Origin of the sequence: Corynebacterium sp. CTNIH16, assembly GCF_032821655.1 — a bacterium.
Lineage (GTDB): Bacteria > Actinomycetota > Actinomycetes > Mycobacteriales > Mycobacteriaceae > Corynebacterium > Corynebacterium marquesiae.
The window spans coordinates 113,489-228,831 of record NZ_JAVBIG010000003.1; the positions used below are offsets into that span (position 1 = coordinate 113,489).

Here is a 115,343-nt window from a genome sequence, read left to right on the forward strand (position 1 = left end):
GTGAGGAGGACGCCGGTGCCTTTCAGCTCGGAGGAAAGCTCGCGTAGGCGAGTATTCAACGTGGGGGTGAAGGGGTCTTCCTTCTGGTGGTCGAAGCCAATCGATCCTACGCCGCCGATGCCGATGCGGCTGACCTTCTTCTTATCGCTGGGCGAAAGCCGCTCGAGAAGCCTCGGAATCGTGGTGTTGACCAGTTCCTCCACCATGGTGGAGCGCCCGGAGGCGCGTAGCGTTACCCAACCGCGCGCTTCAGCAATATCTTCCAACTCGTTGATAAGGACCGTTTTGCCGATGCCCCTAGCGCCGCTTAGGACCATGGAACGGGAGGCATTGCCTGCTGAACCATCGAGGGCAGTGCGGAAACTATCGAGCACGACGCCGCGGCCGACCCAGAACAGGGGAGGGGCGCCGAATGTCGGGCGGAATGGGTTGTCCATGCGGCTAGTGTAACCCGTTTTGTCGGAGATTTGGGAGACTTTCGGCTCGAAGTGGAGATTTGGGAGACTTTATAGGTTTCTTACTGTGGAGAGAGTCTAGGCGCCAAGCGATGGCACCGATATGAAGAGAGCCAGCGGCTACGAATGCGTACCACCATCCAAAATCTACTGCTCTGTACCACGGCATTGCAATGCCGACAAGCGTAATGATGGTGATCGTGAAGATTGCGTCTATAACCAGCATAGGGGAAGAAACTGGCTTCTTTAGGGTCTTCCATGCGGACCAGAGCTCGAACACAGTGATAGCGGCAGGGATTAATGTGAAGAGCATTGTGGTTTCCTAAATCCTCTCGAAAAGCGCTTCTGTGAGGTCTTCAGTTCCCGCTGGCGAGTCATTATTTGCGAAGGCAGCGCGATTTTCCTTCGGGTCAACGATGAGCATTGTGGAATAGCCAGAGGCACCGCCGTTGTGCCAGAAACTCTTGCCGTCATCATTCTTCTGCCATCCATAGCTAGTGTCACCATGTTCCATAAACCATGCAGCGAAAGCTGCCATGTCATGGGCGGTCGACCGAACGGCTCCGGCTGCGGCAGGGCATCCTTCCATCTCCCAAGGCTCAGCTTCTCGGCCTGCGGCCGTGAGCCCACGAGGGGCATCGTCAGGGACGGAACCTGGTGTCATAAGGTAGGTTTCCTTCATTCCGGCGAGTTTAAGGATTCTCTCGTGGAGCAATTGTTCGTATGGTGTATCGGCAGCGGTTTCTAAGGCGTGGCCGAGCAGTGCGTAGCCCAAATTGGAATAGGATTCTGTGCCACGATCTGCAAGCTTCGATTCGGTTGCTGAATCTACGATATCTTCTGTGGATACACCTGCGTACGGGTTTGAACCGGTGATGCTAGAGACAGCAGAAGAGAAAGTCATGGCTTTTGCCTGTCTGGGCAAACCCGAGGTGTGATCGAGTAGCTCACGAACTGTTACGTCGGAGACTGGTGAGTCACCGACCTCGAGGACTTCACCCATCGTGGTGTCGAGGCGAATTTTTCCCTCTTCTACTAGTTGGTGGGCAATTTCTCCGGTGAACATCTTGGTTACAGAACCGATCTCTACTTCGGTGTGTTCATTGGCGCCGAGTCCGGCGAAGGTGGCCTTTCCCTGATCAAGTGTGAAGGCTGTGAGGTTGTTGAAACCAGCTTCCGGGTGTTCCCGTAGGTGTCTAGAGAGTTCCGGATCTCCGGTTGCGGTATCGGCCATCGAGATTCGCTGGGGTCCAACGATGAGTAAGAAGGTGGCCGATACCACGGCTACGACGGCGGCGAGGACTAATTTGCGCATTAGTGAGCCTCGCTTGCGGTAATGATGGTCAGGAGAGGAACCACTCGGGCGGCTCGAATTGCGTATTTTCCGCTTGCCTTGGTAGTCCAGCCTGCGCTCGTGAGGGCGCTGAGGTGATGATAGGCCGTGCCGGTAGAGGTGACGATTTCTTCTTCGACAAGTTCTGTGGCGCTGGCCGGTGCGGTAAGGAGTCGGCGCAGGATGTCGCCACGAATCGGGTGGGCCAGAGCGGCAAGGCGGTCGAGGTTCTCGGACCAGTCGCCATGTGTCACTGCTTCTGTAGGTCGCTGCCATTGGTAGATATAGGAACTCTCACCGATAGTGAGGTTGCCACCAAAGATTACGGACCCCTTGGGAAGCTCTTCAGAAGGCTCGAGGGCATCCGCAAGCCACATGGTGGACTCGTCGGCGGAGGCTTCTATCGGGGTTGGTGTGGCGTGTTCGAGCTTAGCGACGCGCTCCTCGAGGGCTAAAACTCGGGATTCTATAGATTCCATAGTTCTAGAATTCCAAAACCCTAGAACTTTAGCAAAGCGTTTAAGAAATCAGCGGCCACGCCGTCGAGACATCCGAGGCATCGCGGCCCTTTCCCTCTAGGTACTTCTTAAATGCAGTCCGATCCTCGTACCACTTGACTGCCTGGAACTCCATGAGTTCGTTTTCCTCCATCTGCGCCAGGTTGGGGTAGTGCTGGCGAACCTGCTTCCACGCCACGCGGGCGGCCGCCAGGGCATCGGCAGTAGCTTCGTGGGCGTTGCCCAACTCGACGCCGTAGTGTTCGCACACTGCGCCGAGGGTGCGTTTTCCTTTTCGCCACTTATCGCTGACGCGGTCGATCACATAGGGGTCATAGACCGGGCCGGTTACCGTAAAATCTCCGGTCAGGCTGCGCAATACGGTGAGATCAAATGCTGCGTTGTAGACGATCAGCGTCAGGCCATCCTCCCATGCAGCCTTGATTGCCTCGACCGTCTCTTTGAGCACAACTTCGTGGGGGCGGCCCTCTGCGCGGGCCTTTTCCGTGGTGATTCCATGGACATTGGTCGCTTCCTGTGGAATTTCGATCCCGGGATCGGCTAGGTGCTCAATTTTTTGCACATCGCGGCCGTCAATGCGGACTAGGGCAGAGGTAACAATGCGGGCTTGTTTAGGGTTGGCCGAGGTGGTCTCAAGGTCGAAGGCGAGCATGCGGGAGGCGTCGAAATTCATGATTCGTACCTTAGTAGCTAGCCCCGACACGAGGGATAGCTACACTTGTGCAGCGTGACTAATCCAGTTGATCTGCACCGTGAATGGAACGACCTCGCGCAGGAAGTGCGCCGCCACCGCAATCTGTACTACAACGGTGAGCCGGCTATTCCCGACGCCGACTTTGATGCACTTTTTCAGCGCCTTCTTGCGCTAGAAGAAGAGCACCCAGAGCTTGCCGTGCCTGATTCGCCCACCCAGCAGGTAGGCGCCGCTCCGAGCGGCGGCGAAGATATTGAGCACCTTGAACGCATGATGAGCTTGGACAATGTTTTTAGCGATGGCGAGATGCAGGATTGGTTGGATAGAACTCCGGCACAAACTTATCTCACTGAGCTGAAGATTGATGGTTTGTCTATCGATTTGGTTTATCGTGATGGGCGCCTGACCACCGCTGCGACTCGTGGCGACGGCACGGTGGGCGAGGAGATCACTGCCAATGCACGCGTAATCGAGGATATTCCGCACGAGCTGACGGGGACTGATGAATACCCAGTTCCGGAGCTTATCGAGATCCGTGGCGAGGTATACATGCGCCCCGAGGACTTCGAGGAGATCAATGAGGAACGCGCGGCTGATGGCAAGGATAAATTTGCTAATCCGCGCAATGCCGCGGCCGGTGGACTTCGCATGAAGGATCCCACCGAGGTGAAAAAACGCCGCCTGAAAATGGTGTGCCACGGCTTGGGTGCGCGCGAGGGATTCTCGCCCAGCTCACAGCACGATGCCTATAAGGCGATTGCGGCTTGGGGGCTACCCGTTTCCCCGTATACCAAGCAGGTGCACTCAGCCAAAGAGGTTCAGGAAGAGGTGGCGCATTGGGCAGAACACCGCCACGACGCCATCTTTGAAATGGATGGACTCGTGGTCAAGGTGGATGATTTGGCTTCGCAGCGCGCACTTGGTTCGACTTCCCGCGCGCCGCGCTGGGCCATTGCCTATAAGTATCCGCCGGAGGAAGTAACCACAAAGCTCAAAGGCATCGAGGTGGGGGTGGGCCGTACTGGGCGAGTAACGCCTTTTGCCATCATGGAGCCGGTCTTTGTCTCCGGTTCCACGGTGTCTATGGCAACCCTGCACAACCAATCCGAGGTCAAGCGTAAGGGCGTGCTCATCGGGGATACCGTCATTATCCGCAAGGCGGGCGAAATTATTCCGGAGGTTCTTGGGCCGGTGCGCGAGCAGCGCGATGGTAGCGAGTATGAGTGGACCTTCCCTGAGAACTGTCCTGCGTGCGGCACGAAATTGGCCCCACAGAAGGACGGCGACGCCGATTGGCGTTGCCCCAATACACAGTCCTGTCCGGCGCAGCTCTCGGCACGCCTGGAGTATCTGGCTTCCCGCAAGGCGTTGGATATTGAGGCTTTAGGCGAGAAGGGTGCGATGGATCTGATCGACAACGGCATTCTCGTTGATGAGTCGGAGCTTTTTGAGCTCACCGCGGAAAAGCTATTGGCCTCAGATGTCTATACCGCAAAGAAGGACACCAAAGACAAGCGTTCTAAGAAGGAGGGCAACGTCAAGGTCAATACGGCAGGCCAGAACTTGCTAAACAACCTGGAGGAGGTAAAGGTACGCGACTTCTGGCGCGTCTTGGTCTCGCTGTCCATACGTCACGTGGGCCCGATTGCGGCTCGGGCGCTTGCTTCCCGCTATGGATCCATGGACAAGCTGCGCGCTGCGAAGACGGAGGAGCTTGCAGAGGTCGATGGCGTCGGCATGACCATCGCGCAATCCTTCCACGATTGGTTCGAGGTGGATTGGCACCGCACGATTGTGGACAAATGGGCTGCTGCGGGCGTGGCCATGGAGGTAGCGGCCGAGGATCACAAGGAGCAGACCCTCGAGGGTTTGACCATTGTGGTTACCGGCAGCTTGGAGAACTTCACCAGGGATTCTGCGAAAGAAGCTATTGTCTCTCGCGGCGGCAAGGCCACCGGTTCGGTGTCGAAGAAAACCTCGTACCTAGTTGCCGGCGAAAAGGCTGGCTCGAAGGAGGATAAGGCTCGCGATCTGGACATCCCAATTCTCAACGAGGCGCAATTCCAGCAACTGCTCGAAACCGGCGAAGTCTAATTCGCTTCAGTTACTTCAGGAAGCTGCCCAAGATAGTGCCGATGTGGCCCAAGTGCTCGACCTCGGAGGCGAGGTAGTCAGGGCCGCCGGTTCGCCCCATGGCGATGACCAATCCGGTATCGCCGAGTGGGGCGGCGGCGAGTGCGGAGTCAAGCAGGGACCAGCTTTCTGGCACCCACGCGTCGCGCTCGGGGTGGAGGACACGGGCGCTTTCGACCTCAATGTCGTGAGGAACGGTGCCGTCATCTTCTGGGGCGGCGTTGGAGGAGGCCAGGCGGCGGATAGGCTCGTTATTATCAATGACGATGCACCAGGTGGAGGTGAGTGCCTTCGGGATGGCCGCGACGACCTCTTCCATGGCCGCAGTGACATTGGTGGCATTAGCTACACGCGCGAGAAGCTCAATCTGGCCGCGGCGGTCCACTCGGCCGCTAAACGGGCGGATGGAGTCAATTTCCACGCCGTCGACGGAGGAGGCGGCGGTGATGAGGACATCGGCCATGGCGCCTTGGGGCAGCTCGATGACAATGTCATCCATAACGGTGCCGTCGGGGAAGTTTTCTACGATATCGACCGATTGGATATTGCCGTCGACGAGTCCAAAGGCGTCGGCAAGCTGGCCCAGGCTGCCAGGGGCATCGGGGAGCAGTACACGGATCAAAAAGGACAAGGTCTCGCACGCTTTCGGTAGTTTGTAGTCCCAGACATGATACGTGCGTCACAATGCAGGCTTCAAGCAACGCAAATTTGGGGTGACGCGGCAGCCGTCGCGGTAGGTGCAGTACCATGGGTCGTTAGCAATTCACATAGTACATGCATCGTGTGAATTTTTTGCACCCGCATGTCGATTATGCAGATAAAGGATGGAGTTCGCGTGTCTGAGATTTCGCGTGATGAGGTAGCCCACCTCGCCAAGCTTTCCCGCCTGGCCCTCAGCGAGGAAGAGCTAGCCCAGTTTGCAACGCAGATTGATGAAATTGTTGATTCCGTTTCCGCGGTAGGAAACGTGGATACCGAGGGTGTGGAGCCGATGAGTCACCCGCACTCCGTGGACGCCCCGATGCGCGAGGACGTTATTGTGCGCACCCTTACTGCAGAACAGGCTTTGGATCAGGCGCCGGCCGTAGAGGATGAGCGCTTCGTCGTGCCACAGATTTTGGGAGGAGAATAAATGTCTAACCTGACCGTTCCTGCGGAGGGCTTGACCTCCCTGACCGCCGCCGAGTTGGCGGAAAAGATTCACTCCCGCGAAATTACCTCCCGCGAGGTTACTCAGGCCTTCCTGGATCGCATTGCAGAGACCAATGAGGAGCTTAATTCCTTCCTGCACGTGGGGGCGGAAGAAGCCCTCGCGGCTGCCGACGCCGTGGATAAGGCCCTCGATGCCGGCGAAGAGCCGGCTTCTGGTCTGGCAGGTGTGCCCCTGGCGCTGAAGGATTTGCTCGTTACCACCGATGCGCCGACCACCGCAGCGTCCAAGATGCTGGAAGGCTACGTTTCTCCCTACGACGCTACCGTGACCAAGCGTCTGCGCGAGGCCGGAATTCCCATCTTGGGCAAGACCAACCTGGACGAGTTTGCCATGGGTTCTTCTAATGAGAACTCTGCCTTTGGTCCGGCTCATAACCCTTATGACACCGAGCGCACCCCGGGCGGCTCGGGCGGCGGTACCGCAGCTGCACTCGCTTCCGGCCAAGCGCCACTCGGCATTGGTACCGATACCGGTGGCTCCATCCGCCAGCCAGCCGCGCTGACCAATACTGTCGGTGTTAAGCCAACCTACGGTACCGTGTCCCGCTATGGCCTTATTGCTGCCGCATCTTCCCTGGATCAGGCCGGCCCGTGTGGCCGTACCGTCCTCGACACCGCGCTCCTGCACGAGGTCATTGCTGGCCACGATGCCTTCGATGCGACCTCCGTGGATAAGCCGGTAGCACCGGTTGTCGCCGCCGCACGCGAAGGTGCCAAGGGTGACCTTTCTGGTGTCAAGGTCGGTCTTATTAAGCAGTTTGAGCGCGATGGCTGGCAGGAAGGCGTGATGGAGAACTACCACGCCGCCGTTGAGCAGTTGCGCGAGCAGGGTGCGGAGATCATCGAGGTAGATTGTCCACACTTCGATGACGCCTTGGCAGCGTACTACCTGATTATGCCGTGCGAGGTCTCGTCCAACCTGGCACGTTTCGATGGTATGCGCTATGGCCTGCGCGCGGGCGATGATGGCTCCCACTCCGCCGAGCAGGTCATGTCCCAGTCTCGTGCGGAGGGCTTTGGCCCTGAGGTCAAGCGCCGCATCATGCTGGGTACTTATGCGCTGTCCGTGGGCTACTACGATGCCTACTATCTACAGGCGCAGCGCGTGCGTACCCTCATTGCGCAGGACTTCGCTCGTGCCTTCGAGCAGGTTGACGTGCTCGTTTCCCCGACCACCCCGACCACCGCATTCAAGCTGGGGGAGAAGGCCGAGGAACCGATGGCAATGTATAACTTCGATCTGTGCACCTTGCCGCTAAATCTAGCCGGCCTGTGTGGCATGTCTGTGCCCTCCGGTTTGGCAAGCGATACCAATTTGCCCACCGGCCTGCAGATCATGGCGCCAGCCTTCGAAGATGACCGTCTGTACAAGGTGGGCGCTGCCTATGAAGCTGGCCGCAATAAATAAGCGACTTCCTGTGGGGTCGCTGGCGATTCCATAAAGGTTTCTTTACCCCCGTTGAATTTATATTCGGCGGGGGTAAATTATTGGGCATGCATTTCAAGAAGACCGCACTATTTTCGTTGTCCGCCGCTGCACTGATGGGCGCGGGTATTGCCAACGCCGCGCAGGTGCCCTCCGTTGATCCCGGGTTCAGCATGACCGCGCCGACTCAGTCTGACCTGATTTCTCCGCTGCCGAAGGGCGCGGAGAAGCTGGAGCCCCAGATCGAGGGCCAGACCATCACTGGAACTCTCCACTCCGTTAAGGAAGAAGGCAAGCTTAGTGTTGAGTTTGCCAAGGACCACTCCTTGGTGATGAATGATGGCTGCAATACCTACACCTCTACCTACGAGGTGGCTAAGGATGGCACCATCAGCGTGGGCGAGTTCAACTCCACCCGTGCGGCTTGCGATGAGCACACCCAGCAGCTTTCCGACGCCCTGCTGGGCCTCTTTGAGTCCAAGCCTTCTTTCTTCAACCTCCCCGGCGGCACCGTAGCCTTGGGCAGCAAGGAAGCTGCGGCCGAGTTTACTGTTGACAAGTAAAAACTCGTAGCACACTAAAACTTAAAATGCGCACCATGTCTTCGGCCATGGTGCGCATTTTTGTGTGGGGGACTATTTGGCGTCGGAAAGCGCATAAGCCGCGCCCGCCGAAGCCGCGGTCACGCTAAGGACGGCTGGCCAAGCGCCAATCTTCTTAGCCAACGGGTGGGAGGCGCCGAATGCACCTAGGTAGAGTGCGCACAGGCCGGCAGTGGTAGCCGGGGTGGTTTTCTTGGCCCAAGAGCGACCCGCCCAGACACCGGCAGCGGCGAGGATTACGCCGCCCAGCGGGCGAATGCCGGTCTCGCGGGCGGTGACCCAGCCACCGATAAGGCCGAGGGTAACAGTGGTGGCGGTAGAAACGTCTTGGGGCTTTTTAATATCGATCATGGACATGTGACCAGTCTAGGTCGACATTTCTCGGCCCGCTAGACTCTAAGGCCATGACTGTGGAGACGCATCTGCCGCCCGAGCGCCAAGCATGGCGCGCCATGTTTGCATTGTCCCTCGGATTCTTTGTGTCCCTGCTGGACCAATCCATGGTGGCGGTGGCGCTGCCTGATCTGCAACGTGAGCTGAACGCAGGGGTAAACCACACCATGTGGGTATCCGCGGCCTATTTATTGGCTGTGGTGGTGCCGCTGCTCTTTGCCGGCCGCTTGGGTGATGTTTTAGGTCAGCGCCGGATGTTCTGTTTGGGCGTGGGCATTTTCGGGCTGGGTGCGGTGGCGTGTGCCGTGGCACCCACTGTGGAAGTACTCATTGCGGCGCGTGCCGTGCAAGGCATGGGTGCGTCCCTCCAGATGCCACAGACCATGTCCGTTATCAATCGCATCTTCGCGCGTGAGCGGCGTGGGCGCGCACTGGGCGTATGGGGCGTGATCGGCTCTGTAGCGGCACTTGCCGGTCCACTCGCCGGCGGGTTCCTTGTGGGGCACTTTGGGTGGCAGGCCGCCTTTTGGGCACACGTTCCCTTCGTGGTGCTAGCCATTGTCTTCGCGCTGCTGTGGGTGCCTGAGCTACCCGCGACCGCGCAGTCTATCGATGCGCCCTCGGCCATCGTTTCGCTCATCGCCTTGGCGGCAATCGTCTTTGGTATTCAGCAGGGCCCGGTGCTTGGCTGGGGTTGGACCATCTGGTTGATCCTGCTCGCTGGAGTTGCCGCTAGCGTCTGGTTTATTCGATTGCAGGCAACCGCCCAGGCCCGCGGGTCGAGTCCGCTGGTGCCGCTGGCGTTATTTAGTGACTGCAATTACCTGGCGGGCTCGGTAGGCATCATCGCAATGGGGTTTATGGCTGCTGCGGTGATGCTTCCCATCATGCTGTGGCTGCAGACCATGCAGGGAGTGCCTGCGGGCGAAGCCGGCATCATCGTGGCTCCTATGGCGCTGGTGTCTCTCCTGATATCTCCGCTGGCTGGAATCATGGCGGATCACGTCAATCCACGGATTCTTGGGGTAATGGGATTTTCTATCCTTATATTCTCGCTCCTTGCGGCATGGTGGGTCATGCAGGTTGACGCCCTTCCGTGGGTACTCGGGCTGCCTATTGCTGGCCTAGGTGTGGGGCAGTCGTTCATTTGGGGTTCCAACGCAGCCACCACCTTGCGCGATATCTCACCGGAACTTATGGGCGCTGCCTCCGGTGTGTACAACACCTCCCGCCAGGTGGGATCCGTGGTGGGAGTTGCCCTGGTATCCGCAGTTATGCAAACGGGTAGCCCAGAGGCGGCAATTATTAATTCGCTGCTTGTTATCGTGGCTGCGCTGGTGGTGGGCCTGGTTTCTGCCCTAGGTTTTAGGGACACTCTGCAGGCCTAAAAATCGCGCGCTAGATTGGTAGGCATGCGTCTAGGTGTTTTAACGTCCGGCGGCGATTGCCCCGGCCTCAATGCTGTAATCCGTGCGGTAGTGCGTACCGCGTCCAATGAATTTGGAGATACCGTTGTAGGTTATGAAGACGGCTGGGTGGGCCTGATGGAAGACCGCCGCCGCGATCTTTATGACGATGCGGAAATCGACCGTATTCTGTTGCGCGGCGGCACCATCCTGGGCACCGGCCGCCTGCATCCGGATAAGTTCAAGGCCGGCCTTGACCAGATTAAGTCCAACATGACGGATGCCGGGGTAGATGCTCTAGTCGCCATCGGTGGTGAAGGTACCCTCAAGGGTGCAAAGTGGCTTTCTGATAACGGCGTGCCGGTAGTGGGCGTGCCGAAGACCATTGATAATGACGTCAATGCCACTGACTACACCTTTGGTTTCGATACCGCGGTTTCTGTGGCCACCGATGCTATCGACCGTCTGCACACCACCGCGGAGTCCCATAATCGCATCCTGATCGTGGAGGTTATGGGCCGCCACGTGGGATGGATTGCCCTGCATGCGGGCATGGCCGGCGGTGCGCACTACACCGTGGTACCGGAAGAGCCTTTCGATATCGCGGAGATTACGAAGGCGATGGAACGCCGCTTCCAGATGGGTGAGAAGTACGGCATTATCTGCGTGGCAGAAGGCGCCCTCCCAAAGGAAGGGACGATGGACTTCGAGGCCGGCGGCGTCGATCAGTTCGGTCACCAGACCTTTAACGGCATCGGCCAGGTAATCGGCGATGAAATCAAGGCACGCACCGGGTATGACGTGCGCACGACCGTGCTGGGGCATATCCAGCGCGGCGGCACGCCGACGGCCTATGACCGCGTCCTTGCAACTCGTTACGGTGTACATGCAGCCCGTGCTATTCACGAGGGCAAATCCGGCATGTGTGTTGCCCTGCATGGTGAAAATATTGACCTAGTTCCACTCGAAGATGCTGTGGGCCAATTGAAGACGGTACCGGAATCGCGTTACCGCAACGCCCAGGCGCTCTTTGGCTAGGGGCATTCTGCATTCCGAATATTAAGATAGCGCTCCCACTGGGTGGGAGCGTATTCTTTTGTCCATGAGTATCGATAGCATGACAGATAATCGGGTAGAGACGCCCGCTGCGCCCTCCGCAGCACAAGACCGTCAAGCGCTCATTGCAGCGCTAGGCTTTCCCGTGCTCGTGATTATCGGTGGCGTGGTGGGATACCTCGCGCCAGAAACCGCAGCTTCCTTCGCTCCGCAGGTCACCCCGCTGCTGGGGATTGTCATGTTCGGTATGGGCCTAACCCTCAAGCCGGTGGATTTTGCTTTGGTGGCACGCCGTCCGCTGCCCGTTTTCATTGGAGTGGTAGCGCAGTTCGTTATTATGCCGCTGGTGGCGCTGCTGGTAGTCGCGGTGATGGATCTTCCCGATGCTGTAGCTGCCGGCGTTATCCTTGTAGGATGCGCGCCCGGCGGTACGAGTTCCAATGTGGTGTCTTATCTTGCGCGCGGTGATGTGGCTCTGTCGGTGATCATGACGTCTATTTCCACCCTGTTGGCGCCGGTTCTTACCCCTTTGTTGACCTTGTGGTTGGCGGGGGAGTATATGCCAGTCTCCGCTTCAGCCATGGCGGGGTCCATTGTCAAGGTAGTTCTCATTCCCGTCGTTGCCGGCATCCTTATCGGCATGCTGGTTCCGCGCCTGGTGGCAAAGATTAACGTGGCATTGCCGTGGATCTCGGTTGCGGCTATTTCGGCCATTGTGTGCATCGTGGTCGGCGGCGCGCACGACACCATCGCTACGGCGGGTGCGCTGGTCTTTGCGGCCGTAGTTGCCCATAATGCCTGTGGCTATCTGCTGGGCTACATTGCAGGAGCGGTCACCAAGCAGCCGATCGCCGCGCGGCGCACCATGGCCGTCGAGGTGGGCATGCAAAACTCCGGCTTGGCCACCTCCCTGGCATCGACCTATATGAACCCATTGGCCGCCCTGCCAGGTGCTGTCTTTTCGGTGTGGCACAACCTCTCTGGTGCGGTGCTTGCAGCCATCTGCCGCTATTCGGATTCCCGGAAGTAGGGGCGGAAGAACTGCTAAAAATTAATCGTGACCGCAGGGTAGGACTCGTCTACATACCAGGGCTCTTTTTGCACGCTGAGTGGGGGCTGGCCTTGCTCGAAAGATAGGGTGTCGCCGTCTTTGACGGTGGCGCCTTGCAGAATATGGTCTGCGATATTGGCCAGCTTGTAATAGAGATCGGTGGGATCCATGGTTTCGGTGGCTGCCTGGACTTCCGGGTGTCCGGTTTGGACCAGCCCAACGGTATAACCCAAGATTTTGTTTTCTTTTTGGGTAAGCCACACCGGAGCGATGTGCATTGGTGCAAGGTTATCCCGAACGGCCTCGAGGAAAGTATTCGGCGCGATAGAAACGTTGCCGCGCGGGTTATGGACTATCAGGCAGTCGGGGTGCTCGGCTACCACCGCAGTGGCCTTGGAGAGTAGCTCAAGGTGATCGCGGCGGGCCTCGCGGAATTGCTTCGCGCGATCATTTTCGGTCTCACGGGGAAGGACGGATACGAGGATTTGTGCGGTGGCGGAATCGAGGCCGCGGGCATCCGCGCTCAAAATGGGGTGGAGGCCATAGCTATCGCGGGTGGGTGGGGTATCGACGGCTTGGTAGTGCAATAAGAAGGAATTATCAAGCTCGGCCATGATGCTTCCCGGGTTCTTACCCGGTGTGATTTCTCCCAGGCGATCGCCAAAAGTGGTGGTCAGGCGCTCGCTTACCTCCTCAGGGGTAGGGGCAGTGCGGAAGACTGCGATGTTGATCAATGGGGCATCGATAAGCGCGGCATCAACGCTATGTGGTGTAGCCATAATATTCAGCTTAGGGGCGTGAGCGCGCGGGCGCATGGACGTATTAAGATGGCACGCATGACTGCTGCGATGTATGACCTGATGGACTTCGATGAGGTCCTAGAAAAGTTCGAACCGGTAATGGGCATGGAAGTCCACGTAGAGCTGGATACGGAAACCAAGATGTTTTCTACCTCTCCTACGAATTTCAACGCAGCGCCTAATTCCAACGTTGACCCGGTATCCCTGGGCCTTCCCGGTGCGCTGCCGGTAGTTAACTCCAAGGGCGTGGAGGGTGCCATCAAGATTGGGCTTGCGCTTAATTGCTCCATTGCGGAGTCCTCACGCTTTGCCCGCAAAAATTACTTTTACCCGGACCAGCCGAAGAACTACCAGATTTCCCAGTACGACGAGCCGATTGCCTATGACGGCTACCTGGACGTTGTGCTGGAGGACGGCACCGAGTGGCGCGTAGAAATCGAGCGTGCCCACATGGAGGAAGACACCGGCAAGTTGACCCACCTCGGCGGTGCGGACGGTCGTATTCACGGCGCCACGGCGTCCCTGGTGGATTGTAACCGTGCGGGTATTCCTCTCATTGAGATTGTTACCAAGCCGATCATTGGCGCCGGTGAGCGCGCGCCTGAGGTGGCTAAGGCCTACGTTTCCGCGCTGCGCGAGCTCGTTGCAGCCTTGGGCGTTTCCGACGCCCGCATGGACCAAGGCTCCATGCGTGTGGACTCCAACCTGTCCCTGCGCCCGGTGGGCCAGGAAGAGTTTGGTACCCGTACCGAAACCAAGAACATTAACTCCCTGCGTTCCGTGGAGCAGGCGGTTCGCTTCGAGATGCAGCGCCAGGCGCAGGTGCTCGAAGATGGCGGCACCATTGACCAGGAAACCCGCCACTATCAAGAGACCGATGGCACCACCTCCAAGGGTCGTCCGAAGGAAACCGCGGAAGACTACCGTTACTTCAATGATCCGGATCTGCCGCCGGTCATCGCCCCGCGCGAGTGGGTAGAAGAGTTGCGCCAGACCCTTCCGGAGCTGCCATGGGTTCGCCGTGCGCGCATCCAGGAAGAGTGGGGCATCAAGGATGAGGAGATGCGCGACCTGGTTAATGCCGGTGCCCTCGACCTCATCGTGGATACCGTCGAGGCCGGTGCGAAGCCAGACGAGGCACGCTCCTGGTGGGTTTCCTACCTAGCCGGCAAGGCCAACGAGCAGGATACCGATCTTGCTGGCTTATCCATTACCCCGCAGCACGTGGCGCGCGTTATCGCGCTCGTCAACGAAGGCAAGCTGACCACCAAGCTCGCGCGTAAGGCCGTCGATGGTGTGTTGGCGGGCGAGGGTGACGTCGACGAAGTCGTCGAAAAGCGTGGTTTGGAGGTCGTGCGCGATGACGGCGCCATCGAGAAGGCTGTAGATGACGCGCTGGCCGCCAACCCGGACATTGTGGAAAAGTACCGTGCCGGCAATAAGAAGGTCACCGGTGCCATCGTGGGGGCGGTCATGAAGGCCACCCAGGGCAAGGCCGATCCGGGCCAGGTCAATAAGCTCATCGCAGAGAAGTTGAACTAAGCCCCCCAAAGAATCAGCCGCGTTTTCCCTCCTCAACGAGAGGGGCGTGGCTGTTTTTAGTTTTCCTCCCCTGCCGGAAGTGGTGATTATTTTCGTTAGGCGAGGTCAGTGGGATTACACGTAGGGTCGTGGGCATGACAATTAAGAGCAAAGTATTGCAAAAGGAAAGCCCTGAAGCACCATTCAAGGTCGTAGAAATCGAGCGCCGCGATCCGCGCGAAGACGATGTGGTCATTGATATCAAGGCTGCAGGTATCTGCCACTCCGATATTCACACGATCCGCAACGAGTGGGGCCAGGCCCACTTCCCCCTGACGGTGGGCCATGAGATCGCCGGAGTTGTGGAAGCTGTGGGCGATAAGGTCACCAAGTTCAAAGTGGGCGACCGCGTGGGCGTGGGCTGCCTGGTGTACTCCTGTGGCGAGTGTGAACAGTGCCGCAACGGCCAGGAGCAGAACTGCCTGAATGGCAATGTGGGCACCTATAACTCCGAAGACGTAGACGGCACCATTACCCAAGGCGGCTATGCCCAGAAGGTAGTAGTCAACGAAGGCTTCGTGTGCACCATTCCAGAGGGTATTGACTTTGACGTCGCAGCCCCGCTGCTGTGCGCCGGAATCACCACCTATTCGCCGCTGGCTCGCTGGCAGGTTAAAGAAGGCGACAAGGTTGCCGTAGTAGGCCTGGGCGGCTTGGGCCACATGGGCGTGCAGATCGCTGCGGCAAAGAGCGCGGAAGTAACCGTGATTTCCCGCTCCCTGCGCAAGGAAAAGGAAGCCTATGAGCTGGGTGCAAAGCATATTCTGGCCACCGGTGAAGAGGAAGACTTCTTTGCCAACCACCGCGGCGAATTCGACGTCATCTTGTCCACGATATCTGCCCGGTACTCCCTCGATGACTATCTGCAGCTACTGAAGCCGCGCGGCATCATGTCCGTTGTCGGACTTCCGCCGGAGGAGCTGGGGATCCATATGAGCAGCCTCGTCGGCGGCGGCAAGGTGCTTACGGGTAATAATATCGGCGGCATTGCAGAGACTCAGGAGATGCTGGACTTCTGTGCCGAGCACGGTATCGGCGCGGTTATTGAAAAGATCGGCGTCAACGATGTTGATGACGCCTATGAGCGCGTGGTGCAAGGCGATGTAAAGTTCCGCTTCGTGATTGATACCGCGACCTTCGACGACTAAAGCGTTAGGTTGATTTCGATGCATCCCCAAATGTGATTTATCACAACATCGGTATGTGCCAGTAGGTGTTTAACGGGTCACTTACGTACCATTCCTTAAGGAACGCATATCGGTGTTGTGTTGCCCACGTGCTGGGGGAGTGGGGGACAAGGGGCTGCGCGCACTAGTATGCGAGAGATATTCGCTACAAAAGTTAGGCAACTGTGTCTTCTAAAAACATTATCGCCATCGCTATGTCCTTCGTGGGCTTGCTGGTCGGCGCCGGCTTTGCCACAGGCCAAGAGGTGGTGCAGTACTTCACCGCCTTTGGTTCCTGGGGTATTCCCGGCATCATTATCGCCGCACTCGTCATGACCCTTGCCGGTACCGTGTTCTTGCAGCTGGGCAGCTACTTCCACGCTTCTGAGCACAACACCGTATTCCGCAATGTCACTCACCCGATCGTCTCCAAGTTGCTGGACGTCGCGGTCATCATCACCCTCTTCGCTATTGGCTTTGTGATGTTGGCCGGCGCGGGTTCCAATATGGAGCAGCAGTTTGGCTGGAAGACTTGGATCGGCTCCACGCTCATGCTGGTCTTGGTGCTTATCGTGGGCATGCTCGACGTGGACAAGGTATCCAAGGTTATCGGTGCTGTAACACCGACCATCATCATTGCGGTCATTGGTGTAGCCATCTACACCGGACTCAATATGCCGGATGACATCGGCGCCGCTATGGACGCCTCCAGCCAGATCGACACCCCGATTGGTAACTGGCTCATTTCCGCACTCAACTACAACGGCCTTGCCCTGATGCTCGCTGTGTCCATGTCCCTGGTTATCGGTGGCGATAATATTAGCCCGCGCGAAGCCGGTTGGGGCGGCGTTGTAGGCGGCGTCATCTACTCCATCATGATGGGCCTTGCCGGATTCTCCTTGCTAATGAACTCGGACCAGGCGCAAGGCTCCGATATTCCGATGCTGTCTTTGGTAGATAGCGTTAACCCGACCCTCGGCTCCATCATGGCGGTCATCATTTATTTGATGATCTTCAATACCGCCATCGGCATGTTCTACGCGCTGGGCAAGCGCCTATCTGCCGGCCATGAGAAGCGCTTCCCGGTTATCTTCGTTATCGGCTGCTTGGCCGGTTTCGCTGTTTCCTTCGCCGGCTTTAAGACCCTGATGAACTACATCTACCCAATCATTGGTTACATGGGAATCCTCATGGTCGCCATCTTGGTTTTTGCTTGGTTCCGCAGCCAGTCGCAGATCCAGGATGAGGCCGTGCGCCGCGAGCGCGTACGTTCACTTATGCACCTGAAGCTGAACCCCAACAAGGATTATGACGCTGAACGTTATGATGACGAGATTGGCCAGCACATCGAGGACTCCAATATGGATAACGAGGCCCTCTATGATGAGCTGGTGGATGAGGTCACCGAGGAGCTTGACGGCGACGATGACGTGGACTTTGACAAAAAGGAGTACGCAGAAAAGCGCCACGACTACTCCTATTACACCGAACGCGACGCGGTAGAAACCGACCGTACGCCGGAAGAAATTGAAAAGTGGGTCGAAGAAACCGGCGCATCCGGCGACCCGGAAGAAGATGAGGATCTGCCACAGGCTGACAATTCCAAGAATTAAGCGGACAATGGGTGCCATGAGCATCTATGCACCCGCATCTGACCGTTATGATTCGATGGAGTACCGCCGAGTAGGCAACTCTGGGCTGAAGCTGCCGGCCATTTCCCTTGGCCTATGGCAGAACTTCGGCGACGATCGTCCCCTGGCCACGCAGCGCGAAATCCTGCGCGCGGCGTATGACCGGGGGATTACTCATTTCGATTTGGCCAATAACTACGGCCCTGAACCAGGTGCCGCGGAGGACAACTTCGGCCGCATCTTCGCCCGCGATTTCCGCCCCTTCCGCGATGAAATGATTATTTCTTCCAAGGCGGGTTGGGTAATGAATGATTCGCCCTACGGTTTCGGCGGCTCTCGCAAGTACCTGGTGAGCTCCTTGGACGCTTCCTTGAAGCGCATGGGCTTGGACTACGTGGACATCTTCTACCATCACCGTCCGGACCCGGACACTCCGCTGGAAGAGACCCTGTACGCACTGCGGGATATCGTGGCCTCCGGCAAGGCTCTCTATGTGGGCATTTCCTCTTATGGTCCGGAGCTTACCGCGGAGGCCGTGGAGTTTATGGAAGATGAAGGCTGCCCGTTGCTGATTCATCAGCCCAGTTATTCCATTCTGAACCGCTGGATTGAGCGCCCGGGCGAGGATAGCGAGTCGCTGCTTGATGTCACAGCGCGCAGCGGCTTGGGTGTCATCGGCTTTGGTCCACTAGCGCAGGGCATGCTGACAGATCGCTATATCGACGGCATCCCCGCAGATTCGCGCGCGGCGAAGAATGAGACCCTGGAAAAGGACTGGCTCAATGAGGAAAACCTTTCCATGATCCGCTCGCTCAACGATATTGCAAGCAAGCGCGGCCAGTCGCTGGCCCAGATGGCCATCTCGTGGGTGCTGCGTGATCAGGGGGATCGCACGCTTACCTCGGCGCTGCTGGGTGCTTCTTCGGTGGAGCAGCTCGAGCACAACTTGGGCGCGCTGGACCAGCTTGACTTCAGCGCAGACGAGCTGGCTGCGATTGACGACGCCGCGCATGACGCCGGCATCAACCGCTGGGCGGGCGCCACTGCGTCGCGCGTTCGCGGCAACTAGGCGGGCTGGATCCCGGCCCTAGAGCAGGAGTAACTTGAGCGTTAGGCCAATCATGATGACGCCGATGCCGAAGTTGATCCAGCGCCACACCGTGGGGCGGGACAACACGTGGGAAAAACGCGCGGCACCGAAGCCGATAAACGGAAACCAAGAGAAGCTGGCACAGATTGCACCCACGGCGAAAAGCCAGCGCCCTGACTCACCGTATTGGTTGGCAATGCTGCCGAGCATGACCACCACGTCCACGTAGGCGCCTGGGTTAAGCCACGTTAAGGCCAGGGCGGTCAATAGCGGCTTAACCCAGGAAGGGGAGCGCTTGATCTCGACGCGAGTTGCGGTCTTGGTCGTGCTGCGTGTCTGAGAGCCATCGAAGGAAGCGATTTCCTGCGGTACTTTCGGCTGTGTGGATTCCACCTCGATGGCTTCGCCTTTGGTCTGGAGCGCATCGCGGAAGCAAGTAAAGGTGAAATACGCCAGGTAAGCGGCGCCAACATATTTCAGAACCTGCAGGGCGTTGGGGAATTTTTCTACCAAGTAGCCCACACCTGCTGTGCCGGAGGTAATCAGGATGACGTCGGAAAGCGCGCAGACGGCGATAATGAGACCAATATGATCGCGGCGGATGCCGAATTTGAGCAGCATGGCATTTTGCGGGCCGACGGCCACGATGAGCGATAATCCTAGAAAGAAACCAGCAAGCACGATGGACATGCCTTCCAGTGTGAATTCCCGGCCTGAATTAGTCCAGTTAATGAATCTACAGTTGGTTTAGAATAGCTTCATGAACCCGGTGCACTTAGAAACATTGCTCGCCATCGTGGACGAAGGCAGCTTCGATGTCGCCGCTGCTGTACTCGGCATATCGCCGTCTGCGGTAAGCCAGCGAATCAAAGCCTTGGAGTCGAGCACGGGACGAGTACTCCTTCGCCGTGCCACCCCAGTAACCGCTACGGAAGCAGGGGAGATCCTTGTGCAGTCCGCACGCCGCATGGCGTTGGTGCAGGCGGAAACGGATGCACGCCTAGGCCACCGCTTGGCTCGGGTCCCGCTCTCTGTCGCGGTGAACTCGGATTCTCTAGCGACATGGTTTCGTAGGGTGCTTAGCGATACCGCGCGGCGGGGTGATGTCGCCCTGCGGATCCGGATTGAGGATGAGGCCCGCACCTTAGCCATGCTGCGGCGGGGCGATGTGCTTGGCGCGGTAACGAGGGAAGCCACGCCGGTCTCGGGCTGCGAGTCTAGCTTTTTGGGTACGATGCGGTACTTCCCAGTCGCGGCACCACATATTGCAGAAAGCTTTCATAGCGGCCACTTGACCTGGGAAACTATGCCCCTTGTAGGCTATGGGCCCAACGATCAAGTACTGGATGATGCGATGCGCGAGCGCTTCATTGATTCGGCCGTGGTGCGTGCCCGGGTTTCGCAGATTCCTTCCTCCGAGGGCTATCTGGAGGCCGTTCGAGTCGGCCTGGGATGGGGATTGCTGCCCCAAGCCCAAGCTATGCCATTATTGGCAGCTAAGGAGCTAGTGCTTCTCGACGACTCCCCGCTCGATATCGACCTTTACTGGCAGCGTTGGCGCTTGGAGTCAGAGGTTTTGGGTGAACTTACGCGTTCGGTAATCGAGGCCGCAAGCGACTTGGAAGCCCTCTAGCCAGTTTGCTGCAACGGCGCGCCGTGGCGGGTACCACAAAAGTGCAGGCACGTGCCTTAAGTTGGAGCTATGAGCGATAAACAGCCGGATAAAGCCACACCGTTTGATGAAGACATGGACGTGCCTACCTATAACGCGAAGCCTGCAAGCAAAGAATCCGTCTCCAGCGAGAAGAACTCGAAGCCGGGCCTCTTCGAGCGCGCCGGCCGCGCCGAGCCGCAGGAGATCAAGCCTTCCCAAAGGCAGCAGGACCACCCTGAAACCGAGGTTATGGCCTACTCCAGCGCGAATGAAGCCGCGCGTCAGCAAAGTGGCGCCAGCGAGGAGACCGTAGCATTCGCGCAACCGGAGGAAGCCACGCCGGGCAGTGCCGAGGAGGAATCGGCACTTGCTACTGCCGACACCCCCGCGGAAAGCACCCTCAGCACTGAAACCGCAGAGGAGCGCGAGGCCCGCCTGCAGGCGGAACAAGAAGAAAAAGAAGGATATCACCGCTACGGTCGCCGCGGCACTATCGACTTTGGTCTGCTTTTCATTCGCATCGCACTGAGCGCCTACCTGATCATTGCCGGTGCAAAAACCTTTTTCGAGCTCGGTGATAGTCAGGGCTTGTCCGGTCTAGAGGGCGACTTTGCTAACTATGCCTGGGATACCGCACTATCCATTGCGGTTCCGACCATGCAGCTTATCGCTGGTGTATTCCTGTTGCTGGGTCTCATTACGCCTCTGGCTGCCATGCTCGGATTGGTAGTGACCGGCTTTACCGCTGTGCATGAACTAGCGCAGGCCGGCGCCGGCTTGGACGTCTTTAGCTGGCCAGATTCGGTCTGGCTTTCCTTGGTCCTCTTTGTCATCGCAGTAGGCCTGCAGTTTACTGGCCCGGGCTTTATTTCCCTAGACTTCAAGCGCTCCTGGGCACGCCGCCCGCTGGGCACCTCCTGGGTCTTTGTGCTTATCGGCGTAGCGATTCTCGTAGGACTCTGGTTCTTCGGTGCGGGAGTTAATCCGCTGAACTAATCGCCAGTAGATTATCCGTCGCACTCGCGGCGGATTTTCTTTTACCCCTTGCTTTCTCGAGTGGAAAGTATGATACTTTCTAAAGTGGAAAATAACGGAGAACCGAGGACGAAAGGGATGGCGACTATGGGTGACAGCGTGCACGAGGCACTGGCCTTCAATGAAGAAATGGAGCAGGACCAGGGCGCCAAGCGGAAGACTGGGCTTAATGCTTTGTTTGCTGCGGCGCTAGCGGGACTGTGGTTTGTCCTGAGTCAATTTGGGAAAGGCATGCCGCTGTGGTTATCCCTCGGAGTCATAATTGCCTGCCTGGGTGTAGGCCTCTGGGTAGGCGCTAAAAAGCGTGACGTGCGTGCAGGCTATAGACAAAATCCTTTTGACCAGCCGCAGCCGGATAAGAAATACTATTTCGGATTTTTTCTAATATTTGCCCCTACGTTTTTCCAGACTTTTCTCGAAGGGCATATGGTAATTGCGGGCATCGTATTCACGCTGTGGGGCTTGGGTGTGTTTTGGGCTCTCAATTCGGGAGCAATGGATATGTCCACGCGTGATCATGGAGATGACAAGCAGGCGAGCGGTGATGAGTGAGCTTGATCCAGTAATTCACCCGCTCAACCGATTTAAGATTTGTGCGGTACTTAATGCTGCCGGGGCGGTGGAAGGCGTCATTAATAAGGAGATGCGCTTTGCAGCGATCCGGGACAAGGTGAATCAATCTGATGCCACGCTTTCTAAGCAACTAAGCGCCTTGGAAAAGGAGGGTTATATCAGCAGATTTCGCGAGTACGGATCCTCGCGGGGTAAAGACACGGTGTGGGTGATGCTCACGGCCAAAGGTAAGGCGGCATTCGACTCGCATCTTTCGGCGCTTAAGACGCTAGCGGGTCAGGAGTAGCGGTGCGTGCCGGTCGGCTGCGCCGGGCAGCGTAAAGTGCGGCCGCATAAAGCGCGACGGATAGCACGGTTAGCCAGAGGAAGTCATCTACCCAAAACTTTTGGTAGCGCTCCATGGCGTGGACATCGACTTGGTCGCCCCACCACCACTTGGGCGGGACAGTAAGCAGCATGCCCGCCCAGGCGAGGAGTACGGTAAGCAGGCTGCCCGCAGCCCATCCCGTAGATAGCCAGCTCCAGGCACGGTAAAGGAAGACTGGGATGATGAGCGTGAGCCAGACCCAGTGGTGTGACCAAGAAACGGGGGAGATGAGCAGGAGGGTGAGGGCGGTGACCAATTGGGCGTCGACAAGCAAATGCTCCTCGCACAGTCGCTTAATAAGCCACGCCGCGAATGCAATGACCACGAGGGAGGCGGCGATCCATGCAATGTTGATAGCCAGCCCATTTGCGTCCATGGCCTCCGAAGAAGAATACATGCGCTGAATGGCGCCCTTGATAGAGCTATTGGACTGGTAATCGGTCCCCACGCCGAAGTCGCCGCCAGAGCCCATATCGAGCAATTTGGAACTAAAGAACTCCACGAATGCGCCCCAGCGGAAGGCCGCGGCAAGAAGTGTGGCCGCGACAGCGGAAAGGAGCGCTGTGGCAATCTGCTTCCACTCCTTGCGCACAAGGAAATAAAGCAACATGGCCAGAGGAGTTATTTTGATGGCGGCCGCTAGACCGACCAGGATTCCCTGTGGCAGGAAACGCCGGCGCGGAACGAGGTCGAGGACTACGAGCGCCATGACCACGATATTGATTTGGGCAAAGCCGTTATTGAGGTCAACCGGCTCAAAGCGCAATACAATTGCCCACGTAATGGCGGTGACGGGCAAAAGGAACTCTGGCTTTTTCAGCACTGCCTTGAATACAAGGTAGAGGCAGAGGAGCACGAGAAGGTCAGAGAGGACGACCACGATGTCGCCTGCCATGTCGTGGTCAATGCCATCGAAGGCCGTCAGCGGAACCATGACCAACGCGCCGAAGGGTGGATAAATAAAGGGCAATTGAATATCGCCAGCCAGCATGGGTTCGCTGTAGACAGAGCGGTGTTCAAGGAAGGCCTTGACGCCCTCGCGGTAGATCACCATATCGATGGGGAAGTCCGTGATGTGGATGTCTTGAACGATCTTCCTAGCGCCAAGAATGAGTCCCAGTAAGGTCAGGGCATAACGGAATAACGGGGCACGCGCGAGTTTCATCGCAGGATATCTTATGCGATTTGCAGGCAAAAGGCGCGCACCCCACCGAGGCACAGCAATTTAGCAGCTATCTCCGGCTAATTCACATAACCGTCAACTACGCGTACCGCGCCGCGGTCGGCAGAGGCTGCCATGGCCGCATACGCGCGCAGCGCCTTGGTGATCGGTCGGTTGCGGCTCACTGGAGTCCAGGGGTGCTCGCGCAGTTCTTGGGCAGCGCGGCGGCGCTCCAGCACGTCCTCGTCCACATCCAGGGTGAGTTGGCGCTCATGGATGTCGATGGTGATGGTGTCGCCATTTTCGATGAGCCCGATTAGGCCCTGGTGGGCCGCCTCGGGGGAGATGTGGCCGATGGAAAGGCCGGAGGTGCCGCCGGAAAAACGGCCGTCGGTAATCAAGGCGCATGCCTTGCCCAACCCGGCGCCCTTGAGGAAAGAGGTTGGGTGGAGCATCTCCTGCATGCCAGGGCCGCCGGACGGGCCTTCATAGCGAATGACGACCACGTCGCCCGGTTGAACCTCCTTATTGAGGATGATAGATACCGCTTCTTCCTGGGACTCTACGACTCGTGCAGGGCCGGAGAAGGTCCACAGCTCTTCTTCGACGCCTGCTGCCTTGACGATGGCCCCGTCGGGGGCCAGGTTTCCGCGCAGGACAACGAGGCCGCCGTCGGAAGAAAAGGCATGAGCGGCGTCATGAATGCAGCCATTAGCGGCGTCAGTATCGAGCTCGTCCCAGCGGTTGGATTGGGAAAAAGGTTCGGTGGTGCGCACGCCGCCGGGGGCGGCGAGGTAAAGCTCACGGGCCTCATCGGTGGCGTGCGGGTTGCGGATATCCCAGTCATCGAGCCACTGCTCGGCGTTATCGTACAGCGCCGTATGCACCTTCAAGTTCAGGTACCCGGCGCGGCGAAGTTCTCCCAAGATGGCGGGGATGCCGCCGGCGCGGTGGACATCCTCAATGTGGTAGGTGCCATTGGGCGCGACCTTGGACAGGCAGGGCACGCGGTAGGAGATGTCATTAATGTCATCGAGGGTGAAATCCACCTCGCCTTCCTGTGCGGCTGCAAGCGTGTGGAGGATGGTGTTGGTGGATCCGCCCATGGCCATGTCTAGCGCCATGGCGTTGGTGAAGGCTTCCTTGGTGGCGATATTGCGGGGGAGAACGGATTTGTCCTCCTCGCCGTAATAGCGGCGGCACATATCGACGATGGTGGAGCCGGCCTTTTCAAATAGGCTGCGGCGAGCCGTGTGGGTGGCAAGGGTGGTGCCGTTGCCGGGCAGCGCCAGGCCGAGTGCCTCGGTCAGGCAGTTCATGGAATTGGCGGTAAACATGCCAGAACAGGAGCCGCAGGTGGGGCAGGCGGATTCCTCCACCTGGGTCAAGCCTTCATCAGATACCGCGTCGTTTGCAGAGGCGGTAATGGCGGTGATGAGGTCGGTGGGGGCGTGGGCTACGCCATCAACCACGACGGCTTTGCCGGCCTCCATCGGTCCGCCGGAGACGAAAATGGTGGGAATGTTTAGCCGTAGTGCCGCATTGAGCATGCCCGGGGTGATTTTATCGCAGTTGGAGATGCACACCAGGGCGTCGGCAGTGTGGGCATTGGCCATGTACTCGATGGAATCGGAGATGATTTCGCGTGAAGGCAGCGAGTAGAGCATGCCGCTGTGTCCCATGGCGATGCCATCATCGACAGCGATGGTATTGAATTCCTTCGGTACGCCGCCGGCCTCGCGTACGGCGTCGGCGACGATATCGCCAACGTTTTTAAGGTGTACGTGGCCGGGGACGAATTGCGTATAGGAGTTGGCAATGGCGACGATCGGCTTGCCAAAGTCATTTTCCTTGGTGCCGGTGGCCCGCCAGAGGGCGCGGGCTCCAGAGGCTTGGCGGCCGACGGTAGTTACTTTTGAACGCAGCGGGAACATGGTTTTCAGTCACCATTCCTTCAAGGATGTGGGGGGAGTGTAGGCGGCGTATTTAGTTTTCGGCCGAAGGCTTGAGCTCGGGGTGGCGCTCGAGGTAGTCCTCATACTCTTCTTTGCTGAGGAGGACTTGTTGGCCGTCACGGTGGACAATTACCACCTTGTCATCTGCCGCTTCACGGCCCTGGGTAAGGGCGTCAGGGATGCGGCCCCGGGAGGCTTCCGAAAGTCGCGGGAGCGAGTTAAAGGTAACGCCGGGCATGTTGTGCTCCGCGCCGGCCTTGGTGCGGGCGAAGGCGCGGGCGCGTTGGAAGCCGATTCCGGCAAAATCGTCCCATGCGATCTGGATATTTTTCCGGAATGCGTAAGAGATAGCGATTCCAGATTCGGAGACTTTGGTACGGGATTTTATGACCCACCACAATCCGAGGATGGGGATAATGAACAGCCACGCGAGGTATTTGGGAGCCCATCCGATGCTCAGCAGAGCAATAGCGGACAGGATGAGGATGCCCAAGATGTGGTCGCGGGATGGCTTGAAAACCTCTGCCTGGGTGGTGGACTGACGAGGTTTGTTGTCCTTAGGTGGTGGAGTCATAGTGTGCAAGCCTAATTCACTAAGGCCGGCAAGGGCGAACCTATTTTTCAGGCGTGTCTCACCAGGTGGGAATATGATCCCAAAAGGGGGTAATCTCCACGAGTGTAATACCTATCAATGTATAGTCATGCCCATGATCATTATTCGACTTCAGGTAGTACCAACGCGGTGGTGACCGCGACGCCTCATGACGTCGACGCATTGCGCCCCCGCAGACAGAAAAGTCCGCGGGGGCTTTGTTCATATCTGGAGCCGGTGCCAATGATGATCAGGACCAGTAATAGACCATTCCAAGGAGCACATTAACCGTGGTTACGACAACTTCGCCCACGCCCGCTTCGGTGGCTGCGGCCTCACGCGCCCACGCTCCGGAGCGGATGAGTGGTGCCCACGCCATTGTCCGCACTCTCGAAGACTTGGGAACCGATATCGTCTTCGGCATTCCAGGCGGTGCCGTGCTTCCTCTATACGATGCCTTGCACACCTCGACCAAGCTGCGCCATGTGCTCACCCGCCATGAACAGGGTGCCGGCCACGCCGCCGAAGGCTACGCCCAAGCTTCCGGCAAGGTAGGCGTATGCATTGCCACCTCCGGGCCGGGTGCGACCAACTTGGTGACAGCGCTTGCCGACGCCAACCTGGACTCCGTTCCCATCGTTGCCATCACCGGCCAGGTGGGCAGCAACCTCTTGGGAACCGATGCCTTCCAAGAGGCCGATATTCGCGGCGTGACGATGCCGATTACCAAGCACAACTACATCGTGACGGAACCGAGCCAGATTCCAGCTGCCATTGCAGCCGCATTCCATCTGGCGTCTACGGGCCGTCCAGGGCCGGTCTTGGTGGATATTCCAAAGGACGTGCAAAACGGTGAATTGGAGTATTCCTTCCCGGCTACGTTTGATCTGCCTGGATATAAACCGACAACCAAGCCGCACCATCGCCAGATTGCGCAAGCGGTTGAGCTCATTGCACAGGCAGAAAAGCCGGTCATCTATGCCGGCGGCGGTGTCATCAAGGCCGAGGCGGCCAAGGAGCTGCGCGAGTTTGCGGAATTCTCCGGAATCCCTGTCGTGACTACGCTCATGGCCTTGGGGGCCTTCCCAGAATCTCATCCGCTCCACATGGGCATGCCGGGCATGCATGGCACTGTCCCTGCAGTTGCGGCCATGCAGCGAGCTGACCTGTTGATTACTATCGGCGCGCGATTTGATGACCGAGTAACCGGTGATACCTCCACTTTTGCCCCTGAGGCCCAGGTAATTCATGCTGATATTGACCCGGCTGAAATTGGGAAAATCCGCGACGTTGCCGTGCCAATCGTGGGCGATGCCCGCAACGTGTTGGCAGGTCTCTTAAAGGAGTACCGTAAGAACTCCGCGGTGAAATCTCCGGAAGTAGGCCCATGGCGGGATTACCTCGATGGACTCAAGGAACGGTTTCCCCGTGGCTATGATCCCACTCCGGATGGGCAGCTCAATCCCCAATTTGTGCTGGAAAAGCTGAGTGAAACCGTAGGTCCTGAGGCTATCTACTGTGCCGGTGTGGGACAGCACCAGATGTGGTCGGCACAGTTCATTGATTTTGAGCATCCACGCTCTTGGATCAACTCCGGCGGTGCCGGAACCATGGGCTATGCCGTGCCGGCGGCCCTCGGTGCCAAGGCAGCATGCCCGGATAAAGAAGTGTGGGCGATTGACGGTGACGGTTGCTTCCAAATGACCAACCAGGAGCTCACCACCGCGGCATTGGAGGGCTTTCCGTTTAAGGTTGCCGTCATTAATAACGGCAACCTCGGCATGGTCCGTCAGTGGCAGACGCTATTCTTTAATGAGAACTACTCCAATACCAAGCTGCGAGAACGTGATGTCTATACCCCAGACTTCGTCCGCTTGGCAGAGGCGCTGGGATGCGAGGCCATCCGAGTCACCTGTGAGGAAGAAGTAGTGCCGGCCATTGAACGGGCCCGCGCAATCAATGACCGCCCAGTGGTCCTTGACTTCATCGTTGGTGAGGATGCCCAGGTCTGGCCAATGATTGGTGGTGGGGCGTCTAACGAAGAAATTCAATATGCCCGTGGCTTGCGCCCGCTTTTTGCTGACAATGAATCGGCAGCAGAAGCTCCTGCCGATATCGACGAGACCATCCAGGAGGTATAGGCATGGCACCCAGTGACGTTTCCCGGCATACTCTGTCGGTCCTGGTAGAAGACGTCGAAGGGATCCTGTCCCGTGTGACCGGCATGTTTTCCCGGCGTGGGTACAGCATCATTTCGCTGGTTTCTGCCCAAACGGAAAATCCAGGGATTAACCGGCTAACCATCGTGGTCGATGCGTCCGAAAGGATTATGGAGCAGGTAACCAAGCAGCTCAACAAGATTGTGCCGGTCATCAAGGTGGTGGAGCTCGAAGCGGACTCGACCGTGGCGCGAGCCCTGATGCTGGTCAAGGTGGCTGCAAATAACGCCAACCGGCCGCAGGTGGTCGATGCCGTTAATATCTTCCGTGCCCGCGTGGTAGACGTGGCACAAGAATCCGTGGTGGTGGAGGCTACCGGTACCCCTGGCAAGCTAGCGGCGCTTCTCGATGTCCTGGAGCCCTTCGGCGTGCTTGAACTGGTGCAGTCTGGTGACGTGGCCTTGGGGCGTGGTCCCAAGGCGATGGCACCCCCGCGAAATTAAATCCCACTATATGGGCGCTGCGTCTCGCACAGTGGTATAGTGCTAGGTGGGACGTTAACTCATTGAACTTACAATCACTACAGAATTGAGGACTACGACATGGCTATTGAAACCTTCTACGACGATGATGCGGATCTGTCTATCATTCAGGGTCGCAAGGTAGCCGTTATTGGTTACGGCTCCCAGGGGCATGCACACTCGCAGAACCTGCGCGATTCCGGCGTCGAGGTTGTTATTGGTCTGCGTGAAGGTTCCAAGTCTGCGGCCAAGGCTGAGGAAGCAGGCTTTGCGGTCAAGACCGTTGCAGAGGCCGCCAAGTGGGCAGACGTAATCATGCTGCTGGCACCAGATACTTCTCAGAAGCAGATCTTTGAAGATGAAATTGCCCCCAACTTGGAAGACGGCAATGCGCTGCTGTTTGGGCACGGCTTGAATATCCACTTTAAACTGATTGAACCGCAAGCCAATGTGACCGTTGGCATGGTTGCACCTAAGGGGCCAGGCCATCTGGTTCGCCGCCAGTTCGTTGATGGCAAGGGCGTTCCGTGCCTCATCGCTACCGAACAGGATCCTAAGGACGAAGGCCACGATCTGACCCTGTCTTATGCAGCAGCCATCGGTGGTGCGCGTGCCGGCGTTATCCCGACGACCTTCGAAGCAGAGACGGTTACTGACCTCTTTGGCGAGCAGGCTGTCCTGTGCGGTGGCGTAGAGTTCCTGATTCGCACCGGCTTCGAGGTTCTGACTGAGGCTGGATACGAGCCAGAAATGGCCTACTTTGAGGTGCTGCACGAGATGAAGCTCATCGTGGACCTGATGTTTGAGGGCGGCATCGCCAACATGAACTACTCGGTATCTGATACCGCCGAGTTTGGCGGCTACATTTCTGGCCCTCGCGTTATTGATGCTGATGCCAAGCAGCGCATGAAGGATATCTTGTCCGATATCCAGGACGGCACCTTCACCAAGCGCCTGCTGGCCAATATTGAGGGCGGCAACAAGGAGCTGGAGAGTCTGCGTGAGGAATTTGCACAGCACGAAATTGAAAAGACCGGCACCAAGTTGCGCGATTTGATGAGCTGGGTCAAGAACCCGCTGGATGCTACTGCCTAGGAACAAAAGGCGGTGTCTGTAGCGCACACCCACGGTGAACAGGCATGTTTACCGTGGGTTTAGCTTTATTTGTTTCAGGTAAAACTCCAGTGCGGGGAGTAGGATGAGGGCCATGGGTTTTACGACGCCAAGCTATGATCTCAAAGACCTCTTTGCACGAATTGATCGCGGGGATATCCAGTTACCTGACTTCCAGCGCAGTTATGCCTGGGATGAAGATCGTATCCGTTCTCTGATTGTTTCCGTGCTGCGCGGCTATCCCATTGGCGCGCTCATGGCTCTTGATACCCGAAACGAAAAGATGCGCTTTCGTCCCCGTGCCCTAGCCGGCGCACCTGAAACCGGCGTCGACCCCGGCTTGCTCCTTTTGGACGGGCAGCAGCGCCTGACCACCCTATATCACTGCTTCAACGGCGAGGGCTTCGTAGACACCACTGACTTCCGCAAGAAGAAGATTCACCGCCGCTTCTTTATCGATATTCGCGCGGCCGTTCGCGGAGATCTAATGCCGGATGATGCCATCTTCGCGGTCAATCAAGACGGTAAGATTCGCTCGCACTTTGCACCAGCAATTGAGGGCGATGTCCTAACGCGCGAAGATGCACTAGAGAATATGTGCATTCCCGTGGCTTCTTTGCTCAGTGAAGACGGCGTCGGCATGCTTTTTGAACTTGCGGCGACCAAGCAGGAATACAGCGCCGAACTGGCTGCCTTTAATAATCGCATCGTTCGACCTTTGTCCGGCTATGACCTGCCAATGATTCGACTTTCCCGCGAGACGGAGAGAGCCGGAATCGGCTCGATTTTCGCTCAAGCGAACTCGGCCGGTTTGCAGATGGACGTATTCGATCTGCTTACCGCCGTCTTTGCCTCTGAGGACCCCAGCTTCCACTTGGCCGCTGATTGGCACGAAGTGGAAAAGGACCTGCGGAAGTCTCCAGCCTTGGACGGAATTGGCCGCACCGAGTTTCTCTCCGCTGTATCGCTTCTGGTCTCCGGTGAAAAGGGCTGTGCCGGTGGCCAGCGCGAGGATATTTTGAAATTGTCATTGGCGGAGTACAAGTCGGCAGCCAACAATCTGCGCATCACCTTCCGCGAGGTATCAGAGTTCTTGGCGCAGCGCTGCATCCTCAGCATGGACCAGGTTCCGTTTAATGAGCAGATTGTTCCCCTGGCAGTCATTATCGCCCGCTTGGCCAAGCGCGGGGGAGCGCTTTCTACCGAGCAGTCTTGGAACCGTATCAACCAATGGTTCTGGTGTGGCGTCTTTGGCGAGCTCTACGGCTCTTCTGCGGTGCAGCTGCGCGCAGCTCGCGACGTGGATGAGGTCACCGAATGGGTAGCCGGTGCAACGGATGAGGCGCCGAAGACCGTTACCGATGCCACCTTCCGTGAATCCCGTCTGCTTTCCGTAGATGGCAAAGATGGCGTATGGCACGGACTCTATGCCCTCCTCATGGCGCGCGGCGCGAAAGACTGGCGCACCGGAAAAGCCTTTACCCGGCATACGTTTGAAGAGCTCAAGCCAGGCTTTTTCCCTGTGTTCCCGCTCAATTGGTGCAAGCGTCACGGCGTCGATCCCGTCTTGGCTGAGTCGGTGATGAACTACACCCCGATGGGCAAACGAACCGAGGTAGTGCTCGACGGTTTCGCCCCCAACCGCTACCTTCCCCGCGTTCAGTCCAAGTCCATCATGGAAGATGCGCAATTTGATGAGGTGCTAGCATCCCACGAAATGAACCTGGACTATCTGCGCGCATCCCAGCCGCGTGAATTCCTTGCAGACCGCCGTCACCGGTTCTTGGACATCGTGGAATATGCTTTAGGCAAACCCGTTATCCGCGATGTGGATGAAGCAAACCTGTGTGGTGGAGAGGAAGGTCCGCAAGCTTTTGATCGCTAAATCTGTGCGCTTGGCCGCTACAGTGCTTGTTGCTTCTCTAGCGCTAGCAGCCTGTGGCACTCCGGTCACAGAATCCAAGCTGGTCAGGCGCGGTCTGTCCGATTTGGATGAGTCCGAAATCGATCTCAGCAAGGCCAAGGCGGAAAACCAAAACCGTCTTATTGATCCGAAATTTGATGGCAAGTTGGTCATTGTTAATGACCCCATTGGAATTGAAGCCAGCCGCCTATTTTTTGAAGATTCGGATTCGCTTGTCCTTTTTTCCCCGGATGATAAATCTATTCTTCGTGCAGCAACCTTGGCGGTAAACCAGCATTTGCCGGCGGTGCAGTATGACGATGCTAGGCGTTTGGAAATCCATAAGCTGCTCACGGACTTGGGAGTAAGTCGCCTCGTGATAGTCGGTGACGTGCCGTGGGCGGAAACCTCTGGTGAATTCAGCGTGATCAAGGATCCAGGAACGCATAGGGCACTAGGGGAGTTCACGGCATTCCAGTATGGTTCCAAGGTGGTAGCCTCGCCGGAGCAGATGGTAAAGGATATCGCACGGCTGGATAAGACTCCCCATATGGAGCTGCGTCCTGCCTGGGTGCCGTATGAAGGCGAACTTGATGCTGGCGAGGAAAAGAATCAACCCATCCCAGCACAGTCCCGCAGGGACGGCCAGATGGCGCCAAATATCGTTGCCACTAAGGATAGCCCCATCGCGAACGTTATTACTGCGGCAGCCTACGGTGGAAGAGTTTTGGTCATGCCGACTGCCGATCCGCTAGCGGATAAGCACAGCATGGCTGCTGTAGCGGGCCTAGAGGACGGCGCCTTAGTAGCCTTGGGGCCGGAATTCGGTCGAGTGAAAGAATTTAAGGAAAAAATCAAGCAGGGCACTCCTGACTGAACTACACTTCCTTGACACGCGGACAACCCGCGTGCACCGCATTTCACTTAAGCGAAGGAAGATATGTCGAAGCCGGTAGTCCTTATTGCCGATAAATTAGCCCCGTCCACGGTTACGGCCTTGGGGGACTCTGTTGAGGTCCGTTGGGTGGATGGGCCGAATCGCGCCGAGCTCCTTGCCGCGGTTCCGGAAGCCGAGGCTTTGCTGGTGCGCTCTGCCACAACCGTTGATGCAGAGGTATTGGAAGCGGCCACAAAGCTCAAAATTGTGGGCCGGGCCGGAGTAGGACTGGATAATGTCGATATTCCGGCGGCCACAGATAAGGGCATCATGGTGGTCAATGCGCCAACATCGAATATTCACTCTGCGTGTGAACAGGCCATCGCACTGCTCTTAGCGACGGCGCGTCAGGTACCAGCGGCCGACCGGTCTCTGCGCGAAGGGGAGTGGAAGCGCTCTTCTTTCAAGGGCGTAGAGGTCTACGGAAAGACCATCGGCATTGTTGGCTTTGGGCACATTGGCCAGCTTTTTGCCCAGCGTATGAAGTCCTTTGAGACGACCATTATCGCGCACGATCCCTATGCCAACCCAGCTCGCGCGGCGGCGTTGGGCGTGGAATTAGTTGAGCTAGAAGAGCTGATGTCGCGTTCCGATTTCGTGACCATTCACCTGCCAAAGACTTCGGAGACGGCCGGAATGTTTGATAGGGAACTTTTGGCCAAGGCGAAGCCAGGACAGATTCTCATTAACGCAGCGCGAGGAGGTTTGGTAGATGAAGCGGCTCTGGCTGAGTCTATCGAGTCGGGACATCATCGAGGTGCGGGCTTTGACGTTTATGCCACGGAACCGTGCACTGATTCTCCGCTCTTTAAGCTGCCGCAAGTCACCGTGTCCCCGCACCTAGGCGCCTCCACTGTAGAGGCCCAGGACCGTGCGGGAACCGATGTAGCGGAGTCTGTCTTGAAGGCGCTTGAAGGAGAGTTTGTGCCGGATGCGGTCAACGTCTCTGGCGGGGCAGTGAGAGAAGAGGTTGCTGGTTGGTTGGACCTCGCCCGCAAGCTAGGACTTACTGCTGGCCGCCTTTTGGGTCAGGCCCCCGTTGCCGTCGAGGTGGAGGCCTGTGGCGAGTTGTCTACCGAAGACGTGGAGGTGCTAGGACTTTCTGCCGTCCGAGGTCTGTTTAGCGGCGTGACTTCGGAGCCGGTGACCTTTGTCAATGCAATGCAGATCGCGAATAGTCGTGGGGTAGAGGTGGAGGTTTCTACTAATGCGGAGTCCAAGGGGCACCGCTCTTCCCTGCAGGTGAAGGTTATTGGTGCCGATGGCGAGATCTCCTCGCTCACCGGCGCACTTATCGGCATCGATGGAACCGAAAAGTTCATTCGCATTAACGGCCGCGGCGTAGATATGCGTGCTACCGGTCGCAACCTCTTCTTCCGCTACGCGGACGCCCCAGGTGCATTGGGAACGGTAGGCACCAAGTTGGGCGCTGCGGGAATTAACATCGTGGCGGCCGCTCTTACGCACGGTAAACAGGAATCTGATGCTGTGTTAATTCTGCGCGTGGAAGCCGAGGTGCCAGAGCATCTCATCGCCGAAATTAATGCGGCCTTGGGAGCTGAATGCGAACAGCTGAACATGGAAGCATAGGGCTGCGGACTGTAACAGAATCTCAACCCGCGTGGTGCTAGGTAGTTTCCTGCGCTACGCGGGTTTGTTTTGGTAAGGTAATTCCATATCCACTCTGTGAGAAAGGAATCTTACATAATGAAACTTGCGGTGATCGGCGGCGACGGAATTGGACCAGAAGTGACGGCCGAAGCGCTCAAGGTGCTGCGAGCCGTTCGCTCCGATATCGAGACTACCGAGTATGACCTCGGTGCGCGGCGTTATCTGCGCAATGGGGAGCTTCTCACGGACGCTGATTTGAAGAGCCTGCGCGAACACGATGCGATCCTATTGGGAGCGATCGGCGCCCCAGGTGAGGTGCCACCAGGCGTCTTGGAGCGGGGGCTGTTGCTTAAGATGCGGTTTGCGCTGGATCATCACGTGAACCTGCGCCCCTCCAGGCTCTATCCCACCGCTTCCTCGCCGCTTGCTGAACCGGGCGATATCGATTTCGTTGTGGTGCGCGAAGGCACCGAGGGTTTGTACTGTGGAAACGGCGGTACCTTGCGAGAGGGAACTGAGTACGAGGTGGCCAGCGAGGTATCGCAAAATACTCGTTTCGGCGTGGAGCGTGTAGTGCGCGATGCGTTTGAGCGGGCAGCGCAGCGCCGTAAGCATCTGACCTTGGTGCACAAGACAAATGTCTTGGTCAATGCTGGTGGGTTGTGGCAGCGCACCGTTAATGAAGTCGCCGCCGAGTTTCCCGAGGTTCGGGTGGATTACCAGCATATTGATGCTGCAACCATATATATGGTGACAGATCCGGCGCGCTATGACGTTATTGTCACCGATAACCTTTTTGGAGACATTCTCACCGATTTGGCGGGCGCGGTAACTGGCGGTATTGGCCTTGCTGCTTCCGGAAACATCGATGCCTCTGGCATGAATCCTTCCATGTTCGAGCCGGTGCATGGTTCTGCGCCAGATATTGCGGGTAAGGGGATTGCAGACCCAACGGCGGCAATCTTGTCCGTCGCCATGCTTCTTCGTCACCTGGGTGATGAGTCTAATGCGCAGCGGATTGAGGATGTGGTGGCACAGGATGTTGCGCACCGCGATGCCGAGCCAATAAAGACCGTTGAAGTCGGTGACCGGATCGCCAAGCTTCTCGTCACATAGAGGTCGGCCTTTTATGTCAGGCGCTTGCCGACGCCTCAGGCGCCCAGCGTTTCCTGGCGTAGTCCCTAGTAGGGCCAGCAATGGCAATTAAAGGGGAAAGGAAATTTACTCAAATTAACTAATTAACACCGTATCCTTTGCACACATGTAAAGGTGGCTATTGAGTAGGATTACCGCTATGCGTTTAGGACGAATTGCACACCCAGAAGGAATCTGTTTCGCCGTTATCGATGGGCCAAAAGACGCCCCAATGGAAGAGCTAGTAGCAAAGGAAATTGCCGGCACGCCCTTCACCCCACCGGAGCCGACCGGTCGCGAGTGGAAACTTAACGAGGTTCGCCTGTTGGCGCCGACCCTTCCCACCAAGGTGGTAGCGCTTGGCCGCAACTATGCGGACCACGTTGCTGAGGTTTTCAAAAAGTCTGCTGATAGCCTGCCTCCCACTATTTTTATCAAGCCATCTACCGCGGTCATTGGCCCGGATGCCGCGATCAAGATCCCGGACTACGCCACCAACGTCGAGTTTGAGGGCGAGCTAGCCGTGGTCATTTCTAAGCCGTCGAAAAACATCAAGGCCGAGAACTGGAAAGACCACGTGTTGGGATACACCATCTGTAACGACGTTTCCTCCCGCGACCTGCAGTTCAAAGACGGTCAATGGGCTCGTGCCAAGGGTATTGACACCTTCTGCCCGCTCGGCCCGTGGATCGAAACTGATCTGGATAGCTTGAATCTGGACGATCAGAAGATTAATGCCTATCTGACGCACGAGGGTTCTCGCGAGCAAAAGCAGGATTCCAATACGGACCAGATGATCGTGAAGATGGGCGGAATTTTGGAGGAGATCTCCGCTGCCTACACCTTGCTGCCCGGCGATGTCATCACCACCGGGTCCCCAGCCGGCACCGCTCCTATGGTTCCAGGAGACACCATCGAAATCGAGATCCCAGGCCTCGGCACCCTGCGCAATTCCATTCACCGTGCATAACCCATGCCACCAAGAACGCCGTACCTATGTACCCACCTCCGAGGAAATGGAGGAACGCTACCAGAGTACTGAGCGGCTGTGGTCGGGCAATCCCAATGAGACCCTTGTCGATTATGCTGCGAAGCTGACCCCTGGCACGGCCCTTGATATCGGGTGTGGAGAAGGCGCGGATGCGCTCTGGCTAAAGAACCACGGCTGGGAGGTGTTGGGCATTGATTTCGCTCCGACCGCTGTGGCGCGCACCAAAGCCCACGGTGCCGCAGCGCAGGTCACAGCGTTTAGCGACTTTAGTCATGAGCCCTTTGACTTGGTCAGCGTCCATTATGGTGGGGTACGCGCCACGCCAGAAGAGGTGGAAAAGCTAGAGCGATTGGTGGCTCCAGGCGGAACACTGCTCTTTGTCCATCACGATATGGAGTCGGCAGAGGTAGCGATGCCGGAATGGTTAGCGGAAAACCTGCGCGAGCTGGAGACGGTCGAGCTAACTCGTCGTGAGCGTCACCTGACGGAAGGTGCGGGTGCGCACCACCAAAGCGATGTCGTGCTCGTCGCCAAGCGTGCAGCCTAGAGGCTGAGCGCCTTCAAAATGGTGCGCAGCTTGGCTGTGGTTTCTTCCAACTCCGCTTGGGCATCAGAATCGCCGACGATGCCTCCACCGGCCCAGGCACGCGCCGATAGCCCATCGCCGGCCACTTCTGCGCAGCGGATGGCTACCATGTACTCGCCGTCGCCGGAGCTATCGCACCAGCCGACCGCTCCGGCATAGAACCCACGGTCCGTTTCTGCAGTCTCAATAAGGGCTTGGGCAGCCTCTGCAGGGGTGCCACAGATGGCTGGTGTGGGGTGTGCTGCCAGGGCAAGCTCAAGAGCGGTCAAGTCTTTATCCTTGAGCGTTCCGGAAATTGGCGTGCCAAGGTGCCACATTTCATTGGTGCTAATAAGTTGCGGGGTGTCCGGAATGTCTAGCCGCTCGCACAGTGGGCTGAGTGCCCGGCGTAAGTGGTCGACTACAAAAGCGTGCTCGTGGAGATCCTTGGAGGAGTGCAAGAGGTCTTGTCCTGCGAGGTGATCCTCAGCCGCCGAGGCGCGGCGCGGGGAGGAACCCGCTAAGGGAAAGGCCGACACAGTCGAGCCTTGACGCTTGACCAGAACCTCGGGGGAGGATCCAACGAGCATCGCGCCCGGCCTTCCGGCTGGGGAGAGATCAGCAATGAATCCGTCACGGTTGGCGGAGAGATCGATAAGGCGCGCCGCTACGAGGCGCGGATCGATAGCTTCTGGGAATTCGATGTCTACAGCGCGGGCCAGAACTACCTTTTCTAGTTTGGAGGTTTCGATCGTGCCGATGGCTGCCTCCACGCGGCGAAGGTGCTCCTCCGGATCCGGATCGAAGCCAACCACGCGGGAGCTTAAACTTTGGTTGCGATAATAGGCGTGCGGCTCCAGCGGGCCTTCTTCGCGGATAATGGTCTCCGGAACGGTGAGTGCCGCGGGGGTGTCCGAATCGAAAGGGATTGCACCGACGACCATCTCTACGTTCTTGCTGCGGAGAGCGGAAATTGCCGTATCGGCGTCATTAAAAGTGTGGCGCGCACCTTGGGTACGGACAGACCCCGTTGCTCGCGAGAGCAAAAAATCGGGGGCGGTGCTTGGTCTGTCTTCGTGCATGAAAATATAGCTTAATGCCTTGGGCTTTTCTTACAGAATTGAGTGTGCACTGGGCGTGTAAACAGTGTCTCTAGTGAAGATTGTGGTTAATTTTAACCTTGTGGCTAATGTTACTAAGTTTCTTCACTATTCCCTGTACCTGATCCTTGTTGGTGTGCTGGCTAGTGGGGCGCTTCTGAGTGCTTCTCCTGCCCGCGCTCAAGAGGCGCCTGCTCCTGCACCGGCTCCAGCGCCAGCACCGGCCCCAGGCCCGGCGCCCGAAAACGCGAAGCCGGTTATTCCGCAGCCAGATGGATCCCACCTTGTTCCAGAAGACGTTAAAGAATCTACCCCGGCGCCAGCAGGAAAAGGTAGCGGAGAAGACAACCCAGCACCTGCGCCTGAGGGTTCATCGCTGCCGGAGCCGGCGCCGCGGCCAGCGATGGTAGATACCAGTATTAATCCCAACCCCCCGTTCAAGCCGGGTTCCATGCAGTCGCTCAATATGGAGCATGAGGGAAAGACCCGCAGGTATCTATTGCGTATTCCCAATAACTATTCGCCGGATAAGGCTGCTCCTGTTCTCTTTGGATTCGGTGGGTGGGGAGATTCCCCGGAGAACTACTCCAGCTACGCACGCATGCAGACCACTGAGGCCAATAACGAGGCCATCATCGTCTATCCAGAGGGATTTGAACGAGCTTGGGAGGCGGCGCCTTATGCCAAGACACGCGATGGGGAGGATATCCGCTTTATCAAGCGCATTCTTGACTCTGTGGACAAGGACTACCACGTTGATCGAAACCGCGTATACGCCATGGGGATGTCTAATGGAGGCGGCTTTACTTCTGTGCTGGGCTGCCACGCCCAAGATACCTTCGCCGCTATAGCTATGGTTTCGGGTGCCTTCTACAACCCAGTTGAGGTCAACTGTGCTGATGCGCCGATGAATACCCTCATCATGCACGGCGTTAACGACAAGATGATGACCTATGAAGGCGGTGACCGGCACGAGGCTGGTTACTTGCCAGTGCGCACCGTACTTGGCGGCTACCTGAAGCGCAATCGATGCGATATGACCTTCCAATCCACTCCGGAAGCAGGCGGCTCGGAACGCCTGAGCTTCAACGGCTGCCAGAAGGATGTACAGCTGGTTAAGGTTCCACAGGACCACACCTGGTTCTGGCAGCCAGATACTCCACGGGTGGTCTGGGACTTCCTCTCGTCCAAGACCAAGGTATAAAACAGCGGCGCTTAGCCACGGATAAGGCCCAGAGGAGAGATCCTCTGGGCCTAGTTTTATTGTTGGCTGCTCAAGAGCACTGTGCTAGTCGACGCGCGGCAGGTGGGTCGTAGCATCATCGGCAGGCTGTTGGGTTGGGGCCCTCTTCTTGCGGAAGAACTGGACATAGACCAACAGGCCGATGCCGAGTACCAGCGCGAATGCGCCTAGTCCGGCTAAAAGGCCCGCCCAGAAGCTGCTTTTTGCCAGGGTAGCGGTATACGCAGCGGCATTAGTCAGTACATTTTCAGAGTCCCTGTCTTCCGCAGCACCGGCATCCGGAACCTGCTGTGCACTAGCGGAGGCTGCAGCCTTGCCCTTAGTACGCTTAGTAGACTTTGCGTGCCGGGAGCCGGTGGACTTTTTGGCCGTCGAGTGGGAAGAACCGCTGGTGGAAGCAGAACGGTGCGAGCTTGTGCCAGTGGCCGCGCTTTTTCCGGTTTTCGCAGTGGAAGCAGAATCATTCACACGACTAGCAGAGTGGTGGGTCGTAGCCCCAGAACCAGAACCGGACTTTCGCGGAGTACCAGAGGCTTGAGCTGAACCCGTGGAGGACGTGTTATGCGGCGCTCTAACCTTCCCAGCGTCTTTTGCCGTGGTGCGGGAGGCCTGCTTGCGCTTGCCTGCGCTATCCTCGCCAGAGTCCTTGCCGCCTTGTTGCGGCTTACCACCTTCTAGGAACTTCTGACCCTCTTGCAGGGTCTTGTCGAGCTCTTTGTCCAAGCCAGCGATGGCTTTGTCTACGTCTTTAACGTCTTTTTCAAGTTGCTTGGGGCGGCTATTTGAGTCGCCTCCGTTGCCGGCAGCAGCGTCAGCATCGGTATAGTCCACGCCGCACAGTTCTGTCGCCGTGGCCTGCTCGCCGACGAGGAAACCGGCATGGAGGTGGTGCCGGGAGCCGTCGGGAAGCTCAAAGGTAAAGCTCACCGCGTAGGTTCCAGGCTCGGTAAAGACAAAGGCCGGGTGGGAATGGGAGTTGCCGGGGTAGTCCCAGGCAGAGCCATCAGCAGTATCCATAAGTACCTTGGGGCCACCAAGCTCCATCTGGTAGGCCACGATACGGCCATCCTCGGGGCCCTGTGCGATAGCCATGCTCAAGGTAGCGGTGTCTCCGGCGGCGAGGAGATCCTGAGATAGCTCTTGGGTATTAAAACCTAGCCAAGGGGCGTTGGGATCTTGCGTTTGCGGCAGTACCCAGCCTTCATCGGGCAGGGAACTATCGCTGAGCTCGGAAAGCGGCTGCTTAAGGTCATCAGATACCTCAATGGCAAAGGACTCAGAGTCATGCTCGATGCCCTTATCATCATCTTTGACCTTGAAACTGAGATCGCCGGAATCGCCGCTGAGCGCCATGTCCTGGTGTCCCTTGGTGATGAGGTCGAAGTCGCTGGAAGTGCATGCTTCGGTGGATTCTTCTGCATATGCGGTGGCGGGCTCGAAGAGTTCTACCCCCGCTCCCGGAAGGGCGCTGAGGCTTATCAGTCCCGCGGTGCCGAGGGCCACCGCGGTGCGGCAGACAGGTTTCATGAGGAGACGGATTCCTTTCGTGGGGTGGGGTGTGGGGCGTCGGAAAGCGAGGCACCTGCGTGCTTGCGGGCACCGAGAAGTGGATGGATGGCCCATACAACCAAGAAAATGGCGGTGAGGGTGAGCACGATGGTGGCGCCGGCCGGAAGATCAATGGCCCATGCCAGGTAGATGCCGAGGAAGCTGGCCAGCGCGCCGATGAGGGCGGAAAGCCACATCATGGTCGTTAGATTTGTGCTAAGCAGGCGTGCCGTCGCGGCCGGAGTGATGAGCAGCGCGAGGACCAAGATATTGCCGATGGTGCTCACGGAAATGACCACTGCGGCCGTGACGCACAGGTACAAAATGGTGTCCAAAACAAAGACAGGCAAGCCCATTGCGCGGGCAGTTTCCCGGTCCAAGCACGTGGCGTTGAGCTGGGGGCCAAAGGCTATAACGATGGCGACAACTACGGCGCATACGCAGCCCGCGACGATAATATCGGTGCGGGAAACGCCGGTGAGTGAGCCGAAGAGGAAGCTTGTCAGCGAGGCACTATAACCATCGGTGCGCGAGATTATCACCATGCCCAAAGCGAAAGCAGCGGCGAAGAAGATACCGATGATGGAATCCGCTCGCACGTGGCGACGCTGCGAAAAAGCGGCGATGAGCAAGGCCACAACTGCACCGGCGACTGCGCCACCCACGAGCACCGAGGTTTGCAGGGCGAAGGCAATGGCTAGGCCCGGGAATACGGCGTGGGAGACGGCGTCGCCAATAAAAGCCATGCCGCGTAGCACGACATAGCAGCCGATGACGCCGCATACGATGGCCGCAAGCAAGGAGATGCCTACCGCGCGGGCGAGAAAGTCAAGGTGGGGATTGACCAGGTCGCGCAGGAAATCAAGGAAGGAAATTTCTATCATGCGGTGACTCCAATGGCAGAAAGCAAAGGGGAACCGGCACGCACGCCAAAGGTGTGCGTCCACGGGTCCGTCTGGTGAAGAAGGTGCGAGGCGGAATCATCGGCTACCACGGTGCCGTTAAAGAGAATGAGGCGGTGACAAGAATGTGCGGCTTCAGAAAGGTTATGAGTGGACATAATGATGGATGTGCCGCGGTGGGAAAGCTCTTCAAAAAGCTCGAGGAGCGATTCAGTATTGGGCGCATCTAGTCCGGTAAAGGGCTCGTCGAGCAACAGCACGTGTGGTTGTGTGGAGAGGGCTCGGGCGATGAGCACGCGTTGGCGTTGACCACCGGAGAGTTCTTCGATGGGGCGGGTAGAAAATTCTTCCATGTTCACCAAACGAAGCGCCTCTGTTGCTGCGGCATGATCCTTAGCGCGCGGTCGCTTCAGCCAGCCGATAAGGCCGGTACGGCCGCTGAGCACGGTGCGATAGACATTGATGGGAAAGCCCCATTCCACTTCGTGACGCTGGGGAACATACCCCACGGTGCCGGAGATGCTCCGAGTTCCGGAGGAAGGGATAAGCCCTAAAATGGCGCGCATGAGGGTGGTCTTACCAGCACCATTGGGCCCGAGGACCCCGATGAATTCGCCGGGGTGGACCTCTAGATTGGCAGCGGTGATAACGCTGCGGTGCGAGAGTGAGACGTTTAGATCAGCAACGGAAATGAGCGGTTTAGCCACGGCTATCACCCCGCTTGGCTGAACGCAGGGCGAGCCCTAGGGCCAGTAGTAGCACTACGGCGCCAACGCCGGCGAGGACAAAGATCCAGGTGGGAATAGAGGAGCCTGCGGTCTGAGCGTCGTCTGGATTCCAGGTAGTGTCTTGGGCCGCTTGGACGTCGGCATCATCGCCCACGGCGAAGGTGAGTACGCCATCGGTGCTGAACTCGGCGCCGTCCTTGGTCTTGCCCTTCACCCTGATGCCTACCTGATGGGTGCCTGGCTCCGTAAACGTCCAGTTGGCGTGGGTGTGGGTATTGAGGTCTACCCAGAAGTCCTCGTCGCTCTTCTGCGCGGTGGACCACAAGAGCTGTGGCGCTTCAAAGCCGCCGTTTTGTAAGAAGAGGGAGAAATCGCCCGGGCCGGAGTGGCCGAGGAATTCCATGGTGACGCCGCGGTCGGCGGCGTCGACAAGGGAGGGCGCCTGGGTATTCCAGCCCAGCCAGGGAACGCCGACTTGCTCGGTTTGGGGAACCACCCAGACCTTATCGCCGGACTCAGCTCCAACGAAGCCAAAGTCATCCGTATCGGGAAGGGCTTGCTGTGCTTTATCGCCCACGGAAAACACGAGGTCGTCCAAGTGACGCCAGACTGGCTTATCGCCGGCATCATCGCGGGCCATAAGCTCAGAATCCGTGCCATCAAGCAGGGCACCAACGTCTACGTGACCGGTGTCGATGACCTTTTCTTCGCCCTGCGGGGCAACGTGTTCATCGGCACCGACCACCTGGGCGAGGTCGCCCGCCCAAGCAGGGTTGGTAGAAAGTGCCAGACCTGCAGTAAGCACGCAGGCGGCGGTGCGGGTGGCGGTACGAGTAGCGAATTTAAGCATTTTTATCTCCATGGGTGGGGTTGGGGTTCAGGCAACGCTGCAGGGAATCAGCGTTAAATTTCATGAGGTCGATGTAGGAGCTGACGGTGTCATCGAACGTGTCGCCGTAGATGGGGCACAGCTCCACTCCTTGCTCCGCGGCAGCCTGCTTCAGGGTCTCGGTGCTTGCCTGCTGCACGGGCTCTACAAACACGGCTGGTAGATGGAGGTTCTCCAGCGTGTGGCGTAAGGAAATGACCTCGCGTGGGGAAGGCTCGATGGCCGGATTGGGAGTGACGAAGCCGGCCACCGACATGTCATAACCTTGCTCCAGGTAGGCATAGCCGTGGTGCGTGGTCACAAGGTGCCGGTTTTCTTCTGCGATAGAAGAAATGGCGCGGTCAACATAGGCATCCGTATTCCGCAGACGCTGCGTGTAGGCCTCCGCTCGTTGGCGGTAGGACGCCCCGTGGGAAGGATCTGCCTGCGCCATTTCCTCGGCAATGGCATCGACGTAGGCGATGGCATTGTCCACGTTGTGCCACAGGTGCGGGTCCACCTCGCCGTGGATGTGTTTTCCTAGCACCGCCTGCGGCAATAGGTAGGTATCCGATCCCGGTCTGCCCAGGAAACGGTAGGCCGGATCCGGCGGTATGGGCTGCAGTACCGAAGAGGGGATTGACACCACGGTGGTGGCAGGGTCGAAGCGCTTGTCCTGATCGCGCAGGTCAATGCGTCGCTTGTCTAGGTCTCCTGCAATATCCAGGTGTCCGGAATCTATCACTTGCATGCCTTTAGGTGGGTTTACTCCCACGGCCACAGTGAGGTGTTGGACGTCGGTGCCCTCTGCTTGGAACCCGAGGTGGTAGATTCCCGGCTGGGAAAATCCCCAAGACACGTGCGTGTGGGCGTTGGCCGGCAAGGTCACTGAGTCTTTTCCATCGATGCCATCGGCCGAGTTAAATAGGACCTCCGGGGTGCCGAAGGTAGAGACCACATAGGCCGCGACGTTACCTGGCCCATCGGCAGAGACCATGCGGAAGTCCACCCCGGAAGAACGCTGCTGTGCGCCACTGATGCGCAGGCCCAGCCAAATTGCCTCGAGCGAGACATCTTCTACCAGCGGCACCAGAGTGGCACCGCGGGTGGAGGCAGCATCGGCGACTTCCACCACGGGGGAATCGGTGGATTCGTGCAGCGTATCGATGAGAGACTGTGGCTCCAGCAAGTAGCCATTGCTCAGTGCCAAATCGGCATTGGCAACATCGCGCACCGTGCGCAGCGTTGGCTCAAAGGTATGCGGATCTTTTCCGCTGGGGATAAGGCTTTGTACCCGGGCATCTTCTCCCGCGACGTTGCGCGCAAGATCCGCGAGGATCGGGGTGGTGGCCACTACGGCGAATTTTTCTCCGCTTCCGGTATCCAACGCAGCCGAAGGGGCACAACCAGTGGCCAGCAGGCAGGCGCCCAGCAGCGCGCCTATGGTTCGAAGCCTGCGTCTATGAGAAAGCGCACGCGCCATTAGTCTGCTGCCTTAGCTACAGCTAGACGGGCAATGCCTAGGCCGAGGAAGAGCATGCCCAAGCCCAATGCTCCGATGCCAAAGGGAACAATAGGAGTCCCCGTATTGGCTAAAGAACCGCCCTTGCTGTGTGACTGCCCGGACTGGCCAGTGTTTGATCCGGTACTTGCGGTAGAGCCACCAGCGCTTGCCGACGCCCCACCTGCCGCAGCACGATGCTCGCAGTCGCCGCCCTCCGGATTTACCGCAGCGCCCAAGTCGAAGTGCCCGTTGTCAAAGGCTTCAGCCGGTTTGTCGCCGCCGACCACGAAGTGAAGTGTCGCTTCACCGGCAACTTGCTTGCCCTCATTGGTCTTGGCCACCTGGCGGATGGTGACGTCATAGGTGCCCTGTGCACCAAAGACCCAGTTGGGGTGCACGTGCGTATTGGGGGCAATCGAATAGGTACCCTCCGCCGCATCTGCATTGCCGCGGAACCACTCATCGCCCACGATCTTTCCCAATCCGCCCTGGGAGTAGACCATCATAGGGCCGGGTCCCTTGAAGCCTGCTAACTCCCAGGTGACATCGCCAGGGATATTCTCGCGCATGGTCGGACTTTGGGTATTAGCGCCGAGCCACGGCACACCATCGACCTGGGTAGAACCAATCATCCACGCCTGACCGGCTGGCACTGGACCTACCTCTTGCGGCAGATCGACGCTGGATTTATCGGAGAGATAAAAGGTAGCGCCTTCAGCATCGCGCCACTGGGAGGGGGAGACCGTATCGTCCTTGATTTGCGGCGTCATGCCCGGGGTGCACTCTTCGTCCCCGGAGGCGCCGGACTTATCGGCAGCTGCAGCGCCGCCCTTGTCTGCTGACCGTTGGGCGCTCGTGGCTTCCCGGTCATTGCTAACCTCGCCCGTGTCAGCCGATCGATCCGCTGTGGACGCATCGCCGCCGTCGCCCACTTCCCAGGTGTAGGTCACAGCATTGCTGGACTCGCCATTGGAATGGGCTTGCACCGTCATGGTGTAGGTGCCGGCCTCGCTAAAGGCCCAGTTGACGTGCCGGTGGGCTGGATTGGGTTGGTTGATGACCTCGCCGCTGGTGAGCTCCATTGAACCGGAATCAGTAACCGCCTGTATGTCTCCGAAACCGCTGGTCTCAAAGACATATACCGAACCCGGGCCGGAAACTTCGGCGAATTCTAGGTCAACGTTGTCAAAGCCGCCATCGCGTGCAGGCTGGGTATCCCAGCCCGGCCAAATGATGCGCTGATCTTGCGTCTGCGGCAGGAAATAGGTGGGTTGGCCTATCTCCGGCACGGCCTCGGTGGCATCCGACCAGGCATCTTCGACAACCTTGAGCACCACATCATCGCCGGAGCGTGGAACGCCCGATCCAGTGATGTCTTCCTTCATCGATAGGTGTAGCTGACCATCTGGGGCCGTGACATAGAAGGCGTCTACATGCCCAGAGTCGAAGACCTCATCAAAGGCAAGTGCTGCGGCGGGGGAGAAGAAGGCCAATGCGGTGGCAAAGACGGCGGCAAATACGTGAATAAATCGGCGCCGCAGCGGGACGCGCCGGGAGACAAAGGATGGTGAATAGTGCATTGTGGTTTCCCGTCTAATTGGTGGGGTAGAAGAGGCTTAGAAGTTGAGGCCGAAGCGCTTGCGGATGAGATCCTCGTTATCTCGGAAAAAGTTATAAAAGGCCTTGAAAATCACCACGAGGACCGCTGGTAGGACCAGGCTCCACGGGCTAAACGAGGACCCTGTGGGCTCTTCTGGCCGACCGGGGTTGGCTGGTGTGTCCGGGTTATCAGGTGCGGACGGTTGCGTGGAAGGCTCCTGGGAAGGCTCCGCGGAAGGCTTATCTGTTGGACTTTCGCTGGGCTCTCCGCTCCCAGTCGTGCCCGGCGCGAGGAAGGAACAAGAGTCCAATGTCTTATCGCCTACGGCAAAGGTGAGGGTTTGGGGCGCAGACTTTAGTTCCTTGCCGTCCGTGCCCGTGGCCGAATAAGTAGCCTCAAAGGTGTACAAGCCAGGCTTGGAAAAGGCCCAGTGCGTATGGGTATGGGCCGGAAAGTTGGTTTCGATGGTGTAGTCCTTAGCCGCAGAATTGGCGAGGACCGAAAAACCTTTGCCATGGGTGCCATCGATAAATGCGCCCCATTCGGCACCGTCCGGCGTGGAGGTGGGCTTCAAGTTGAGGTTGACGGCATTGTCCTTGGTTAAGGAATAGTTCAGATCCTGGGTGTTATAGCCTGGCCAAATGATGTTTTGGTCCTGGGTTTGTGGCAGGTGATAGAAGCGCTCACCGAGCTTTCCTAGGAAATCGAACTCCTTGCCTGCGAGCTTCTTATTGCGCGGGGTGAGCGCATTATCGTGTACGCCGAGTACAACGTCGTCGAGTTTGCGGTCAACAGACTTCTTGTCCACCTGTGCCGTGTCATCGCGCAGAACCGTTGCAAAGCCTCCCTCGGCAGGCTGGGCCTTGATGTCTACATGACCACGGTCTAGTAGGTACTTCTCGCTGCATTGTGCATTGCTGGCTTGCGGTTCTTCGGTGCCTGGCTGCGGCGCGGAAGACGGAGTGTCTTCCTTGCCTGGGGTAGCCTCCGGTTCTTCATTGGAAGTGGAGAACTTCCCACTGACTTCATAGTTTTCACCAAAAGCAAAAGACTCAGTAATAACGCTGCTAGCATGTCCAGCCTTAACGGTGGAATGGGGGAAGAGGTTAACCTTGGCGAAATAGCCTTTGAAGTACTCGCCCTCATCAAAGGCGACCTCGCCGTGGCCGTTAGTAATAGGGGTTTCCAGATCCACGGTGGGGTATTTAGCCCCCTTCGTGTCATAGAGCCCGCCGGTGAGAAGGCCATTGAAGTTTTTATCCTCGGTATCCACCACAATCTTCGTGCCCCCATTGCCCTGCTTGCGCATGCGGATGGTGTAGCCCAGCTCTTTTAGCTCGGTCTCCTCGGTGGGAGCCAGCTGGCGCGGCTGGGAGGTTTCCTGCCACGTATCAGCGGCGGCAGAAGAATCGGTGTGGCTGGATTTACCGGGTTCGAAGTCAAGGGGTTGGGATATCCAGCGTGGGGCATCATCCTCTGGGGTAAATACGGCCTGTAACTGGGAAGGGGCGGGGCCCATATATTCATCCCACTGAGCATGACCGTCCTTAACGGGGAGGTCGGTGAGGAAGTAGCCGTCGATAAGCAGCGTGAGGGTGCCTTGTGCCTTGTTCTTGGCGTCGAAGGAAATGGTGGTGAGCTTGTCGTCACCGTCTTTTTCGGGATTGGACTTGGGGGCCATGCGCAGGCTGTAGCCTGCAGCAGCGGCGTTGCCAGCCGCGGATTGTGCGAAGCGCTCCTTGAGGCTCGGCGTTTTTTCCTCTTCGGGCTTTTGCCCGCCAACTTGGATGGTGGTGGTCTGTGGCTCATTGGCTATGAGCTGGCCGTCCTTTCCGCGCGCACTGGTGCGGTAGGTCAGGCGGTATCGTCCTGGCTTGGTAAACAGAGTGGAGTTGTGCGTATGTGTGCCGGCAACAAGGTAGGCAGAGTGCGGCGAATCCGGGAAGGAACCGAGCATGCGGTGCAGCTGGGTGCCGTTCTCATCATCTTTATTGGTAAAAAGCTCCACCTCGCCGGGGCCATCGACGCTGAGCAAGTCAAGGAAGGCTACGCCGTCACGGAATTTGTCCGTGGGCAGCGAAGCATCTGCGCCAAAGCCCAGCCAAATGGGCGAAGTATTACCGGATACCTGGTGCGGCGCTGTGTAATAAGTCGTGCCAGGGGCCCCAATGTAGTCTTGGGTCCCGTTTGCCGGAAGCGTATAGAGATACTGGTTGCTGTTATCCGTAGCGCTGTAGCCCTTGCCCACCCAGGCAACAGTGTCTGCAATCGGGGGCTCTTGACCACCAAACTCGGACTTTAGGACGAAATCGTTGTTCTCCCAGAAAGACTTGGGGGAGTCAACGTGGGTATTGGTAGCGATGTGCTTGCCATCATCGGGGCCTGCGACAGCCGTGGCGGGAGTGATAAGTGCCAAAGTGCTCAGCGTGGCAAGGAAACGGATGTGTGGGGAAGCCACAGTTGGGAAGGCCTTTCTACAGTTCGCACAAGTTCACCAGAAACTATAGAAAATGATTCCCATAACCTGTTAGCCGTAATGGAAGTCAGTTTCATTGACCTGTGGTTTTGTAGTGAAACCCGTTTCCAATTACCCCAATTTGTGTGTAGGAATAGACTGCAAACCGCTACGCGCCGGACAGGTTTTAAGGGCGCTTGGGCTGGTGCGGACTGGAATCGGCGGCTCCACTACGATGGTTGGCATGACTGAAGTACGCGTTAGATTCTGTCCATCCCCAACCGGCACGCCGCACGTAGGCATGGTGCGCACCGCACTATTCAACTGGGCCTACGCCCGCCATACCGGCGGCAAGCTGGTATTTCGCATCGAGGACACCGATGCCGCCCGTGACTCTGAAGAGTCCTACCAGGCCATCATTGATTCCCTGACCTGGCTTGGGCTGGGCTGGGATGAAGGCATCGATGTCGGTGGCCCACACGAGCCTTACCGTCAGTCCCAGCGCATGGACATCTACAAGGAAGTTTTGGACAAACTCATCGAAGGTGGCTTTGTCTACCCGGCATATTCCACCGCCCAAGAGGTAGAGGAGCGCCACAAGGCGGCCGGCCGTGACCCGAAGCTGGGCTATGACAACTTTGACCGTGATCTCACCCAGGAGCAGATCGATGCTTTTGAGGCCGAAGGTCGCAAGCCAGTGTGGCGCCTACGCATGCCGGAGCAGGACTGGACCTGGACTGACCTGGTGCGCGGGGAAATGACCTTCAAATCTGAAACCCAGCCGGACTATGTGGTGGCTCGTTCCAATGGTGCGCCGCTCTACACCCTGGTTAACCCGGTTGATGATGCCCTGATGCGCATCACCCACGTGCTGCGTGGTGAGGATCTGCTGTCTTCTACTCCGCGTCAGCTCGCGCTTTACGACGCCCTTAAGAAGATTGGCGTTGCCGAGTTCACCCCAGAGTTTGGCCACCTACCCTTCGTGATGGGCGAGGGCAATAAGAAGCTGTCTAAGCGCGACCCGCAGTCCAACCTGTTTAATCACCGCGATAACGGCATTATCCCTGAGGGCATGCTCAACTACCTGTCCCTGTTGGGCTGGTCCCTGTCCGCAGACCAGGACATCTTCAGCATGGATGACTTGGTAGAAAACTTCGACGTCCACGATGTGCTGGGTAATCCCGCCCGCTTTGACCAGAAGAAGCTCGAGGCTATCAATGCCGACCATATCCGCCAGCTGGACCCAGAAGAGTTTGCCTTCCGTCTGCGCAACTACCTGACCGAATACACCGATTTCCCGGCCGACTATGACGGCGAGAAATTCGCCTTCGCGGCAGATTTGGTACAGACCCGTATCAAGACGCTTTCCGATGCTTATGGTCTCATGAGCTTCTTGGTTACCCCAGATGCGGACCTGAAACTCGATGAGAAGGCGGCGAAGAAGAACCTCAAGGAAGAGGCCATTCAGCCGCTCGAGGTGGGCATCGAGACCCTCGAGGGCATTGCGGAGTGGAAGACCGAGAATATTGAAGCGGCACTATCCAAGGCCCTTATTGAAGACCTTGAGTTGAAGCCCCGTAAGGCTTATGGCGCACTGCGCGTAGCTATTTCCGGCGCCCAGGTTTCCCCACCACTCTTTGAGTCCATGGAGCTGCTAGGTAAGGAGTCCACCCTGGCCCGCCTTCGTTCGGCCCGTGAAGTGACTCCTTATGTGCCGGCGGCACAGTAGGAGGAGCGCCTCCCGTAAGGCGGCGATAGATATCTAATCCCGCCCTTCGATGCGGCGAATGACAGCTGAACTACAGTGCTGTCATTCGCCGCTTTTTATTAACCACTTTACTGGCCTGAAAATGGCGTGTGTGCTGGCGATTTGGCAGTTTACGCGTTGATCATTATAGTTATTACACGTTGCAGCGAGCAAGGGAGCGAAGCTGGAAGGCAGTAAGCTTCCGATGCAAGTTAGCAAATGGCCTATGGTGTAATTGGCAACACAGCGGTTTCTGGTACCGCCATTCTAGGTTCGAGTCCTGGTAGGCCAGCAGTGAAAATGCTTTAAATGGCAGGCTCACTAGTTCTATGCCCCGTTCGTCTAGCGGCCTAGGACGCCGGCCTCTCACGCCGGTAACACGGGTTCAAATCCCGTACGGGGTACAAAGACCTCCAGCCTAAAGGTTGGAGGATTTTTCATATCCGGGGCAATGTCTTTTTCTAGCGACAGTCTGGGGCGCGACCACGGCGCAAGCAAAACTGGTTATAACCTACCCCAGACCATTGGGCTCGTCCGTGCAGTTAGCCGCGTCCTGCCAATGGAACCAGGGTTAAGACCACCGCGAAATTGCGCAAAACCCTTCCTGTCCTGCACGTGCAGGCATAGACTGCAAGTACAGCAGAAAACAAACAGAAAGGAGAGCGGGTGACAGAAAGCGAAACGCACCACAGCCAAGGCGCACAGCCCGAAAGCATAGCAAGGTAGTAACGCTATAATCCACAACTTCCTTCCCACCAACGTTTGTATGAAGTATAGGAGCCTGCAGCATATGCACTTTGAGGCACAGCGCCATCCCGAGTCCTACTAGCACAGCGTTCTCGGCCACCGACTATCCACAGATTGCTGGCGGAATAACCACTGATTCGATCCGCACCTCGGCCACGAAGAACCCTCACTGCAGTACCGGACTCGGGAATTTTTGTGTTTTCCTTCGCCTGCCCTCAAAACCGTCCTTGACCGCACGATTTGTGCTGAATTAACCCATCGTTTACTCTTAACAAGTCCGCAACGCACAGTGTGCGATTGCTGCGAACGCGCCCCGTTCGTCTAGCGGCCTAGGACGCCGGCCTCTCACGCCGGTAACACGGGTTCAAATCCCGTACGGGGTACCAACGGAAAGCTGCGAGCCACATGGTTCGCAGCTTTTTCTTTCCCTAAGACCTGTCCGGTCTAGCGGCGTGTAAGCAGGCCTCGATGTCCCAGGGCTAACCGTCCTGCCCGCGGGACGGTATAGGAGCTGAGGTAAAGCGGGGCACAGATTCCCGTAGTGGTCCTTCAGTAGGGACTCAGGTGGTCTGTAAGTGGTTACGTGCCCGATAGCTGCGTTCGAGAGAATCCCTTAAGAAGGAGCTAGACCTAGCGATAAAAGGTATCCGAGTCCTTCCTAGCGGATGCGTATTCGACTTTCCCAGCCCCTTCTAGGTCTTTCGGGCACTAACGTGGGACCCGACCATGAAAAAGCCCACCAAACCGTGAAAAGGGCTTGGTGGGCGGTGTAGGAAGGGCGGAAGGGGAGACGTCGGCAAGCGTGGCTACGCCATAACCTTCGTCTTCTTAATCGCTTTCTGCAGGCGCTTGTGATAGGCATCCATGGCGCGGCGGAGAACGAGGCCGACGATGAGTGCAGGGATGGTAAATAGCAGTAGCATGCCCAACTCGCGCCAAATATCGCCGTGATAGGTGCCCGCAATGGCGCTGCGGAAAGCATCAATGGCGTACGTTGCTGGCAGCCACGGGCTCACGTTCTGGAACCATTCAGGCAGCAAAGGCAGCGGGTATGCGCCGCCGGAGCCGGAGACTTGTATCACGAGCAACAACACCGCTAAGGCCTTGCCGGCACTATCGAGTGTGATGACAAGTGAATAGATGATCAACATAAACGCCAGCGAGACTATCCATGCGGCAAACATGAGCATGAATGGGTGAGCAGGCTCGATCTGGACGAAGAAGATGAGGCTGAGAACCACCAAGGTGGCCTGCGCGAGGCCGACCAGGCCGAGTGTGGCAAAGCGGCCGAAGAACGCTTGACCACGGGTGAATTCGCTCTCGTCGTACTTCCCGTTCTCGTCCTTGCGCAAGTATTTACGCTCGGCGTTGGTATGCACCAGCACGCATGCCAGAAGGGCGCCTACCCATAGCGACAAGGTGAGGTAGAACGGCGTCATACCCACGCCAAAGGCAGCGACAGGGTAGACCGGCTGGCGGTCAACAGCCACGGGAGCGGCGATGCGAGAGGCAAGCAGTTCTGGCTCGTTGCCGACGATATCCGCCAGCTTGTCCAAATCGCCGCCGCGGCGCACCTCGTCGATCTTGCGGCCCATGTCCGCAAAACGGCCGCTTTGCTCCCGCAGGGTGCCGGCAAGGCCGGCAGTGGTATCGCGGGCGCGCGCCATGCTTTGCTGTGGCGACTCGTCATCCTCGGAAACCGAGGAGCGAATGCCTGCGATGTCCTGCTTGACAGCATTAATATCGTCCGCGACAACCGAGACGCTCTGGTTGAGCTGATCTAGCTGCGGTTTGAGGTTCTCGTTATAGGAATTGCGTGCCTTTTCAGCAGCCTGCTTGGCATTGGCGATGGCATCCTTGGTGCGCTGTCGGGAGTCTTGGGACGTGCCACGGCCTTGCTCAAGGTCATCGGCGGTAGATACGAGCGAATCATGCAGAGCGTTGCTCTGGGCAATGGAGGCATCAATCTGGCCCATCATCGCCTTATATCCACCCGCCACCGCGGCAGGTAGAGCTACTTTATCGGCTTGGTCCTTGATGGAAGTGCGAACTCCCTCAAAGGCCTGAGTTTGCTCATCCACCCGTTCAGCAGCGGTGCGGTAGGTCTGCGCCGTTTGTGCGCTGGTGTTGCTTGCATTATTGAGCAACTCATCGACCTGGGCAGAAAGCGCATCGTAGCTTTGCGTTGTAGCCGCCAAGGAAGCGTCGAGCGAACCAGCCGAGTCATTGAGGGTAGAACGCAGAACGTCGATGGGGTTTTCGCCTTGGTCATTGTTGATCTCCGTAGCCTGGCGGCCAGCCTCGGCGAGAATATTGTCCGCAGCCTGCGTAAGCGGCAGGGTGGAGTCGACCAGATTGCTTAGTGCACCTACGGTGCCAGCCGCAGCATCGAGGCGGGTGCTGACGTTATTGACGCGATTGTGCAGGTTATTGAGTGCAGTCTGGGTATCGTCCTCATTAAGGTATTTATCAAAATCCGAGACGACGCCAAGGCCGACATTGGATACCACGCGGGTGAAGGACTCGTCGATTTTCTGGATGACGCCGTCCGCACTCTTTTGCGTGATGGTGGTAGACAGCGCATTTTTCTTCTCATTGGTATAGAGGTTGAGCTTGCTTGGATCGGTTCCTTCTACATAGAACGTGAGAAGGTCCGCGCTGAAGTCTTTAGGTAGGACAATGCCGGCATAGTATTCGCCGGACTTTGTTCCTTCGACTGCATCGGCGCTATCAGTAATGACCCAATCGATATCGTGATTGCGGCTGAGCTGCGAGAGCACCTCATCGCCCAGATTAAGCTTCAGGGAGGCGAGGTCGCTTTCGTGGCCTTCATCCTCGCTGGCCACAGCAATCTTGAGCTGGTTGGTATTAGCAAAAGGATCCCAGCTAGCCAGCACGTTGAAGGACGTGAAAAGCAACGGGATGATGGCAAGGCCAAAGATGATGACCGCGGTCATTACATTGGTGCGAATGGCGTGGAGGTCATCGCGGAGAATGGTCAGAATGTTTTTCATGACTTACTCGCCTCCCTTTCCGGAGTCATCACCATCAACGGCGGGCATTTCCTTGGTCTCGCTGGTATTAGAAGGTGTGGATTCCTCGTCTAAGTCTTCTAGGAGGTAGCGGTTTGGGTGTTCCTGTTGGTGCTCGAGGTGCTCTTGGATTTCCTCATCGCTGAGATCCGCCAGGCGGTTATCATGCGCGATGCTCTGCTTGACGTACTCAAGGGAGCAGATAACCCCCACCGCAATGAGCGTAACCAGGCAGGCCAGGCCGAAGATGATGGCCTTTTCTTCAGGGTTAATGCGTGAGTAGATGCCCAAAGCGACGACTAACGCTAGGCCTACCGCGACGGTAATCTTCATCAGCTGGGAGTAATTCCTGCGCGCCATGCTCCATTTAGCCTCCAAGCTTTGTTGATACGCCTCGCGGTCATTCAAGGCATAGAGGAGGTCAGTAAAGCGGTACCGGCTGCCGACCAGATGGACCTGCTCATTGATAACGAGACCGCCCTTATGCAGTTCGTCGTTGACCAGCATGTTGACGTTGGACAGGCCGCGGCGCATCACAGTACCGATGAGGTAAGCGATCGCGGCCATGCCGATGAGCGCGGCAAGATCGCGTGCATAGTGGTTGCCGTAGAAACCACCAACGGTCTCACGCATGGCATCGATGCCATAGGTAAAGGGCAGGAATGGATGTACCGCGCGGAAGAAGTCCGGCGTCATTTCAATGGGGTAGAGGCCGGATGCGCCCGGAATCTGGATGAAGGCGAAGACCACCGCGATGCCGCGGCCTACGTGTCCAAACGTAGAAACCAAGCTATAGGTAATGCTCAGATAGCACAGGCCTACGATGACTGCGGTAGCGACGTAGGCCAATGCATTGGCATGTTCAACTCCAATGGCCAGGTTGCCGATGGACACGATGAGTGCCTGTGCGATGGCAAAGAAGGAAAGCAAAAGGAAGCGGGCAAGGTAAGCCTTGGTAATGGTGAGGTTCTTGCGGCCCTGCGGGTCTACCTCAGCGCGAAAGATGATGAGCAGCATGAACGCGCCGATCCACAGCGTGAGGTTGATAAAGAGCGAGGACATGCCGGAACCGTAGTGCTTTACAGGGAATACGGCGTGGCTTTCCATCTCTGCAGGGGAGGCAAGGAAGGAAGACACCTCATCGGTGTTCAGGCCCTTCACAGACTGCAGGATGGAATTGTTATTGGCGGTATTGCTCAGCGCAATCACATCGCTGCGGGAGGCGCGAAGCCCCTCCTCAATACCGTCGAGGTCCACAGAAAAGCGCTCAACTACTTGCTGGGCCTGGCTTAGCTGCTCGTCGACGCTGCCCAAGAGCCCATCGGTTTGCCCTACCAGTGCCTGCTGGCTTTCGAGTGAGGCGGAAAGTTTGCCGGTGGTAGCGGTGACGTCGGAAAGCGCAGCATTGAGCTTGGGCAGGCCCTCGGCCACATTATCGCGCAGCGCGTGGGAATCATCGCGCGTTTGGGCGGCCATCTTTTCCAACATGCCCGTGGTCTTATTGAGCGAATCGATGGTGTCGTTCGTATCGCCGTTGAGAGTATCTAAGTCACCGAGAACGGCCTTATTCTGATCATTGCGTTCGCGGAGGTCTCCTACCTGATCCTTAATCTGTTGGGAAACCTGTGGGGGCAGGGCCGGTGAAGACGCAAGCTTTTCAAGCTGATCGATAGCCCGGTCAGCTTCACCGACGATTCCTGCCGCGCCAGCGGAGGCGGCACCGACGCGATTGAGTGCGCCGCGTAGTTTGCCGGAGACCGAGCCTACGGTGGCATTGGCGGAGGCGGTGCCGTCCGCCATGGCGGTAGTGCCTTCTACATAGGCGGCGGTGGCATCGTCCGAGAAAGAAGTGACTTCCCGCTGGACCTCTGCAGTAATGGAGTTAAGTTCATCCAGGGCGGTCTGGGCATCATCGACGGTCTTTTGCACCGTGCCCAAAGAATCACGGGCTTGCGCGATAGTTGGGCGCGCGTCTTCGATGGTGGAATGCACGTCAGCAAGCTGGCTGCGGGAGTTAGCTACCGTATCTGCAGTCTCTGAAAAAGAATCCGCGGTCTTGCTTGCGGTACTGTTAATCTTCTGGCTCAAATCGCCACCGGAGTTCTTTAGCTCCGTAGCCACCGAATCCGCTACCTGTTCATTAAAGGTAGAGCTAATGGTGGCGTCTAGGGTCGAAGCGCCAGTATCAGTAATCTTCGGTGCGATGGCGTTCAGCTTTTCATTGACGTGATATTCCAGCGTGGGCTGAGAATAGGTACCTTTAAAAAGGCTAACGAAATCGGCTGAGAAGTCCTCGGGGACGATTACCGAGGCGAAGACGTCGCCCTTCTTAACGGCGTCTTCGGCTTCCTGGCGGTCCATGAACTGCCAGCCCAGCTTGTCATTGTCATGCAGCTTGTCAATCATCTGCCCGCCGACGTCTAAGTGGCCGGTCATCTCCGAGGATGCGCCTTTGTCCTCATTAACTACGGCGACTTTGAGGTGTTCTGTGTTTCCGTATGGGTCCCAGAAACCGGAGATGTTTACCCAGGAATACAGGGCTGGGGTGATCATCAAACCAATGAGGATCACCCAGACCTGCGGGGTCCGCCACAAGCGGACAAAATCTTGGAGAAAAATCTTCCAACTAGTAATCACTCGAAGAACCGTAGCACCCAACCGGAAAGAACTAATAGTCTGACTGTCAGTTTTAACAGAAATGAGAGAGCGCGTCCTGTCGATCTTGCAGATATGTTTCTGGTGTGAATTTCGGGGACGATTTCAGCAGTAGGGGTGGGCATAGAAAGGCCGCCTAGGCTCATAGTTCAAGGGGCCTAGGCGGCAAGCGATTTGGGGCTAGGCCCCGATAGGCGCTTAGTGCTCGTCGTAGTGATCGCCGTGGGCGGCGTGGCGGTGGCCGTCGTGCAGGTAGTCCACGTGGTCGCCGTGCGGGATCGCTACGTGGCCGCAGCCTTCACCATGGGTGTGGTCGGCGTGCGCCTCGGCTTCAACGTGCTCGGTGGTCTCGCACTCATCCCAGTGGCCATTATGCGCACGGTGGATGTGGCCCTCGTGGAGATAGTCGGTGTGGTCACCGTGCGGGAAAGAAACGTGGCCGCAATCGGTGCCATGGGTGTGGGTATGATCTTCGTGGGTGTTGTGGGTCATGATGCCTGATCCTCTCTTGTAGGGGACGTTCCCCGTTGTTTTCAGTGTGTTTTCATTAAAGCGTATTTTCATTTGAGTTTCAATAGGCGTGGGTGTGTTTCTCTAATTTTCTGGTTTGGGAAATAAAAGGACCCGCCTCCTTGGGGTTAGGTGGAGGCGGGCGTCGTAAAGCTGGGGAGGGCCCTAGAGGAGGTTGCTCAATTCGCGTGCGGCGGAAGTGAGAATGTTGGCGTATTTCTGGGCCGGGGAAGGTCGGAAACGCTCGGCAGATCCGGAAATCGACAACACTGCGAGGAAGGTTCCGGAACTATCGAAAACCGGCGCTGAGATGGAGGCTAAGCCGGCTTCGCGTTCCTCAATAGATTCAGAATAGCCTTGGTTTCGGGCCGCCTCAATGTCTTCTTGGGTAAACGAGGCGTCTTCGGTATTGATGTCTACATATGCGGCAATGATGCGTGCGGCAGAGCCGGAGCTAAGTGGTAGCTGGCGTCCGACTGGCACGACGTTGTGGAGGCCAGATTCCGGCTCCCTAGTGGCAATGCAGGTGCGGGTATTTCCGGTGACCTCGTAGAGCTGGATGGATTCTCCGGTGCGTTCGCGCAGCTTCTCCATGATTGGCTCGGCTGCCTCGAGGAGGTGATCTCGGTTGCCGGGAAGGGCTGGGCCAGCCTTCCACTTTCCGTCGGGGGTGCGAACGAGGATGCGGTGTGCTTCGAGTGCGGTGGCCAATCGGTGTGCTGTCGCCCGAGGCAGCCCCGTGGTTTCGCATAATTCATTGAGGGTGGAGGGGTGGTTGGCGGCGGCCATCATTATGGCCATTGCTCGATCCAACACCTTAATACCGGAAACTGCGCTATACTCTCCCATACAATGAAATCTACGTCCCAACTTATGAGATTTCAAGTGTGGAGAGATGTTTATGAACCAGAAGCTGACATTGGCAGAAAAAGTGTGGCGAGATCACGTCGTCCAACACGGTGACGCTGGGGCACCAGACCTCATCTTTATTGACTTTCAGCTACTACATGAAGTTACCAGTCCGCAGGCATTTGATGGCTTGCGGCTGGCCGGCCGCACGTTGCGTCACCCTGAGCTGCACTTGGCCACCGAGGACCATAACGTTCCCACGCAAGGCATCAAGTCAGGCAACCTCTTGGAAATCAAAGATGAGGTTTCACGCACCCAGGTATCGACCCTGCGCAAGAATTGCGAAGAATTTGGAGTGCGCTTGCACTCTATGGGGGATGCCCAGCAGGGCATTGTGCACACGGTTGGCCCGCAGCTGGGGATCACCCAGCCGGGTATGACAATCGTGTGTGGCGACTCGCATACCTCCACGCACGGCGCCTTTGGCTCTATCGCCATGGGTATTGGCACCTCTGAGGTAGAACACGTCATGGCTACGCAGACGCTTTCTTTAAAGCCATTCAAAACCATGGCTATTGAGGTGACTGGCGAGCTGCAAGAGGGGGTATCTGCCAAGGACCTCATCTTGGCCATTATCGCGAAAATCGGTACCGGTGGCGGGCAGGGCCACATCATTGAGTATCGCGGTGAGGCCATCCGCAAGATGTCCATGGAAGCGCGCATGACCATCTGCAATATGTCTATTGAGGCAGGAGCCCGCGCTGGCATGGTCGCTCCCGATGAGACGACCTTCGAGTATGTCAAGGGCCGCGAGTTCGCTCCCACAGGAGCAGATTGGGATGCTGCAGTTGAGTATTGGAAGACACTTCCCACGGACGAAGGGGCAGAATTCGATACTGTCGTGGAAATTGATGGCTCCTCGCTGACCCCATTTGTTACGTGGGGAACCAATCCTGGACAGGGCCTTCCGTTAGGGGAGAAGGTCCCAGATCCGCAAGATTGTGGTGATGATAATGAAAAGGCCACTGTGGAAAAGGCTTTGCAGTATATGGACCTGCAGCCGGGCACTCCGCTGCGCGATATCAAAATAGATACCGTCTTCGTCGGTTCCTGTACCAATGCCCGCATCGAAGACCTTCGGGCTGCGGCCGACGTGGTCAAGGGGCGCACCATCGCTGCCAAAACGCGGATGATGGTCGTGCCGTCCTCCGCCGTGGTCAAGGCCCAAGCGGAGGAGGAGGGCCTCGACGAAGTCTTCCGACAGTTCGGCGCGGAGTGGCGTACCGCCGGCTGCTCGATGTGCTTGGGTATGAACCCAGATCAGTTGGCTCCGGGCGAGCGATCCGCCTCCACCTCCAACCGCAACTTCGAGGGGCGACAAGGCCCTGGTGGGCGCACGCACCTTGTCTCCCCGCAGGTGGCTGCCGCGACTGCCGTGACCGGCTACCTGTCTAGCCCTGCAGATCTGGATTAAGCGCTTAGAAAGGCATTGACAATGGAGAAATTTATTACGCATACGGGAACGGGCGTGCCCCTGCGCGCTTCCAACGTGGATACTGACCAGATCATCCCCGCGCGCTACTTGAAGTCGGTCAAGTGTACCGGGTTTTCAGATGGCCTATTTTCTAATTGGCGCTCCAACGACAACTTTGTACTCAACCAGGCGCAATTCAAGGATGGCTCGGTGCTTTTCGCAGGCAGTGATTTTGGCACCGGTTCCTCCCGCGAGCACGCAGTGTGGGCGTTGAGTGAATACGGCTTCCGCGCGGTGTTTTCTTCCCGCTTTGCTGATATTTTCCGCGGCAACGCTGGAAAGTCCGGACTGCTTACTGGATTGATGGAGCAAGAAGATATTGAGCTCATCTGGAAACAACTGGAAGCAGGAGAAACCCAGGTCACCGTGGACCTGGAGGCTCGAACAGTCACAGTGGGTGAAAATACCTACCGCTTCGATATTGATGACTACACCCGTTGGCGGTTGATGGAAGGGCTGGATGATATCGGCATTACGCTCCGCAACGAGGATACAATCGCTACGTACGAATCGCGTCGCCCCAGCTTCAAGCCTGCTGTTCACGCCCAATAGCAGAAGAATCGATGGCGATCGGCGGGCCAGCAGCGCCCCTACAGTCCTGCTACGCGAAGAGGCCGTAGGGGCGCTGTGCGCTCACACGTGAACTTCAGACTTCCGCCTTGGGGTAAAAGGGGGTACAACTCGGTAACGTATAGGTAACAATTGCTTGCTCGAGTTTCCCGCACCAAAGTATGCCCCTAGCTTTAGATTTATGAGCAATCCTTATTCGAATAATGATTCCTTTAATTCAAGAAACAACCGTGCAGAGTATCCCGGAGCTGGCAATGAGTCTGCATCTCGTGGGCACGACGCGAATGGCCAGTCTGGCTACGGACAACAGCACTTTGGTCAACAGCAGTTTGGCCAGGAACAATATGGACAGCAGCAATACGGCCAGCCTGGATACGCCGGAAGCCCGTATCCGGGAGACGCTTCCCTGTTTGGCCGGGATGTAGATGCCATTCAGGTAATCGGCGATAGCTTCCGCTATTTCGGTCGCAATTGGGCGCAGTGGATTTTTGGCCCACTGATCCAGGGCGTAGTGATGTTCATCCTCTATTTAGTGTTGATTGCTGTCCTAGCGGGCAGCGGATCATCCATTGATGCCCTAGCCAACAGTAGCTCGGGGTCTGATGCTGCTCTTACTGGCGGGCTGGTCGCAGTGATGGTTCTTGTCTTTATTGCGATGTTCCTCGTGATGATTTGGGCATATAGCACCTGGTACCAGGCCGCCAATAAGCAGGTGGATACCGGCACGCTGCAGATAACGGACTTCCTCAGCTTTAAGAATATCGCCGGACTCATGGCGGTCTATGCGCTGTCGTTCGTGGTTGTCCTTCTAGGCTTTTTCCTCCTGATTATCCCGGGCCTTTTCGCTGCTTTCTTCTTCACTTGGATGCCGGCCGTCAAGGCTGCACGTCCTGAGCTATCTGTGGGCGAAACCTTTGGTGCATCCATCGAGGTCGCAAAGAAGAACGTTGGAGTGACCATCTTGGTGCTCGTCCTAATTGCCGTCCTGTACGCCGTGCTGAGCTTTACCATCGTCGGCGCTATTTTGTTCCCGGCGCTGAATACACTCATTACGGTCCTCTTTGTCCGCCGCACCCTTGGACTGCGCGGCTAGAAAGCTGCGCAGTCGCACAATAGGAGTGCACAGAAGGCCCTGCCGGTCCACCGAATCAGGTGGCAAGCAGGGCCTTAGTAGTAGCGTGCGGAAGAGCCGAGCAGCTAGCGCACCGGCAGCGGGCTAGCCAGGTAATCGGCACCGGTCAGCTCGCCATTGTTGAAAGACAAGACCCACACAGAAGATTTCTTGAACTTCAGCTTGTCTACCGGCTTTTTAAGGAACTTTGGGGCGAGGTCCTCGATGATGCCGGGAATGGTGGCGCCCTGGCTTACGATGACGGGGACGCCGCCGTCGTTGACCACGCGGCGGAAAGCTTTCTTGGCCGCTTCTGGGTTGTTCTCCCAGGCCTCGTCGCCAAAGTTTTTGTTGATGGAGATGTCCTTGCCCAGTTCGTCGGCAAGCGGGGCAGCTGTCTGCTGGCAGCGCTGGGGCAAGGCCGAGTAAATCGCGGTGGGGTGGAAGGCACTCAGCATCGGCACCAGCATCTCTGCTTGGCGGCGGCCCTTTTTATCCAGTGGCCGCAGGTTGTCATCGCCTTGCCAGCTGCCGCTTTCATGCGCGCGTGCGTGGCGCACATAAAGCACGCGGGTAGCGGGCGCGATGCGTAGGCGCTTAGCCGCCTTGGCCACTACCGCGGTATCAACGTCGTAGGACAGGAGGTCTTGCGCCTCGTCGATGGGCAGCCAGCGCAGCTCATCGGTTTCACTATTGGCGGAATAGGTTCCGCCCAGGTATTTGGCCACCCAGTAGTAGACCACCTTAGTGCGGCCCTGGACTGGGTACGTTACTTTGCCGATGAGCTTGCCTAGACGCACGCTAAAGCCGGTCTCCTCTAGGATTTCCCGGGCCGCGGTAGTGGGCAGGGATTCGCCGGGATCGACCTTGCCCTTGGGCAGGGACCAATCATCGTAATGGGGGCGGTGGATGAGCGCGATTTCTGGGTCTTGCGGGGACCCACGCCAGATTACGGCGCCGGCGGCAAGGGTAGTGCGGTGGAATTCCTTGGCGGGGTCCAGCGGGATTTCCTGGTGGCGGCCGGAAATAAACTCCTCGTGCTGCTGATCCTTGTCGGTTTCGTGCATCTTTTTAATATTGGGCATCGTCTGCCTCCACGGGGCCTTTCCACAGAAATTGGGGGTTTGAAAACAACGTCTAAACGCCCATTGTCCCACGGGTAAGGCGCGTTGTGCATCCTCGCCCCACGGGGGACGGGCATGCTTTAAGGTTGGGTTATAGATTTGCACGTTTGGAGGAGACACCATGGTTAATGTTGCCGTGATGGGTGCTGGTTCTTGGGGCACTACCTTGGCCAAGGTCTTTGCGGACGCCGGAAATGACGTTCGCCTGTGGGCACGCCGCGCGGAATTGGCGCAGGCGATCAACGAGACCCACACCAATCCGGACTATTTGCCGGATACCCGGCTGCCGGCCGCAGTGAGGGCCACCCACAATGATACGGAAGCGCTGGCGCTTGCCGACGTCGTCGTGTTCGGCGTTCCCTCCCAAACCTTGCGCGCCAACGTGGAAAAGTGGGCGCCGCACTTGCCGGAAGACGCCACCTTGGTCTCCATTTCTAAGGGTGTAGAGACCGCCACGCTCAAGCGCATGAGCGAGGTCATTATGGATGCGGCCGGCGTGCCAGCAGACCGTGTGGCGGTACTGTCTGGCCCGAACTTGGCCAAGGAGATTGCTGCCGGCCAAGTGGCCGCCACGGTGATTGCCTGCTCCGATGAAGGCCGCGCTCAGCGCGTGCAAGCAGCGGTCGCCGCGCCGTACCTGCGGCCCTACACCAATACCGATGTTATCGGCGCGGAAATCGGCGGTGCCTGCAAAAACGTCATCGCCTTAGCCTGTGGTATCGCCTCCGGCAAGGGGCTGGGCAATAACACCATGGCCACCATCATCACCCGCGGTCTGGCGGAAATTACTCGCCTGGGAGTGGAGCTGGGGGCGGATCCATTTACTTTCTCCGGCCTCGCAGGCATGGGCGACTTGGTGGCAACGTGCACCTCGACATTGTCGCGCAACCGCACCTTTGGCTATCGCCTGGGCCAAGGCGGCACGATTGAAGAGGCCAAAGCCGCGACCAATGGCCAGGTCGCGGAGGGCGTCTACTCCTGTGACTCCATCTATCGCCTCGCCCAGCAGGCCGGGGTAGAGATGCCTATCACGCACGCGGTTTATGGCGTGTGCTACGAGGGCATGGCGGTGGAAGATATGATCATCGCTTTGATGGGTCGGTCCAAGAAGTCGGAGTAGGTCGAGGGTAAAATCTGCGGGCATGACTGAAAAGACCCGCGTGGCCGTTATCTATGGCGGCCGTAGCACCGAGCACTCCGTATCCTGCGTATCCGCAGGCGCGATCATGAACCACCTCGACCCAGAGAAATTCGAGGTCGTGCCCATCGGCATTACCCGTGAGGGCACGTGGACGCCTGGCACCACGGAGGGCTTAGAAATTGTCGATGGCGTTATGCCGGAGGTCAGCCCAGGTGCGGAGCTGACCCTTTCTCTTGATCCCAATGCCAGGGGTCAATTCCACAACGTCACCGACGGCACGCTCTTCGCAGAGGTCGACGTGGTATTTCCCATTCTGCACGGCCCCTTTGGTGAGGACGGCACTGTCCAAGGCCTCTTTGAGCTTTCCGGCTTGCCCTATGTAGGCCCAGGGGTATTGGCTTCCTCGGTGGGAATGGATAAGGAATTTACCAAGAAGGTGCTGGCAGCCGCAGACCTACCAGTAGCGCCCGAGGTCATCCTCAAAGGCCGCACCGAGCTAAGCGAGGACGAAAAGCAACGATTAGGCCTGCCCGTCTTTGTAAAACCCGCACGCGGTGGATCCTCCATTGGCGTTTCCAAGGTCTCTACTTGGGAGGAGTTCCCCGCAGCCGTCGACCTGGCGTTAGAAGATGACGAAAAGATCCTGGTGGAGCCTGAAATCGTTGGCCAAGAGGTAGAAATCGGTGTACTCCACTATGCCGATGGCACCTTGCTGGCCTCCGTCCCAGCGCTGCTCGCCGGTATCGATGATTCCGACGAGGGCTTTTATGGCTTCGACACCAAGTACCTCGATAATGTGGTCACCGCCGAAATCCCTGCGCCTTTCGCACCTGAGCTGACCGAGAAACTACGCGGAATGGCAATCCGCGCCTTCGAGGCCCTCAACTGTGAGGGCCTGTCCCGAGTCGACTTCTTCGTCACCGAGGACTCCGTGTACATCAACGAGATCAATACCCTGCCGGGCTTTACCCCGATCTCCATGTACCCGCAGGTGCTCGCGGCTTCCGGGGTGGAATACCCGGCGCTACTTGAGGCGCTTATTGAGCAGGCCCTAGCCAAGTAGGCCTAAGCGCTGCCTACTTTTCGGTCGTGTGCTCTGCGAGCACGTCGCCGATTTCCACCAGTGCCGCCTGCGCGGCATCTTGTGGGGCGTGTAGCGCAAGGTAGTCCTCGCGGCCGAGGGCAAACCACGTGCCTGCGGTCGTGCCATGAGCCAAGGTAGTGTCCTCGAACCACGGAATATCGTTAACCTGCTGGAGCTTGACTCCGGCGCGATAGTTCTCCGGCTTGGCTACGCCGCATCGCGCAACGATGTCTTCGCGGCCATTGGCGCTCCACACATAGGTATTCTTTTCCTCTACCTTGCGGCGGTTGTATCCTTCAGCCACCGAATCGGGCAGGGCCTTGTCCACCTCGGCGCACATCTGGTCATTGCCCGCCTTGAGCGCCTTGAGTGGCGCCTCGTGCGCGGTGGCTGGCTTTTCTTCGAGGGAAGAGAGGGCGTCGTTAAGCTCGCCCGGCTCTGCATCAGTGGAGGCAGTGACCGCGACAATGGGGAAGCGCTGTGCCGCATACCAGGTGGTGAGGTTGGAGCCAGGGGTGGCATCACGCACCTGGAACCACTGTTCGCCCTCTACGTCCTGGGTCTGGGAATACTCGGTGTACTGGAAAGGCATATCCACGCCACAGCGCACGGTGACCTTATCGTCTGAGGTAGCGGCCCAAGCCGCGACACCAGAAGGCACGGGATCGGCAATGTCTGCCCGCGGTTTATCCATCACCTTGTCCGGCAGGGCGTCGATAAAGCTGCGGCAGGCTTGCGAGTCTGCCTCCTTAGACTCCACGGGGGAGACCGCCACGGGTGCTTTGGCGACGTTATTGAATACGTATTTTGCGCCGAAAAGGACCGCAAGAACCATCACTATGGACAACCCAAGTGAAATGAAGATCGCGGTGCGGTTAAATTGGGATGTCATAAGGGCTCATAGTATCGAAAGGAAGCTGGTGAACTTAACTCAGACTCTCGCAGATGTGGGAGAACGCGCCGCCATCCGGGAAATTACCTCCGTGGCCTCCAGTGGGCTCAATGGAGACGATGCCGCGGTTCTGCCCAGTGCGCCGCCGAATTCCCGCACCGTGACGGCCACTGATTTGATGGTGGAGGGACGTCATTTCCTGCGCGAGTGGTCTACCCCGCGCGAGATTGGCAAGAAGGCCATCTTGCGCAATTTTGCCGATGTGGAAGCTATGGGTGCTCGCCCGGTGGCCGCCCTCCTTGCTATCGCCGCGCCAGGTGATACCCCGGTGCCCTTCGTGCGCGGCATTGCCGAGGGAATTGCGGAGCATAGCTCTTTCTATAACGCCGAGTTGGTAGGCGGTGACCTTACGAAGTCCGATCTTTTGGTCATTAATATCACGGCCGTAGGCTTCCTGGGCGGCAGCCTTCCCGCCTTGACCTTGGACGGGGCGCGGGCAGGTCAGCAGGTGGTAGCGCACGGCAAGATCGGCCACTCGGCCGCCGGCTTGGCCTTGTTGGAGCGCTTCGGCCGGAACCTGCCTGCAGGGCATGAGCACCTGCAGCCGCTTATCGACGCCCACTGTGCCCCCTGGCTCAACCCCGGCCGCGGCGTCATTGCCCGTGCCGCGGGGGTCACCGCGATGACCGATAACTCAGACGGGCTAATTCAAGACTGCACTACGATGGCCGAGCACTCCTGTGTGCACATGGACTTGGATCCGCAGGCCTTGAAACCGGAAGAATTGCTGTGCCAAGCCGCGGATTTACTCGACTGCGATCCGTGGGAATGGGTACTCAGCGGCGGCGAAGACCACACCCTCATCGGCACGACGGCAAAAGAAGCACCCTCGGGATTCCGAAAGATTGGAACCGTAACCCGCGGCTGCGGGGTTACGCTAGGAGGCACCACACCGAGCTATCAGAAAGGCTGGCTGAGCTTTTAACCATGCACCCCACCTACCACCCTTCCTGGGAACCGGTGCTGGCGCCGGTAGTAGAAGAGCAATGGCCACAGATCTCTCACGCTCTTGAGGGCCAAGACTATCTGCCCCCGGCTGAGGACGTCTGCCGCGCGTTGCGCATGCCGCTGGATAAGGTCCGCGTGCTCATCGTGGGCCAAGACCCTTATCCCACCCCAGGACACGCCATGGGCATGGCCTTCTCGACTCGCCCAGGCGTGAAACCGCCGCGTTCCTTGGTCAATATTTACCGCGAGCTGCACGATGATCTGGGTATCAACGGCCGGGAGGATGGTGACCTGAGCGCCTGGGCGGACCAGGGAGTGTTGTTGCTCAACAGAGTGCTTACGGTAGCCCCAGGCCAGGCTGGATCGCACCGCCGCATCGGTTGGGAAGAAATTACCGAGGCTGCCATTCGCGCGCTCAACCGCAGCCCCATGGTCGCGATTCTCTGGGGCCGGGATGCGCAAGCGTGTGAGCGCTTTCTTCCAGACGTCCCTTGTATCAAGTCCCCACATCCCTCGCCGCTATCTGCCAGCCGCGGTTTCTTTGGTTCTCAGCCCTTTTCCCGGGCAAACGCCCTTTTGCGGGACCAAGGCGCACAGGAAATAGACTGGCGCTTGTAAACTATTGCGCATGTCCTACCCCAGCACGCTGGATTCCCACGGAATGCGCAATTGGGCCACCCGCGCCGTGGGGGAATTAGCCCATCGTCGCGATGAGATCAACGCGCTCAATGTCTTTCCTGTACCGGATTCCGATACGGGCTCGAATATGGCGCACACCATGGAGGCGGCGGTTGCAGAGCTGGACAATGGCGGCGATGTCGCCGACTCCCTTGCGCTGGGGGCGGTGCGTGGTGCCCGCGGAAACTCGGGAATGGTGCTGTCCCAGGTTCTGCGCGGCGTTGCCGAGTCAACTGTGGACTCAGTTATCGACGGCGACGTTTTTGCCCGCTCCCTGCAGCAGGCCGTGGAGCTGGTGGACCGAGCCATTGCCCAGCCGGTGGAAGGCACAGTTATTACGGTTCTGAAGGCAGCCGCCGAGGCCGCCGACGACGCTGAAGCGCAGTCAGGCGCAACCTTGCACAGTATTGTGAGCGCCGCAATCGCTGCCGCGGAAACGGCCCTCGAGCGCACTCCTTCGCAATTGCCAGCCCTGCGCGAGGCAGGCGTGGTGGATGCTGGCGGCGCCGGCCTCGTTATCCTTTTAGAGTCTCTTCTCGCAGAAATTGAAGGCTCGACTGGGCACACAGACCTGCCCGAACCGGAGCCGGATACTGAACTGGAAGTGGTCTTTTTCTTCGAGGGAGATATAAACACGCTGCAGGCAGCAATTGAACCGTTGGGAGACAGCCTCGTCATCGCTCGGGCCACCGAGGACAGCGCTAATGTACATATCCACTCCCGCCAGGCAGCCAAGGTCATTGAAACCGCCTTTGGTACCGGAGAGGTAACCAACCTGCACCTGGAGGTGTTGCCTCCTTACGCCGAAGCTGTTTCCGAAGAGCCGATTGCTCGCCGAGTGTTTGCTGCCGCACCGGCCGGGCCTATCAGCGATCTTCTGGCATCTGCGGGGGTTAGCGTAGTGTCTCCGGATGATCCTATTGCCGCTAAGGACGAGGACATCGTTCTTGCCACCGACGTGTGTTCACAGACCGCTGCTGGGCGAGTAGTGCTCGCGCAATCGCTGGCTGCAGCCTTAGCCGCGATCTCTGTTTATGAACCGGATAACCCAGATACTGGTGCCGTCGTTGCTGCCATGCGTGATGCTGCCAAGTCCATGCGAGTGGCTTACCCGAGCCAGGAAACCCCGCAGTCAATCATTGCCACTTGCCGCGATCTCTTGGCAGAAGGCGGTGAACAGGTCACAGTCCTAAGCGCCCTAGACCTAGACCAGGAGGAGCTAGCTCAACAGCTCCGCGTAGATGTTATGGCACTGAAAGTACCGGAAATCGCAACCGAAATCGGAGTGGAATAGCAATGCTCGGCTGGCAGGACAACCGCCCTTTGACAGAGGTGCTTGCGGCGAAAGACGCCGCGAAGATTACCAAAGCACTGGGGTATGAGACCTGCGGCGAGCTCTTAGCTCACTATCCGCGAGACTATATCCGCCACAACAAGGACGTCGGTCTAGGAGACGCTGCCGAGGGCGATATCGTCACGGTTACCGGAACTATTACCGGATTCACCCGCCATGACTCGGGCAAGACCACCATCATCAATGTGCAGCTCGATGGCAGCATCATTGCGACGTTTTTCAATGCCAATTACGTGATGCGGATGTTGCACCGCGGACAGCGCGTCATGATGAGCGGCAAGCTCAAATTCTTCCGGAACCAACCCCAATTACAGCAGCCAGACTTCGTAGAGATCGATGCTTTCGGCCGCCCCGATGGCGAACTGGATGACTACCGGCAGCCAGCGGCTGGGTCTGGCAAGAAGCACCGCCCAAAGGCCACCGGCTCGCTGCGGAACCTGTCGCAGTTTGGCAGGCTCGACCAGCTCCTCTTGGAACGTGAATGGATACCGGTGTACCCAGCCACGTCCAAGGTGACCTCGTGGTACATCATGGGCGCCATCCACTACGTCCTATCTAAGACCCCGCCGATTGCGGAACCGCTGGATTATCGGATGATTATCAGCCTCGATAAGGCAGTGCGGGAAATCCATGAGCCAGGGGAAGCAGGCCCCTACCGTGCGATTCAGCGGCTGAAGTACAACGAGGCTCTGTCTATTGGTCTGGTGATGGCATTGCGCCAGCGGGATGCCGAAGCCCGGACCGCTTCTACCATGCCTGCTACCTTAGGCGGCTATCGCGAGGAACTGCTGAGTCATCTGCCCTTTGACCTGACCGAAGGGCAGCGTCGCGTCATTAGCGAGATCGAAGACGATCTGGCTCGTCCGCTGCCCATGATGCGCTTGTTGCAAGGCGAGGTTGGCTCGGGCAAAACCATGGTGGCTACCTGCGCTATGTTGCAGGCTGTCGACGCAGGAACGCAGGCCGCACTGTTGGCGCCTACGGAAGTACTCGCCTCGCAACACGCTGCCTCCATCGGGACCTCGGTTCCCGAAGGGGTCAAGGTGGTACTCCTGACCGGCTCCATGCGTACGGCGGACAAGCGGCAGGCTTTATTGGATATTGTCTCCGGTGACGCGGACATCATCATTGGAACCCATGCGATTATTCAGGACACCGTGGAGTTCTTTAACCTGGGATTGGTCGTCGTAGATGAGCAACACCGGTTCGGTGTAGAGCAGCGCGATAGCCTGCGGTTAAAGGCACGTGAAGGCCTCAGCCCCCACGTACTGGTGATGACAGCAACACCGATTCCGCGCACCATTGCGATGACCGTCTTTGGCGACCTCGCCGTATCAACGCTGACCGAGCTGCCCGGTGGTCGCAAACCTATTCAGTCAGCGGTGGTGGCCGAGTGGCGGCCGACCTGGGTGCTGCGCGCCCTTGAGCGGATACGCGAGGAGGTGGCCCACGGCCATCAGGCCTATATCGTTTGCCCGCGCATTGAAGGCAAAGGCGGAGTGCTAGAGCTTGCACAGCAGCTGGAAAACGGACCGTTTAAGGGACTGCGCGTAGCCATCTTGCACGGAAAGATGCCCAATAAAGATGAGGTAATGACGTCATTTGCTAGGGGAGAGATCGATATCTTGGTCTCTACGACGGTCATCGAGGTAGGTGTGGATGTTCCCAATGCCACGGTGATGCTCATTCGCGAGTCTGAGCATTTCGGCGTTTCCCAGTTGCACCAGTTGCGCGGGCGCGTGGGACGAGGCGGTAATGCCTCCATTTGTCTTCTGCACACAACGGCAGCCGATAACACTCCATCCTTCCGTCGTATCACTCAGATCGCCCAAACTTCCTCGGGTTTTGAACTGGCCGAGCTTGATTTGCGCCAGCGCCAAGAGGGCGACATCTTGGGCACCATGCAGTCCGGAACGCATCGCACACTGCGGCTACTGAACTTGGCGGATGACCAAGACATTGTGGAGCGCACCCATACGGATGCGCGCGCCATGGTGTTGCGCAATCCCGAGTTGGCTGAGGAACTCACGCGCAATTTGAGCGAAAGCGAACAGGAATACTTGGAGAAGAACTAAGACGGGTTAACCTAGAAGCATGAAAATTTACGCCCCCTTCGCGGGCATCGTCCGCTGCCATGTGAATGTGGGAGACACTGTTGATACCGGAGTACCGCTTGCGACCGTTGAAGCCACGAAGCTTGAGGCTCCCGTAGAAAGCCCGGGACCAGGAAAGGTCTACCGTATCGTGGTCTCTGATTTTAGTGACGTGCTGGGCGGAGACCTTTTGATGGAGATTGGAGAAGCATAAATGACGCGCATTATTGCCGGCGAAGCCCGCGGCCGCACCATTAAAGTGCCTGCAGAAGGAACCCGGCCTACTGCAGACCGCGCCCGCGAAGGGCTGTTTTCATCCCTCACTGCACGGTGGGGCTTTGCTGGATCTTTGGTGCTCGATCTTTTTGCTGGCTCTGGTGCCCTAGGTCTTGAGGCAGCGAGCCGTGGGGCAGATGAAGCAGTACTGGTGGAATCTTCGGCCGATGCGGTAAAGATCATCCGGCACAACATGGGCGTCGTCAAGCATCCCGGCGTGCGTGTGCAAGAGATGAAGGTAAGCACTTACCTGGCTAGTGCCCCGCGCAAACACTTTGACCTGGTGCTGGCGGACCCGCCCTATGCTTTTGATGAAGTGGATGAACTCATTGCTGCCATCGAACCAGTGCTTACCGATCGCGCAATGGTAGTAATTGAGCGCCATGTTGATTCCGCGGATACTGAGTGGCCTGCTGGTTTTGAGCCCACCGGCCAGAAGCTTAAGAAGCGCACCTTTGGCATCGCACGCATGGATATGGCCGTTTATACCCGCCCCGGCAGCGAGGACACCGAAGACTAAACCACTGAAAAGAAAGCGAAAGTAGCATGACTAAGGCCGTCTGCCCTGGATCCTTTGACCCCGTCACCTTAGGCCACGTCGATATCATCAACCGCGCTAACCAGATGTTTGATGAGGTCACCGTGTTAGTAACCGGTAACCCAGACAAGCCCTCCGGCCTCTTTAGCGTGGAGGAGCGCATGGAACTTATCCGTCAGAGCGTGGATTCTTCCATCAAGGTCGACTATTGCTCCGGGCTTTTGGTGGATTACACCACGGAGCATGGGGCGGACGTTTTGGTGAAGGGACTGCGAAGCTCTCTCGACTATGAATATGAGCTGCCCATGGCGCAAATGAACCGGCGCCTTTCCGGTATCGATACCGTCTTCCTACTCACGGACGAGAAGTACGGATATATCAGTTCCTCGCTGTGTAAGCAGGTAGCAAAGTTTGGCGGCGACGTAACGGGTATGTTCCCCGAATCCGTAGGTCGTGCGGTAAAGGAGAAATACCGTCAGTGAGCCTCGCACTGGTTATTTTCCTCGTCGTTGTCGTTGGTTCGACACTGCAACGGGTATCCGGAATGGGGCTCGGTCTCATCGGCGGTCCCATCCTCATGCTGATTATGGGGCCGGTCGAAGGCATACTAGTCATCAACGTTCTGGCTTGTGTTAACGCGATGTTGACCACCTATTCCGTGCGCGAGAATGTGAGCTGGAAGAAGTTCGGGCTAATAGCCCCAGTCATGGTGATTGGCTCCTTGGCCGCGGCGCTGCTCATTAGGCGTATGGACACGGCAGGGCTCATGATTGTGGTGGGTGCTGCGCTTCTGGCCGCACTGGCGGTGGTCACTTTTGGAAAGAAGTTTGTCCCGCCGATGGAGGGCAAAGGCCCTGCCATCTCCGCCGGTATTCTCGGCGGCTTTACCAATACCTTGGCGGGCGTTGCGGGCCCGGTTATTACCGTCTATGCGCAGGCGGCAAAGTGGCCCCAACATGTTTACGCCGCCACGCTGCAGCCGATTTTTGTCGTAGGCGGATTCTTTTCCGTGATGACCAAGACTCTCACAGGTGCGGCACACTTTGATGGCCTGCCTTGGATGATGTGGCCCGCGGGAGTATTAGGCATGTGTGTAGGAATTTGGGCCGGAACCCGGATTGCCCAGCGTGTTCCACGAGAAAAAGCCCGCGTGCTTTCGCTGAGCGTCGCCGGCTTGGGTGCGGCCAGCGCATTGATTCGGGGTCTTTTAACACTGGTGTAGAGGAATGAGTCATGACATAGCCCGCCGGTCCTCTCTTTTAGCTGAAAGACGGCGGGCTGAAGGCACTCTGTTGAGTGCAGTGGGGGTTACAGCAGCGAAGCCAAAAAGTCCTTGGTGCGTGCCTGTTGCGGGTTATCCAAAACCTCGGCAGGGCTGCCGGACTCGATGACAACGCCGCCGTCCATGAAGAAAACCTTATCGGCTACCTCGCGTGCAAAACCCATCTCGTGGGTGACTACGAGCATGGTCATGCCTTCGGCTGCGAGGTCCTTCATAACGCGCAGCACTTCGCCGACGAGCTCGGGGTCGAGGGCGGACGTAGGTTCGTCGAAAAGCATAAGCTTAGGATCCATGGCCACCGCACGAGCGATGGCAACGCGCTGTTGCTGGCCGCCAGAGAGCTGTACTGGGTAGTTATTGGCCTTGGACGCCAAGCCAACGTCCTCCAACAGCTCCATAGCGCGGGCGCGGGCGGTTTCTTCCGGGATCTTTTTCACCTGCACCGGTGCCTCGATGATATTTTCAATCACCGTGCGGTGGGGGAAAAGGTTGAAAGACTGAAAGACCATGCCGATATCGGAGCGCTGCTCTGCGGCTTCCTTCTCGCTGATCTCATAAAGGGTGCCGTTCTTTTCGCGGTAGCCAATTAGCTCGCCGTCGACGTAGAGGCGGCCCGCCGTAGCCTTATCAAGGTGGTTGACGCAGCGCAGGAAGGTGGACTTGCCGGAGCCCGAGGGACCCAGTAGACAGGCTACTTCGCCGGGCTGGACCTCAAGGTCAATGCCTTTGAGGACCTCGAGCTGTCCGAAGGACTTATGGACATTCTGGGCGGAAATCATGGGAGTAGCCATTAGTTTTTAGCCTCCGAAATCACGGATACGTTGCGGGGGATGGTGCCTTCAGCGTCTGCCAGCGCAGCAAGTTGGCGGCCGGTGAGTTCGCGTGTGGCACCGCGCTCAAAGCGGCGCTCCAGGAAGTACTGTCCCACCATCAGTAGGGAAGTAACCACGAGGTACCAGGAGGCTGCGACCAGCAGCAGCGGGATGGGCTGGAAGAGGGCGGCGGAAATATCAGTGGAGCGGCCGAAGATCTCCTCGGTATAAGGAATGGCCACCACGAGGGAAGAGGTCTTGAGCAAGGAAATGAATTCATTGCCTGTAGGCGGAATGATAATGCGCATGGCCTGCGGAAGGACGGTGCGGCGCATGGTCATCCACCAGGACATGCCGAGTGCCTTGGAAGCTTCCTTCTGCCCCTCGGGAACGGAGGTGATACCGGAGCGCACAATCTCGGCCATATAGGCGGCTTCATTGAGACCCAGGCCCATCACCGCAAGGAAGAAGGCGTTGGTGAGGATCGTCTGCAAGGATACCTCGGTAAAGCCCAGGTTGATGGATTGATAGATGGCGGAAAGCAGGCCCCAAAACACCAGCTGCACATAGATAGGGGTTCCGCGGAAGACCCAGAGGAATACCCAGGAGACGCTGCGCAGCACCGGGTTCGGGGACATGCGCATAACCGCAAGTATGGCACCACCGACAACGCCGATGATCATGGACAAAATGGTGATGGCGATGGTGTGGAGGGAGGCAAGTGCAATGCGCTTATCAAAGAGGTACTGGAAGTAGGTGTCCCAGCCAAAAGCCTCGTTGCGGGCGGAGGCGATGATAAACCACGCGCCGAGCACGATAAGCAAGCCGGCGAATACCCAGCGCCATGGGTGGCGTAGAGGTCGCGCCTCGATCTTGGCGGGCTTTTCCTTAGGCTCGGCCGTAGCTGGCGTCGCCGTATTTTCATTAACCATTGATCGGCCTTTCATTAATCATTGCCTGGTCTATTAAGCCATCCTCGATGCCCCAGCGGGACAAAATTTCTGCATACTCACCGGTCTCGATGAGGTGCTGCAGTGCTGCGGCCGAGGCCTTGCCCAAATCGGAATCCTTGGGAACGGCAAAGCCATAGGGCGATGCTTGGAACATATCGCCTACCTGCCGCATCTTTCCCTCGGAGCGATTGACAGCCCACGCCGTTACTGGAGAGTCTGCGGACAGGGCATCTGCGCGTCCCATGAGGACCGCCAACGCGGCGTTGTCACCCGTGTCATAAGACAAAACAGTGAGATCGCCGTTGCACGCATCCTTCTTGGGGCGCACATCGTCGGTTTCAGATACCGTGGTGCGCTGCACCGCAACCGTCAAGCCGCAAGGATTATCCGGGTCAACCTTCTTAGGTCCATCTACTCGCTCGGCCCACTGGATGCCGGCGTAGAGGTGATCTACAAAGTCGAATTCATTGCGGCGCTCGGGGTTATCCGTGAAGCCGGATGCACCCATATCAATCTGGCCCGATTGCACGGCGGGCAAGATCATCGAGAAGTCCTGTTCCATGGGCTGGAAATCGAGTCCCAAGACTCCGGCAACGGCGCGAGCAAGATCGAGTTCAACGCCCTGGAGCGCCCCGTGGGAATCCTTGAGCTGAAATGGGGCATAGGGTGGGTTAGTTCCGGCAGTGAGGACGCCATCGTTGTCGTCATACATGGCGGCAATTTCCGGCACCATTGCGGAATGGGGTTCTTCCCAGCCGTCCGGAGTGGAATCTTCCTCGTTGGTGACGCAGGCGCTTAGGCTCAGCGTGGGGACGAGGACCGCGGCGATAATCGCGCGGCGAGAAAACGAGCGCGGCATTACTTTTGCGCCGTCCTTTCATCTATAGCTCGGGCTTTCTTCATATCTACGACAATGAACGCGGAGACGAGGAGTGCACCGAGGATGAACATGCCGATGATGATGCCGCTAGAGGCATCTTGGTCAGCTCCCCACGGCCACAGTGCGCGCAGAGAACCGAGCATGAAGCCTGCCATGGCCATCAGGGTCGGGGCGCGGTGGTGATCCAGCAGGAAGTTCAACACCTTGATAAATGCCGCCAGGCCGCACAGGGCACCCAGCGCGAAGACCGCGATAGTGCCTAGGTCACGATCTGAGACGGCTCCAATAATGGGCTGGTAGAGGCCCATAGTCAGCAGGATGAGCGAGCCGGAAATGCCCGGCAGGATAAGTGCGCAGACCGCGATGGCGGCGGCGAAGAAGACCACGATGAGGCTGGGGTTCTCGTGCGGTTCGGAGGTGAATCCGGTGATAAAGAAGATGGCAATCGCAGCGATTATAAATGCGATGATAGAAGAGGGGCGCAGTCTCTCTTGCTTAGAAAGCATGGATAGTGGCACAAAAATGGACACAGCCACCATGCCCAAAAATAGCGCTCCGGAAGCCGATACATGATTATCCACGAAGTTAGAAAGCACGGTGGACATACCGAAGACGGCAATAAACATGCCGATAGCTACGGAGAGAAGAAAGCTCCATTCGACCTTTTTGAAGCGGCCGGAAATGAGATCGTTGGCGTTGTGGACTGCGCGTTCATAAATGCCCACGATGAGCGCCACGGTGCCACCGGAGATGCCCGGTACAAGCTCGGCCATGCCGATGAGGGCACCGCGGATAGCGTTTAAAATGTATTGCATAGAATAAAAATCTACCTGGGAGGGGACTGGTGCGGAGGGCGACTGGCCTAGCAAGGCGGCAGAAAAGTGCCGAAGGGAGACGCTAGGCGAACCGCTGTAAAGCGTAATGCATATCTTTCATTAGAGGGCGGTGATCTACCTACCGCGGCAAGGGAGGCTCTTCTCCCTAACTGTAGAGGTAAAACCGTATTCATGAATATTCTGTCAGTTTAATGCACCCCAATGCAACTATGCAGTTTGGGGCAGGATATGCGGAATCTCACACGGGCAAATGCTCTATTTGGCAGAAACCATAAGTTTCCCATTATTCAGTCTGATGTTTACGCGGGATTCAACTAGCTGAAAGATTCACGCCCTAGAATCCCCCGCGTATTCCCGCCATTTCCCCTGTGCAAGCATCCCTTTCCAGTCATAAAGGACTCTCTATGAAAAATCGTTTCGTCCTGCCTGCGTTAACTGCAACCGCGGTGGTGGGAAACCTCATTGTTGTACCGGCAGCGAGCGCTGCGGAGGTTGGGGCCGAGGGGGCATCGGTCAGCGAAGGCTCTCGCTTTAGCATCGGCGTCTTACCGGATACCCAGTTCTATTCGCGATATTCCACCCCGGAGACCGGCAACTTGGCCCAAGCTCGTTACGGAAGCGAACCCTACTTGGCCCAAACCCAATGGTTGGTGGAGCACCAAGACGAGCTGAACATGGACTTTGTCACCCATCTGGGTGACGTTGTAGACCAGTGGAACGTGGAGGGCGAATGGCAGGTGGCTGATAAGGCCATGCAGGTCCTCGACGATTCGGATCTGAACTACTCCATCCTGCCCGGCAATCACGACATGGACGTGGAGGGTGCGTCGGCACACCCTTATGACAAGTGGTTTAGTGCCGATCGTGCCAAGGCCGCTAATCCGGAAACCTTCCAAGAGCGCTACACGGCCATCAATAATGACTCCGAGGCTCACATCTTTGAAGCCGAGGGCCAGAAGTACCTCAACCTTGCGTTGGGCTGGCGCGCCGACGATAAGGCCCTTGCGTGGGCGCAAGGCATCATCGATAAGCACCCCAACCTCCCCGTCATCGTCACGACGCACGAAGCCCTCAATATCGATGGCCAGGGTAACGTCTTCTACTCCGATGACTACGGCAAGGGCATGTGGGACAACTTTATCAAGCGCAACGACCAGATTTTCCTGGTGATGGGCGGCCACCACCATGGTGCGGGCTACCGCGTGGATAAAAACGATGCCGGCCATGACGTCGTCTCCATCTTGCAGGACTATCAGATGGCCTACCAAGGCGGCAACGGTCTGCTGGGCGTGCTTGAGTTTGATCTTTCCGGCAAGCAATTGGAAATGACCGCGCTCTCTCCGTGGGTGGCGCAGAAGCCGCACGAGGAGCTGACGCAGTTCGACAAGCTCACCCTAGATGATAAGGGCGATAGCTACGCCATTCCGTTCGACTTTGAGCAGCGCTTTTCTTCCTTTTCCCCGGATTTCACCGTGGGCGAGGGCCACCAGCCGGACCTAGCGCAGCGTGCACGTGACATCGCCGCTGAAGGCTTTAGGCCCTATACCATTGCGGAAGACGAGCTTCCCAAGGGCGCGGACGATTTTGCCAAGAATGATCACACGGTATTCCACTGGCGCCCGGGCCAGGCGCAGGGCAAGGACGGCGATGCGCTTGCCGACGGCGCCCCTGCCGGCCGTGGCACCACCATCCCCGATATTGCCAGCGATTCCGGCAGCGACCTGCATCGCTCTGGCGCCATGCTAGGCGATCGAGTGACCTATAGCTCTGACCACCACCCGCTGTCTTCAGATGCCGGCTCCCTCTTTTGGTCCGACCCAGCAGGCAAGGTAGGCAATGCCGAGTTCCGCACCGACAAGGACGCGCCTGCAAATAATGTGGATACCACCAAGGGGTACACCTTCGAATCCTTCGTCAAGATTCCTAAAGACTTCAATGGCGCACAACATGGCTGGGGAAGCGCGCTGAGCCGCGACTCTGCCATTAATAAATTGGTCGACGGCTCTGATGACACGGACCCCACCGTCATGTTTGGTATCTCCAACCTCCGCGAGCTGCGCTGGTGGGCGGAGCCGAAGCAGGGAAGCGGTTCTACCGTATGGTCCCACGAGGTGCCCAAGAACGAGTGGATGCACATCGCCGTGGTCAACGATCCGCAGCGCGATAGCGTGGAGATGTTCATCAACGGCGCGCCTATCTTGCGCAATGCGGTAGGCGCCGAAGGTCTTCTCCCGCGTGACCTGCAGTGGGTTATGGGCGGCGGCTTTGATAACCAGCGCCCGCAGGACCCCTGGTACGGCTGGATTGGTGAAACCCGACTGACCCAAGGTGTTCTGGGCAAGGAGGAATGGCTTACCGCCCGTGCGCATGATTCCGGCAAGCCGACCGATACCACGCAACCTGCCACGGGGAGCTCCGCATCGAGCAGTGGCGCGAGCTCCAAGCCCGCCGTCTTGGGAGCAATCCTCGGCATCGCGGGCGTGGCCGGACTCATCGGTCTAGCGTTACCGCAGCTGAAGGCTTCCATTCCGCAAATCAACGCAGTGCTGCGCAAGTACCACCTGCCAACGCTGCCTGAACTGGGCTAAAGCAAAGACCTCGGTTTCCTGACTTAGTGGAAACCGAGGTCTTTTTCTAGTCGTGCCCCTGGTGAGACTCGAACTCACACTGGACGGGTTTTGAATCCGTTGCCTCTGCCAATTGGGCTACAGGGGCGCACAGTGTAAAGGCTGGTTGCCTTTGACTGTGAGAATAGTAGCGCAGAGCATTGACGAATTCCTAATTGGGTCAGGGGTAGTGGGGGAATGCCCACGTCATCCACATAATCTGCACCAGGGTGTTCGGATGTCGGTGCGCTTCTCTAGGATGGGGCAGGTGACTATTAATCAGCCTCGACTTCTGCTCATTGACGGCCACTCTATGGCCTTTCGTGCCTTCTATGCCCTGCCGGTGGATAATTTCTCCACCTCAGGAGGTCAGCACACTAATGCCGTGTATGGCTTTTTATCGATGCTCTCTAATATCGTGGTGGAAGAGACCCCCGACGCCATTGCGGTGGCATTCGACGTGGGGCGCAAGACCTTCCGCACTGAGATGTTCCCGGACTATAAAGCCCAGCGCGAGGCTGCGCCGGAAGAATTCAAGGGTCAGGTAGACCTCATTCGCGAGGTGCTCGAGGTGCTGGGGATTACCACCTTGTCCCGCGAGAATTTCGAGGCCGATGACATTCTGGCGACGCTGGCGACCGAGGCGCAGGATTATGAGACCCTCATCGTCACCGGTGACCGTGATTACCTGCAATTGGTAAACGAATCTACGACGGTGCTGTATCCCATGAAGGGCGTTTCCACGCTCCATCGCTTTACCCCTTCCGCGGTAGAAGAGAAGTACGGTCTCACCCCCGCGCAGTACCCAGACCTTGCCGCGTTGCGTGGTGATCCTTCCGATAATTTGCCGGGCATCCCAAAGGTAGGTGAGAAGACCGCCACCAAGTGGATAGTCAAATATGGGGACTTGGCATCCTTGGTAGAGCACGCGGAGGAAATTAAGGGCGTGGTAGGCAATAACTTCCGCGAGCGCCTTGAACAGGTGCAGATGAACCGCAAGCTCACCCAGATGATCACGGACATGGACCTAGAGGTCGGCCCCGATGACTTGGCCTTTAAGGAAGCCAAGGTCGCCGATGTAGCCGCCAAGTTCGATGACCTCGAGTTTGGTACCAACCTGCGCGATCGCGTATTGGCTGCCATTCCCAATGATGGCGCTGAGGCAACGGCGCAGGCCGAGGAAGTCCAAGAGCTAGAGACGGTCATCGATGACGAGCCCTTGTCCCAGTGGCTGCCCGGCCGAGAGCATGTCGCGGTGTATGTCCAAGGCGAGGGAACCCCGGGACAGGGCGACGCTTCGGCGATTGCTTTCGTGGACCAAGACCGTCATGGCCTGCAAGTGGAGCTGGGCGATCTTTCTGCCGAGGACGATAAGGCCTTGGCTCAGTGGTTGGCGGCTGATACGCCGAAGTATTTCCACGAGGCAAAGGCGGCCTTCCATATGCTTGCCGGTCGTGGGATTGAGTTGGCGGGCATTGCCCACGACACAGCCCTTGCCGCCTACCTTCTTCGCCCAGGTCAGCGCACTTACGCGCTTGCTGACGTCTACCAGCGCCACCTCCAAAAGACCCTCGGCGCCGCCACGGAGCAGCTTTCCCTGCTGGATGATTCCACTTTGGTGGATCAAGCTGCAGCCATTATGGAGCTGGCGGAAAGGCTGACCGCGGAGCTGCAGGACATTGATTCCTTCGAGCTCTATACCGATTTGGAACTGCCACTTGTGACCATCCTGGCGCGAATGGAATCTACCGGAATCGCTGTTGACGTTGATATTCTAGAAACGCAAAAGGATGCCTTCGTAGAGCAGGTCGCCGAACAAGAGCGTGCTGCCCGCGAGCTTGCCGGCGATGACAAACTGAACCTTAACTCGCCGAAGCAGCTGCAAACCGTGCTCTTTGAGACTTTTGAGCTGCCCAAGACCAAGAAGACAAAGACCGGCTATTCCACCGCGGCCAAGGAGATCGAACAACTCGCGGTTAAGAATCCCCACCCGTTTTTAGACCACCTCTTGGCTCACCGTGAGTACCAGAAGATGAAGACTACCCTCGAAGGTCTAATCAAAACCGTGCAGCCGGATGGGCGCATCCACACCACGTTTAATCAGACGGTGACATCGACTGGTCGCCTGTCTTCTACCGAGCCAAATCTGCAGAATATCCCGGTGCGCACCGAAGCTGGGCGACAGATTCGCTCCGCGTTTGTCGTAGGCGAGCGCTACGAAGAACTTATGACCGCGGACTACTCGCAGATTGAGATGCGTGTTATGGCGCACCTCTCCGCGGACCCGGGCCTCATCGAGGCCTACAAGGAAGGCGAAGACCTACACAACTATGTTGGCTCTCGAGTCTTTGACGTCCCCGTTGACCAAGTGACACCCGAGCTGCGCCGCCGGGTTAAGGCAATGTCTTATGGGTTGGTATACGGACTTTCCGCTTTCGGTCTATCCCAGCAATTGGGCATTCCGGCGGGGGAGGCAAAGTCCATCATGGAAAGCTACTTTGAGCGCTTTGGCGGCGTGAAGAAGTACCTCGATGAAGTCGTGGTCCAAGCCCGCAAGGATGGCTACACGGCAACGCTCTTTGGCCGTCGCCGCTACTTGCCAGAGCTCAACTCCGATAACCGCCTAGCGCGCGAGAACGCGGAGCGCGCAGCGCTTAATGCACCGATTCAGGGCACTGCCGCGGACATTATTAAAGTGGCGATGATTCGCGTGGACCGCGCACTGCAAGGGATGAAGTCTCGCGTGTTGCTTCAGGTGCACGATGAATTGGTAGTCGAAGTCGCCCCCGGTGAGGCCGACACAGTTCGAGAGATTCTCGAGCGAGAGATGGACTCAGCGATCGAGCTGAACGTGCCGCTGGAGGTCTCGGCTGGTGCCGGCAAGGATTGGGATGCCGCAGCCCACTAGCTCGGTTACTTTCTCCCGCCGAGAAAAGGCGCGCCTTAGGCTCGCCTCGCAAGGCCTAACCGTTCAGCGGTGGAAGAGCGCTGAGGAAGTAGTCCGTTCCTTCGGCGTCATGCAAGGCCAAGACCTGCATTCCGTACGGCGCTCACTTGCTTTTCGGGCGGAAGACCACTCGGACGCTGGGAATATTGTGCGTGGCTATCCCATGCGCAATACCCTCTTCGCGGCTTCTATCAAGGACATAGGCTGGATAACAGAACTTTGTGCAAAGGCCCGCAAGGGTGATGTTGAGCTACGACCGGAGGTGAACAAGCTAATTGATCGTCCACTTTCGCGCGCCGAGCTCAAAGAACGGGCTGCTACAACGTTGCCCGAGGTGCCTTTCTGGCACGTTGTGCGTGTGGCAATGGAAAGCGGTCACGCCGTCTATTCCGGAGCCGATCAGCTCATTACACCGGTGGATTTGCCGGGGTTAGACGAAGCTTTCAATGGAGACAAGGTCACAGCTACCGCTGACCTAATGGTCCGGTATTTCCGCACTCATGGCCCAGCTACGCTGCGGGACTTTGCTTGGTGGGCAAAGCTACCGCAAAGCCTAATAAGGCCAGCAGCTGAAAACCTTCCGTCGGACATCGTGCTGTGTGGGGAAGAATCCCAGGACTTTGTTTCGGCAGAAGTAATGGAAATGGCCGAAGCACGAAAGAAACAATCAATCTTTCTGCTTGGAGCTTTTGACGAATACATCTTGGGCTATCAAGACCGCTACTTTGCGATGACTAACGAAGTCCACGAGGCACTCGTTCCTGGAAACCGCGGGGTATTCCGCCGCGCCATCGTGGTGGATGGACAGGTCCGCGGAACCTGGAATAAACAAGCCATTGAAGACTTGGGCATGCCCGACTATGCAGTGCGGAAGGTTCAGAAGTTATGGCGGGATGCGAACTAAGTTTTTAGGTAGCCTCTTCTGTACAGAAAAAGTTATGAGTGTAAGCAGAAAAGACAAGAAGGGGAATTGCCGAGCAGTGACGTTAGAAGACAAGACGAATAAGTGGACACTCCGCTTTTTCGAAAGCCTGTGGGCCATTCAAGTGAATCTTCTTGCAGCCGATATTAATGACCTCGGGCTAGCCCAATTTCTTGAAGAATATAAGGTTTCTGCAATTTCGTACCCGGTTTTAGCCGGGTGTTACTTTTTGATGGCCATGATCATGGCGCGCGTGGCGCCAAACCCTAAGGTCAGGCGATTGACGGCCGCTGGGGTAATGGTCGTACCCACGGCGCTTGCGTTCCTCTTTCCGTCCGCGTGGATGTTTGCTGCGTTGGTTATTTTCGCACTTGCTTATTACCTCTGGCCACGAAAAGAAGGCGTGTCTATCTGAGGTCGGCGCTCCACTAGGCAATTGGCCAGCATATCGAAGGGAGTCTGGCCGAAAGCGAGCATGCTTATGCTGAGAATCGCTAAAAGTAGCGGCATGACTCCGGGCCAGCCTGCCAACGTAAGCATTGTTAGCAATAGCCAGGAATTGCGCAGGAAAGCGGTGAAGAATCCCGGGTGGGTAGCAATGATTTCTAGCTGCAGGGACCATTTACCTAGCGAGGTGGATTTCGTGGCTTCCACCCATACTCGATAGGCGTAAAAGACCACGGCGGTGGCAATGGCATTATAGAGTTCTAAGGTCTCTCCCGTGAGTGGATGGTCGGCTACCGCATTTACTACCCATCGCATCACCATGACGATGGCAGCGGCTACGAAACTATCAATCCACCAGGCAATGCCGCGTCGTATTAATAAGCCAATCCGGTCCAAAACCATGTCCATAGGTTAGCGGGAATTGCGGCAGACGAAAATAATGGTGCCGGGAAAGATTTTGCCTCGTTGTGGAGACCATTGGCCCCAAGTGGCGTTAAGGCCCTGTGGCCACTAGGGCTCAATGATGTCCTCAATTAGGAACGGGCCTTTGCCTTGCAAGGCCTGGAACCAATCGGCGATGGTGCGGTGGAACTCCGCATAGGTGAGGTTGCCATCGTGGTCTTGCTCCAGATAAGCGCGATCGAAATAGCTGATATCGGCGGTGAGATCGGTGGGGTCGTCGGGGAAAATCCAGCGCATTGGGTGGTTGGCCGAAAGGACAAAGCGACCGGTTGGTTTAAGAACGCGGGAGACTTCACTTAAGGCTAAGTCAAGGTTGGCAAGGAAGGGAAAGGCTCCGAACGCCGAAAATGCGGCGTCGAAGGAGTCGGTGGCGTAGGGGAGTGACAGTGCATCGGCCTGCGTTAAGGGGAGTCCGGGTGCAGCGTGGTTAAGCATGCCGCGGGAGATATCGAAGCCGGTGGCGAAGTGTGCGTGCGACTGCAGCCATTCGGTGCACGGGGCGGAGCCGCAGCCAATTTCGAGGACGGAGGAGGCCGAGACGTCGCCTAGCAAGTGTGCTTGGTCTTCGTGCAGCATTTCTGGGCACCAGTAAAAGGAAGATAGGTAGTCGGGGTGCTCGGCGTGGTAGTTGGCGGCGTCACTATCCCAGTAGGCCTGGTTTGCGTGCGAGGGGGAAGTCACGGTGGAAGAAATTCCTTTGCGAAATAGTTGGTCCGCGTATTTGCCCTTTTAGCTGGACAGATGTAGTGTTAAACGGGCGTGTCTATGCCGCGGGTTGTTCTAAGCCCCTGTAGGAAGGCTTTAAGCAATCACGAGGCGGGATCGATTATTTCTCTTTTTAGCTGCATTTGTGCAGCTTAGCAAGCTTTTTTCGAGAGACGCGCAGTTGTCCAATTTCGATTTCCTACATTTATTCGGAGCATTTTTAAATATGCCATCTTCTAACACCCCGCAGGTTGCGATCAACGATATCGGAACCGCAGAGGACTTCCTCGCAGCTGTAGACGCCACCATCAAGTACTTCAACGATGGTGACATTGTCGAGGGTACCGTCGTCAAGGTTGACCACGACGAGGTACTGCTGGACATCGGATACAAGACCGAAGGCGTTATCCCTTCCCGCGAGCTGTCCATCAAGCACGACGTCAACCCAGACGAGGTTGTTGAGGTCGGCGATGAGGTTGACGCACTTGTTCTCACCAAGGAGGACAAGGAAGGTCGTCTGATCCTGTCCAAGAAGCGTGCGCAGTACGAGCGTGCATGGGGCGCCATCGAGGAGCTGCAGGCCAAGGAAGAGCCTGTTACCGGTACCGTTATCGAGGTTGTCAAGGGCGGCCTCATCCTGGATATCGGCCTGCGTGGCTTCCTGCCTGCATCCCTCGTTGAGATGCGTCGCGTCCGTGACCTGGAGCCGTACATCGGCCAGGAGCTGGAAGCAAAGATCATCGAGCTGGACAAGCAGCGCAATAACGTTGTCCTCTCCCGCCGTGCATACCTCGAGCAGACCCAGTCCGAGGTTCGCTCCGAGTTCCTGCACCAGCTGCAGAAGGGCCAGGTCCGCAAGGGCGTTGTTTCCTCCATCGTCAACTTCGGCGCCTTCGTCGATCTCGGCGGTGTCGACGGCCTGGTTCACGTTTCCGAGCTGTCTTGGAAGCACATCGACCACCCATCTGAGGTTGTCACCGTTGGTGACGAGGTAACCGTTGAGGTTCTGGACGTCGATCTGGACCGCGAGCGCGTTTCCCTGTCCCTGAAGGCTACCCAGGAAGATCCGTGGCGCGTATTCGCCCGCACCCACGCTGTGGGCCAGATCGTTCCGGGCAAGGTCACCAAGCTCGTTCCGTTCGGCGCCTTCGTTCGCGTCGAGGAGGGCATCGAGGGCTTGGTTCACATCTCCGAGCTGGCTCAGCGCCACGTCGAGGTTCCGGATCAGGTTGTCACCGTTGGCCAGGAAGTTATGGTCAAGGTCATCGACATCGATCTCGAGCGTCGTCGTATCTCCCTGTCCGTTAAGCAGGCAGACGAGGACTACACCGAAGAGTTCGATCCGTCCAAGTACGGCATGGCTGACTCCTACGACGAGCAGGGCAACTACGTCTTCCCTGAGGGCTTCGACCCTGAGACCAACGAGTGGAAGGAAGGCTTCGACGAGCAGCGTCAGGCTTGGGAAGCACGCTACGCAGAGTCCGAGCGTCGCTTCAACCTGCACACCGCTCAGATCGAGCGCAACCGCGCCGCAGCCGCTGAGGCTGCTGAGTCTGCAGAGTCCTCCAACTACTCCTCTGATTCCTCCGATGCAGCTCCGGCATCCGAGACTCAGGCAGAGGTTGGCGGCTCCCTGGCTTCCGACGAGCAGCTCGCCGCACTGCGCGATAAGCTGGCTGGCAACTAAAGCTTCCGCTTAGTTTCCGCTAAGCCTTAGGGCTTTGCTCACCGCCGCGCCCACTTCATCACCTAGATGAGGTGGGCGCGGCTTTTGTGATCTTATAGACAATTTGTGCAAACGTTTGCCAGATTGTTTACTGCCGCTAGGTGGTTGACCAGCGACGAAGTAAAGACAAATAGAAAAACTTCCTGGCAAGTCCACAAAACGGGCTTTTGTTCATGTGGGAATCCTCTTATACTCAAAGGTGACGTTATAGCCAGTGCAGTACTGGTTATAAGTGGTATCGAATTGAGGAGTAAGAAGTGGCATCTATCAAGGACACTTCCGCCCACATCGTTGAAAGTATTGGCGGCGCCGACAACATCACGTCGCTGACGCACTGTGCGACGCGCTTGCGCTTTCAACTTGCTGATGCGGGGAGAGTTGATCAAGAAAAGCTCGATAGCGATCCAGCGGTGCTTGGCACCGTGCCGCAGGGCGCTCACGGTTACCAGGTAGTCATGGGCGGCGGCGTCGCTGACTACTACAACGAGATCATCAAACAGCCCGGTGTGCATTCCTCCGGCGACAAAGAGGCGTCCTCGAAGAAGGAATATGACGGGGTTCGCGGTAAGTACGACTGGGTGGATTACTGCTTCGAGTTCCTTTCTGATACGTTCCGCCCTGTTTTGTGGGCGTTGCTTGGTGCCTCACTCATCATCATGTTGCTGATCCTGGCAGACACCGCGCACATTCAGGATTTCCGCGCTCCGCTGGAGGAGCAGCCGGAAGGCTTCCGCTTGGCTCACGCCATGTACCAGTCGGTCTTCTACTTCTTGCCGGTGATGGTCGGTGCGACCGCGGCCCAAAAGTTGGGTGCGAATATGTGGGTCTCCGCGGCTATTCCCGCAGCTCTGCTGACTCCTGAATTTATGTCGCTGGGTGAGCAAGGCGATACGGTCAACGTATTTGGCCTGCCGCTGGTTATTAACTCTTATGGTTCCCAGGTTTTCCCGCCCATTTTGGCCGCAATCGGCCTGTACTGGGTGGAAAAGGGGCTAAAGAAGATTATTCCTAGCGCGGTTCATATGGTCTTCGTGCCGTTCTTCTCTCTGCTCATTATGATTCCGGCAACGGCCTTCTTACTCGGCCCGTTCGGCATTGGCGTGGGCAACGGCATTTCCTGGATCCTGTACCAGATCAATGATTTCTCGCCGTTCATCCTGGCTATCGTTATTCCGCTGCTGTACCCGTTCCTCGTTCCGATGGGCTTGCACTGGCCGCTGAACGTCATCATGATTCAGAACATCGCAACCTACGGCTACGACTTCATTCAGGGCCCGATGGGCGCATGGAATTTCGCTTGCTTCGGCGTCGTAGGCGCGGTCATGGTTATCTCCTTCAGGGAGAAGAACAATGCCATGCGCCAGGTTTCTATCGGTGCCTTCGCTGCGGGCATGCTCGGTGGCGTGTCGGAGCCTTCCCTCTACGGTATCTTGTTGCGCTTCCGCCGCAGCTACTACCGGTTGCTGCCAGGTTGTGCGATAGGCGGCGCCATCATCGGTCTCTTCGATGTCCGCGCTGAGGCCTTCGTCTTTACCTCTGCGTTGACCACTGGCGCTATGACCCCGCAGCTGGGTTACGTACTTGGTATCATGGCTGCGTTCCTTACCTCTTTCTTCCTGACCTTGTTCTTCGGCTACCGCACTGCAGAGGAAAAGCAGGCAGACTTGGAGCGCATCGCCCGCGAACAGGGCGAATCTGTGGAGGACGTAGCTGCTCGTTCGGAGTTTAAGCCAACCAATGCTGGGAAGGAAGAGTCCTCGAATGCGGGTGGCGCAGTTGCTGCCAGCGCTGCGGGCGCTGCTGCTACTGGTCTTGCTGCCAAGCAGGCTGGCAAGGATGACATCGTGCTGGATTCCCCTCTGGAAGGCGAGGCAGTAGATCTTTCGGAGGTCCCGGATCCGATCTTTGCTGGAGCAAAGCTGGGACCTGGCATGGCGGTCCAGCCTACTGGCAACACTGTGTATGCGCCTGCCGACGGTAAGGTGCTTACCGTTCAAAAGTCCGGCCATGCGGTAGGCCTAAGCCTCGACAATGGCGTGCAGCTGCTCATTCACGTAGGCCTCGATACCGTTGAGCTGGGAGGCGAAGGCTTCGACGTGCACGTGGAAAAGAAGCAACGCATATCCGCGGGCGATAAGTTGATTAGCTTTGACCCGGAATTCATTCGTTCCAAGGGCTATAACTTGATTACTCCAGTTGTGGTCACTAACGCCACCAAGTTCGGCGCGGTCTCCGGCGAAGCCGGCCAGGTTACCCTGAATGATGATTTGCTCCGCATTCCACCGAAGCCAGAGGAAGCAGCGGAATAAGGGATCGCTGACACCTATAGCGACAGAGGAACCCTACATCATCGCGTATGGTGGGGTTCCTTTTCGCGTAGGGTGGCTGCCATGAAACTCATTGGCCTTACAGGCGGTATTGGCAGTGGCAAGTCAACAGTCGCGAGGATCTGCCGCGAACGCGGATGGGAAGTGGTCGATGCTGATGGCATTGCGCGCGACGTCGTCAAGCCTGGGCGGCCTGCGTTAGCGGAGCTGGCGGCAGCATTTGGAGAAGATATTTTGCTGGCGGACGGCAGCCTCAACCGCAAAGAATTGGCACGGCGAGCCTTTGTGGACAACGAACACACCGAGTTGTTGAATTCCATTACCCATCCACGCATCCAAGCGGAAACGCAGCGCCAATTCGCGGCGGCATGTGAAGATGGCTATGATTTTGCGGTTTACGATATGCCGCTTTTGGTAGATAACGGCTTAGACAAAGACATGGACTACGTCATCGTGGTGGACGTGGCGGTAGAAGAGCGCGTCCGCCGCCTCGTTGCTTCGCGGGGGCTTGAAGAGGCCGATGCGCGCCGGCGCATAGCAGCGCAGATACCTGATGAGGTGCGATTGGCCGCGGCTACGCACGTCATTGACAACAATGGCACGTTGGAGCAGTTGCGCGCGCGAGCGGCCGAGGTCATGAACCACATAGAAGCGGACTCTTAGATGCGGAGTCACCCAAACTTTAACCGTTGGGCGGTTAGAGTTTACGCAGTTTAGAAGTTGCGTTAACTTTCGCGTCTTAAGCTACTCGCCGTGGGAACGTGGGATACTGGACCTTTTGATAATCACGCTGCCCGAGAACTGCTCGCTAGCCTGCGTGATGGTTCTTTCGATCTCACAGCCTTTCAGAAGTCATGTGCCGTGGAGCCCTTAGACTCCGATGACGCGGAAACCGTGATCGCGCTGGGCGCTCTGTTAAAGCTGAAGGCTGATGCACTGCCGGAAGGCATTCACCGCGAGGATCTTGCACCCCTGTATACACCGCAGTCTAAAGCATGGTTGCGCCGCCGCATTAATAGTGCAATGCGCCCAGAGACGTCTTCTGTCTATGCGCTGTGGGAGACCACCGGCGAGCTGGAAGAGTGGCTGCGCACCGCGCAGGACTCCTTGCCGTGAACATAGCTAGCCGCGCCATATAAGCAGTAGAGTAGTGGGCATGGCTTTTGCTGCTGAACATCCTCTTATTCCAAATTCCGAGCACCGCGTCGTCAGCGAGGTCGAGCGCACCCCAGGTGAGTTTCAGGTTGTCTCTGAATACGAACCGGCCGGCGACCAGCCCGCTGCTATTGCAGAGCTCAATGAGCGCCTCAACCGCGATGAACGCGATGTAGTACTCATGGGTGCTACCGGTACAGGTAAGTCCGCCACAGCTGCGTGGTTGATCGAAAAACAGCAGCGACCCACGCTGGTGATGGCACCAAATAAGACCCTGGCAGCGCAGCTAGCGAACGAGCTGCGCCAACTTTTGCCGCATAACGCGGTGGAGTACTTCGTTTCTTATTATGACTACTACCAGCCAGAGGCTTATATTGCGCAGACGGATACCTATATTGAGAAGGATTCGTCTATCAACGAGGACGTAGAGCGCCTGCGTCACTCGGCCACCTCGGCGCTGCTGTCCCGCCGAGACGTGGTGGTTGTGTCCTCCGTGTCCTGCATCTATGGCTTGGGTACACCCCAGTCCTATTTGGATCGCTCGGTCATTATTTCCGTGGACGAGGAGCTAGACCGGGACCGCTTCCTCCGTTTGTTGGTGGATATCCAATACGAACGCAACGACGTAGGATTTACCCGCGGCACCTTCCGCGCCAAGGGCGACACGGTCGATATCATTCCGGCATATGAGGAACGGGCGGTGCGCATCGAATTCTTCGGCGATGATATTGATTCTCTCTACTACATTCACCCCGTCACTGGCGATGTCATCGAGGAAGTAGATGAGGTGCGCATCTTTCCCGCGACCCACTACGTGGCCGGACCTGAACGCATGGAAAAGGCCGTAGCCGCCATCAAAGAGGAATTGGCCGAGCGCCTGGACGATCTAGAAAACCGCGGCAAACTGCTGGAGGCACAACGACTTCGCATGCGCACCGAATACGATCTAGAAATGATCGAGCAGGTAGGGTTTTGCTCCGGCATCGAGAACTACTCCCGCCACGTCGATGGCCGTCCAGCCGGTTCCGCGCCGGCTACGCTGCTGGATTACTTCCCCGAGGATTTTCTCACCATTATTGACGAGTCTCACGTCACGGTCCCACAGATTGGCGGCATGTTCGAGGGCGATATGTCCCGCAAGCGCAACCTGGTGGAATTCGGCTTCCGTCTGCCCTCCGCGGTGGATAACCGCCCGCTGACCTTCGATGAGTTTGAACAACGCGTGGGACAAACCGTCTACATGTCCGCCACCCCTGGCGACTTTGAACTTACGTCCTCGGACGGTGAGTACGTGGAGCAGGTGATTCGCCCAACTGGTCTGGTGGATCCGAAGGTTACCGTCAAACCTACGAAGGGCCAGATTGATGATCTTATCGATGAGGTACGCACCCGCATTTCGCAGCAAGAGCGAGTACTGGTGACCACGCTGACTAAACGCATGGCAGAAGACCTCACCGATTACCTGCTGGAGCAGGGGATTAAGGTGCGTTACTTGCACTCGGATATCGATACCTTGCAGCGCGTCGAGCTTTTGCGGCAATTGCGCCTCGGCGAGTTTGATGTGCTGGTGGGCATTAACCTCCTGCGTGAGGGCCTTGACCTCCCCGAGGTATCGCTCGTTGCCATCTTGGATGCAGACAAGGAAGGCTTCTTGCGCTCTACCACCTCGCTCATCCAGACCATTGGCCGTGCTGCCCGTAACGTCTCTGGCGAGGTGATTATGTATGCCGATAAAATCACCGATTCGATGCAAGAGGCAATCGAGGAGACGGAACGACGCCGCGAAAAGCAAATAGCCTATAACAAGGAACACGGCATTGACCCGCAGCCTTTGCGGAAGAAGATTGCCGATATCCTTGACCAAGTCTATGAAGACGGCGGGGACGAAGAGTCTAACTCTGATCCCTCTACAGTGGTGGAGAAGCGGGATATTTCCAGCATGGCTACCGATGAGGTGCAGGCGCTTATCGACGATCTCTCGGCCCAAATGGGTGCCGCCGCGCGCGAGCTTAAATTTGAACTGGCTGGTCGTCTGCGCGATGAGATTGCTGATCTAAAGAAGGAATTGCGTGGATTGAAGGAAGCAGGAATTTAGTTTTCTCCCCCTGAAAGTGATGATTGGCTCCGAGGGTACTTTTCTAAAAGGCTGCGCTAGTTATACTGGATAAGTGCCAGAAGCGCCGTTTAGTTGTCACTGCGAAATAGTTCAACTGCAAGGAGAATAATGCTTACTTATAAAAACATTGCCGTCGGTACCGATGGCTCTGAAACCTCCCTGCGCGCAGTCCGCGCTGCGGCGTCCATGGCACGGGCGTACGACGCTAAGCTGATTATTATCTCAGCTTTTTATAACCACGCTGGATCCATGCTTGGTGCTCCGAGGGGCGACGAAGCCGGTCTGCCCGTTGTAAGTGAGGACATGGCCGGTACCTACCTGACCAATGCCACCCGTATCGCCGAGTCGGAGGGTGCGGAACACATTGAAATCGTAGGGAAATCTGGAGACCCAGTAAAAGCCTTGTTGGAAGTAGGCCAGGACTATGACGTGGACCTGTTCGTGGTGGGAAACCGCGGCGTGAATTCCGTTCGTGGTCGAGTCTTCGGTTCTGTCCCAACGGAACTAACCCACAAGTCAAAGGTGGACGTCGTCGTAGTTAATACCAGCGAGAAACGTTAATCTTTTTTCGTTGTTACACTGGCAGTAATGCCTCTGTAGGCTAAATAAACACTCTGGGTACACACCCACAAAGAAAGGTCATCATGAGCGACTACAACTCGATCGTTGTCGGTACTGACGGTTCTAAGTCTTCTCTCCTCGCTGTAGAGCGAGCAGCTAAGATCGCCGCTGCATTCGATTCCAATCTGATTATCGGTTGTGCTTACTACGAAAACCAGGAGCAGGCTTCCAAGACCCTGCGCCAGGATTCCGTAACCATTTTGGGCGATGAGAAGGCGGAGGAAAACCTCCAGGAGGCTAAGGCACACGCTGAGAAGTTCGGCGCTTCCAAGGTCGAAACCGCTGTTCGCCCGGGTACCCCAGTGCAGGCCCTGATGTCCATCGTCAACGACAACGATGCTGACCTGCTTATCGTGGGCAACCGCGGCATCAACTCCCTGACCGGTCGCCTGCTGGGCTCCGTGCCGGCAGACGTTGCTCGCCAGTCTGACTGCGATGTAATGATCGTTCACACCGTCAGCTAAAAGCGGTGATTAAAACCCGCCTTGGTCTTGTTTTGAAAAGACCAAGGCGGGTTTCGTCGTTAAGCGCAGCTTAGTCCTTAGGGTGTGCGGCGTTGAATGCGGCGGCGATGGTGTTGCCGTTCGCGCCCTGAATCAAGGGGATAGAGAAGTCGCCCTCCTCATTGGCAGCGGCCAAAGGGCTCAGCGAGCCGTGGGAGAGCAACTGCTCCTGCGGGCTCAGATTGCGGATGAGCACAGAGTGAATCCGGTCCGGATGCTCATTAGCCACATCGCCGTAGGTCAATGGATCATGTTGTCCATCATCGCCAATGAGAATCCATTGCATATCCGGGTAGGCAATGAGCAGATTGCGCAGCTGAACACGCTTGTGCTCCTGACCGCTGCGGAACAGTCCCGTTTCCGTTGGGCCCCAGTCCGTCAGCAGCATGGGACCCGCGGGGAAACCATGGTGAGACAGGAATTTCTTGAGCGAGCCAAAGGTATTCCAAGCGCCCGTAGAAAGATAAAACACTGGGGCTTGGGGGAAGCGTTGTTGTAGGTGAGCATAGAATTCGGCCATTCCGGGAACGGCCTGCCGCTTGCTAGGGCGCTTGGCCCAGGAATTCCACGCCGCGGTGAGCGCACGCGGCAGCCACGTGACAAGCACCGTGTCATCGATATCGCTAACAATGCCGATCTTGGCCGCCGGATCAACGATAAGTAGTTGGGCCTCCACGGCATTCGCGTTTGCGGCCTCGATTGTTGCCGTATGCCACCCGGGCTCTAATCCGTGGTCATGGACTAGTAAGTCAATGTATCCGTTTCGATCGGTGGTGCCGGTGACAGTTTTTTCCCCAATAGTTACCGAAACGTCGTGGTGTCCTACTTGAATGGTAAGAAACTGCTGGTAGCCGCGCTTGCCCCACGTATCCCTCTTGCCTTCATCAGGATCGTGCATGAGTACGCGGCCGAAGATTCTCACCTGATCGGTGGTGCCATAACCTGTGTATCCCACAATCAGGGGCTGCCACCCATCCCGTTGGGAGCGTTTCAAGGTAAAGGAATTTAGCGAGCTTTCAGCTTTGCGCATGATGTCAGATAAGGCCATAGCATGAAGCTTACGGGAGCCTAAAGGACTTCGCCGCAGTCACCGACGAGCGTGAGCGATTGGGTGGCACGAGTGATGCAGACATAGAGGTTCTGCAATCCCTGTGGGGAGGCGTCCACGATGCGCTGCGGATCGAGCACGACCACGTGGTCAAACTCGAGGCCCTTGTAGTGCTCCGCCGTAGCGGCGTCAATAACCGCGGTGAGCCTGCCGTCCTCTTCGCTATGTACTCCAGGGGTGTAGGTGCCGTGCTCAAGCCGGCGGACCTGCACTCCATCACGGATGGCTGTCGCCGGAATGGCGTCAGGGTTAATCATTTCCAACAGGTCATTGGCCAAATCCGTAATGGGCTGCGGGGTGCGATAGTTGACGGTAAGAAAATGGTGACGAAAGCGTTGAGCCACAAAGGGCTCGAGGGCCTCGCCCCAGTCATCAACACCTGCTGGGGAACCAGTCTGGGAGGTATCACCCACCAAAGTCATCCACCGGGAAGGGCAGCGGCGGAAGAGCATTCGCCACTCCATAGGTGTTAATTCCTGGGCCTCGTCCACGATGATGTGACCATAAGCCCACGTATGGTCTTCGCGGGCGCGTTGGGCAGTGGTGCGTTTATCGCGTACCTCCTGGCGGTGCGCCAGGGTCTCGGCGTCGATGACATCGTGGGCAGAGAGGATTTCTGCTTCAAACATGTCATCATCATTATCTGTGGACTCGGAGGAGGACAAGATATCCAATGCGTCTTCCGCATCAGCCACTTGCTCACGCCACGCGGCATCATCGGCTGCCTTCTTTTCTTCAGGGTTGGGCAGGCCGATGAGGACGGCAAGCTCGTCTAACAAGGCCGCATCCGAATCCGTCCATGCTCGTCCCTCTGCCCGGTAGAGCGCTTCTTGGGTTTCTTCGTCATATCCGTGCGCGGCAGAAGCGATGCGCTCGCGCGAGGAGACTAGAGCAGCAAGTACATCTGTGGGGTGTAGTTCGGGCCAAAACTCATCGATCAAGGCAGTGACGGCCGCGTCCTCAGCAAGGTCATCGTGGAATTGATCGACATCGGCGCGCGAAAGAAGATTCTTTCCGCCAAGCGGATCGGCACCTACCGTGTCTGCCATCTGCTGGGCTAGGTCTTCTACGAGGTGCTCAATGAAGGCACCACGCGCCTCATTGTGTGGCTTTCGCGAGCGCCGGGCACGTGTGCGGGCGCTTTTCACCATGTTTGGTGTGACGCTTAGGGTAAGGCCGTCGATTGCTAGCTCACGGGGGGTGTCGGGAAGCAGCTGGTAGTCCTTGACCGCGGTGGAGAGGATTTCCACCATGGCGTCGCTACCCTTGATTTCCCGAGCTACGAGGTCTTCCTCGTGGCTTGGTTCAATTCCAGGGAAGAGCCCGCCAATGGTTGAGAGCACCACGCCGGTCTCACCCAGTTCGGGGAGCACGCGCGAAATATAGTCCAAGAAGCTGCTATTGGGGCCAACGATGAGTACGCCCGTGGCAGAAAGTAGCTCGCGGTGGGTATAGAGCAGATAAGCAACGCGATGCAGCGCAACTGCGGTCTTACCGGTGCCGGGGCCGCCTTCTACCACCATCACGCCGCGGGTGTTATCGCGGATAATCTCGTCCTGCTCCCGCTGAATGGTCTCCACAATGGAGGCCATGTGGCCCGTGCGGGCTCGCTGCATAGCGTGATAGAGAGCGGATTCGCTCGCTACGCCGGTCTCTTCTTCACGCACGCCAGGGCCAGACAGAACCTCATCATGAATGCCGGTGACGGTGCGCCCTTTGGTCCGGATTTGGCGGCGGGTGTGTACGCCTTCTGGTTGGGCGGTGGTAGCGAGATAGAAGGGCCGTGCCATGGGGGCACGCCAATCTAGAAGGAGCGTGCGATAGTCATCTTCACGCGCATCGAGTCCCATGCGGCCGATGTAGCGGCGATCTAGGCCTTCCGAGGTGGGATTGTCACCTGGGGCATCGATGTCGATGCGCCCAAAGACCAAACCCATTTGGGCCACATTGAGACGATCCAGCTTGGCTTGGAGCCCGTGGTATTCCGTTTCGCGGCGCACCAAGGCATCCGCGTCCGGGGTGGAAGGATCTACTTCCGCCTGCACCTCATTAAGCCGTTCATTTGCCGCGGCCACCTCATCGTCGAGGCGGGAGAATAGGCCGTCCACATAATCTTGCTCCGTAGCGATGGCTTCGCGCTCCGAGGAACCTGCGGCCGCCGCGTGCTTATTGGATGCTGAGTTCACGTGACTCCTTGGTGATTGGACGTTGATGGGGTGGAAGGTGCCGGGCACGCTGTCCGGCGAGGGGGAGAGATGAGTTTAGACTCTGCTGTGACAAAGAACAACGGCCCAGCATAAGGCTGGGCCGTTGAGTCATCGCCGAGATAGTCGGCCGAGGAAGATGTGGCTACTTAGAGCGCTTTTCTAGCTTCTTGATAGCTGCCTCAATCTTCTTATTTGCCTTCTGCTGTAGCTTGTCAGCGTGCTTGGAGGCCTTCTTGTTTGCGCGCTTGGACTTGGCGCCATCCAGCTTGGCGACGGCCTTATCGGCACGTGCCTGAGCCTTGGTAGCTGCCTTCACCGCACGGGTACGGGCGGTGTCGCGATTAGCCTGTGCGGTCTCGAGCCAGTCACCCTTATTGTCATCAACATAAGTCTTGGCGTTGTCGACCGAGTCCTCAATGAAGGACTTGGCGTTGCCCAGCAAGTCGCGGCCAGACTCCTGCCAATCGTCCTTGTTGTCCTCTACGTAGGTCTTGGCATCGTCAACATAGGACTTTGCGGTATCTAGCAGACCACGGCCGGTGGACTGCCAGTCATCCTTGTTGTCGTCTACGTAAGCCTGTGCCTTGGCAGAGGTCTCGTTGATCCAGTCGCCGGCCTTGGAAGACAGCTCGTTAGCACGGGCAGAGAGCTCTTCGCGCTTCTGCTCGGATTCAGACTTAGTAGGCAGCGCCTGCTGAATCTTTTTGTTGGTGCGCTTGCCGGCCTTCTGTGCGCGCCAACGCAGGGAAGGTTTGCCCTCGGTGTCCTGGGTAGCGATAAACAGTGCGCCGAGCAAAGCGGTGTTGGTAACGAATCCGTTGCGGCGGGAGTCCTTGTCTTCCTTGTTGTCTGCAGCCCAGAAGTTGTTCTTGCCAATCAGGTTGGGCAGGGTAGCAGCGGCCAGCACCGCAGCGGAAGTGCGCGGTGCCTTGCCCAGAGCCAAGGTGGAGCCGGCGCCTACCTTAGCGCCGCCAATGGCGCGGGTAACTAGTTCTGGGTCATTGGGGATGTAGCCCTGGTACTCAGAAGGAACGGCCTTGCGCACGGTCTTGAGGAAACCCTCGGTTTCCTTCACGTGCTCGGACGCGTTGCGCAGGTTGTCTACGCCTTCCCATACAAATACGGATGCCAGCATGGGGCGGGCAAGCTTGCGAATCATAGTCCTTAAAGCTCCTTAGCTCGTTGTTCTAGACCTATCGTGTGCTAGACCATTGTACGCGGAAATTAGCCATTGGATCACCAGCGGCGTTCCCACCAGTCACCAAGCTTGGGGCGCTCCTCGCCCAAGGTTGTGGACTTGCCGTGTCCCGGGCGCACGATCGTATTGTCGGGGAACTCATCAAAGATACGCGCCGTAACGTCCTTATAAAGGCGTACGAAGTCACCCTCAGAGGTGGTCTTGCCCAGGCCGCCGGGGAAGAGAGAATCGCCTACGAAGAGGTTGGTGACGCCATCGATGCTTGCAACCAGAGCTGCCCCGCCGGGGGTGTGGCCGCGCAAGATGATGACTGGCAGCTGAAGACCCGCGAACTCGATGGAATCGCCCTCGCGTAGCTCCACGTCTACCTCAGCCGGGATGGCGGGGGAATCCAGGAAGGAGGCGTAGTGAGTGGCACCCGTTTCGGACAAAATCTCCTCGAGCGCGCGCACGTGATCCCAGTGGCGGTGCGTGGTGAGAACCGCGGTAATTTTCACCCCGGCTTTGCGGGCCATGTCGAGGATTGCGGGGGCGTCATCGGCGGCGTCGACAAGCAGGCCCTCTTCGCCCGCCTGCAGGAGGTAGCAGTTATTGTCCATCTCGGACACGGAAATCTGATGTAGCTGAAGCTCGTTAGTCATGTTTCCTAGCCTACGGGTACATTCGAGGGAAGATTGCAATCCCTAGTACTGGAGGTCTGAGCACAGTGGCTGATCGTTTGGTGGTGCGCGGTGCCCGCGAGCACAACCTCAAGGGCGTGGATATCGATATCCCCCGCGATAAAATGGTTGTTTTTACCGGTCTATCCGGCTCCGGTAAATCTTCGCTGGCCTTTGACACCATCTTCGCTGAAGGTCAGCGACGCTACGTGGAATCCTTGAGTTCTTATGCCCGCATGTTCTTAGGGCAGATGGACAAGCCGAACGTGGAATTTATTGATGGCCTGTCACCCGCGGTGTCCATTGATCAAAAATCCACCAACCATAATCCACGTTCTACGGTGGGCACGATCACGGAGATCTACGACTATCTGCGCTTGCTATTTTCCCGTGCTGGTACCCCGCACTGCCCAAAATGCGATGCGGTGATTGAGCGCCAAACACCGCAGCAGATTGTGGATGCGGTGCTGGATCTGGAAGAAAAGCTGAAATTCCAGGTGCTTGCACCGGTAGTGCGCAAGCGCAAGGGCGAGTTTGTGGATCTTTTCCAAGACCTGTCGGCTCAGGGTTATTCCCGCGTGCGAGTAGATGGAGAGACCCATCAGCTCAGCGATCCTCCCAAGCTAAAGAAGCAGATCAAGCATAATATTGAGGTAGTGGTTGACCGTCTGCAGGTAAAGGCCTCGCAGAAGCAACGCTTAACGGATTCGGTGGAAACGGCCCTGCGCTTGGCGGATGGCCTAGTCACCATCGAGTTCGTGGATAGGGAAGAGCTCACCCACACGTACTCGGAGAAGGCCGCCTGCCCGAATGGCCATACGCTGACCATCGAAGAGTATGAGCCCCGTGCTTTTTCTTTCAATGCCCCGTTTGGTTCTTGCCCGGTGTGTGACGGTTTAGGTACCAAGCTGGAAGTCGATGTTGACCTGCTTATTCCGGATCCAGAAGCCCCGGCGGTTGATGCGATTCAGCCGTGGCACTCCTCTCCCAACTCCCGCTACTTTGTCAAGCTAGTGGAGGGACTGGGTAAGGCAATGGGGTTTGACCCTAAGACGCCAGTGAACGAATTGACCAAGGAGCAGCGCCACGCGCTCATCTATGGCACGGACGAGGAGGTGCAGGTTCGGTACAAGAACCGCTACGGGCGCCAGCGCAATTGGACCGCGCCGTTTGAGGGCGCGACCGGTTTCATTCACCGCAAGCTGGAAACGACCGATTCTCAGTCCCAAAAAGACCGCCTGCTGCAGTACACCCGCCGCGTGCCGTGCAGCACCTGTAAAGGCACGCGCTTGAAGCCGGAGATCTTGGCTGTCCGCTTGGCTTCTACTACTCATGGTGAGCAGTCCATTGCGGGACTGTGTGCGCTTTCGATTGAGGATGCCTCTAAATTCCTGGACTCTTTGGTGCTGGGACACCGCGAGGAAATCATTGCCGGTGCGGTACTCAAGGAAACCCAGGCTCGGTTGCGCTTCCTTCTGGACGTTGGTCTGAATTACCTGACGCTGGATCGCGGCGCATCCACGCTTTCGGGCGGCGAGGCACAACGCATCCGTTTGGCCACGCAGATTGGTTCCGGTTTGGCCGGTGTACTTTATGTGCTCGATGAACCTTCTATTGGCTTGCACCAACGCGATAACCACCGGCTTATTAAGACGTTGCAGCGTTTGCGCAATATTGGCAATACCCTCATTGTGGTCGAGCATGATGAAGACACCATTCGGGAGTCCGATTGGCTCGTAGATGTGGGCCCGCGTGCCGGTGAATATGGTGGCGAGGTGGTCTACCAAGGCGAACCGGCGGGAATTGAAAAGGTAGAGCAGTCCCTGACTGGCCAGTATCTATCTGGCAGGAAGGTGCTCGCAGTCCCGGATCACCGCCGTGAGATCGACAAGGACCGCACCTTGAAAGTCGTGGGTGCGCGCGAGAATAACCTCAAGGGCATAAACGTCGAAATCCCGCTGGGAGTGCTGGCGTGCATTACCGGCGTTTCCGGCTCGGGTAAATCCACCGTGGTCAATGAGATTTTGGCCAAGACTTTGGCCAATAAGCTCAATCGTGCCCGCCAGGTCCCCGGCCGTGCCCAGCGCGTCGAGGGCGTGGAGCACCTAGATAAGCTGGTCCAGGTAGACCAGAGCCCGATTGGCCGTACCCCGCGTTCCAACCCAGCAACCTACACGGGCGTCTTTGACAAGATCCGAAACCTTTTTGCCGAAACCCAGGAGGCCAAGGTCCGCGGCTACAAGGCCGGCCGCTTCTCCTTCAACGTCAAGGGTGGGCGCTGCGAGGCATGCCAAGGCGATGGCACCATCAAGATCGAGATGAACTTCCTGCCGGACGTGTATGTTCCGTGTGAGGTGTGTGAGGGCGCTCGCTATAACCGCGAGACCTTGGAGGTGCACTACAAGGGCAAGAACATCGCCGAGGTACTCGACATGCCAATTTCTGAGGCAGCGGACTTCTTCGAGCCCATCAACTCGATTCACCGCTACCTTGCCACGCTTGTCGACGTCGGCTTGGGCTACGTTCGCCTCGGCCAAGCCGCTACTACGCTTTCGGGCGGTGAGGCGCAACGCGTTAAGCTCGCCTCGGAGCTGCAAAAGCGCACCAACGGTAGGACCATCTACATCTTGGACGAGCCGACCACTGGTCTGCACTTTGAGGACATTCGCAAGTTGATGTTGGTTATCCAAGGCCTCGTCGACAAGGGCAATTCGGTGCTTGTCATTGAGCACAACCTCGATGTCATCAAGGCTGCGGACTGGATCGTGGATATGGGGCCGGAAGGCGGCGCCGGCGGTGGCACCGTAGTCGCCCAGGGCACCCCGGAAGATGTTGCACAGGTGGAAGGCTCCTATACCGGAAGGTACCTAAAGGAAATGTTGAAGTAGGGACACAATGAATAGCTACCGCCTCGGCGTCAGCCTGCTGGCAGCGCTCACTCTGTTTACGGTGAGCGCCTGCTCTAGCGATCCTGAGACCGAGAAGGCCTCAGCGCCCGCGACGGCCTCTCCGGCACCCAACCCGGACTCAGTGCGCACACAGCTTGACCGTGCAGTGGACAAGACCGCAAGGAAGTACCACGCCAAGGTTGGGGTCGCTATTTCAGCCGGCGATGACACCATTGCTGTGGGCGATAAGGGCAAGGGCCCTGTCTGGTCCACCATTAAGGTGCCAATCGCCATCGCGGCGCTGAAAGACGGGGCGGATAAAAGCCTGGTTGACTTGGCAATCAAGGAATCCGATAACGATGCTGCCTACTCCTTGTGGTCCCAGGTGCAATGGCACGAAGGCTCCGCCGATAAGGCCGTAGAGGAATTGCTCGAAGACTATGGATCGCACGCGGATATCCATAACACCGCCTTCGGCTACTCCACGTGGTCATTGAAAGACCAGGCAGTCTTCGGTGCTGAATTGCCTTGCATCGAGGAGGCGGACTACGTCCACAAGGTACTCAAAGACATTGTGTCCTGGCAGAAAATTGGCCTGTCGAAAGAGGAGCGAACCCGCGCCAAAAGTGGCTGGGGCTTGGACGAGGACGAAAATGAGTACACCTACCGCCAATTTGGTGTTCATGAGGTTACCGGAAAGCGCGTCGGTGTCGCGTTATCTGTGATTACCGATGGCGAGGATTATGCCAAAGCTGAGCCAGCGGTAAAGTACCTCGCCCATGAAATGGTGGGCATCGTTGATAGAGGGGTAAAGAAGGGCATTATTAAACCAGCTGCCCATTGCAAGGACAGCTAAGCGAGTTGCGATTTGGTGGAAAGGGTAGAAGCTGCTATCCTCAAAGCCACTACCGCCCATGACGCCTTTTCAAGGTTCGTGGGTCACAAGCGGAGTATCTCCCACCCGATGCCGCGAACACCGTTCGTAGGATAAAGGTAAAGGTAACCAAGCAAACGTGCTTGGCACTGTGAGAACTCCCGGCTGTCTTTGGCAGACCGGGTTTGATTCGTTTGTGGTCCCGGTAGGTGAACTACTTACTCATACACCCCCTAATCGAGGAGAACCACAATCAGCGCTGAAGCTCGCATCAATGAGCGTATCCGAGTACCCGAGGTCCGTTTAGTAGGCCCCGGTGGTGAACAGGTGGGCATCGTCCGTACTGATGATGCTCGCAAGCTTGCATACGAGGCTGACCTTGACTTGGTTGAGGTCGCCCCGAAGGCAAAGCCCCCAGTGGCCAAGATCATGGACTACGGCAAGTTCAAGTACGAGCAGGCTCAGAAGGCTCGCGAAGCCCGTAAGAACCAGCAGCAGACCGTGGTTAAGGAACAGAAGTTCCGCCCGAAGATCGATGATCACGATTATGAGACCAAGAAGGGTAACGTAGTTCGCTTCCTCGAGAAGGGATCCAAGGTCAAGGTGACCATTATGTTCCGTGGCCGTGAGCAATCGCGTCCGGAGCTGGGTTTCCGCCTCTTGGAGCGTTTGGCCGATGACGTCGCTGAAGTTGGCGTTGTTGAGTCCCGCCCCAAGCAGGATGGTCGCAATATGACCATGGTTTTGGGTCCGGTTCGCAAGGGCAAGAAGTAGACCAGATTCCACGTAGGATTTAAGGACTTAATACTCATGAAGCAGAAGACCCACAAGGGCACCGCAAAGCGTATCAAGGTGACCGGTTCCGGCAAGCTGCGCCGTGAGCAGGCTGGCCGCCGCCACCTGCTGGAGGGCAAGCCGTCCAAGCGTACCCGTCGTCTGAAGGGCACCGAGGCAGTCGCACAGCCTGACACCAAGCGCGTCAAGCGCCTGCTCGGCCGCGCATAATAGCGCCGAATCAACCCACATCCGCCATCACAATTCGAATTAAGGAAGTATCACTGTGGCACGAGTAAAGCGCTCAGTTAACGCAAAGAAGAAGCGTCGCGCGATTCTGAAGTCCGCTAAGGGCTACCGCGGCCAGCGCTCCCGCCTGTACCGTAAGGCGAAGGAGCAGTGGCTGCACTCCATGACTTACGCTTACCGCGATCGTCGCGCTCGTAAGTCTGAGTTCCGTAAGCTGTGGATCCAGCGCATCAACGCTGCTGCCCGCATGAATGACATCACCTACAACCGTCTCATCCACGGCCTGCGCCTGGCTGAGATCGAGGTTGACCGCAAGATCCTGGCTGAGCTTGCTGTCAATGACTTCGAGGCATTCTCCGCACTGTGCGAGGCTGCCAAGGCTGCCCTGCCTGAGGACGTTAACGCTCCTAAGGCTGCCTAGTTACTAGGAATACAACGCCCGTTTCTCCGGCTTATGTGCCAGGCGAAGCGGGCCTTGTTGGTTTTACGCTCTATCTGTCTAGTGAGCTCGGCCTCGCATGCTACATTGGGTCGGGACCCCGAGTAACCCCGAGACCGAGGAGCAGATTTCCCTGTGACAAACCCAAATGGTGGCTACCAACCAGAAAACGGCGAGTATTCTGGCCACTCCTATGACAACAACCAGGGCCAGCAGTACAACCCCTATAGCCAGCAGGCCGGTTACCAGCCGCAGTACAACCAAGGCTATGCACCACAACCGAATATGGGTTCCTATCCGGTGCAGCAGCAGTATGTGGCGCAGGGACCGCAAAAGTCTTGGATCGCGACTTTGCTTCTGTGCTTTTTCTTGGGCTCCTTCGGCGCGCATAACTTTTATACCGGCCGCACGAGCTTTGGCGTAGCGCAGCTGGTGCTTAATATCTTGGGCTGGGCTACTTTCTGGTTTTTGCTCGGATTCGCGTTTTGGGCCATCGTCGGAATCTGGGTCTTTATTGAGTTCATTATGATCATTGCCGGCGCCGGTGATTACGATAAGGACGCCCGCGGCGTGCCACTAGCTAAGTAGCACCCAACATTGTGATCCTGTTGCCAAATCGGCAGCAGGACTTTTATTTTGCCTACGCAGCAGGGGCTGAGCCTGGGGCTAGGCAACTAGTAGGTAGGGTAGGAGCCATGAATTTGGATTTTGACTCTGCCTTTACTGAACGTACTCCGCGCATTGTTAACGCAGCCAAGCTGCACCGTGCGGCTAACCGGAAGAAGGCGAAGCAATTCCTGATTGAAGGAGAAAACGCCGTAGATGCCGCGGTGTCTACAGGCGCGGCTGTTGATGTTTTCGTCACTGAAAAGGCGGCAGAACGCTTCGGTGACATTATTACCGCCTGTGGTTACATGGGGGTGTACGTACATCCCATTACCGATAAAGCGGCTAAGCATTTATCTGATACCGCCACCACCACGGGGCTTTTCGCGCTATGCAAGCCAGTGCTGTGGTCCGCGGGCAAAATCCTTAACGGCAAGCCAAGTTTGGTCTCTGTTCCCGTGCTCACTTCGGAGCCGGGCAATGCGGGCACGTTGATTAGGACTTCTGACGCCATGGGCGCAGATGGAGTAATTTTTGCGGGCGAGACGGTCGATCCCCTCAGCTGCAAGGTAGCGCGCGCTTCGGCCGGTTCGCTATTTCATGTCCCGGTAGCGCGGGATCCCAATATCAAAGACGTTTTGGGGCAGCTGCGTAAATCGGGCATGCAGATTGTGGCGACGGCCGCTGATGGGGAAGTAGACCTCGCAGAGGCAGATCTATCTCAGCCAACGGCGTGGCTTTTTGGCAACGAGGCCCACGGGTTGGGCGAGCTACTGGAAGAAGCCGATATGCGGGTGCGTATTCCGCTACGTGGGCGCGCAGAGTCACTCAACCTAGCGACCGCGGCGAGTATCTGTCTTTATGAGTCAGCAAAAGCCCAAGAGCACAGCTAAGCAGATCCCCGAATGAAAAGGGGGTCCCTGGGGCGGTCGGACTAGCCGGGACAGAGTAAGATTGCACGCGTTAGTTTTCGCGCGAGAAGAAGGTACGAAGTACGTGTCCGATACACCGCAGATCGAATTGACCGAAGAGGCTCTTGGGGCCGCGGCCGAAAAGGCTATCGCAGCCTTCGACGCAGCCGAAACGCTCGATGAGTTGGCTGCAGCCCGCCGCGAGCACCTAGGAGATGGCGGCTATATTCCGCAGGCTCGCCAGTCATTGGGGCAGCTGCCCAAGGACCAGCGCAAGAGCGCTGGCAAGGCTGTCAACATGGCCCGCGGCAAGATGGAAAAGCGCTTTGCCCAGGTTAAGGACGTCTTGGAGCAGAAGGCCCGCGAGGAGCAGTTGCGAGCAGAGACCGTAGATGTCACGATTCCTACCACTCGCACCCAGACTGGTGCGCTTCACCCGATTACCGCACTGTCGGAACGCATTGCGGATATTTTCGTCGGCATGGGCTGGGAAATCGCGGATGGCCCCGAGGTTGAGGCGGAGTACTTTAACTTCGACGCTTTGAACTTTAAGCCGGATCACCCAGCGCGTACCCTGCAGGATACGTTCCACGTTTCCGGCGAGGGTTCTAAGCAGGTGCTACGCACGCACACCTCTCCGGTACAGGTACGCACGATGCTGGAGCGCGATGTGCCGCTGTATATCGCTTGCCCAGGTCGCGTATTCCGCACCGATGAGCTAGATGCCACCCACACCCCGGTTTTCCACCAGGTAGAAGGTTTGGCCGTGGATAAGGGCCTGACCATGGCTCACCTGCGCGGCACCCTCGAGCACTTGGCCAAGGTGTTGTTCGGTCCGGAGACTACGACGCGCATGCGCGTGAATTACTTCCCGTTCACCGAGCCCTCTGCCGAGGTTGATGTGTGGTTCCCGAATAAGAAGGGCGGCGCCGGTTGGATCGAGTGGGGCGGTTGCGGCATGGTGAATCCCAATGTGCTGCGCGCCGTTGGTGTTGACCCAGAGGAATACACGGGCTTTGCCTTTGGCATGGGCCTCGAGCGCACGCTGCAGTTCCGCAATGGCTTGACCGATATGCGCGACATGGTCGAAGGCGATGTCCGCTTCACCCTGCCGTTTGGCGTGCAGGCTTAAAACCCAGAAAGGATAGACACACTAATGCTTATTTCCCAAGACTGGGTCACCCGCATCCTGGGCGCTAAGAACTCTGGTTGGAACGTTTCCGCTGCTGATATGGACTCCGGATTCGTGCGCGTCGGCTTTGAAACCGAAGGTTATGCTGCCGTTCCGGAGAGCACCGGTCCGCTGGTCATCGGCCAGGTGGTAGAGATCGAGGAACTTACTCAGTTCAAAAAGCCCATCCGCTACTGCCAGGTGAATGTTGGCCAGGCTAATGGGACCGGCGAGCTGCAGGGCATCATTTGCGGTGCTCGTAATTTCCGTTTGAATGACTATGTCGTTGTGGCGCTTCCGGGCTCGGAACTGCCAGGTGGCTTTAAAATTGCGGCTCGCGAGACCTATGATCACATCTCCAATGGCATGCTGTGCTCCGGCGCTGAGCTCGGTTTGGGCGCGCAGGCCAACGGCATCATCGTCTTGGGCGATGACGTCGCCGATAAAGTAGGTGAGGATGCTCGCCCGATTATTGGGCTGCACGATACCGATTTTGATGTCAACATCACCCCGGATCGCGGCTACGCCCTATCCGCGCGTGGTTTGAGCCGTGAGATTGCCTCCGCTTTCGATCTAGAATTTGCCGATATTGCCGAGGATCCCTCGGTAGCTGGAATTGATACCTCTGCTGTTCCGGCGGCGCAGGGCTCGCTTATCGACGTCACCCTAGACCCCGCGACCAAGGCGCAGCGTTTCGGCCTCCGCAAAGTCAGCGGTATAGACCCGCAGGCGCGTACCCCGTTCTGGCTGGAGCGCGAGCTCATGCTCTGCGGCCAGCGCAGCGTGAACCTGCCTACGGACATTACTAACTATGTGATGTTGCTGTTGGGCACCCCGATGCATGCCTTTGACGCTAACGTGATCCAAGGAAACCTTGTTGTCCGTAACGCGGAGGAGGGTGAGAAGTTCGAGACTCTGGACCATGTAAAGCGTGAGCTTTCTGCAGAAGACGTGGTCATCTGCGATGACAATGGCATCCAGTCATTGGCCGGTGTCATGGGCGGTACTACCTCCGAAATCTCGGCGGAGACCACTGATGTTGTCTTCGAATCCGCTATCTGGGATCCGATCACCGTGGCGCGCACCTCCCGCCGCCATAAATTGTCGTCCGAGTCCTCCCGCCGCTTCGAGCGTGGCGTGGATCCAGCGGTCGTCGAGGTCGCTCTAGACACCGCATGTGCGCTCTTGCAGCAGCTGGCGGGCGGCACCATTGAGGAAGGCCGGACGCTTATCGGGGGCGTCGCCAAGCGTGAGCCTATTGCCCTGCGCACCGCAAAGGCTAGCGAGTATGCAGGAGTTGACTATTCCCGTGAGACCGTTATTTCCCGCCTTGAGGAAGTCGGCTGCACGGTTACCGATGAGGGGGAACTGCTGCAGGTAACGCCTGCCACGTGGCGCACCGATATCTCTATGGATGTTGACCTCATTGAGGAGGTCCTACGTCTGGAGGGCTTGGAGGACATTCCCACCGTCTTGCCTACTCCGGCCGGCGGCCGCGGTCTGACCCCAGCGCAGAAGCGTCGCCGCGCTATTGGTCACGGCCTGGCCTATGCCGGTTATGCAGAGGTATTGCCGGCCCCGTTCGTGGCGAACGACACCTTTGATGTGTGGGGCTTGGACAAGGATGATGCTCGCCGCCGCACCGTAGAGGTGCAGAATCCGCTTGAGGCAGATAAGGCCATCTTGTCCACAACTCTGCTTCCGAACATGCTGGAGGCTATCGGCCGCAATGTTGCGCGTGGCCGCAGCGACCTCGCCCTGTATGGTCTGCAGCAAGTGGCATTCAAGCGCGCCGCGGCGTCGCCCATGCCTTCTGTCGAGCAGCGACCTTCTGAGCAGGTTGTTTCCGAACTTCTTGATACCCTTCCTGAGCAGCCGCTGCACGTTGCAACGGTGGCCACCGGCAATATTGAGCATGAGGGACCGTGGGGCGAGGGTCGCGCATATAGCTACGCCGACGCTATCGAATCCGCCCGCCAGGTCGCTCGCGCCGCCGGCGTGGATATCGAGCTGGAGGCAGCGCACGTTCTTCCCTGGCACCCAGGTCGTTGTGCTGCCGTGAAGGTGGCTGGCACTGATGTGGTTCTGGGCCATGCCGGTGAGCTTCACCCGCAGGTTCTGGAAGCTCTGAACCTGCCAGCGCGTACTTGCGCTATGGAGCTGGACGTTACCGCTATGCCATTGGAAGAGAAGTTCCCTGCGCCGGTACTGTCTTCCTTCCCAGCATTGCACCAGGACATCGCGCTCGTGGTGGATGAAGACGTCCCGGCAGAGCGCGTGCGCGCCACCGTGGAAGAGGGGGCGGGCGAACTCATCGAGACCGTGGAGCTCTTCGACATTTTCCGCGGTGAGCAGTTGGGTGAGGGCAAGAAGTCCTTGGCCTTCCAGCTTCTGTTCCGGGCAGCGGATCGCACGTTGACCGATGAGGAAGTCAATGAGCACCGCACGGCGGCAGCGGAGCTGGCTAAGCAGCGCTTGGGCGCAGAGATGCGCGCATAGCTTTCCCCAAAAAGGGGCGGTGAGATATAGCTCACCGCCCCTTTTTCATACATTTTTCGCTCCTAGCGAAGCTTTAACCAGGTATTTTTCCCAATTTGTATGAATAACATACGGGCGAGTGTATTTATTGCTATAGTCACCCCTATGACGATTTCAGTAGCAATAGCAGGCGCCACCGGATACGCAGGAAGCGAGATCCTTCGCCTGCTGCTATCTCATCCGGCCTATCTTTGCGGCCGCCTGCGCATTGGCGCACTCACGGCACATTCCACCGCCGGGAAGACGGTAGCTGAGCTCATGCCGCACCTGCCTCAGTTGGCGGACAGAGTCATTGAGGAGACGGCCGTTGAAAAGCTCCGTGGGCACGACATTGTTTTCCTGGGCCTACCGCATGGGCACTCTGCTCACATCGCCCAGCAACTGGGCCAGCAGACCACCGTGATCGATTGTGCAGCCGATTTTCGCCTTCGTAGTAAGTCTGACTGGGATGCCTTCTACGGCGGCCACTATGCCGGAAGCTGGCCCTATGGAATTCCGGAGGTGCCCGGCAATCGGGAAGCGCTGCGGCGTGCTCACCGAATAGCAATACCGGGATGTTTCCCTACAGCGGTCACCCTTGGGGCTCTGCCGGCCGTGGCGCACGAGCTCGTGGAGCCGACCCTTTCGGTCATCGCTATTACCGGCGTCTCTGGGGCCGGGAAGAAAGCTTCTGTAGCGCACCTTGGCGCGGAGACCATGGGAAACCTCAAAGCATATAAACCTGGCGGGACGCACCGACACACCCCAGAGATCCTGCAGAACCTGCAGCCTTTTGCCAAGCAGAAGCTCTCCGTCAGCTTTACACCGGTTCTTGCGCCCTTACCCCGTGGGATTTTGGCGACGACTACGGCGGGGCTTAGAAGGGGCGTCGGCAAGCGTGACGTGGAGACAGCATTCCGCGACTTTTATACCCAAGAGACCTTTTGCCACGTCCTTCCAGCCGGGCAGCAACCCGAAACCCAGAACGTCGTGGGAACCAACATGGTCCATATCCAAGCTCACGTGGACGAATGCGCCCGACAGCTCGTTGTCACTTCAGCGCTAGACAACCTGTGCAAGGGAACAGCTGGCGCAGCGTTGCAATGCATGAACCTGGCACTTGGCTGGGATGAAACCTCGGGCCTGCCGCAAGCGGCCGTGGCCCCATAACACTAGGAGAATACAATGAGTACAGCTGGGATTACCGGCCCCGCCGGCTTTAGCGTCGGCGCAACTACAGCGGGGATTAAGCCCTCCGGCACACCCGATATGGCCTTGGTGGTAAATAATGGTCCGTGCTTCGATGCGGCGGCGGTTTTTACCCGCAACCGCGTGGTGGCCTCGCCGGTGAAAATATCCCGCAAGGCGCTAAGCGATGGTCAGCTTGCTGCGGTCATCTTCAATTCTGGCAACGCCAATGCGTGCAATGGTGCGCAGGGGGACAAGGATGCCTCTGCGCTGGTAGCTGAGGTTGCTCACTCCTTGCATCTTCCCGAGGGAGACATTGCCGCCTGTTCGACGGGGATTATCGGTGAGCCCATGCCAATGCGCAAGGTGCTGGCTGGTGCGGCCGACGTAGTGAAGGGCCTTGGCACGAGTGCGGAACACGCCCACGCGGCAGCCGCGGCCATTATGACCACCGATACCGTGACCAAAGAAGCCACCTATGCTGCGGACGGCTGGTCAGTGGGGGCCATGGGCAAGGGAGTAGGCATGATGGCTCCTTCTCTCGCAACAATGTTGGTATGCCTTACTACCGATGCCGCCGCGAGTGCTTCCGCACTCCACAGCGCCCTAGACAAGGCCGTAGCCAAGACTTTTAACACCCTCGACGTGGATGGGTCTACCTCCACCAATGACACGGTAATCCTCATGGCCTCTGGGGCATCGGGTATTGCACCCAGCCAAGAAAAGCTGGATGCGGCGGTGCTCGCGGTGTGTGCGGACATTGCGGACCAATTGCAAGCGGATGCGGAAGGTGTGACTAAGCGCGTCAAAATCACGGTAGAGGGCACGGCCACGGATAACCAGGCCCTCAATGCCGCGCGCACCTTGGGCCGCGACAACCTGTTTAAGTGCGCCATGTTTGGTTCCGATCCTAATTGGGGACGTGTCCTCGCCGCTGTGGGAATGGCAGATGCAGAAATGGAGCCGGACAATATCTCCGTCTATTTCAATGACCAGCCGGTCTGTCGGGCATCAACGGGCACGCCGGGGGCGCGTGAGGTGGACCTTAGCGGCGCCGATATCGATGTTCGCGTAGACCTAGGCACGGGAGGCGCGGGGTCAGCATTCGTGCGCACGACGGATCTCTCCCATGCCTACGTGGAAATCAATTCGGCGTATAGCTCCTAGGGAGGAGATGAGAATGTTTAGCGGACTTAGTGACCACGAGCGCGCCACTGTCTTGGCGGATGCCCTCCCATGGCTCCAGCACTATCGGGACACCATAGTGGTGGTGAAATATGGCGGAAATGCCATGGTGGATGAGGAGCTCAAGGCGGCCTTTGCGGCGGATATGGTCTTTTTGCGCACCGTCGGTGTCCATCCCGTGGTGGTCCACGGTGGCGGGCCGCAGATCAACTCCATGCTGCAAAAGCTCGGCATTGAAGGGGAGTTTCGAGGCGGCTTCCGCGTGACCTCGCCGGAAGTCATGGACGTCGTGCGCATGGTGCTGTTTGGGCAGGTGGGCCGCGGATTAGTCAACCTCATCAATTCCCATGGTCCTTATGCAGTGGGGACCTCGGGAGAAGATGGAGGACTATTTCGGGCTACGAAACGGCTGGTGGAGATCGATGGCGAACCTACCGATATTGGCATGGTCGGCGACATCGTAGAGGTTAATCCTGCTGCCGTTATGGACATTGTCCAGGCCGGACGCATCCCTGTGGTCTCGACCATTGCACCGGGAGAAGATGGCGCGATTTATAACATCAACGCCGATAGTGCGGCGGGCGCTTTGGCCAGCGCGATTGGAGCAGAGCGATTAGTCATTTTGACCAATGTGGAAGGACTATACACGGACTGGCCGAACCGGGAGTCCTTGGTGTCAAAGATCGAGTGTGGCCGGCTATCCCGCTTATTGCCGTACTTGGACTCCGGCATGATTCCCAAAATGGAGTCCTGCCTTAAGGCGGTAAAAGCTGGGGTATCGGCCGCCCACGTTATTGATGGCCGGATTGGTCACTCGGTGCTTTTAGAACTTCTAACCCCAGGCGGCGTCGGAACCATGGTGCTGCCAGATGACTATGACAAACACGACTATCCCGAAGGGACCATCTTCAGGAAGGACGATGCGGCATGAAAAAGCCAGCAAGCTTGACCACGCGGTGGTCGAAGACGATTGTAGATACCTACGGCACGCCACCAATAGGCCTCGTCTCCGGCCAAGGAGCAACGCTGACCGATGAGGAGGGGAAGAGCTATATCGACCTTCTCGCTGGGATTGCTGTCAATTCTTTGGGCTATGGCAATGCGCAGGTGGCGCAGGCGGTTTCGCGCCAAGCCCGCACCTTGGTGCATACCTCGAACCTCTTTGCCACGCAGCCGGTGCTCGACGCCGGGGAGAAGTTGATTAGGCGAGTAGGAGATAGCGATGCCCGCGTCTTCTTCTGCAACTCTGGCGCCGAAGCGAACGAGGCCGCATTTAAGCTTGCCCGCTTGACTGGCAGGCGCCGAATCCTCGCGGCAGAGCACGGCTTCCATGGCCGCACCATGGGTGCGCTCGCCCTGACCGGCCAGCCCGATAAGCAGCGCGCCTTCCACCCACTACCGGGCGGGGTGGAGTTCTACCCGTTCGGGGACGCGGATTACCTGCGTCAGTTGGTAGAGCAAGATCCCACCGATACCGCGGCGATCATCCTTGAGCCAATTCAGGGAGAGACCGGCGTCATTCCGGCCCCTGCGGGATTCATGCAGAAGGTAAGCGAGCTGTGCGATGAATACGGCATCTTGCTCATCGTGGATGAAGTGCAGACGGGTGCGGGCCGTACCGGCACCTTTTTCGCCCACGAGGTAGAAGGCATACAACCGGACGTCATCACCATGGCGAAGGGCTTAGGTGCCGGAGTACCCATCGGCGCGACCATTACCCGCGGTCGCGCGAGGGATTTGTTTAAACCTGGCTCTCATGGCACCACCTTTGGCGGAAACCCCGTGGCCTGCGCTGCGGCGAACGTAGTACTTGACACGGTGGATGCGGATTTTCTTGCGGAAGTTACCCATAAGGGTGCCTATCTGCGGCAAGAGATGGAAAAATTACCGCTTGTAGAACGCGTACGCGGCCGCGGCCTGATGCTCGGCATTGTTTTAGCAAAACCGGTGGCTAAGCAGGCCGTGCGCGACGGGCTTGCACAGGGGCTCATCCTCAACGCACCCAGTGAGAATGTACTCCGCCTCACCCCGCCCTTGGTTATTTCCCACGATGAACTAGACACAGCACTGACAACACTTCGGACGATAGTGGAGGAACTGGCATGAGCCTGCGACACTTTCTGGCTGACGACGATCTCAGCCCACAAGAACAAACAACCGTTTTGGACCTAGCTGAAAGGCTCAAGAAGGATCCCTTTGCGGAGCGCCCACTAGAGGGGCCTAAGACCGTGGCCGTGCTTTTTGATAAAACGTCTACGCGGACCCGCTTTTCCTTTGAAACCGCAGTAGCGAATATGGGCGGCAAGGGCATTACCGTCGATACTTCTACCACTCAGATGGGCAAAGGGGAGTCCTACCAAGATACGGCCGCGGTGCTTTCGCGGTACGTGGAGGCAATCGTGTGGCGCACCTTTGGCCATGACAACCTCCTCCAGATGGCGGAGACTGCGACCGTTCCTCTGATCAATGCGCTTTCCGACGACCTGCATCCCTGCCAAATTTTGGCTGACCTGCTGACCTGTCGCGAGAATTTGGGTGACCTCAAAGGTAAAAAGGCCGTCTACCTGGGCGATGGCGATAATAATATGGCTAACTCCTACATGATTGGTTTCGCCACGGCCGGCATGGACGTCTCTATTATCGCGCCCGAAGGATTCCAGCCGCGCCAGGAATTCGTCGACCGCGCGCGCAAGCGGGGCAACATCACCATTACTGATGACGTGGATGAAGTTGAAGGTGCAGACGTAGTCATCACCGATACGTGGATCTCTATGGGGCAGGAAAATGATGGCCGCGATAGGCGTACGCCGTTCCTGCCATATCAGGTTGATTCGACCATAATGAGCAAAGCGCATAAGGATGCAATATTCTTACATTGTTTGCCGGCGTACCGTGGAAATGAGGTCACGGCTGAGGTAATTGATGGACCACAGTCGCGCGTTTTTGATGAAGCGGAGAACCGCCTGCATGCTCAGAAAGCGCTTCTTGTCTGGTTGCTCGAAATAAATAAGGAGATCAACTAAGTAATGAACACCCCGACCACCCGCAATGCTCGGCAGGCCAAGATCTTGGAGATTTTGGATCGCAATCGCGTCACCAGCCAGGTGCAACTATCCGAGCTTCTTCTCGCAGACGGCATCGACATCACCCAAGCCACTTTGTCCCGTGACTTGGATGAGCTGGGGGCGAAGAAGGTAAAGCGCGATGGTGGCCGTTCCTACTACGTGGTCGGCGGTGAGCTGGAGCAATTTGAAGACCAGGTGGGCGGCCCCCGTGAAAAGCTGCGCCGCATGCTCGATGAGCTGGTGGTATCCCATGATTCTTCCGGCAATATAGCTATGCTGCGCACCCCAGCCGGTGCGGCCCAGTACCTTGCCAGCTTTATTGACAGGGTGGGGCTGCACGATGTCATCGGTTGCATCGCCGGAGATGACACCATCTTCGTCTTGGCGCGCGAGGGCGTCTCGGGCGCAGATCTGGCAGTGACACTTACCACGCGGAATATTTAGACGGCGGTGGTGGCAATTCACACCACCATCGTATATTATGTACTTAGATGAATTGTTTCCAATAGAACAAGGAGCTTAACCATGTCCGCACGCGTAGTCTTGGCTTACTCTGGTGGCCTTGATACTTCCGTTGCCATCCCATACCTAGCAAAAATGACCGGTGGTGACGTTGTCGCCGTTTCCCTGGACTTGGGCCAGGGCGGCGAAGATATGGAATCGGTTCGCCAGCGTGCACTTGACTGCGGTGCCGTAGAATCCATCGTTATCGATGCCAAGGATGAGTTTGCAGAGGAATACTGCGTTCCCACCATCAAGGCAAACGGCATGTACATGAAGCAGTACCCGCTGGTATCGGCTATTTCCCGCCCCCTCATTACCAAGCACTTGGTGAAAGCGGCGCAGGAATTCGGCGGCACCCACGTCTCCCACGGCTGCACCGGCAAGGGTAATGACCAGGTACGCTTCGAGGTTTCCTTCCGTGCGCAGGATCCTTCCCTCGAAATCATTGCCCCTGCACGCGATTATGCCTGGACCCGCGATAAGGCTATCGCCTTCGCGGAAGAGATCAACCTGCCGATTGAGCAGTCCGCTTCCTCGCCATTTTCCATCGATCAGAACCTGTGGGGCCGCGCGGTAGAGACCGGTTTCCTTGAGGATCTGTGGAACCCGCCAACGAAGGATCTCTATGCCTATACCGAGGACCCGAGCCTGGGTAATGCCCCGGATGAAATCATCATCTCCTTTGAGAAGGGCATCCCGGTGGCAGTTGATGGCCAGAAGATGTCCCCGCTGCAGATTATTGAAGAGGTCAACCGCCGCGCCGGTGCGCAGGGCATTGGCCGTCTGGATA

General features: G+C 57.6%; 99 protein-coding genes, 4 tRNA genes and 1 pseudogene (2 of these 104 running past the window's edge). 68 read left to right on the plus strand and 36 right to left on the minus strand.

Going from position 1 to position 115,343, the window contains the following annotated elements; genetic code table 11:
- The 4 genes from RAE04_RS04235 to RAE04_RS04250 all read right to left on the minus strand — a co-directional run.
- On the minus strand, positions 1-437 hold the 5' end (the start) of the coding sequence (locus tag RAE04_RS04235) for an AAA family ATPase (RefSeq protein ID WP_317026532.1). The gene continues 685 nt to the left of window position 1, outside the view; the window shows 437 of its 1,122 coding nt (coding positions 1-437); it begins with the start codon at positions 435-437; its stop codon lies off the left edge, out of view.
- A gap of 340 nt (positions 438-777) precedes the next feature.
- Positions 778-1,770, minus strand: a complete 993-nt coding sequence (locus tag RAE04_RS04240) for a serine hydrolase domain-containing protein (RefSeq protein ID WP_317026533.1) — start codon at positions 1,768-1,770, stop codon at positions 778-780.
- Positions 1,770-2,267, minus strand: a complete 498-nt coding sequence (locus RAE04_RS04245; protein ID WP_317026534.1) for a winged helix-turn-helix domain-containing protein — start codon at positions 2,265-2,267, stop codon at positions 1,770-1,772. Before RAE04_RS04245 ends, RAE04_RS04240 begins: the two co-directional genes overlap by 1 nt.
- Before the next feature lie 40 nt (positions 2,268-2,307).
- Entirely contained in the window at positions 2,308-2,979 is a 672-nt protein-coding gene (locus tag RAE04_RS04250; protein ID WP_317026535.1) for a 3'-5' exonuclease, read from the minus strand.
- 45 nt (positions 2,980-3,024) lie between these two features.
- On the opposite strand from RAE04_RS04250, the gene ligA reads away from it, so the two are divergent.
- Positions 3,025-5,094: an NAD-dependent DNA ligase LigA gene (gene ligA / locus RAE04_RS04255; RefSeq protein ID WP_408933116.1), complete on the plus strand. Its 2,070-nt coding sequence runs from the start codon at positions 3,025-3,027 to the stop codon at positions 5,092-5,094.
- 10 nt (positions 5,095-5,104) lie between these two features.
- On the opposite strand, the gene RAE04_RS04260 is transcribed toward ligA, so the two are convergent.
- Positions 5,105-5,764, minus strand: a complete 660-nt coding sequence (locus tag RAE04_RS04260) for an amino acid-binding ACT domain protein (protein ID WP_284786698.1) — start codon at positions 5,762-5,764, stop codon at positions 5,105-5,107.
- A 180-nt stretch (positions 5,765-5,944) separates the two neighbouring features.
- Here RAE04_RS04260 and gatC point away from each other — a divergent pair, with 180 nt between their 5' ends.
- The 3 genes from gatC (at position 5,945) to RAE04_RS04275 (ending at position 8,334) form a co-directional block, all read left to right on the plus strand.
- Complete coding sequence (gene gatC, locus RAE04_RS04265) at positions 5,945-6,265, plus strand: Asp-tRNA(Asn)/Glu-tRNA(Gln) amidotransferase subunit GatC (protein WP_218840749.1); 321 nt, start codon at positions 5,945-5,947, stop codon at positions 6,263-6,265.
- Complete coding sequence (gene gatA / locus RAE04_RS04270) at positions 6,266-7,753, plus strand: Asp-tRNA(Asn)/Glu-tRNA(Gln) amidotransferase subunit GatA (protein WP_317026537.1); 1,488 nt, start codon at positions 6,266-6,268, stop codon at positions 7,751-7,753.
- An 86-nt stretch (positions 7,754-7,839) separates the two neighbouring features.
- Positions 7,840-8,334, plus strand: coding sequence for an META domain-containing protein (locus RAE04_RS04275; RefSeq protein ID WP_317026538.1), 495 nt, complete (start codon positions 7,840-7,842; stop codon positions 8,332-8,334).
- A gap of 72 nt (positions 8,335-8,406) precedes the next feature.
- Here the strand turns inward: RAE04_RS04275 and RAE04_RS04280 are convergent, their stop codons facing one another.
- The gene (locus RAE04_RS04280) at positions 8,407-8,730 is read right to left on the minus strand and encodes a hypothetical protein (protein ID WP_269953400.1); all 324 of its coding nucleotides are present in this window, start codon (positions 8,728-8,730) and stop codon (positions 8,407-8,409) included.
- Positions 8,731-8,777: 47 nt separating this feature from the next.
- Between RAE04_RS04280 and RAE04_RS04285 the strand changes: the two genes are divergently transcribed.
- From RAE04_RS04285 to RAE04_RS04295, 3 genes are all read left to right on the plus strand, one after another.
- A complete protein-coding gene (locus RAE04_RS04285; protein WP_317026539.1) occupies positions 8,778-10,154 on the plus strand; it encodes an MFS transporter in 1,377 nt (458 codons plus the stop codon).
- 24 nt (positions 10,155-10,178) lie between these two features.
- The gene (locus RAE04_RS04290) at positions 10,179-11,210 is read left to right on the plus strand and encodes an ATP-dependent 6-phosphofructokinase (protein WP_317026540.1); all 1,032 of its coding nucleotides are present in this window, start codon (positions 10,179-10,181) and stop codon (positions 11,208-11,210) included.
- A 64-nt stretch (positions 11,211-11,274) separates the two neighbouring features.
- Positions 11,275-12,258 carry a bile acid:sodium symporter family protein gene (locus RAE04_RS04295; protein WP_317026541.1) on the plus strand — a complete coding sequence of 328 codons (984 nt, stop codon included), beginning with the start codon at positions 11,275-11,277 and terminating at the stop codon, positions 12,256-12,258.
- Between the two features lie 14 nt (positions 12,259-12,272).
- On the opposite strand, the gene RAE04_RS04300 is transcribed toward RAE04_RS04295, so the two are convergent.
- The gene (locus RAE04_RS04300) at positions 12,273-13,058 is read right to left on the minus strand and encodes a DUF4261 domain-containing protein (RefSeq protein ID WP_317026542.1); all 786 of its coding nucleotides are present in this window, start codon (positions 13,056-13,058) and stop codon (positions 12,273-12,275) included.
- A 57-nt stretch (positions 13,059-13,115) separates the two neighbouring features.
- Between RAE04_RS04300 and gatB the strand changes: the two genes are divergently transcribed.
- From gatB to RAE04_RS04320, 4 genes are all read left to right on the plus strand, one after another.
- A complete protein-coding gene (gene gatB, locus RAE04_RS04305; protein WP_317026543.1) occupies positions 13,116-14,621 on the plus strand; it encodes an Asp-tRNA(Asn)/Glu-tRNA(Gln) amidotransferase subunit GatB in 1,506 nt (501 codons plus the stop codon).
- Positions 14,622-14,755: 134 nt separating this feature from the next.
- Positions 14,756-15,808: an NAD(P)-dependent alcohol dehydrogenase gene (locus RAE04_RS04310; protein WP_317026544.1), complete on the plus strand. Its 1,053-nt coding sequence runs from the start codon at positions 14,756-14,758 to the stop codon at positions 15,806-15,808.
- A 203-nt stretch (positions 15,809-16,011) separates the two neighbouring features.
- Positions 16,012-17,439, plus strand: a complete 1,428-nt coding sequence (locus RAE04_RS04315; RefSeq protein WP_317026545.1) for a hypothetical protein — start codon at positions 16,012-16,014, stop codon at positions 17,437-17,439.
- Positions 17,440-17,455: 16 nt separating this feature from the next.
- Complete coding sequence (locus RAE04_RS04320; protein ID WP_317026546.1) at positions 17,456-18,526, plus strand: aldo/keto reductase; 1,071 nt, start codon at positions 17,456-17,458, stop codon at positions 18,524-18,526.
- A gap of 18 nt (positions 18,527-18,544) precedes the next feature.
- On the opposite strand, the gene RAE04_RS04325 is transcribed toward RAE04_RS04320, so the two are convergent.
- Positions 18,545-19,237: a LysE/ArgO family amino acid transporter gene (locus tag RAE04_RS04325; protein WP_317026547.1), complete on the minus strand. Its 693-nt coding sequence runs from the start codon at positions 19,235-19,237 to the stop codon at positions 18,545-18,547.
- Between the two features lie 70 nt (positions 19,238-19,307).
- Here RAE04_RS04325 and RAE04_RS04330 point away from each other — a divergent pair, with 70 nt between their 5' ends.
- The 4 genes from RAE04_RS04330 (at position 19,308) to RAE04_RS04345 (ending at position 22,095) form a co-directional block, all read left to right on the plus strand.
- Positions 19,308-20,180 (plus strand): LysR family transcriptional regulator ArgP, encoded by an 873-nt coding sequence (locus RAE04_RS04330; RefSeq protein WP_317026548.1) that lies wholly within the window; start codon positions 19,308-19,310, stop codon positions 20,178-20,180.
- Positions 20,181-20,249: 69 nt separating this feature from the next.
- The gene (locus RAE04_RS04335) at positions 20,250-21,197 is read left to right on the plus strand and encodes a DoxX family protein (RefSeq protein WP_317026549.1); all 948 of its coding nucleotides are present in this window, start codon (positions 20,250-20,252) and stop codon (positions 21,195-21,197) included.
- An 84-nt stretch (positions 21,198-21,281) separates the two neighbouring features.
- Entirely contained in the window at positions 21,282-21,788 is a 507-nt protein-coding gene (locus RAE04_RS04340; RefSeq protein ID WP_286688058.1) for a hypothetical protein, read from the plus strand.
- A complete protein-coding gene (locus RAE04_RS04345; RefSeq protein ID WP_317026550.1) occupies positions 21,781-22,095 on the plus strand; it encodes a transcriptional regulator in 315 nt (104 codons plus the stop codon). The genes RAE04_RS04340 and RAE04_RS04345 overlap by 8 nt, the downstream gene beginning before the upstream one ends.
- On the opposite strand, the gene RAE04_RS04350 is transcribed toward RAE04_RS04345, so the two are convergent.
- The 3 genes from RAE04_RS04350 to RAE04_RS04360 all read right to left on the minus strand — a co-directional run bounded on the left by RAE04_RS04350 (position 22,070) and on the right by RAE04_RS04360 (position 25,867).
- Positions 22,070-23,341, minus strand: a complete 1,272-nt coding sequence (locus tag RAE04_RS04350) for a glycosyltransferase family 87 protein (protein WP_317026551.1) — start codon at positions 23,339-23,341, stop codon at positions 22,070-22,072. The two genes, RAE04_RS04345 and RAE04_RS04350, sit on opposite strands and share 26 nt — an antisense overlap.
- A gap of 77 nt (positions 23,342-23,418) precedes the next feature.
- Entirely contained in the window at positions 23,419-25,272 is a 1,854-nt protein-coding gene (gene ilvD, locus RAE04_RS04355) for a dihydroxy-acid dehydratase (RefSeq protein WP_317026552.1), read from the minus strand.
- Between the two features lie 52 nt (positions 25,273-25,324).
- Positions 25,325-25,867 (minus strand): PH domain-containing protein, encoded by a 543-nt coding sequence (locus RAE04_RS04360; RefSeq protein ID WP_287555829.1) that lies wholly within the window; start codon positions 25,865-25,867, stop codon positions 25,325-25,327.
- Between the two features lie 308 nt (positions 25,868-26,175).
- Between RAE04_RS04360 and RAE04_RS04365 the strand changes: the two genes are divergently transcribed.
- The 9 genes from RAE04_RS04365 to RAE04_RS04405 all read left to right on the plus strand — a co-directional run bounded on the left by RAE04_RS04365 (position 26,176) and on the right by RAE04_RS04405 (position 36,801).
- A complete protein-coding gene (locus RAE04_RS04365; protein WP_317026553.1) occupies positions 26,176-28,026 on the plus strand; it encodes an acetolactate synthase large subunit in 1,851 nt (616 codons plus the stop codon).
- Positions 28,027-28,028: 2 nt separating this feature from the next.
- Entirely contained in the window at positions 28,029-28,547 is a 519-nt protein-coding gene (ilvN, locus tag RAE04_RS04370; RefSeq protein ID WP_005327728.1) for an acetolactate synthase small subunit, read from the plus strand.
- Positions 28,548-28,646: 99 nt separating this feature from the next.
- Positions 28,647-29,660, plus strand: coding sequence for a ketol-acid reductoisomerase (gene ilvC / locus RAE04_RS04375; protein WP_287555824.1), 1,014 nt, complete (start codon positions 28,647-28,649; stop codon positions 29,658-29,660).
- 112 nt (positions 29,661-29,772) lie between these two features.
- Entirely contained in the window at positions 29,773-31,563 is a 1,791-nt protein-coding gene (locus RAE04_RS04380) for a DUF262 domain-containing protein (RefSeq protein WP_317026554.1), read from the plus strand.
- Positions 31,511-32,458: a hypothetical protein gene (locus RAE04_RS04385; RefSeq protein WP_317026555.1), complete on the plus strand. Its 948-nt coding sequence runs from the start codon at positions 31,511-31,513 to the stop codon at positions 32,456-32,458. Before RAE04_RS04380 ends, RAE04_RS04385 begins: the two co-directional genes overlap by 53 nt.
- Before the next feature lie 63 nt (positions 32,459-32,521).
- Positions 32,522-34,108: a phosphoglycerate dehydrogenase gene (gene serA, locus RAE04_RS04390; RefSeq protein WP_317026556.1), complete on the plus strand. Its 1,587-nt coding sequence runs from the start codon at positions 32,522-32,524 to the stop codon at positions 34,106-34,108.
- Between the two features lie 117 nt (positions 34,109-34,225).
- Positions 34,226-35,245 (plus strand): 3-isopropylmalate dehydrogenase, encoded by a 1,020-nt coding sequence (locus RAE04_RS04395; protein ID WP_317026557.1) that lies wholly within the window; start codon positions 34,226-34,228, stop codon positions 35,243-35,245.
- 178 nt (positions 35,246-35,423) lie between these two features.
- A complete protein-coding gene (locus tag RAE04_RS04400) occupies positions 35,424-36,233 on the plus strand; it encodes a fumarylacetoacetate hydrolase family protein (RefSeq protein WP_317026558.1) in 810 nt (269 codons plus the stop codon).
- A 46-nt stretch (positions 36,234-36,279) separates the two neighbouring features.
- Positions 36,280-36,801, plus strand: coding sequence for a class I SAM-dependent methyltransferase (locus RAE04_RS04405; protein WP_317026606.1), 522 nt, complete (start codon positions 36,280-36,282; stop codon positions 36,799-36,801).
- Here the strand turns inward: RAE04_RS04405 and RAE04_RS04410 are convergent.
- Complete coding sequence (locus RAE04_RS04410; RefSeq protein ID WP_317026559.1) at positions 36,798-37,901, minus strand: isochorismate synthase; 1,104 nt, start codon at positions 37,899-37,901, stop codon at positions 36,798-36,800. The two genes, RAE04_RS04405 and RAE04_RS04410, sit on opposite strands and share 4 nt — an antisense overlap.
- 469 nt (positions 37,902-38,370) lie before the next feature.
- Here RAE04_RS04410 and RAE04_RS04415 point away from each other — a divergent pair, with 469 nt between their 5' ends.
- Positions 38,371-39,123, plus strand: coding sequence for an alpha/beta hydrolase family esterase (locus tag RAE04_RS04415; RefSeq protein ID WP_317026560.1), 753 nt, complete (start codon positions 38,371-38,373; stop codon positions 39,121-39,123).
- A gap of 84 nt (positions 39,124-39,207) precedes the next feature.
- Here RAE04_RS04415 and RAE04_RS04420 read toward each other — a convergent pair whose 3' ends face one another.
- From RAE04_RS04420 to RAE04_RS04450, 7 genes are read right to left on the minus strand one after another with little or no spacing between them, the layout of a single operon-like run.
- A complete protein-coding gene (locus RAE04_RS04420; protein WP_317026561.1) occupies positions 39,208-40,689 on the minus strand; it encodes a choice-of-anchor M domain-containing protein in 1,482 nt (493 codons plus the stop codon).
- Positions 40,686-41,594, minus strand: a complete 909-nt coding sequence (locus RAE04_RS04425) for an anchored repeat-type ABC transporter permease subunit (RefSeq protein ID WP_317026562.1) — start codon at positions 41,592-41,594, stop codon at positions 40,686-40,688. Before RAE04_RS04425 ends, RAE04_RS04420 begins: the two co-directional genes overlap by 4 nt.
- A complete protein-coding gene (locus RAE04_RS04430) occupies positions 41,591-42,325 on the minus strand; it encodes an anchored repeat-type ABC transporter ATP-binding subunit (protein WP_408933227.1) in 735 nt (244 codons plus the stop codon). Before RAE04_RS04430 ends, RAE04_RS04425 begins: the two co-directional genes overlap by 4 nt.
- Positions 42,312-43,190, minus strand: coding sequence for a choice-of-anchor M domain-containing protein (locus tag RAE04_RS04435; protein ID WP_317026564.1), 879 nt, complete (start codon positions 43,188-43,190; stop codon positions 42,312-42,314). Before RAE04_RS04435 ends, RAE04_RS04430 begins: the two co-directional genes overlap by 14 nt.
- Positions 43,183-44,691, minus strand: coding sequence for an anchored repeat ABC transporter, substrate-binding protein (locus RAE04_RS04440; RefSeq protein WP_317026565.1), 1,509 nt, complete (start codon positions 44,689-44,691; stop codon positions 43,183-43,185). The genes RAE04_RS04435 and RAE04_RS04440 overlap by 8 nt, the downstream gene beginning before the upstream one ends.
- Positions 44,691-46,292, minus strand: a complete 1,602-nt coding sequence (locus tag RAE04_RS04445) for a choice-of-anchor M domain-containing protein (protein WP_317026566.1) — start codon at positions 46,290-46,292, stop codon at positions 44,691-44,693. The genes RAE04_RS04440 and RAE04_RS04445 overlap by 1 nt, the downstream gene beginning before the upstream one ends.
- A gap of 36 nt (positions 46,293-46,328) precedes the next feature.
- Positions 46,329-48,770: a choice-of-anchor M domain-containing protein gene (locus tag RAE04_RS04450; RefSeq protein ID WP_317026567.1), complete on the minus strand. Its 2,442-nt coding sequence runs from the start codon at positions 48,768-48,770 to the stop codon at positions 46,329-46,331.
- 232 nt (positions 48,771-49,002) lie between these two features.
- Between RAE04_RS04450 and gltX the strand changes: the two genes are divergently transcribed.
- From gltX to RAE04_RS04470, 4 genes are all read left to right on the plus strand, one after another.
- Complete coding sequence (gene gltX / locus RAE04_RS04455) at positions 49,003-50,496, plus strand: glutamate--tRNA ligase (protein ID WP_317026607.1); 1,494 nt, start codon at positions 49,003-49,005, stop codon at positions 50,494-50,496.
- Between the two features lie 238 nt (positions 50,497-50,734).
- A tRNA-Gln gene (locus RAE04_RS04460) sits at positions 50,735-50,806 on the plus strand.
- Between the two features lie 39 nt (positions 50,807-50,845).
- Positions 50,846-50,918: transfer RNA gene (locus RAE04_RS04465), tRNA-Glu, on the plus strand.
- Between the two features lie 653 nt (positions 50,919-51,571).
- Positions 51,572-51,647: transfer RNA gene (locus RAE04_RS04470), tRNA-Glu, on the plus strand.
- 420 nt (positions 51,648-52,067) lie between these two features.
- Here the strand turns inward: RAE04_RS04470 and RAE04_RS04475 are convergent.
- The 4 genes from RAE04_RS04475 to RAE04_RS04490 form a co-directional block, all read right to left on the minus strand.
- On the minus strand, positions 52,068-54,275 hold the full coding sequence (locus RAE04_RS04475) for a YhgE/Pip domain-containing protein (RefSeq protein ID WP_317026568.1): 2,208 nt from the start codon (positions 54,273-54,275) through the stop codon (positions 52,068-52,070).
- 3 nt (positions 54,276-54,278) lie between these two features.
- Positions 54,279-56,930 (minus strand): YhgE/Pip domain-containing protein, encoded by a 2,652-nt coding sequence (locus RAE04_RS04480; protein ID WP_317026569.1) that lies wholly within the window; start codon positions 56,928-56,930, stop codon positions 54,279-54,281.
- 216 nt (positions 56,931-57,146) lie between these two features.
- Positions 57,147-57,440, minus strand: coding sequence for a hypothetical protein (locus RAE04_RS04485; RefSeq protein ID WP_317026570.1), 294 nt, complete (start codon positions 57,438-57,440; stop codon positions 57,147-57,149).
- Between the two features lie 183 nt (positions 57,441-57,623).
- Positions 57,624-58,307, minus strand: a complete 684-nt coding sequence (locus tag RAE04_RS04490) for an IclR family transcriptional regulator (protein WP_284810472.1) — start codon at positions 58,305-58,307, stop codon at positions 57,624-57,626.
- A gap of 52 nt (positions 58,308-58,359) precedes the next feature.
- On the opposite strand from RAE04_RS04490, the gene leuC reads away from it, so the two are divergent.
- The 3 genes from leuC (at position 58,360) to RAE04_RS04505 (ending at position 61,504) form a co-directional block, all read left to right on the plus strand.
- A complete protein-coding gene (gene leuC, locus RAE04_RS04495; protein ID WP_317026571.1) occupies positions 58,360-59,781 on the plus strand; it encodes a 3-isopropylmalate dehydratase large subunit in 1,422 nt (473 codons plus the stop codon).
- A gap of 21 nt (positions 59,782-59,802) precedes the next feature.
- The gene (gene leuD, locus RAE04_RS04500) at positions 59,803-60,393 is read left to right on the plus strand and encodes a 3-isopropylmalate dehydratase small subunit (RefSeq protein WP_317026572.1); all 591 of its coding nucleotides are present in this window, start codon (positions 59,803-59,805) and stop codon (positions 60,391-60,393) included.
- A gap of 199 nt (positions 60,394-60,592) precedes the next feature.
- Positions 60,593-61,504, plus strand: a complete 912-nt coding sequence (locus tag RAE04_RS04505) for a hypothetical protein (RefSeq protein WP_317026573.1) — start codon at positions 60,593-60,595, stop codon at positions 61,502-61,504.
- A 104-nt stretch (positions 61,505-61,608) separates the two neighbouring features.
- Here RAE04_RS04505 and RAE04_RS04510 read toward each other — a convergent pair whose 3' ends face one another.
- Entirely contained in the window at positions 61,609-62,607 is a 999-nt protein-coding gene (locus RAE04_RS04510; RefSeq protein ID WP_317026574.1) for a bifunctional NUDIX hydrolase/histidine phosphatase family protein, read from the minus strand.
- 160 nt (positions 62,608-62,767) lie between these two features.
- Between RAE04_RS04510 and RAE04_RS04515 the strand changes: the two genes are divergently transcribed.
- On the plus strand, positions 62,768-63,766 hold the full coding sequence (locus RAE04_RS04515) for an NAD(P)H-dependent glycerol-3-phosphate dehydrogenase (protein WP_317026575.1): 999 nt from the start codon (positions 62,768-62,770) through the stop codon (positions 63,764-63,766).
- A gap of 22 nt (positions 63,767-63,788) precedes the next feature.
- Positions 63,789-64,850 (plus strand): D-alanine--D-alanine ligase family protein, encoded by a 1,062-nt coding sequence (locus tag RAE04_RS04520; RefSeq protein WP_239272978.1) that lies wholly within the window; start codon positions 63,789-63,791, stop codon positions 64,848-64,850.
- Positions 64,851-64,863: 13 nt separating this feature from the next.
- Here the strand turns inward: RAE04_RS04520 and RAE04_RS04525 are convergent, their stop codons facing one another.
- The gene (locus RAE04_RS04525) at positions 64,864-65,763 is read right to left on the minus strand and encodes a DUF3515 domain-containing protein (RefSeq protein WP_317026576.1); all 900 of its coding nucleotides are present in this window, start codon (positions 65,761-65,763) and stop codon (positions 64,864-64,866) included.
- Between RAE04_RS04525 and RAE04_RS04530 the strand changes: the two genes are divergently transcribed.
- The 8 genes from RAE04_RS04530 to RAE04_RS04565 are packed head-to-tail and all read left to right on the plus strand — an operon-like array spanning position 65,711 to position 72,932.
- On the plus strand, positions 65,711-66,748 hold the full coding sequence (locus RAE04_RS04530; RefSeq protein ID WP_317026577.1) for a thiamine-phosphate kinase: 1,038 nt from the start codon (positions 65,711-65,713) through the stop codon (positions 66,746-66,748). The genes RAE04_RS04525 and RAE04_RS04530 overlap by 53 nt on opposite strands.
- Positions 66,749-66,750: 2 nt before the next feature.
- A complete protein-coding gene (locus RAE04_RS04535) occupies positions 66,751-67,389 on the plus strand; it encodes a uracil-DNA glycosylase (protein ID WP_239272982.1) in 639 nt (212 codons plus the stop codon).
- Positions 67,390-67,399: 10 nt separating this feature from the next.
- Positions 67,400-68,743: a DAK2 domain-containing protein gene (locus RAE04_RS04540; RefSeq protein ID WP_317026578.1), complete on the plus strand. Its 1,344-nt coding sequence runs from the start codon at positions 67,400-67,402 to the stop codon at positions 68,741-68,743.
- Positions 68,744-68,745: 2 nt separating this feature from the next.
- Positions 68,746-70,878, plus strand: a complete 2,133-nt coding sequence (locus tag RAE04_RS04545) for an ATP-dependent DNA helicase RecG (protein ID WP_317026579.1) — start codon at positions 68,746-68,748, stop codon at positions 70,876-70,878.
- A 19-nt stretch (positions 70,879-70,897) separates the two neighbouring features.
- Positions 70,898-71,110, plus strand: coding sequence for a biotin/lipoyl-containing protein (locus RAE04_RS04550; RefSeq protein ID WP_049377113.1), 213 nt, complete (start codon positions 70,898-70,900; stop codon positions 71,108-71,110).
- A complete protein-coding gene (gene rsmD, locus RAE04_RS04555; RefSeq protein ID WP_317026580.1) occupies positions 71,111-71,692 on the plus strand; it encodes a 16S rRNA (guanine(966)-N(2))-methyltransferase RsmD in 582 nt (193 codons plus the stop codon).
- A gap of 26 nt (positions 71,693-71,718) precedes the next feature.
- Complete coding sequence (gene coaD, locus RAE04_RS04560; protein ID WP_005323291.1) at positions 71,719-72,192, plus strand: pantetheine-phosphate adenylyltransferase; 474 nt, start codon at positions 71,719-71,721, stop codon at positions 72,190-72,192.
- Positions 72,189-72,932, plus strand: coding sequence for a sulfite exporter TauE/SafE family protein (locus tag RAE04_RS04565; protein ID WP_316127416.1), 744 nt, complete (start codon positions 72,189-72,191; stop codon positions 72,930-72,932). Before coaD ends, RAE04_RS04565 begins: the two co-directional genes overlap by 4 nt.
- An 86-nt stretch (positions 72,933-73,018) precedes the next feature.
- Here the strand turns inward: RAE04_RS04565 and RAE04_RS04570 are convergent, their stop codons facing one another.
- The 4 genes from RAE04_RS04570 to RAE04_RS04585 are packed head-to-tail and all read right to left on the minus strand — an operon-like array spanning position 73,019 to position 76,452.
- Complete coding sequence (locus RAE04_RS04570; protein ID WP_049377109.1) at positions 73,019-73,783, minus strand: amino acid ABC transporter ATP-binding protein; 765 nt, start codon at positions 73,781-73,783, stop codon at positions 73,019-73,021.
- On the minus strand, positions 73,783-74,736 hold the full coding sequence (locus RAE04_RS04575; RefSeq protein WP_299139532.1) for an amino acid ABC transporter permease: 954 nt from the start codon (positions 74,734-74,736) through the stop codon (positions 73,783-73,785). The genes RAE04_RS04570 and RAE04_RS04575 overlap by 1 nt, the downstream gene beginning before the upstream one ends.
- Positions 74,729-75,616 (minus strand): ABC transporter substrate-binding protein, encoded by an 888-nt coding sequence (locus RAE04_RS04580; protein WP_198492963.1) that lies wholly within the window; start codon positions 75,614-75,616, stop codon positions 74,729-74,731. The genes RAE04_RS04575 and RAE04_RS04580 overlap by 8 nt, the downstream gene beginning before the upstream one ends.
- A complete protein-coding gene (locus RAE04_RS04585; protein WP_308572529.1) occupies positions 75,616-76,452 on the minus strand; it encodes a DUF368 domain-containing protein in 837 nt (278 codons plus the stop codon). Before RAE04_RS04585 ends, RAE04_RS04580 begins: the two co-directional genes overlap by 1 nt.
- Positions 76,453-76,877: 425 nt before the next feature.
- On the opposite strand from RAE04_RS04585, the gene RAE04_RS04590 reads away from it, so the two are divergent.
- The gene (locus RAE04_RS04590) at positions 76,878-79,061 is read left to right on the plus strand and encodes a LamG-like jellyroll fold domain-containing protein (protein ID WP_317026581.1); all 2,184 of its coding nucleotides are present in this window, start codon (positions 76,878-76,880) and stop codon (positions 79,059-79,061) included.
- Positions 79,062-79,114: 53 nt separating this feature from the next.
- Here the strand turns inward: RAE04_RS04590 and RAE04_RS04595 are convergent.
- A tRNA-Leu gene (locus tag RAE04_RS04595) sits at positions 79,115-79,188 on the minus strand.
- A 150-nt stretch (positions 79,189-79,338) separates the two neighbouring features.
- Here RAE04_RS04595 and polA point away from each other — a divergent pair.
- Together polA and RAE04_RS04605 are read left to right on the plus strand one after the other, a co-directional pair.
- Positions 79,339-81,987, plus strand: coding sequence for a DNA polymerase I (gene polA, locus RAE04_RS04600; protein WP_317026608.1), 2,649 nt, complete (start codon positions 79,339-79,341; stop codon positions 81,985-81,987).
- Positions 81,971-82,930 carry a DNA glycosylase AlkZ-like family protein gene (locus RAE04_RS04605; RefSeq protein ID WP_317026582.1) on the plus strand — a complete coding sequence of 320 codons (960 nt, stop codon included), beginning with the start codon at positions 81,971-81,973 and terminating at the stop codon, positions 82,928-82,930. Before polA ends, RAE04_RS04605 begins: the two co-directional genes overlap by 17 nt.
- A 396-nt stretch (positions 82,931-83,326) precedes the next feature.
- Here RAE04_RS04605 and RAE04_RS04610 read toward each other — a convergent pair whose 3' ends face one another.
- A complete protein-coding gene (locus RAE04_RS04610) occupies positions 83,327-83,797 on the minus strand; it encodes an RDD family protein (RefSeq protein ID WP_317026583.1) in 471 nt (156 codons plus the stop codon).
- 9 nt (positions 83,798-83,806) lie between these two features.
- Positions 83,807-84,538, minus strand: a pseudogene (locus RAE04_RS04615) (class I SAM-dependent methyltransferase).
- A 250-nt stretch (positions 84,539-84,788) separates the two neighbouring features.
- Here RAE04_RS04615 and rpsA point away from each other — a divergent pair.
- The 7 genes from rpsA to RAE04_RS04650 all read left to right on the plus strand — a co-directional run bounded on the left by rpsA (position 84,789) and on the right by RAE04_RS04650 (position 92,971).
- On the plus strand, positions 84,789-86,249 hold the full coding sequence (gene rpsA, locus RAE04_RS04620) for a 30S ribosomal protein S1 (RefSeq protein WP_023021654.1): 1,461 nt from the start codon (positions 84,789-84,791) through the stop codon (positions 86,247-86,249).
- Positions 86,250-86,545: 296 nt separating this feature from the next.
- Positions 86,546-88,597: a glucose PTS transporter subunit IIA gene (locus tag RAE04_RS04625; RefSeq protein WP_317026584.1), complete on the plus strand. Its 2,052-nt coding sequence runs from the start codon at positions 86,546-86,548 to the stop codon at positions 88,595-88,597.
- An 81-nt stretch (positions 88,598-88,678) separates the two neighbouring features.
- A complete protein-coding gene (gene coaE / locus RAE04_RS04630) occupies positions 88,679-89,278 on the plus strand; it encodes a dephospho-CoA kinase (RefSeq protein ID WP_317026585.1) in 600 nt (199 codons plus the stop codon).
- A gap of 90 nt (positions 89,279-89,368) precedes the next feature.
- Positions 89,369-89,731, plus strand: a complete 363-nt coding sequence (locus tag RAE04_RS04635; RefSeq protein WP_317026586.1) for a DUF4259 domain-containing protein — start codon at positions 89,369-89,371, stop codon at positions 89,729-89,731.
- Between the two features lie 40 nt (positions 89,732-89,771).
- A complete protein-coding gene (gene uvrB, locus RAE04_RS04640; RefSeq protein ID WP_198492974.1) occupies positions 89,772-91,865 on the plus strand; it encodes an excinuclease ABC subunit UvrB in 2,094 nt (697 codons plus the stop codon).
- A 129-nt stretch (positions 91,866-91,994) separates the two neighbouring features.
- A complete protein-coding gene (locus RAE04_RS04645) occupies positions 91,995-92,447 on the plus strand; it encodes a universal stress protein (RefSeq protein WP_005323274.1) in 453 nt (150 codons plus the stop codon).
- 83 nt (positions 92,448-92,530) lie between these two features.
- Positions 92,531-92,971 carry a universal stress protein gene (locus RAE04_RS04650; RefSeq protein WP_317026587.1) on the plus strand — a complete coding sequence of 147 codons (441 nt, stop codon included), beginning with the start codon at positions 92,531-92,533 and terminating at the stop codon, positions 92,969-92,971.
- Positions 92,972-93,041: 70 nt separating this feature from the next.
- On the opposite strand, the gene RAE04_RS04655 is transcribed toward RAE04_RS04650, so the two are convergent.
- From RAE04_RS04655 to RAE04_RS04670, 4 genes are all read right to left on the minus strand, one after another.
- Positions 93,042-94,058: an App1 family protein gene (locus RAE04_RS04655; protein ID WP_317026588.1), complete on the minus strand. Its 1,017-nt coding sequence runs from the start codon at positions 94,056-94,058 to the stop codon at positions 93,042-93,044.
- A 20-nt stretch (positions 94,059-94,078) separates the two neighbouring features.
- On the minus strand, positions 94,079-96,304 hold the full coding sequence (locus RAE04_RS04660) for a HelD family protein (RefSeq protein ID WP_317026589.1): 2,226 nt from the start codon (positions 96,302-96,304) through the stop codon (positions 94,079-94,081).
- Positions 96,305-96,467: 163 nt separating this feature from the next.
- Complete coding sequence (locus RAE04_RS04665) at positions 96,468-97,484, minus strand: DoxX family membrane protein (RefSeq protein ID WP_317026590.1); 1,017 nt, start codon at positions 97,482-97,484, stop codon at positions 96,468-96,470.
- Positions 97,485-97,561: 77 nt separating this feature from the next.
- A complete protein-coding gene (locus tag RAE04_RS04670; RefSeq protein ID WP_225747010.1) occupies positions 97,562-98,164 on the minus strand; it encodes an MBL fold metallo-hydrolase in 603 nt (200 codons plus the stop codon).
- A gap of 65 nt (positions 98,165-98,229) precedes the next feature.
- Between RAE04_RS04670 and uvrA the strand changes: the two genes are divergently transcribed.
- The 16 genes from uvrA to RAE04_RS04750 all read left to right on the plus strand — a co-directional run.
- The gene (gene uvrA, locus RAE04_RS04675; protein WP_317026591.1) at positions 98,230-101,070 is read left to right on the plus strand and encodes an excinuclease ABC subunit UvrA; all 2,841 of its coding nucleotides are present in this window, start codon (positions 98,230-98,232) and stop codon (positions 101,068-101,070) included.
- Between the two features lie 7 nt (positions 101,071-101,077).
- On the plus strand, positions 101,078-101,926 hold the full coding sequence (locus tag RAE04_RS04680) for a hypothetical protein (RefSeq protein WP_317026592.1): 849 nt from the start codon (positions 101,078-101,080) through the stop codon (positions 101,924-101,926).
- A 270-nt stretch (positions 101,927-102,196) separates the two neighbouring features.
- A complete protein-coding gene (gene infC, locus RAE04_RS04685) occupies positions 102,197-102,718 on the plus strand; it encodes a translation initiation factor IF-3 (protein ID WP_080970442.1) in 522 nt (173 codons plus the stop codon).
- A 36-nt stretch (positions 102,719-102,754) separates the two neighbouring features.
- Positions 102,755-102,949 (plus strand): 50S ribosomal protein L35, encoded by a 195-nt coding sequence (gene rpmI, locus RAE04_RS04690; protein ID WP_005323265.1) that lies wholly within the window; start codon positions 102,755-102,757, stop codon positions 102,947-102,949.
- Positions 102,950-103,004: 55 nt separating this feature from the next.
- Positions 103,005-103,388 carry a 50S ribosomal protein L20 gene (rplT, locus tag RAE04_RS04695; RefSeq protein WP_005323264.1) on the plus strand — a complete coding sequence of 128 codons (384 nt, stop codon included), beginning with the start codon at positions 103,005-103,007 and terminating at the stop codon, positions 103,386-103,388.
- Between the two features lie 153 nt (positions 103,389-103,541).
- A complete protein-coding gene (locus tag RAE04_RS04700) occupies positions 103,542-103,994 on the plus strand; it encodes a TM2 domain-containing protein (protein WP_317026593.1) in 453 nt (150 codons plus the stop codon).
- Positions 103,995-104,101: 107 nt separating this feature from the next.
- Entirely contained in the window at positions 104,102-104,905 is an 804-nt protein-coding gene (locus RAE04_RS04705) for a TrmH family RNA methyltransferase (RefSeq protein ID WP_005323262.1), read from the plus strand.
- Between the two features lie 103 nt (positions 104,906-105,008).
- Entirely contained in the window at positions 105,009-106,055 is a 1,047-nt protein-coding gene (gene pheS / locus RAE04_RS04710; protein ID WP_198492985.1) for a phenylalanine--tRNA ligase subunit alpha, read from the plus strand.
- 24 nt (positions 106,056-106,079) lie between these two features.
- Complete coding sequence (pheT, locus tag RAE04_RS04715; RefSeq protein WP_317026594.1) at positions 106,080-108,593, plus strand: phenylalanine--tRNA ligase subunit beta; 2,514 nt, start codon at positions 106,080-106,082, stop codon at positions 108,591-108,593.
- 144 nt (positions 108,594-108,737) lie between these two features.
- Complete coding sequence (gene argC / locus RAE04_RS04720; protein ID WP_317026595.1) at positions 108,738-109,781, plus strand: N-acetyl-gamma-glutamyl-phosphate reductase; 1,044 nt, start codon at positions 108,738-108,740, stop codon at positions 109,779-109,781.
- Positions 109,782-109,796: 15 nt separating this feature from the next.
- Positions 109,797-110,966 (plus strand): bifunctional glutamate N-acetyltransferase/amino-acid acetyltransferase ArgJ, encoded by a 1,170-nt coding sequence (gene argJ / locus RAE04_RS04725; protein WP_317026596.1) that lies wholly within the window; start codon positions 109,797-109,799, stop codon positions 110,964-110,966.
- Between the two features lie 13 nt (positions 110,967-110,979).
- Complete coding sequence (gene argB / locus RAE04_RS04730) at positions 110,980-111,915, plus strand: acetylglutamate kinase (RefSeq protein ID WP_317026597.1); 936 nt, start codon at positions 110,980-110,982, stop codon at positions 111,913-111,915.
- Positions 111,912-113,090, plus strand: coding sequence for an acetylornithine transaminase (locus RAE04_RS04735; RefSeq protein ID WP_317026598.1), 1,179 nt, complete (start codon positions 111,912-111,914; stop codon positions 113,088-113,090). Before argB ends, RAE04_RS04735 begins: the two co-directional genes overlap by 4 nt.
- Positions 113,087-114,007, plus strand: a complete 921-nt coding sequence (argF, locus tag RAE04_RS04740) for an ornithine carbamoyltransferase (RefSeq protein WP_317026599.1) — start codon at positions 113,087-113,089, stop codon at positions 114,005-114,007. Before RAE04_RS04735 ends, argF begins: the two co-directional genes overlap by 4 nt.
- Before the next feature lie 3 nt (positions 114,008-114,010).
- Positions 114,011-114,493: an arginine repressor gene (locus tag RAE04_RS04745; protein WP_179386459.1), complete on the plus strand. Its 483-nt coding sequence runs from the start codon at positions 114,011-114,013 to the stop codon at positions 114,491-114,493.
- A gap of 81 nt (positions 114,494-114,574) precedes the next feature.
- A protein-coding gene (locus RAE04_RS04750) for an argininosuccinate synthase (protein ID WP_317026600.1) crosses the window boundary here: on the plus strand, positions 114,575-115,343 show its 5' portion. 452 nt of this gene lie beyond the right edge of the window; 769 of the gene's 1,221 nt are visible here — the first part of the coding sequence; it begins with the start codon at positions 114,575-114,577; the stop codon falls past the right edge of the window.

Excerpts from the sequence above, each read along its gene's own strand:
- RAE04_RS04245 (WP_317026534.1), bottom strand. The coding sequence starts at position 2,267 with ATGGAATCTATAGAATCCCGAGTTTTAGCCCTCGAGGAGCGCGTCGCT.
- RAE04_RS04445 (WP_317026566.1), bottom strand. The coding sequence starts at position 46,292 with ATGCACTATTCACCATCCTTTGTCTCCCGGCGCGTCCCGCTGCGGCGC.
- argF (WP_317026599.1), top strand. The coding sequence starts at position 113,087 with ATGAGCCTGCGACACTTTCTGGCTGACGACGATCTCAGCCCACAAGAA.
- RAE04_RS04745 (WP_179386459.1), top strand. The coding sequence starts at position 114,011 with ATGAACACCCCGACCACCCGCAATGCTCGGCAGGCCAAGATCTTGGAG.
- leuC (WP_317026571.1), top strand. The coding sequence starts at position 58,360 with ATGAACCAGAAGCTGACATTGGCAGAAAAAGTGTGGCGAGATCACGTC.
- argC (WP_317026595.1), top strand. The coding sequence starts at position 108,738 with ATGACGATTTCAGTAGCAATAGCAGGCGCCACCGGATACGCAGGAAGC.
- polA (WP_317026608.1), top strand. The coding sequence starts at position 79,339 with ATGGGGCAGGTGACTATTAATCAGCCTCGACTTCTGCTCATTGACGGC.
- rpsA (WP_023021654.1), top strand. The coding sequence starts at position 84,789 with ATGCCATCTTCTAACACCCCGCAGGTTGCGATCAACGATATCGGAACC.
- RAE04_RS04285 (WP_317026539.1), top strand. The coding sequence starts at position 8,778 with ATGACTGTGGAGACGCATCTGCCGCCCGAGCGCCAAGCATGGCGCGCC.
- RAE04_RS04300 (WP_317026542.1), bottom strand. The coding sequence starts at position 13,058 with ATGGCTACACCACATAGCGTTGATGCCGCGCTTATCGATGCCCCATTG.
- gatA (WP_317026537.1), top strand. The coding sequence starts at position 6,266 with ATGTCTAACCTGACCGTTCCTGCGGAGGGCTTGACCTCCCTGACCGCC.
- RAE04_RS04310 (WP_317026544.1), top strand. The coding sequence starts at position 14,756 with ATGACAATTAAGAGCAAAGTATTGCAAAAGGAAAGCCCTGAAGCACCA.
- leuD (WP_317026572.1), top strand. The coding sequence starts at position 59,803 with ATGGAGAAATTTATTACGCATACGGGAACGGGCGTGCCCCTGCGCGCT.
- RAE04_RS04585 (WP_308572529.1), bottom strand. The coding sequence starts at position 76,452 with ATGCAATACATTTTAAACGCTATCCGCGGTGCCCTCATCGGCATGGCC.
- gatC (WP_218840749.1), top strand. The coding sequence starts at position 5,945 with ATGCAGATAAAGGATGGAGTTCGCGTGTCTGAGATTTCGCGTGATGAG.
- RAE04_RS04650 (WP_317026587.1), top strand. The coding sequence starts at position 92,531 with ATGAGCGACTACAACTCGATCGTTGTCGGTACTGACGGTTCTAAGTCT.
- RAE04_RS04525 (WP_317026576.1), bottom strand. The coding sequence starts at position 65,763 with ATGACATCCCAATTTAACCGCACCGCGATCTTCATTTCACTTGGGTTG.
- RAE04_RS04545 (WP_317026579.1), top strand. The coding sequence starts at position 68,746 with ATGCTCGGCTGGCAGGACAACCGCCCTTTGACAGAGGTGCTTGCGGCG.
- RAE04_RS04610 (WP_317026583.1), bottom strand. The coding sequence starts at position 83,797 with ATGGTTTTGGACCGGATTGGCTTATTAATACGACGCGGCATTGCCTGG.
- RAE04_RS04400 (WP_317026558.1), top strand. The coding sequence starts at position 35,424 with ATGCGTTTAGGACGAATTGCACACCCAGAAGGAATCTGTTTCGCCGTT.
- RAE04_RS04535 (WP_239272982.1), top strand. The coding sequence starts at position 66,751 with ATGCACCCCACCTACCACCCTTCCTGGGAACCGGTGCTGGCGCCGGTA.
- RAE04_RS04360 (WP_287555829.1), bottom strand. The coding sequence starts at position 25,867 with ATGACTCCACCACCTAAGGACAACAAACCTCGTCAGTCCACCACCCAG.
- argJ (WP_317026596.1), top strand. The coding sequence starts at position 109,797 with ATGAGTACAGCTGGGATTACCGGCCCCGCCGGCTTTAGCGTCGGCGCA.
- RAE04_RS04325 (WP_317026547.1), bottom strand. The coding sequence starts at position 19,237 with ATGTCCATCGTGCTTGCTGGTTTCTTTCTAGGATTATCGCTCATCGTG.
- RAE04_RS04280 (WP_269953400.1), bottom strand. The coding sequence starts at position 8,730 with ATGTCCATGATCGATATTAAAAAGCCCCAAGACGTTTCTACCGCCACC.
- RAE04_RS04735 (WP_317026598.1), top strand. The coding sequence starts at position 111,912 with ATGAAAAAGCCAGCAAGCTTGACCACGCGGTGGTCGAAGACGATTGTA.
- RAE04_RS04395 (WP_317026557.1), top strand. The coding sequence starts at position 34,226 with ATGAAACTTGCGGTGATCGGCGGCGACGGAATTGGACCAGAAGTGACG.
- gltX (WP_317026607.1), top strand. The coding sequence starts at position 49,003 with ATGGTTGGCATGACTGAAGTACGCGTTAGATTCTGTCCATCCCCAACC.
- RAE04_RS04605 (WP_317026582.1), top strand. The coding sequence starts at position 81,971 with ATGCCGCAGCCCACTAGCTCGGTTACTTTCTCCCGCCGAGAAAAGGCG.
- coaE (WP_317026585.1), top strand. The coding sequence starts at position 88,679 with ATGAAACTCATTGGCCTTACAGGCGGTATTGGCAGTGGCAAGTCAACA.
- RAE04_RS04415 (WP_317026560.1), top strand. The coding sequence starts at position 38,371 with ATGCAGTCGCTCAATATGGAGCATGAGGGAAAGACCCGCAGGTATCTA.
- RAE04_RS04380 (WP_317026554.1), top strand. The coding sequence starts at position 29,773 with ATGGGTTTTACGACGCCAAGCTATGATCTCAAAGACCTCTTTGCACGA.
- RAE04_RS04410 (WP_317026559.1), bottom strand. The coding sequence starts at position 37,901 with ATGCACGAAGACAGACCAAGCACCGCCCCCGATTTTTTGCTCTCGCGA.
- RAE04_RS04655 (WP_317026588.1), bottom strand. The coding sequence starts at position 94,058 with ATGGCCTTATCTGACATCATGCGCAAAGCTGAAAGCTCGCTAAATTCC.
- RAE04_RS04440 (WP_317026565.1), bottom strand. The coding sequence starts at position 44,691 with ATGGCGCGTGCGCTTTCTCATAGACGCAGGCTTCGAACCATAGGCGCG.
- RAE04_RS04575 (WP_299139532.1), bottom strand. The coding sequence starts at position 74,736 with ATGGTTAATGAAAATACGGCGACGCCAGCTACGGCCGAGCCTAAGGAA.
- RAE04_RS04540 (WP_317026578.1), top strand. The coding sequence starts at position 67,400 with ATGTCCTACCCCAGCACGCTGGATTCCCACGGAATGCGCAATTGGGCC.
- RAE04_RS04435 (WP_317026564.1), bottom strand. The coding sequence starts at position 43,190 with ATGCTTAAATTCGCTACTCGTACCGCCACCCGCACCGCCGCCTGCGTG.
- RAE04_RS04580 (WP_198492963.1), bottom strand. The coding sequence starts at position 75,616 with ATGCCGCGCTCGTTTTCTCGCCGCGCGATTATCGCCGCGGTCCTCGTC.
- RAE04_RS04570 (WP_049377109.1), bottom strand. The coding sequence starts at position 73,783 with ATGGCTACTCCCATGATTTCCGCCCAGAATGTCCATAAGTCCTTCGGA.
- RAE04_RS04295 (WP_317026541.1), top strand. The coding sequence starts at position 11,275 with ATGAGTATCGATAGCATGACAGATAATCGGGTAGAGACGCCCGCTGCG.
- RAE04_RS04290 (WP_317026540.1), top strand. The coding sequence starts at position 10,179 with ATGCGTCTAGGTGTTTTAACGTCCGGCGGCGATTGCCCCGGCCTCAAT.
- gatB (WP_317026543.1), top strand. The coding sequence starts at position 13,116 with ATGACTGCTGCGATGTATGACCTGATGGACTTCGATGAGGTCCTAGAA.
- RAE04_RS04665 (WP_317026590.1), bottom strand. The coding sequence starts at position 97,484 with ATGATTCGCAAGCTTGCCCGCCCCATGCTGGCATCCGTATTTGTATGG.
- RAE04_RS04240 (WP_317026533.1), bottom strand. The coding sequence starts at position 1,770 with ATGCGCAAATTAGTCCTCGCCGCCGTCGTAGCCGTGGTATCGGCCACC.
- RAE04_RS04680 (WP_317026592.1), top strand. The coding sequence starts at position 101,078 with ATGAATAGCTACCGCCTCGGCGTCAGCCTGCTGGCAGCGCTCACTCTG.
- RAE04_RS04405 (WP_317026606.1), top strand. The coding sequence starts at position 36,280 with ATGGAGGAACGCTACCAGAGTACTGAGCGGCTGTGGTCGGGCAATCCC.
- RAE04_RS04330 (WP_317026548.1), top strand. The coding sequence starts at position 19,308 with ATGAACCCGGTGCACTTAGAAACATTGCTCGCCATCGTGGACGAAGGC.
- ilvD (WP_317026552.1), bottom strand. The coding sequence starts at position 25,272 with ATGTTCCCGCTGCGTTCAAAAGTAACTACCGTCGGCCGCCAAGCCTCT.
- argB (WP_317026597.1), top strand. The coding sequence starts at position 110,980 with ATGTTTAGCGGACTTAGTGACCACGAGCGCGCCACTGTCTTGGCGGAT.
- rpmI (WP_005323265.1), top strand. The coding sequence starts at position 102,755 with ATGAAGCAGAAGACCCACAAGGGCACCGCAAAGCGTATCAAGGTGACC.
- RAE04_RS04590 (WP_317026581.1), top strand. The coding sequence starts at position 76,878 with ATGAAAAATCGTTTCGTCCTGCCTGCGTTAACTGCAACCGCGGTGGTG.
- RAE04_RS04420 (WP_317026561.1), bottom strand. The coding sequence starts at position 40,689 with ATGAAACCTGTCTGCCGCACCGCGGTGGCCCTCGGCACCGCGGGACTG.
- RAE04_RS04550 (WP_049377113.1), top strand. The coding sequence starts at position 70,898 with ATGAAAATTTACGCCCCCTTCGCGGGCATCGTCCGCTGCCATGTGAAT.
- pheT (WP_317026594.1), top strand. The coding sequence starts at position 106,080 with ATGCTTATTTCCCAAGACTGGGTCACCCGCATCCTGGGCGCTAAGAAC.
- RAE04_RS04425 (WP_317026562.1), bottom strand. The coding sequence starts at position 41,594 with ATGATAGAAATTTCCTTCCTTGATTTCCTGCGCGACCTGGTCAATCCC.
- RAE04_RS04645 (WP_005323274.1), top strand. The coding sequence starts at position 91,995 with ATGCTTACTTATAAAAACATTGCCGTCGGTACCGATGGCTCTGAAACC.
- rsmD (WP_317026580.1), top strand. The coding sequence starts at position 71,111 with ATGACGCGCATTATTGCCGGCGAAGCCCGCGGCCGCACCATTAAAGTG.
- RAE04_RS04490 (WP_284810472.1), bottom strand. The coding sequence starts at position 58,307 with ATGGGAGAGTATAGCGCAGTTTCCGGTATTAAGGTGTTGGATCGAGCA.
- RAE04_RS04345 (WP_317026550.1), top strand. The coding sequence starts at position 21,781 with ATGAGTGAGCTTGATCCAGTAATTCACCCGCTCAACCGATTTAAGATT.
- RAE04_RS04250 (WP_317026535.1), bottom strand. The coding sequence starts at position 2,979 with ATGAATTTCGACGCCTCCCGCATGCTCGCCTTCGACCTTGAGACCACC.
- RAE04_RS04510 (WP_317026574.1), bottom strand. The coding sequence starts at position 62,607 with ATGCCCAATATTAAAAAGATGCACGAAACCGACAAGGATCAGCAGCAC.
- RAE04_RS04705 (WP_005323262.1), top strand. The coding sequence starts at position 104,102 with ATGAATTTGGATTTTGACTCTGCCTTTACTGAACGTACTCCGCGCATT.
- RAE04_RS04670 (WP_225747010.1), bottom strand. The coding sequence starts at position 98,164 with ATGACTAACGAGCTTCAGCTACATCAGATTTCCGTGTCCGAGATGGAC.
- RAE04_RS04320 (WP_317026546.1), top strand. The coding sequence starts at position 17,456 with ATGAGCATCTATGCACCCGCATCTGACCGTTATGATTCGATGGAGTAC.
- RAE04_RS04335 (WP_317026549.1), top strand. The coding sequence starts at position 20,250 with ATGAGCGATAAACAGCCGGATAAAGCCACACCGTTTGATGAAGACATG.
- RAE04_RS04515 (WP_317026575.1), top strand. The coding sequence starts at position 62,768 with ATGGTTAATGTTGCCGTGATGGGTGCTGGTTCTTGGGGCACTACCTTG.
- serA (WP_317026556.1), top strand. The coding sequence starts at position 32,522 with ATGTCGAAGCCGGTAGTCCTTATTGCCGATAAATTAGCCCCGTCCACG.
- RAE04_RS04520 (WP_239272978.1), top strand. The coding sequence starts at position 63,789 with ATGACTGAAAAGACCCGCGTGGCCGTTATCTATGGCGGCCGTAGCACC.
- ilvN (WP_005327728.1), top strand. The coding sequence starts at position 28,029 with ATGGCACCCAGTGACGTTTCCCGGCATACTCTGTCGGTCCTGGTAGAA.
- RAE04_RS04485 (WP_317026570.1), bottom strand. The coding sequence starts at position 57,440 with ATGACCCACAACACCCACGAAGATCATACCCACACCCATGGCACCGAT.
- RAE04_RS04505 (WP_317026573.1), top strand. The coding sequence starts at position 60,593 with ATGAGCAATCCTTATTCGAATAATGATTCCTTTAATTCAAGAAACAAC.
- coaD (WP_005323291.1), top strand. The coding sequence starts at position 71,719 with ATGACTAAGGCCGTCTGCCCTGGATCCTTTGACCCCGTCACCTTAGGC.
- RAE04_RS04530 (WP_317026577.1), top strand. The coding sequence starts at position 65,711 with ATGGACAACCCAAGTGAAATGAAGATCGCGGTGCGGTTAAATTGGGAT.
- RAE04_RS04475 (WP_317026568.1), bottom strand. The coding sequence starts at position 54,275 with ATGAAAAACATTCTGACCATTCTCCGCGATGACCTCCACGCCATTCGC.
- uvrB (WP_198492974.1), top strand. The coding sequence starts at position 89,772 with ATGGCTTTTGCTGCTGAACATCCTCTTATTCCAAATTCCGAGCACCGC.
- RAE04_RS04350 (WP_317026551.1), bottom strand. The coding sequence starts at position 23,341 with ATGAAACTCGCGCGTGCCCCGTTATTCCGTTATGCCCTGACCTTACTG.
- ilvC (WP_287555824.1), top strand. The coding sequence starts at position 28,647 with ATGGCTATTGAAACCTTCTACGACGATGATGCGGATCTGTCTATCATT.
- RAE04_RS04385 (WP_317026555.1), top strand. The coding sequence starts at position 31,511 with ATGAAGCAAACCTGTGTGGTGGAGAGGAAGGTCCGCAAGCTTTTGATC.
- RAE04_RS04275 (WP_317026538.1), top strand. The coding sequence starts at position 7,840 with ATGCATTTCAAGAAGACCGCACTATTTTCGTTGTCCGCCGCTGCACTG.